Below are 100,099 nucleotides of genomic sequence, written 5' to 3' on the forward strand. Positions count from 1 at the left end.
TCGCCTTCTGTTCCGGGGTGCCGTTGCGCTTGATCTGGTTGACGCAGAGGTTGGAGTGCGCGCCGTAGGAAAGCCCGACCGAAGCCGAGGCGCGCGAAATCTCCTCCATCGCCACGATGTGGGCGAGATAGCCCATGTCGGTGCCGCCGTATTCCTCGCCGACGGTCACGCCGAGCAGGCCGAGTTCGCCCATCTTCTTCCACAGGTCCATCGGAAACTGGTCGCTGCGGTCGATCTCGGCGGCGCGCGGCGCGATTTCCGCCTGGGCGAATTGCTGCACGGTCTCGCGCAGCGCGGCGATGTCCTCGCCATGGTCAAAGGTCAAGCCGGGCAGGTGCAGCATGTCGTCCTCACTGGATGTCGTTGGATGGGCGGCGGTGATGCGGATGATACCGCCAACTTACGTTTACGTAAACGTAAAGCAACGCGGTGGAATCGCGATGTTTGACGACGCTCAGGCGGCATCCCTGAGCTTGCGTCCCGCCGGCCTGGATGCGCCGCCCGGCTTGCCCGCCTTGCCCTGCTCGATCAGGCGCCGGCATTCTTCCTCGTGGGCCGCAATCTCCGCCAGCGTCACTTCCAGGTCCTCGCGCTGCCGCTCCAGGGTTTCCCGGTGCTGGGCCAGGACCGTCAGGAAGCGCTTGAGCTGGGCCTCGGTATCCTTCGGCGACTCGTACATGTCGACCAGCGCCTTGATTTCCGAGAGCGACAGTCCCAGCCGCTTGCCGCGCAGCGTCAGCTTCAGCCGGGTGCGCTCGCGCGCGTTGTAGACGCGCGTGCGCCCGCCCGCCCCTTCCCGCTTCGGGCTGAGCAGGCCCTGGTCTTCATAGAAACGGATGGCGCGCGGCGTCACGTCGAATTCGCGGGCCAGTTCGGTGATGGTGTAGGTTGGCATGGCTGGTACGGACGTCGTCAGCAGTGATGGGACTTTGTGTTTAGAATCCTGGGTATGCGATTGCAGTTTACGTTAACGTAAAGCGCCGGCCTATTGTAGGCGCGCGCCGCGGAAATGTGAACATGCCGTTTTGCCAACCCGACGCAGGAAAGCCCACGCATGAATCCCCTCGAAGCCCAGCTCGACTATCCTTTCGCCGACCAGCTGCCGGAACACGGCGGCGTGCGCGAGATTGCGCCCGGTGTACTGTGGGTGCGGATGGGCCTGCCGTTCGCGCTCGACCACATCAACCTCTGGCTGCTGCGCGACGGCGATGCCTGGACCATTGTCGATTGCGGCATCGCCAGCGACAGTACCCGCGCGGGATGGGACAGCGTGTTTGCCGCCCATCTCGACGGCCTGCCGGTACGGCGCCTGATCGTCACCCATTGCCACCCGGACCACGTCGGCCTGGCCGGCTGGCTGTCGGAGCGCTGGGACGCGCCGGTCTGGATGACCACGGGCGAGTTCGGTTTTGCCCGCATGATGGCCGCCTCCCTGCCGGGCGTCGACGGCACGGCCGCGCTGCCGCATTTCGAACGGCACGGGCTGCGCGACCCCGAGATGCTGGAAAAGCTTGGCAGCCGCAAAAGCTACTACCCCAGCCTGGTGCCGTCCGTCCCCACCGCCTACCGCCGCATGCAGGACGGGCAGGCATTGCGCATCGGCGAGCATGAATGGAAAGTGATTACCGGCTTCGGCCATTCGCCGGAGCACGCGTCGCTCCATTGCGCCGCGCTCGGCCTGCTGATCTCGGGCGACATGGTGCTGCCGCGCATTTCCACCAACGTGTCGGTGTTCGCGGTCGAGCCGGAGGCCAACCCGGTCCAGCTCTATCTCGATTCGCTGCTGAAGTTCGGCGGGCTGCCGGCGGACACCCTGGTGCTGCCCGCGCACGGGAGGCCGTTCCGCGGACTGCATACCCGCATCCGGCAGTTGCAGGAGCATCATGAGGCGCGGCTGGCGGAAGTGGTCGAGGCCTGCGCCACGCCGCAGTCCGCCAGCGACATCGTGCCGATCATGTTCCGCCGCCCGCTCGACGCCCACCAGTTGACCTTTGCGCTGGGCGAGGCCCTGTCCCACCTGCACAAGCTGTGGTTCGACGGCGTGCTCGGGCGCAAGGTCGGCGCCGACGGCGTCATCCGCTTCCAGCGCGGCGACTGATCCCCCTCTCCGCGGAGCGCGGTCCGGGCGTCGGGCCGTGCCCTCACCGGCTGTCGGCTGCGGCCCGCGCACGCCCGCGCTGACCCGCCCTCGCGCGCCCCTCAAGGTGCGCCGCGCGCCCTGTGCGCTTTCTATCGAAAAAATGATCTGGCGTGTTGGCGGGCGTCGCTTATCGTAAGTACAAGGGCCGCGGCCACCGGCCGGCGTCATGCAAGCGTCGCACGCATCTGTTTCATTTACTTTACACTTCACGTCCGATTCAGTCGTCCCGGCGGCCAGGCGACTGGCGGGACATCACATGGAATAGTGCGCGCTCATGAACCCAGCGAACGAGAGAGAAAGTTTCAGCGAGCGCCTGCAGCAGGCGCTGCGCAATGCGGATTACTCGCCCGAGAGTCCGACCCAGCTGGCGCGGGAATTCAATATCCGCTTCGAAGGCCGGCCGATCACGGTGCACGCCGCCCGCAAATGGCTGGTCGGGGAAGCCATACCGACCCAGGAGAAACTGCGCACGCTCGCGCACTGGCTCGGGGTGCCGGCCGACTGGCTGCGCTTCGGCGGTGAGGAACCGGCACCCGGCGCCGAAGCCGGCAACCAGTCCCGTTTCGAATCCTCGGACGTGAAGCTGATCAACGACCTGTCGCGGCTCGACGAGCATCACCAGACGCTGGCGCGGGAGTTCATCCGCATGCTGGTGCGGCTCAACCGGGAAAAATAGCCGGCAATCAGGAAGGCTGCGTGCCGGCGCCCAGCGCGCGCAGGTAGCCCAGCCCGGCGATCGCCCGGCTGCCGTACCAGGACAGCATTTCGCCGTCGACCAGCAACACCGGCTTGCCGACCTGCCGCTCGAGCGCGTCGACATGCCCCTCGGTGAACCGGTAGGGTTCGGTGGACAGCAGCACCATGTCGACCGCGGCCGCCAGCCGGTCGGACCAGCGAAATTCCGGATAGCGCGACGTGCTGCCGGGCGGCGTCCAGCAGTGCCAGCCGATCTGCTCCAGCATGCGGGCGATGTAGGTGTCGCCCGACACCGTCATCCAGGGGTCCTTCCAGATGCAGTACAGCACCGTCTGCGGCGGGCCTTTCGGCGCCGACTGCAACTGCGCGTATTCCCGCTCGAACGCGGCGCACAACTGGGCGGCCCGGTCCCCGGCGTTGAAGATGCCGCCAAGCAACTGGTACAGCGCGGGATTGTCGCCCGGGCCGAGCGGATGGGTGACCACGACATGCGGAATGAACGCGGCCAGCGTGTCCACCACCGGCTTCTCGTTCTCGTCGATGTTGACCAGCAGGTGGGTGGGCTGCAGCGCCCGGACCTTCTCGACGTTGACGTCCTTCGTGCCGCCGACCTTGGGAATCGCCTGCAGGACTTCGCGGGGATGGATGCAGAAACCGGTGCGGCCGACCAGGAACGGTGCCAGCCCGAGCGCGCACAGCAGCTCGGTCACCGACGGCACGAGCGAGACGATGCGCGGCGCCGGACCCGCCGGAGCGTGCACGACGCCGAGGGCATCGGCCGCCATCATTGCTTCGCTTCCCGGGTCTTGTGCGGCGCGCGCGAAAAAGCCAGGTCGTACAGACTGTTCGGCAGCAGGCGCAGCAGCCTGGCCACCACCCCCATCTGCCAGGGGATGACGCGATAGCTGGTTCCCGCCTCGATCGCATCGACCGCCTTGCGTGCGAACGCCGGCGCCGGCATCAGGAAGGGCATCGGATAGGTATTCACCCGGGTCATCGGGGTATCGATGTAGCCGGGGGCGATCGTCACTACCCGGATGCCGTGGCGGCCAAGTTCGACCCGCAACGATTCGCAGTAGCTGATGACCGCCGCCTTCGATGCGCTGTAGGCGCCGGCGCCGGGCAGGCCGCGGATGCCGGCGACGCTGGCGATGCCGACCAGCCGGCAGCCGCGGTGCCCCGCCCGCGCCTGGCGCTTCATGGTCGCGATGAACGGCGAAAAGGTGGCAACCGTGGCGCTGACGTTGGTGGCGAGGATGCGCTCGAACACCGGCAGATCCTCGGCCAGTTCGGTGAGCGTACCGCGCGAGATGCCTGCATTGGCGACGACCACGTCGATGCCGCCGTGGGCCGCGATGAAATCGGCGGCGGCCGCATGCAGCGAAGCGGTGTCGGTCACGTCCAGCGCATAGATCCGGTGCCGCCCGACACCGGGCAAGGTGTCGGCAAGCTGCTGCAACTGGGGCCGGCGGCGGGCGACCAGGCCGAGCACCGCGCCCTCTTCCGCGTAGCGTTGCGCCAGGGCGGCGCCGATGCCGCTGGAGGCGCCGGTGATGAAAACGCGCTTCTGATGATGTCCGTCCACTTGGGCTCCGCCGGAAATGAAAAGGTCCGCCACCCTCGCAGGTGGCGGACCCAAGTGTAATGCGGCCCGGGCTTGGCTGTCTTGCCGGCGTGCCTTGGCTTACTTGGCCTGGCGGCTCTGCTTCACCAGGAAATCCATCACCTGGAAGGTGGCCTGGTGCAGCACCGGCTCCGGCCGGTTGCCGAGCTTCTCGGCGATGATCGCCGGCGAGGTCAGGTAGCGGCCGCCGACGGCCAGCAGCGGCACGCCGTCCACCTGGTAGGCCTGCATCAGCTGCGTCGCGCGCTTGGCCTTGGCCTGCACGCCGAAGGAGTTGTACACGTCGAGGAATTTCTGCTTGTCGATGCCGTTGCGCGTCACGAAGTCGAGGATCTCGGCGTCGGTGTCGGTCCGCTTCCGCTCGACATGGATGGTGTTGAACAGCTTCTGGTGCAGCTCGTCGAACTTGCCCATCGCCTCCAGCGTGTAGAACAGCTTCTGCTGCGGCACCATGGAGTCGCGGAAGGCAACCGGAATGCGCTTGAAGACGACGTTGTCGCCCTGCTTCTTGAGCCAGGCGACCAGGTCATGCTCCAGCGCGAAGCAGTGCGGGCAGGAGTACCAGAAGAACTCGATGACCTCGACCTTCTGGCCGGCTTCGGTCTGCTGCGGCTTTTGCAGCGTGCGGTAGTCGGTGCCGTCCTGCGGCTTGTCCGGCGAAGCGCCGGCGCCGGCGGCGAGCAGGCTCAGGCTGAGTGCGGCGACCACGTGTTTCAGAAAACGCATATGTTCCCTTGCTCCATGTAAAAGACGATTACTTTGCGGCGCGCACGACCGCGGCGTCGATACCGCTGTCGGACAGCTTGCCGCGCACCTTGTTCATCGCATCGATCTCGTTGAACGGGCCGACCCGCACGCGATACAGCACGCCGCTCTCGGACTGGCGCTCGGAGACCTTTGCCTCGACGCCCTGCAGCGCCAGCTTGGCGCGCATGCCCTCGGCGTCGTTCTGCTCGCGGAAGGCGCCCGCCTGCAGGAAGTATATCCACTTGTCGTCGCCGCTGTCGGCAGCCTTGGCCTTGGCCGACTGCTCGACCACCGGCGCCTTGTCGCCCTGCTTCTGGTCGAGCTTGCCGCCGACCTGGACCTCGCGCGACTTGTCGGCCGGCTGCGGAGCAGCGGTGTTCTCCGGCGGCGCGACTTCCTTCGGCGCCTCCTTCGGCGCGTCCCTGGTCTCGCGGGCCGCGCGGTTGCCGTAGAGCGGACGGTTGGGATCGGCTGCCTGGCCCGCGGTCGGCTCGGTCGCCTTCTGCCGTCCCGACTTGTCGGTGAAGGGCATCGGGGTCTTGGTGATCGCCATGGCGACCGCGAGCGCGATGCCGAGGCCGATGACCAGCCCGATGATAATGCCCAGGAAAGTGCCGCCTTGCTGCCTGTTGTACTTGATCATGCTTCCTCGATTGCCTGTGCGCCGCTTTGTTCTGCCTACATCCTCGCCGGCGCCGAGACGCCGATCAGCGCCAGGCCGTTGCGCAACACCTGGCGCGTGGCCAGCATCAGCGCCAGCCGCGCGGTCCTGACCGCCTGGTCGTCGACCAGCACTCGCTCGGCGTTGTAGTAGCTGTGCAGCTCGCCGGCAAGATCGCGCAGGTAGAAAGCTACCTGATGCGGGCCGAGTTCGTCGAGGGCTTTTTGCAGCATCTCCGGGTATTCGGCGAGGCGCGTCAGCAGCGCCGCCTCGCGCGGGGAAGCAAGTGGCGAAACGTCCACATCCGGCTGCAGCGTCGCTTCGTCGCCGCCCCACTGGGCCAGCACCGAGCAGATGCGCGCATGCGCATACTGCACGTAATAGACCGGGTTCTCGTCGGACTGCGACAGCGCGAGGTCGACGTCAAAGGTGAATTCGGTATCGGCCTTGCGCGAGATGAGGAAAAAGCGCACCGCATCGCGGCCGCGGGTGAGATCGCGCGCGCCGTCGGCATCGGCAGCGTCGCCGGCCGACCATTCGATCAGGTCGCGCACCGTGACATAGGAACCAGCGCGCTTCGAGATCTTCACCTCTTCGCCGTTCTTCATCACCGTCACCATCTTGTGCAGCACGTAATCGGGATATCCCTGGGGGATGCCCAGGCCCACCGCCTGCAGGCCGGCACGGACGCGCGCGATGGTGCCGTGGTGGTCGCTGCCCTGGACGTTGATCACCTTGCCGAAGCCGCGCTGCCACTTGGTGATGTGGTAGGCGACGTCGGGCACGAAATAGGTGAACGTGCCGTCCGACTTGCGCATCACCCGGTCCTTGTCGTCGCCGTAGTCGGTGGTGCGCAGCCACAGCGCACCGTCCTGCTCGAAAGTCTTGCCGGCCTTGGTGAGCGCCTCGACCGCCGCGGCGACCTTGCCTTCGCTGTACAGCGAGGATTCGAGATAGTAATTGTCGAAGCGGACGCCGAAGGCCTGCAGGTCGAGATCCTGCTCGTGGCGCAGGTAGGCAACCGCGAAGCGGCGGATCGAATCCAGGTCGTCGGCGTCGCCGCTGGCGGTGACCGGCTCGCCATCACGCGCCGCGACGGTCTTCTTCTGCAGGAAATCGTCGGCGATGTCGGCGATGTAGTCGCCGTTGTAGGCCGCCTCCGGCCAGCCGGCGCCGCCCGGCTTCATGCCCTTGGCGCGCGCCTGCACCGACAGGGCGAGATTGCCGATCTGTACACCGGCGTCGTTATAGTAGAACTCGCGCGTCACATCGTAGCCTTGCGCTTCCAGCAGCGCCGACAGCGCGTCGCCGAGCGCCCCCTGCCGGCCGTGTCCCACATGAAGCGGGCCGGTGGGGTTGGCGGAGACGAATTCCACCATCACCTTCTTGCCGGCGCCGGCGGTGCCCTTGCCGTATTGCGCGCCCTCGCGCAGGATGGCGTTGACCACGCCCTGCTTCGCTGCCGCCGCCACCCGCAGGTTGATGAAACCCGGTCCGGCGATCTCGGCCGACTCGACCAGCTGGCCCTTGTTCGCCAGCAGGTAGGCGACGATGGCCTGTGCCAGCTCGCGCGGATTCTTCTTCAGCGGCTTGGCGAGCTGCATGGCGATATTGCAGGCGATGTCGCCGTGCGCGGGATCGCGCGGACGCTCCAGGACGATAGTCGGCTGCACGCCGGTGTCGGCGACGATGGGCGCGAGCGCGCGCTGGAACAGGTCGATAATCTGCTGTTTTTGTGATGCGAGCATGGGAGGAATGCGGACGGCCGCCGGCCGTACAGTGAAAGAGGAAGACCGGCAGCATTATACCGGCTCCGCCGCGCCGCCCGCCCGGCCGCGGCCGCCGTCCGGGTCAGGCCGCCACGGCTTCCGGCGATGCCGCGACCCGGTCGCGCCCGCCCTGCTTGGCCTGGTACAGGCATGCATCGGCGGCCGTCAGCAGCGCGCCGGGCTCCTGCTGGCCGTCGGGCACCATTGCAGCGACGCCGAAACTCGCGGTCACGTGCGCGGCGATGCCGGAACGCTGGTGAGCGATGCCCAGGCCGGCAATCGCCGCGCGCATCTGCTCGGCGATGTGGGCGGCCGCGCCGGAACCGGTGGCCGGCAGCAGCACGGCGAATTCCTCCCCACCGACGCGCGCCGCCATGTCGGCGGGCCGGCGCGTGTGTGCCTCCAGTACCCTGGCGACCTGCTGCAGGCAGTCGTCGCCGGCAGGATGGCCGTAGCGGTCGTTGAAATTCTTGAAGTAGTCGATGTCGATCATCACCAGCGCCAGCGGCTGCCCTTCGCGCCGCGCCCTGCTCCACTCGGCCGACAGGCGGCGGTCGAATGCGCGCCGGTTGGCCAGCTGGGTCAGGCCGTCTTCCGACGACAGCTTCTCGAGCATGTCGTTGGCGCGACTGAGCTCCTTGTTGCGCTCTTCTTCCCGGACGCGGGCCAGGTAGGCGCGGCGCTGGTCCTGGTCAATCCGGTAGCTGGCGATCAGGCTGATCGCGACGGCCGACATGCAGAACAGCCAGTTGTTGAAGCGCGCCGCCATCGCAATCGTCTCCGCCTGGGAAAGCAGCCAGCCGTAGATTGCCATCATCAGCAGCGAACTGACTAATGCGCTGCGCAGCCGCAGGTTCAGCACGATATTGCCGAACAGGATGATCAGGGTCACGCCGCTGATATAGTGCGCGGCATTCGGGTGACGGCTCATGCTGGCGATCCAGGCCAGGCTGCTGCCGGACAGGATGATGGTGGCCGACAGCACGGCCTCGCGCAGGACGGCGCTCCTGATCCGGTACACGAACAGCGAGGTGGCGAGCATCAGGGGAATCACCAGCAGGAAGCGCACCGCCCAGGCCTGGCGGTAGATGTCCGGCACCATGTTGCGGTCGGAAATGGCAAACGCGGCGTACAGCAATACCGCGGCGAGGCCGGTCTTCAGGGTCCGGCGTTCGCGTACGGCGTCCATCTCGGCCTGGAATGCGTTCTCCAGGGCCGGCGGGAAAGCGCTGCGCGCACTCCAGAATCCATGCATCTCTGCGGCATGCGTCTGAAAATCCTTGCTGTCGGTATGGCGGGGCATGGCAAAGCACTTGTTGACTTACGGAAACATAAGCGTAGCCTCTGCCTGCATGCGCGTCCAGCACCGTGCATGCTTGCAAGAATGGCAGCCGCTCAGTCGAAGTCGAACAGCTCGCCGAGAAATCCCTTCTTCTTGCGCTTGTGATAATCGTCGCGGTAGTGCCCGTGCTGCGGGTATTGCTGCTGGGGTGGCTGCTGCGGCGGCGGCTGGTAGGGCTGCGGCGGCGCCCGGTAGGGCTCGCCCTGTGCCGGCTGGCGGCCGAAGCCGGGCGGCGGCGCCGACGTTGCCGGCGCCGCCCGCTCGATGATCTTGTCGAGTTCGCCGCGGTCCAGCCATACGCCGCGGCACTGCGGGCAGTAGTCGATCTCGATTCCCTGGCGTTCCGACATGACGAGCTGCGTGTTGCTGCAAACGGGGCATTGCATGGTGGCTCCTTTCGGCTGGCGCTGTCCTGCGCTTGCCGCAGTGTGCCACGCTTTGCGCGGCCATGCGAAACCGGCAATGCGGCGCGGCGCCGGAAGGAATTGATGCAGGACAAGGAATTTCCCGCGCGTGCCTGCAGTGTTGAAGCGACAACCAATTCCGGTCCGGTGGCGTCCAAGCAGTTGGCGGTGCCGGCACCGGCGCCACTCTGCCCGAGGTCCCGATCGATGTTACCCGCATATATTTCCCATTCCGACTGCAGCAGGCATGAGATGGGCGCGATGCACCCGGAATCCCCCGAGCGCATCGACGCCATCCACGACCATCTGCTGATGAAAGGCCTGCTCGGATTCATGCAGTCCTACGACGCCCCGCTCGCCACCGAAGCGCAGCTTGCCCGGGCGCACACGCTGCTGCACGTCCACGAGATGGCGGCGAAATCGCCCTCGGAGGGATATGCCCAGGTCGACCCCGACACCTGGATGAATCCCTACACCTACCAGGCCGCGCTGCGCGCCGCGGGGGCGGCGGTGCTGGCGACCGACCTGGTCCTGTCGGGCAAGGCGCCGGTTGCCTTCTGCAACGTGCGCCCGCCGGGCCACCATGCTGCGCGGGCTGCCGCCGGCGGCTTCTGCTTCTTCAACAATGTCGCCGTCGGCATCCGCCATGCGCTGGACGTGCACGGCCTGGAACGGGTGGCGCTGGTGGACTTCGACGTGCACCACGGGAACGGCAGCGAGGACATCCTCTGCGGCGATGCACGGGTGCTGATGTGCTCCACCTTCGAGCTCGACCTGTACCCGTTCAGCGGCAGCGAACCGCGCGGCAGCAACATGGTCAACGTGGGAATGACGCCACGCGCGGGCGGCGATGGTTTCCGGATGGCGGTCGACCAGTTCTGGCTGCCTGCGCTGGAGCGCTTCCGGCCCCAGATGGTCTTCTTCTCCGCCGGCTTCGACGGACACCGCGAGGACGACATGGGCAACCTCGGGCTGACGGAGGCGGACTACGAATGGGTCACGCGCGAGGTGATGCGCCTGGCCCGTCGCTATGCGAAGGGTCGGGCGGTGTCCTGCCTCGAGGGCGGGTACGTGATGTCGCCGCTGGCGCGCAGCGTTGCGGCCCACCTGCAGGTCCTGATCGGCGCCGACTGAGACAGCGCGGCCGAAAAAACAAGAACACGACACACGCATGGATAAACACTACCTCACGCCGCTTTTCTCGCCGCAGTCGATCGTGGTCTTCGCCGGTGACGACGACACCCCTGACAGCCGCATCGCGCAAGGGCGCTTCATCGTCGAACAGTTGCGCAGCGGCGGCTACGCCGGGGAGGTGCGCTACCTTGACGTGGCGGTAAGCGGGACCCTGGGCGACCTGGTGCAGTCGAAGTCGGACCTGGCCATCATCGCCCTGCCGCACGGGCAACTGGAGCATGCGCTGGAACTGGCGGCGCGGGTGCGCAGCAAGACCGCGCTGATCGTCTCCAGCGGGGTCGATGCAAAGCTGGCGGCAGCGCTGCAGGCGACCGCGAAGCGCCACGGCATCTACCTGCTCGGGCCGAACTCGCTCGGCTTCCAGCGCCCGCGCCTGCAGCTCAACGCCAGTGCGCTCGGCTCCCTGGGACGCGCCGGCGGGCTGGCACTGGTGTCGCAGTCCGGCGCCCTGGCATCGGCCATCCTCGACTGGGCGGTCAAGAACGGCGTCGGATTTTCGACCGTGGTTTCGCTCGGCGCCAACACCGCGCTCGATATTTCGGAAGTGCTGGATTTCCTGGCGGACGACCGCGCGACCCAGAGCATCGTGGTCTACCTCGAAGGGATACGCGACGCCCGGCGCTTCATGAGTGCGTTGCGCGCCGCGGCCAACGCCAAGCCGGTGTTCGTGCTGAAGACCGGCCGCCGGCCCGCCGGCTCCAGCGCTGCCCTCACCCATTCCGGCGCCATCGTCGGCAGCGACGACGTGTTCGACGCGGCGCTCAAGCGCGCCGGGGCGGTGCGCGTGCGCAGCTTCGTGCAGCTGTTCACTGCTGCCAAGGGCCTGTCGGCGCGCACCCTGCCGGTCGGCAGGCGGCTGGCGATCGTCAGCAATGGCGGCGGACCGGGGGTGCTGGCTGCCGACTGGGCCAGCGAGCTCGGCCTCGAACTCGCCTCGCTGACACCGAACGCGGCGGCGGTGCTGGCGCAGCAACTGTCGCCGCTGGCGACGCTCGACGCGCTGATCGACCTGGCCGAGGATGCCGACCCGGCCCACTACCGCGCCGCGGTGTCCGCATGCGCGGCCAGCAACGCGATCGACGGCATCCTGGTGATCCTTTCCCCCAAGCCGGACCTCGACACCGCGGCGGTCGCCCAGGCGCTGGCGGATCTCCATCCCTCGGTGGGCAAGCCGCTGATCACCTGCTGGATGGGCGACGAACGGGCGTCCGCCGCGCGCCAGATCCTGGTGACGGCGGCGATCCCGACCTACCGCACGCCCGAGGCGGCGGTCGACGCCTTCTACAACATCGCCTCCTTCCACCAGAACCAGCAGCTGCTGCACCAGACGCCGCCGCCGCTGTCGCCGCTGCCGAAACCCGACGTCGAAGGCGCGCGCCTCCTGATTGAGAGCGTGCTGGCGGAGCGGCGCAAGGTACTGACGGAAATGGAGTCGAAGGCCCTGCTGGCGGCCTTCCATATCCCGGTCACCAAGACCATCCTGGCGCGCTCGGCGAGCGAAGCCTTCATGGTGGCCAACCAGATCGGCTATCCGGTGGCACTGAAGGTCGACTCCCCCGATATCCCGCACAAGTCCGACGTCGGCGGCGTCGCGCTCAACCTGCACAACGCCGCGGCGGTGCGGGACACCTGGCAGAGCATGATGGAGAGCGTGTCCAGGCTCCGGCCCGACGCCCGCATCAACGGCGTGACGGTGCAGCCGATGGCCGGCAAGCCGCAGGGCCGCGAACTGTACATCGGCGTCACGACCGACCGTCCGTTCGGCCCGGTGATTTCCTTCGGCGCGGGCGGGACCATGATAGAACTGATCGACGACCGCGCGATCGAGCTCCCTCCGCTCAACCAGTTCCTCGCACAGCGCCTGGTCGACCGCGCCCGCTGCGCGGAAACCCTCGGCCCCTGGCGCGGCGCGCCGCCGGCGGACCGCAATGCGCTGGAACAGGTGCTGCTGCGCGTGTCGGAAATGGTGTGCGCGCTGCCGCAGCTGCGGGAGATGGACATCAATCCGGTGATGGTCGACGCCGCCGGCGCGCTGGCCGTCGACGCCAGGATCGTGGTGGACCAGGGTCCATCCGGCAGCGGCCACTATCCGCACCTCGCCATCCTGCCCTACCCGTCCGAACGCGAGCAGGAGTGGCCCTTGCGCGGCGGCGGCAACTTCACCGTGCGCCCGGTGCGGCCGGACGACGCCGAGATGCTGCAGGAGTTCGTGCGCCGGATGTCGCCGGAAAGCCGCTACTTCCGCTTCGTCTCGACCATGCGCGAACTGCCGCTGCGGATGCTGGCGCGGTTCACGCTGATCGACTACGACAGGGAGATGGCGCTGGTCGCCGTGCACGCCGGACGCATCATCGCCGTGTCCCGGTATGTGACCAACCCCGATTTCGACAGTTGCGAATTCTCCCTTGCGGTGGCCGACGACTTCAACGGCCAGGGGCTGGGCTCGCGCATGATGTACGCGATCATGGACGAAGCGCGCAGCAAGGGACTCAGGCAGATCGAAGGGTTGGTGCTGTCGAGTAACGCGGCCATGCTGCGGCTGATGCGCAGCCTGGACTTCGATGTGCGCCGCTACGAGGACGACCCCGACTTCCGCCTCTGCGTGCGCGCGCTGTAGCGCGGACTTCCGCAGCGCTCAGTCCGGTTCGCACACCACGCGGTTGCGGCCGGTCGCCTTCGCCGCGTAGAGCGCGGCGTCGGCCCGCTTGATCACGTCATGGTACGACTCGGTGCCGTGCAGCGTGGCGACGCCGATGCTGACCGTATAGGCGGCAACGCCGAGGCCGGCCTTGCGCTCGAGCACCGAACGCAGCCGCTCCGCCACCACCAGCGCCGCCGTGCGACTGGTTTCCGGCAGCAGCACGGCGAATTCCTCGCCGCCGACGCGGGAGAAATAGTCGATGCTGCGGGTGATGGTTTCCGCCCGCAGCACTACCTCGATCAGCACCTGATCGCCGGCGGCATGGCCGTAGCTGTCGTTGATCTGCTTGAAGTTGTCGACGTCCAGCAGGAGCAGCGACAAGTGGCGGCCGGTGCGCTGCGAGCGCGACATCTCGCGCTCGGCAATTTCGAAGAATGCGCGCCGCGACCAGGCGCCGGTCAGGAAGTCGCGATTGGCGGCATGCTCGGCCTTTTCCATCATGGTGTCATGCACCATCATCACGGCGCCGAAGGTCAGCACCGGCAGCACGAAGCTGCCCAGCGAGAGAAACACCAGGTTCCATGGCGACGGCTGCAACAGGGAGGTCATGTCCGCCGCGTGGCCGAGGTAGATCGCGCTGCGGATGAAATGACCGAGCGCGACGACCAGCGCCATCGTCTGCGTGAAGTAGTACGGGTAACGCGAACGCCATGCCTTGCGCGAGCGGCGGATGGTGAGGGCGATGCCGACGCAGAAGCTGCCCTGGAACAGGGCCACCACGATGGTGCGCGCGACGAACGAATCCACGCGGTAATGGAAGAAGGCAATGGCGGCGGCCAGGGACAGCACGGCGCCCGCCAGGATCGGCAGCGAGACGCGCAGGCCGAAGAAGCGCCTGAAGCCGGCGAACAGCGCGACCGCAGCGGCGGCATACACGCCGTTGGCCACCTCGTACGCGACCAGCGGCGGCAATTCTCGCCCGAATGCATACAGCACCAGCGCGGCGCAGGCAAACGCGTTGGCGACGCACCATTCACGAATACCGGCGATGCTGCTGCGCAAGAGGGAAATCAGGACCAGCAGCATCAGGACGCAGAACACCGCCCCGACCAGCAGGATGACAAACGTACTCGACATGGAAGGCAAGCCGCGGATTGGGCACGGCCCTAGGCATTGAACAGAAAGTATAAGCGCACGCGCTTGATAAAAGGACGTGTTCCGCGACGTTCAATGCATCCCGCTTGATGCCGTTCTAGCGCCTTTCTGACTGGTATGAACTCGCCGTGCGCTGGAAGGTCAACCTCTGCTGCCCTTTGCTGCCAGCGGCTTGCGGTGCCGTGCACCGCAGTCCCGGCGTTCGGCATGCATCGCGTCGATGCGGTGGTCTCCCCGCAGCCGACGGTACGCCGAATGCGCCTGCCCGGGCGGTGATCGCCCTACCGGACGGCAAGCCGCCAGAGCGACGTGACTTCCTTCGACCGCGCGGCATGCAGCGGATCATCGGGATCGCTCGCCTTGGGATGGCGAGGACGTGCGTCCAGCCGTCCCAATACCTTGAGGCCGGCCGCATCGAACAAGGCATTCAGCTCTGCCCGGGTTCGCAGGCCGAGATGTTCGGCGAAGTCGGACAGGATCAGCCATCCTTCGCCCCCCGCTGACAGGTGAGACGCCAGCCCGGCGAGGAAACCGCGCAACATCCGGCTGTCGGGATCGTAGACCGCGGCTTCGACCGGCGAACTCGGGCGGGCCGGCAGCCACGGGGGATTGCAGACGATCAGCGATGCCTGCCCCTGCGGAAACAGGTCGGCATTCAGCAGCTCCACCCGGTGCGCGCAGCCGAGCCGCGTCAGGTTGTCGCGGGCGCAGTGCAGCGCGCGGTCGTCCTGGTCGGTCGCCACCACACGCTGGACGCCGCGTTTGGCCAGCAGCGCCGCCAGCACGCCGGTGCCGGTGCCGATGTCGAAGGCCACGACGCCCGCCGGGAGGGGCGCGGTGGCGACCAGATCGATGTATTCGCCCCGCACCGGAGAGAACACGCCGTAGTGCGGATGAATACGGGCGCCGAGGGCGGGTATCTCCACGCCCTTCTTGCGCCATTCATGTGCCCCGATCAGGCCGAGCAGTTCACGCAGCGAGGCGACGTAGGGCTCCGGCGCCGGTCCATAGGCTTCCTCGCAGGCATCGGCGACGTCGGGCGCGCGCCGCAACGGCAGGTGATGGCCGGCGTCGAATGGCAGCAGCAGCATGCCGAGGATGCGCGCCCGCCTCGCCTGCGCCTGCCGATGCTGGTGAAAGGCCTCCTTTGCGTCGGACGGACGGGGACGCGGCTTCTTCGGCTTGCGGTCGACGCGCCGCGCCATCGCCTGCAGCAGCTGGCGCGCATTCTGATAGTCGCCGCGCCAGAGCAGTGCGGTCCCTTCGCAGGCGAGCCGGTACGCCAGGTCGGCATTCATCGTGTCGTCCGCCACCTGCACCTTCGGCGGCGGCGGCAGGCCCGCCTCGGAGCGCCAGCGGGCATGACGGGCGTCGCCCTCTTCGTTCCAGTGAATCAGGGGGAGTTCGCTCATCGCAACCAGGAGACAGGGCAATCAGAGGACATGGGGCGCTATCGGGAAGGGAAAGCACGTCGGGAGGAGGCGCTATTGTATGTGAAGCCGCGCCCGGGAGGCTGGACAGGTTGACCTTGCAGACGGGGAAAGTACGTGCCGGGCAGGCATGCGCTAACGCAAAGCGCCACCGAAACCGGCAGGAACCTCCTGCCCGCCGCCCATTCCTAGCTACACGGACACCCGTCCAAACCCGGACGGGCAAAAGCGCCTTGCGGCAGGGAATCGCAATGACACCCGAAGACCAGGCACAGCATTCCTCATCGGAGAAGCCAGCGGCGGCGGCCACGCTCTGGCCCGACTGGGAGGCAAGTGCGGTCGCGCAGAAGCTGTTCCAGGTCTCGCCCGGATTTGCCTGCATCCTGCGCGGTCCGGAGCATGTTTTCGAATTCGCCAACGACGGCTATTTCCGGCTGGTCGGTCCGCGTGACCTGATCGGGAAGCCGATCCGCGAGGTGTTTCCGCAACCGGAACTGGATGCCCATGTGCAGCTGCTCGACCAGGTGCACCGCACGGGCCAGCCCTACGTTGGTCGCGCCGTCCGCCTTCTGGTCCGGCCAAAACCCGGCTCCCGCCCCGAGGAATGCTTCCTCGACCTGTCCTACTTGCCCATCATCACCGAAGACGGCAAGGTCAGCGGCATTCTTGCGCAAGGTTACGACGTCACCGCGCTGGTGCGCACCCAGGAAGCCCTGCACACCAGCGAGCAACGGTTGCAGCTGGCGCTGGAAGCCGCCGGCGAAGGCGTCTGGGACTGGAACATTGCCGAGGACCGCTTCACGTTTTCGAAGCGGGGCCGCGAGATGCTCGGCTACGGTACGGACGAGGTCGGCGGCCGGCTGGAGGACTGGCTGGGCATTACCCATCCGGAAGACCGGGAACGGGTGCGGGAAGAAACGATGGCCTGCCTGCGCGGCAAGGTGCCGATCGTGGTGCAGGAATACCGGGTGCGCAACAAGCAGGGCGATTGGCAATGGATCGTTGCCCGCGGGGCGGTGGTTGCCCGCAACGCCGAGGGGCGGGCGATGCGCATGATGGGCACGACGGTCGACATCTCCAACGAGCAGGAGGCGCTGCACCGGGCCAATTTCGACACGCTCACGGGGCTTGCGAACCGCAGCCTGTTTCGCGATCGGCTCGACCATGAAATCGCGTTGTCTCGCCGCAGTGGCCAGCCAATGGCGCTGTTCTTCATCGACCTCGACCGCTTCAAGGAGGTCAACGACCTGCTCGGGCATGACGCGGGTGACGAGCTCCTGCGCCAGGCCGCTGGCCGCATCCGCGACTGCGTGCGCAAGTCGGACATGGCGGCCCGCCTCGGCGGCGATGAATTCACGGTGATCCTCACCGCGCTCGAGACCCCGGCCCAGGTGAGCCGCATCGCGCAGAAGATCCTGCATGCGCTGGCGCTTCCTTTTCTTCTCGATGGCAAGGAGGTGACGATCTCCGCCAGCATCGGCATCACCCTGTTTCCGGCGGACGCGGCCGAAACCGGCCACCTGGTGCGCAACGCCGACCAGGCCATGTACGCGGCCAAGCAGGCGGGGCGCAACCAGTTTCGCTTCTTCACTCCGTCGATGCAGGAGGCGGCGACCCTGCGCATTGCGTTGATCGCCCAGCTGCGCCAGGCCCTGCCCCGGCATCAGCTGCGCGTCGTGTTCCAGCCGATCATGGAACTGTCCACCGAGCGCATCGTGAAGGCGGAGGCGCTGCTGCGCTGGCAGCATCCGGCCCAGGGCCTGCTGGCGCCGGCCGCCTTCATACCGCTGGCGGAGGAGAGCGGCCTGATCAACGAGATCGGCAACTGGGTGTTCATGCAGGCCGCCATCTGGTCCCGCCGCTGGAGCGACCAGACCGGCAGCACATTCCAGGTCAGCATCAACCGTTCGCCGGCCGAGTTCACCGCGCCCGCCCTAGGACCAAGCTGGGATGCGCAACTGCGGGAACTGGGACTGGGGTGGAACAGCATCTCCGTCGAGATCACCGAGAACCTGCTTCTCAACACCAGCCATGCGGTCGAGTCCCGCCTGTTGCGCCTGCGCGAGTCCGGCATACAGGTGTCGATTGACGACTTCGGCACCGGCTATTCCTCGCTTGCCTACCTGAAGAAGTTCGACGTCGATTTCCTCAAGATCGACCAGTCGTTCGTGAGGGAGACCGCCAGCTGCAGCAATGCCCGCGTGATCGCTGAAACCATCATCGTCATGGCCCACAAGCTGGGATTGAAAGTCGTGGCGGAGGGTGTGGAGACGGCGGAACAGCGGGACTGGCTGCGCGCAGCCGGCTGCGACTATGCACAGGGCTTTTTCTTCTCCGAGCCGGTGCCGCCCGAACGCCTTGGCGAACTGCTCGGAACCGACCCGGTGACGGCGCACTAGCAGTGCGGCGGTGCAGGGTCGGCGCGATGGCGGCGGTGCAGGGGCATCCGGTGGCATTCGCCGTGCTCGAGCAGGTGGACGACCGCCTTGACGATGGCGAACATCAGCGCGCGCTCCCGATCGGGATGGTCGGCCACGCGCACCAGCACCGGACCGGCGGCGATCGCTTCGCCTTCGGCCTCGCCCGGCGGGCAGGTGAAGGCGATGGACAGCCGGTACTCGGCAAGCAGCGCGCCACAGGCATGCCAGTCGCGCGTCCATCGCGGCATCGGCGTACGGTTCTCCCACAGCGTGCCGGCGCTGTCCGCGTACTCTTCCACCTCGTGTCCGAGCAATTGGGCCAGCCGCCGTTCCTTGGCGACGCAACTGCGGAAATATTCTTCGTCGCTCATTCGCATTGCACGCTCCTCTCCTGCTGTTAGACGGCAGGAGAAAGCGCAGTTCCTGAGCGCAGGTGTCGGTACGCGCCGTTCAGCGGCGCTGGCCGTAGTAGGAAGCGGTGCCCAGGGTGGCCTGGTGATTGCGCTCGGCGATGGTCCACAGCTTGTTTCCGCGGGCGTTGCGGCTGTCGAACGGACGTCTTTTCCCGCCGCCGTTGCCGGCGGCACCCGTGGCGGCCACGACATCGCCGTCCATTTCCCGCACCGAGGCGATAAGGCTGTCGCGGAAGGCTTCGCGAAAGGTCCCCGAATCGAAGCAGCGGTTGCTCTTGCTGCCGACCACGATGGTCATGCCCTGCTCGCCATTGACGAAGCCGCACTCGGCGGACGCGGCCAGCGGCAGCAGCAAGAGCATCATCAAGGGTAGATATGGCTTCGGCATCCGAATCCTCACATGCAGCGCAAGGCAATGCCGATAGCTGGAGCATGTCTTCGCTCCGGAAGGCGGCCCCGCTGCCATGAGAGTGGTGACTCTTTTAGGCCGGAAGCTTTGCGTCCCGTTCTTTCAAACGGTTTGCCTTGCAGTTGATCTGCGGAAAGTATAACAGGAAAACAAAAAGTCGCGCTCGGCGGGGAACAGCCGGTTTTCGTCGGATGTCCTCCGGCCCGGCCGTTTTTCCCTCTCCTGCTGCAGCGGCTTCAGCCGAAGCGCCGGTCGGCCACGAAGGGATTGCTGCCGCGCTCGTCGCCGAAGGTCGACACCGGACCGTGCCCGGGTACGAACATCACGTCGTCGCCCAACGGAAAGAGCTTTTCACGAATCGAGTGGACCAGGCTGTCGTGGTCGCCGCGCGGGAAGTCGGTACGGCCAACCGAACCCTTGAACAGGACATCTCCGACCAGCGCCAGCCGCGCGTCCGGATGGAAGAATACGACGTGTCCGGGCGTGTGCCCCGGGCAGTGCAGGACTTCCAGGCGCTGGGCGCCGAAGGTCACGCGGTCGCCGTCCTGCAGCCAGCGGTCCGGCACAAAGGATGCGGCCGGCGGAAAACCCATGCGCCGGGTGGCCTCGTCCAGCTGGTCTATCCAGAAGCGGTCTTCCTCGTGCGGACCTTCGATCGGCACGCCGAATTCCTGGCGTACCAGGTCCGCCGCCGCGCAGTGGTCGAGATGGCCGTGGGTCAGGAAGACCTTCTCCAGGCCGACCCCGAGGCGGTCAAGCGCGTCGCGCAGCCGCGGCAGGTCGCCGCCGGGATCGACGAGCGCGGCGCGTTGCGTTTCTTCACAGACGAGGATGCTGCAATTCTGCTGGTAGGGCGTGACGGGAACGATCGCGCATTTCATGGCCGGAATCCGAAATTTGCAGGACGACGGCCGAGAGTATGCCACGCGCCCCGCTCACCGGAATGCAGGAAAACCGAACGCCTGCTAACCTGCGTCGTCGGCATCCGCCACTCCATCATGAAAGGGACCAGAAGATGAAAGCCGTACTGACCGGACACAGCCGCGGCCTCGGTGCCGCCATCGGCGCGGAACTCCTTGCCCGCGGCATCCCTGTCCTGGCGCTGGCGCGACGCGCCAACGCCGACCTCGCCGCCCGCTTCCCGCAACTGCTGCAACAACAGGAGCTGGATCTCGGCGACCCGGCCGCACTGCATGCCTGGCTGGGTTCCGGCGCACTGGCCGCCTTTCTGGCGGGGGAACGGCAGGCGCTGCTGATCAACAACGCGGGAACCGTCCAGCCGGTGGGCCCGGCCGAAGCGCAGGATCCGCTCGCCGTCGCCCAGGCCGTCGCGCTGAACGTGTCGGCGCCGCTGGTGCTGGCCGCCGCCATTGCGCGCGTCCCCGGCGAGAAGCGCGTCCTGCACGTCTCCAGCGGCGCCGGGCGCAACGCCTATCCCGGCTGGAGCGTCTACTGTGCGACCAAGGCCGCGCTCGACCACCACGCCCGTGCCGCGGCGCTCGACGCCGGCCATGATCTGCGCGTGTGCAGCCTGGCGCCGGGCGTCATCGACACCGACATGCAAGCGGAAATCCGCTCGACCTCGCTCGACCGCTTCCCGATCCGGGAGCGCTTCGAGGCGCTCAAGCGCGAAGGGGCGCTGACCAGCCCCGAGGACTGCGCGCGGCGCCTGGTCGACTTTCTGCTGTCCGGCAAGTTCGGCGAGCAAGCGGTCGCGGATCTGCGTGACTGATCGGTGTCGATGCGCAAACTTGCGCATCCTTCCGACCAGAATTACATGGCGCTGGCTTCCGCAATCGGCACTTCGATGATGCGGAAGGCCGGTCGCTCTGGAAACGTCCGCTGCAACAAGGGCTTGGCCACGTTGTAGACGGGAATCCCGTTGGCGGTTTTTCCCTCCGGCGAGCCGCGGTGTGCGTGGCCGTGCACCACCGCGTCGACCGGATAGCGGATCAGGGGATCTTCCAGCCGGCTGCTGCCGAGGAAGGGAAAAATTTCCGGCGGCTCGCCTTGCACCGTGCCCACGATGGGCGAGTAGTGCAGGACAGCAATGCGGTGAGGGGTGCGCAGCTTGGCCAGCGCCGACTCCAGCTTGAGCGCCTCCTGTATCGCCTCGTTCACGAACTGCTTGATCGCGCCCTCCCCCCAGGGACCCAGCGCGCCGCGGCCATAGCCGCCGGCGAATCCCTTGCCGCCGGCGATGCCGACACCGTGGATCTCGCATGCCTCGCCATCCAGCACCTTCACCCCGCCCTCGGTCAGGATGCGGCGCACCTCGCCCGGATTTCCCGACTCGTAGTCATGGTTGCCGAGCACGGCGACGATCGGAATCCGAGCCGCGGCAAGATCCTCCACCAGCACATGGGTCTCCTCCGGCAATCCGTAATCAGTCAGGTCGCCGCACAGCAGGAGGGCGTCGGCTTCCTCCGCGGCAGCCGCGAACAATTTCCGCAATTCGCCGCCCGAATCCTTGGTGCAGTGCAGGTCTCCCACTGCCGCAAAGCGTATCTTGTCCTTAGAAATCACTCACACCTCCTTTTGCTTGTGGTTGCCGGCGCCGCGTCCGATACGACGACACTTGCTCCTTCATACTGACCGCGCGCTCGTGGCATAAGTTTTGCTGATTCCCGGTATCACCTCTTTCCTGTCACCTGGGGCAACAATGAAACCTATAGAACCTGTGCCGACTTCCCATCCGGTGGATGAATCCAACGCCGCCATCGCCACGTTCTACCGGGAAGTCCTGCAGACCCTGAATGCAGCTTCCGTGCCGTATCTGATCGGCGGTGCCTATGCCTTCAATCGCTATACCGAAGTCAACCGCCCGACCAAGGACCTCGACATCTTCATCCGTCGCAACGACTTCGAGCGCATCAGGGAAGTCGTGCAGGAAGCGGGCTACGAGTGCGAGCTGACCTATCCGCACTGGCTCGGCAAGGTGCATTTCGAAGGCGTGTATATTGACCTGATCTTCAGCTCGGGCAACGCGATCGCCGAAGTCGACGATGCGTGGTTCGAACACGCGGCGCCCGGCGAGGTGCTCGGCGTCCCGGTCCGCATCTGTCCGGCGGAAGAGATGATCTGGTCGAAGGCTTTCATCATGGAAAAGGAACGCTTCGACGGCGCCGACATCGCCCATTTGATCCGGGCGCGCAGCGCGCAGCTCGACTGGCCGCGGCTGTTCCGCCGCTTCGAGCCGCACTGGCGGGTGCTGCTGAGCCACCTGATCCTGTTCGGCTTCGTCTATCCGGCCCATCGCGACCTGGTGCCCTCGGCAATCATGGACGAGTTGATCGAACGCCTGCGCCAGGAAACGCACAGCGAACCGCCCGACACCCGGCTGTGCCTTGGCACCCTCCTCTCGCGCGAGCAATACCTGAACGACATCGAACGCCAGGGTCTGCAGGACGGCCGAGTGGCCCCCGTCGGCAAGATGACGCCGGAGGACACCGCGCAGTGGACGCAGGCGATCAGCGACGACCACGAGCCGGATTGAGCCGGGATGGCTTGCAATCGATGCGACGGCTTCTAAACTCCAGGTTCATCGGGAGACAGGAGCTGCGAGTGATGAGCGAATGGGTGGCAGACAGTGGCGCCGGGTCTGGCGCAGCAACGCCGGTGGCAATGCTCCGCGCCGGCCATAACCTGCTGCGCCAGCTTTTCGTGCAGTACGCACAGGCGCGCGACCCAGGCGAAAAGCGCGACGTCGGCAGCCACCTCCTGTTGATGATGCAGCTGCACGCCGCGGTGGAGGAAGGCGTGTTCTATCCGCGCGTGCAGCAGATCGACCCGCGGCTGGTCGGACAGTGCGCGCATGAACACGAGCAGGTGCATCGCATCGTCCAACAGCTCAAGCCGATGGACGAAGGCGATCCGCAGGCGGAGCACCTGTTCGGTCTTCTCAAGGATGCCGTACTGCGCCATATCGAGGACGAGGAACAGCGTCTTTTCCCCCAGATTGCACTGGCCGGCCTCGACCTCGACGCGATCTTTGTGGAAATGCAGGCCATGGAAGCCCGCCTCGCCGCCGCGCGCACCCATCCGCCATCGACCCGCGCGCTCGTCCAATAAGCGGGGTAGTGACTTTCCGCAATTCTTCGCGCCGGCGTGGGAATCGCCGTGGCGCGCCGGCGTCCAACCCCCTGTACAGCCAATACGGCAACCCGACAACAAGGAGACCGATATGCGCAAACTTGCCTGCACCCGGACACCTGCGCGCGCCTGCATGATCGCCGCGACGCTCGTCGCCGGGACTGCCTTCCTGGCCAATCCGGGCCCTGCTGTCGGCCAGGCTTACCAGGATGAACGCGATGCCTGCCGGCACCTTCCCGCTTCCGAGCGCGGCAGCTGCCTGCGGGAGGCCGCTGCCGCGCGCGCTGCGGCGCGCAAGGGGGAGCTTGCGACGGCCGGCAGCTACGAAGCGAATGCCACGCAACGCTGCAATGCCCTGCCGGCAGCAGACCGCGACGCGTGCCTACGGCGAGCGCGCGGAGAAGGCGTCAGCAGCGGCAGCGTTGAAGGCGGAGGGATACTCCGCGAGTATCGCGAAATCACCCTGCCGCCTGCCCAGCAATCCTCAGTTGTTCCGACACAACAAGCGCCTAGCGATACGGCAAGCGGCACCGGCAGTGCTGTGGGCCTGCCGCAATCGACGTTACCTGCACAGACGCTGCCTTCGCCGGCTCCCTCCCCGCAGCCGGCGCCGGCCGGCGTCATGATCCGGCGCTAGCACGCGCGGCGGCGCTCCCGCCGCTTCTTCCGGCCGCACTGCGCCTTCCGGATCATGCCGGAAGTATCCCGCTCGCCCTGTTCCTTGTTACGGAAACCGTAGCGATCTTCCGCCGACCATTTGCGGCCGGCTCCCCTCCTGCGCACAACCTTTCCTTATTCCTGCTTGGAATAGGCAGCGGAATATTAATCATTTGCCGCTCGCAAACCCGTCGCTTGATACTCCGGTCACCGGGCTTGGGCGTGATGAGCAGCAACCACGACCGTCATGCGGGCACGCGTTGAACAAGCGGCGAAAGCCGCCTACTTGCAGCTTCCACACTCTGAAAAACTAGTTAGGGACCCAACAATGAAAACCAAACTCCTCTTGGCTGGCGCGGGCCTGGTCGCAGCAGGGCTGGCAAATGCGCAGACCAATGTCACCATCTACGGCATCGCCGACGTCGGCGTGGAATTCCTGACCAACGCGGCCCGGGTTGGCACAAGCAACGAGAACGTGTTCCGCATGGCGTCCGGCAACCTTTCCGGGTCGCGCTTCGGCTTCCGCGGCACAGAGGATCTCGGCGGCGGCATGAAGGCCGTCTTCCAGCTGGAGTCCGGCTTCGATCTTGACACCGGCATGCTTAGCCAGGGTGGTCGCCTGTTCGGCCGCCATGCCTTTGTGGGTGTACAGGGCGGACTGGGTGCAATCACGCTCGGCCATCAGCAGAACGCCCTCTACGACCTCGTCATCAAGTACGACCCGATGGGGTTCTCGTCACGCTACTCGGCACTTACCCATGACGCCGCCTTTGCCGGTCGCCCCGACAACACGATCAAGTACACGGGCGCCTTCGGTCCGCTGACGGCAACCGCCTTCTACAGCTTCGGCCGCAACCTCGACGGCGAAGTCCCGGGCAGCACGAAGGTCTCGCGCAACGTTGGCGGCGGCGTCGCCTACGCCAGCGGCCCCTTTGGTGCGACGTTCGCCTACGACCAGTACCAGGGGAACACCGTGGCAACCGCAGGCCAGAGTGCAAGGCGGATGGCGCTGGCGGGCAGCTATGCGATGGGCGCGCTGAAAGGCTTTGTCGGCTATCGCTGGCTCAAGGACGAAATCGTCGCAGCAGGCGCTCCGTCGGTGCGCTCGAACCTCTACTGGGCAGGCCTTGCATACGATCTGAGTCCTGCGCTCAAACTGACCGGCGCGGTCTATCACACCGATCGCCGCGACAGCAGCGCGGACCCGACCAGCCTCGTGCTTTCCGCCGACTACTCCCTGTCAAAACGCACCGACCTCTACCTGACGGTCGCTCATGCACGCAACAAATCGGGTTCGAACCTCGGCCTCAACGGCTTTGGAAGTTCGATCATTGCAGGCGAGAACCAGACTGGTATCGTCGCCGGCGTCCGGCATCGCTTCTAAAGGCCGTATCCGCAGAATCCACGCTTGTCTCCTCCAATCCAAGGATCCCCAAGGATTGGCTTCAGCCCGCTCTCTGAGCGGGCTTTTTTTCTGCAACCGCTCGACTTCTGCAGGCCTGCCTTATGTAGTGGGTCAGCGCCACCGAACCTCGTTTTCACCATGATGCCAACCGTCTCGCGTCTGCGGTCGGAGGTCTCTGGCGGCACCAATCCAAGATGTGTTGATTCTGCATGTGCTGCTCGAGCAAGCCGCGGATCCCGTCATTGCGCGGATCCCATCATTGTGCGAATCCCGTCATTGCATGGGCCGTCGCGTCGAACACGTGATCCGAATTTCGGCTCTTCGAGTCACGTCGCTTCGAGTCACGTCACTTCGAATCATTTAGCGTCGAATCTTGTGGGGTCGGCTCATGCAACTTCGCCTCCGAAATCGAACCATGCAAATGCGCATCGTATGGCATTGCGCGATGCAGGCGGAAGTGGCATGCCGCGCACTTTGATCTCTTCGCAAACCCACTACCCTTCTGCAGCAATACCCGGCTTCCTTTGCAGGCGAGCAGAATGGGCAGATACGCACTGAGTTCGGCGTCAGAGGCCAATATGCAACCGGCAATCTAGATGGGCATCACTGGCCAGCTGTAGAAGGCGATCATCGTCGAACACTGTCATGCGTTGCAAATGCTCGCGGCTTGCCGCAATACATGGAGATGCAGGACGCAGAATGCGAGACGACGCGTCAGACGCTTTGAGAGTATCGCATCCGCAATGCGCACTGCGGAATTCGGGTTGCCGTGTACCGTGTGCCGTGTGCCGTGTGCCGGATGTCAGATGTCGGATGTCAGATGTCGGATGTCGGATGTCGGATGTCGGATGTCGGATGCCGGATGGCGAATGGCGAATGGCGAATGGCGAATGGCGAATGCCGGATGCCGGATGCCGGATGCCGGATGCAATTCGATACGGTGCTGGCCTCGCCGCGCAAAGGGCCGGCAGTCAAGACCGCGCGCCCTCATAACCGCTACATTGGACAGCACGAGTGAGAGCGCGCCAGCAACGGTACGATAGCGATGAAATCGTCGTCCAGCTTGCAATTGGCAGGACGCTCGGAGATCGAGTCTACAACGTGCACGGCAGCCGTCTATTGAGAAGGGGACCAATGCGTGGCGCTCAACGTCAACCACATCTAAACGAGAAAGCCCCGCGTCCTGGACGGAGCGGGGCTTCTTGTGTCTTAGCACTTACCTTGGGCTGCGCTCAGGCGCCTTCCATCTTGATGCCCTGCTTTTTGACGATGTTCTTCATCTTCTCGAACTCCGCCTGGATCTCCTTCGCGTGTTCTGCGGCCGAGCTTCCGACCGGCTCCGAACCCCCTCCGCGAATGCGCTCCTGCACCTCCGGCACTGCGAGCGCCTTCACTGCCGCCGCGTTAAGTTTCTTGATGATTTCGTCTGGCGTCTTTGCCGGCGCAATCAAGCCGTACCAGGCCGGGTCATTCACCCCGTTCAAGCCAAGCTCACCAAAGGTCGGCACCATCGGCAACGATTCAAGTCGCTTGTGCCAAGCAACGGCGAGCGGCTTCAGCTTTCCCGACTTGATGTGCGGCAGAGATGAAGGCACGTTATCGAAGATCATCTCGACCTGGCCGCCCAGAACGTCATTGAGTGCGGGTCCTATACCGCGGTACGCCACGTGCAGGATGTGCGTTCCGGTCGCGGACTTGAACTGTTCTCCCAGCATGTGCGCCAGCCCGCAATTGCCGGAGCTTGCATAGCCGTACTTGCCCGGGCTTTTCTTCACTACGTCCATGAACTGCTTGAAGTCCTCGACACCGAACTTGGGATTCACGGCGAGGACGTTCGGCGAACGGGCGAGTGTGGAAATGGGTGCAAAGTCCTTTATCGGGTCATAGCCGATCTTCGGGTTGCATGCAGGGTTCACTGCATGGGTGCTGACGGTCGAAATGCCGATGGTATAGCCATCCGGCTCCGCCTTTGCGATTGCTGCCGCCCCGATCGCCCCTCCGGCACCGCCGCGGTTCTCGATCACCACCGGCTTGCCCAGCTCCTTGGCGAGCCGGTCTCCGACGACACGCGCGATGATGTCGGTTGATCCTCCAGGGGGGAATGGAATGATCAGCGTGATCGGCTTGTCGGGGTAGGACTGGCCCTGGGCTGCACTGGCCACTAACAGGCAACCGAACAGTGTCGGAAGCAGGAAACGAATCTGCATTTGTCGATCTCCTTGATTGAACTATCTGCCGGCGGCAGCCGGAAAAGCGGAACCCCACTTTTGTGATGAGTATCAACACTGTCCAGAAGTGCAGCAAATGAAATAATCGCCAAATGCGATTCCAAAACGGAATGGATAAGCCGACCGTCCGGCAAGGAAATCAGGCCGGCGTGGCCGCTGCCTCCTCGAGGATCCAGCGGGTAAAGCACGCCAGCGCACGGCCATTTCTGCGGTCTTTTGGATGCACCAGGTAATAGCCGTATTCGCTTTTCATGGCTTCCTTCGACACGAGCACAAGTTTACGGCGACGCAGCTCTTCCTCGACGAGGAAACGCGGCATGATGCCCACGCCGAGGCCTGCCGTCAGTGCGGGAATCATCAGCGTGAACTGCTCGTATTTCTGTGTGCGCCGCGGGTCGTAGCCGACAACCTCGTGCTTGTCGAACCATCGCTCCCACACCGTCGGGAGTTGAATATGCTCCATCAGCCGGTGGCGCAGCAGGTCGGCGTTGCAACTCACGGGTTTCTGCTTGAGCAGCGCGGGACTGCACATGGGATAGAGTTCCTGCCCCAGCAGGTAGTGCGAATCCATGCCCGGCCAGCTTCCCCTGCCAAAGCGGATCTCGGCGGTGAGGACGCTGGACTGGGACTCGTGCGGCAGGCGCGGCATGAACTGGACGAGGATGTCCGGATTGGTTTCGTTGAACCTGGCCAGCCGCGGTATGAGCCACTTCTGCCCCAGGGTCGGAGGAACGCCGAGGCTGATGGTGCTGTCATCCGCCTGCAGCACCCGTACCCTGGCAGTGGCTTCCGCAAGCATCAGCAATGCCGGCCTCACCGCTTCCCAGTACAACCGACCTGCTTCGGTCAGCTCCAGCCCGTGATGCACGCGGCTGAACAGCGGCGCCCCCAGATGCTCTTCAAGTGACTGAATCTGTTTGCTGACGGCGCTTTGCGTGAGGAAGAGCTCTTCCGCCGCGCGCGAGCACGACAAATGCCGCGCCGCTGCGTCGAATACGCGAATCGCCGTCAAGGATTGGGGAAGCAGCTGCATTCGTATTCCAGATTGGCATGCGTGATCGAAATTATTTCGTTTGTAACCAAAAAGTGCAAGCACGAGAATCAATGCCAGTCGTCAACCAAAGAGATGAGTGCCATGAAAAGCACGTTGATATCCATAATGACCGCCGGATGGCTGATGGCCGGGCACAGCCAGGCATCCACGGGGCAGGACGAGATAGTTCTTGGACAGTCAGCGCCTCTTTCCGGCAGCTTCGGCGAACTCGGCAAGTCCTATCGCGACGGGGCCCTCCTGTATTTCGACCGCATCAATCGTCAGGGTGGCATACACGGCCGCCGGATACGCCTGACGACGCTCGATGACGCCTACGAGCCCAAGCGCGCCGAGGAGAACACCCGCCAACTGATCGCCAGGGACAAGGCCGTTGCCCTTTTCGGACATATGTTTTCCAGCGCGGTCAAGGCATCACTTGCTGTCGCGACCGAGGCCGGTGTTCCCTATGTCGCCCCTTATGCCGGCTACGACGAACTCTTCGATCGGCACAACGCCATGCTTTTCATGACCCGCGCGAGCTTCAGCGCCGAAATGGACACGCTGCTTCGCCATGTACACACGATGGGCCTGCGCAGAGTGGCGCTGGTTCGGTACGACAGTGCACCGGGAAAGGTTCTGCAGGAAGAATTCGAAGCGAAGCTGGCGGACTTTGGCATGAAACCGGCGGGCATCGGGATGATGAAGCTGAACTCGCGCAAGCCCGCGGAGGCGGTTCTTGCGCTGGCAAACGCCCGCCCCAACGGCATTGTTCTTGGCGTGTCCGGCTCGGACGCGGTGGCGTTCATCAAGCAGTTCAATCCGGCCGCGCAGGCAAAGCCGGTGCAATACCTTGCCCGCAGCCTGGTCGGCGGGCATCAGCTCGTCGCAGAACTGGGTGGCGAGAGTCGCGGCGTGGTGATGACACAGCTTGCTCCATCGCCTTTCAACGGCAAGACGCGCGTGGCCCGGGAATACCAGGCCGATATCCGGCTCGCACGACAGCACGAGCAACGAATCGAGCCAAGCTACGTCGGCTTTGAAGGTTACATCGCGGCAAAAGTGATGGTTGAAGGCTTGCGCCGCGCCGGACCGAATCCAACCCGTGCAAATCTGGTCGTGGCGCTTGAGACCATGCGGGAATGGGATGCCGGCGATTTTTTCATCGACTACGGCCCGGGCCGACACAAGGGGTCGCGCTTTGTGACCGTGACGGTAATCGGGCCAGCAGGACATTTCATTGAATAGAAAGTGCAGCATAACCATGACGAACCAAGCGAGTGCCACTGCGGCAAATGCATCTCCCCAGGTGATAGGCATGATCGAACGGCTTATCGCCTTCCCTACCGTTTCGCGCGATTCCAATCTCGGCTTGATTGAATGGACCCGCGACTACCTGCGCGGGCTCGGCGTCGACTCGCGCCTGACCTATGATTCGACAGGCAAGAAAGCAAATCTTTTCGCCACCTTGGGCGAGGGACGCAGCGGCGGGATTATCCTTTCCGGGCATACCGACACGGTGCCAGTGGATGGACAGGCATGGAGTTCGGATCCTTTTGTCGCCTCGGTCCGTGACGGACGCATCTACGGCCGTGGAAGCGCCGACATGAAGAGCTACATCGCCACCGCCCTCGCGCTGGCACCGGAGTTCCTCGATCGAAGTGATGCGGCGCCTGTCCACATCGCACTGTCCTACGATGAGGAAGTGGGCTGTATCGGCGTACGCAGCCTGATTGCAGACCTGAAGGACCAGGGCATCGAAGCGCGCGGATGCATCGTAGGCGAACCAACGACGATGCGGCCCATCGTCGCCCACAAGGGTACGCACCGGTTCCGATGCTGCGTGCGCGGCAAGGAGGCGCATTCCAGCTACACCAACCAGGGAGTCAATGCCATCGAGTATGCTGCGCGTCTTATCGTACGCATACGCCAGATCGCGGACCGGATGGCAAGCGAGGAGAAGAAGAACCACCAGTTCACTGTCCCGCATTCAACGATGCAGACCGGCCTCGTTCGCGGGGGAATCGCTGCGAATGTCGTACCCCGCGACTGCGAGTTCATGTTCGAATTCCGTACGCTGCCTGGCACGGACCCCAGCAGGATCTATCGTGAAGTTGCGTCGTACGCCGACCTTCTCGGCGCGGCAATGCGGGAAGAGGCTCCCGAGGCGGGGATACAGTTCGAGCAGGTATCGAGCAGCCCCGGCCTGCTGATGCAAGCTGATGACCCTGTGGTGCAGTTGGCATCGACGTTGAGTGGACAGATGCCGGATGGGGCGGTCTCGTACGGCACCGAGGCGGGATTGTTCCAGCACGCCGGAATACCGACGGTCGTTTGCGGACCCGGAAACATTGAGCAAGCACACCGGCCGGATGAATACGTGTCGCTCGAACAGGTGGCGCTTTGCGAAGCGTTCATGCGACGCCTTGCGCGAACAACGGTATCGATCTGATCCAGGCAAACAACCGTACTGCAGCACGGCTGTACGGCTGTTACGCTCCTCGTCATTCTCCTTCCACTATCATCGCTGGGCGGTGGCTGCACTGCACGGAGTGCAGGAAACCTCGACCGACGTCCTCGCCTGCTCCGTTCGGCGTTAGCCCCCTCGGCGTCGCACACTCAATCGACAAGTGCCTTCGGCCCAGCCATTCCCTGGGCTGGACACCAGGACGCGCCCTCCCAACGCCGTTTCGTTATCGGCTGCTTTAGCAACGCAAGGGATGAGTGCGATGAGTGCGATACAGCTTGCGCAATCGATCGGCCCTATCCGTTCGGTTGCTCGTCGCGGTTCAGCCGGCGAGTGCACCCGGCGCACCGTATGCTGGAGGAATCGGGTGAACCCGACGTCCTGGGTGCACTGCATGCACTGGATGTCATGGATCTCGCGGCTGAAATGGATGTACTGGATGCGCGGAATACGCCGGAAACGCTCTTCCATGGACCGCCAGTCACCGGACAGACCGGACGCACCGGGCACACCGCCCGTTAACTTGGCGCCATTTCGTGCCGGTTTTGCCGGGCGGGGCTAGAATTCGTCCATGTGCGCGAACTACATACCTTCGACACGCAATCAGCTTGAGCGGTTTTTCGGCGTTGCAGCTCCTGATTCCGAATACAAGGCGGAATCCTTTCCAGGCTATATGGCGCCGCTGATCCGCCCACCGAGCGCCAATGCCGTTCATGGCGACCGGTCGTGCGCGCTCGGCATGTTCGGTCTGGTTCCACATTGGGCCGAGACGCGGCTTGCTCGCCAGACCTACAACGCGCGCAGCGAGACCGCCGCGAGCAAGCCGAGTTTTCGCAACGCCTGGAAGCGTCGCCAATTCTGCGTCATCCCGGCCAGCGCGTTCTACGAGCCCTCGTACGAGACGGGCAAGGCGGTACGCTTCGAGATCGCGCATGTGAACGGCGAGCCGCTCGGGATAGCAGGCTTGTGGGAACACAAGGCAGGCGGCCCCGGCGAACTGAACCTTCTGTCCTTTTCCATGCTCACCGTGAATGCGGACGGGCATCCTCTGATGCAGCGTTTTCACAAGCCGGACGACGAGAAACGCATGCTGGTCATCCTTCACCCGGACCAGTACGACGACTGGTTGCATTGCGACACGGACGACGTGCCGCGTTTTCTTACCCGCTATCCGGCAGAGTTGTTGCAGGCCCGGCAAGCGCCGATGCAGGGCCGGGCACGCACGCAGGAAGGCCTCCCCGGATTCTGATTGCGGGTTCCGTCGTTGCTAGCGCTGCCGCCGCTGGACTTGGCGGCGCTCCACCTGGTCCCAGCCTATTTCTTTTCGGATCTGCTCTGCCTCATGCAGCGGCGCACGCGCATCCTTGCGCCGCTCCGCCTGCCTGCGCTCCAGGTATTCCCGCGCTCTTTCCTTGGGCTCTTTCTCTTGTTCCATCTGTACCCCTCGCGCCCGCGCATTGTGTACATGGGAGTTGAGGTGCCTGAGAAGGTTTCACCCGAAGCGGGCATCAGATGCGCCGCAAAGGGCTTCCTGCGGGGATGAACTTTTCGAATGACGAGACACTCGGCTCAATACATTACAACGGAGTTCAAGATGCCCGGATCAAGATTCATGCATCGACGGCGGGCTCCCCGGAGTCGCCCCGAGAAACCCAGGAACGAGCAGATGGACAGAATGGGACAAAAAGCCAGCTTGTGCGAGGAATTGGAGCGTATTGACGCCATCCTCGAAAGACTGCGGCACAGGCACCGCATCGGGCCGGATGTTTCCGTCGATGACCTGGTCGAGCTGTTCTGCGAGGAGCGCGACCGCCTTTTTGCACAGCTGCAAAAACTGGATGCGACTGTCGCCGAAGGCGAGCTGAACCCGGAAGGCGCGGAACACGCATACGTGATCGAATTCCGCCCCGGCACTGACGCTGGGCCACGCGCCGAGCGGCGATAATGCTGGCGCCTTCCACCCGGTTCCGGCGGCGGCCCCGGGTTGGCGCAGCTACTTCCTTTGTTCCAGCCGTTCGAGCACGTAACTGCTCATGCCCTTGGCAAGTTCATGCTCGCCCATGAAAACGGCTCCGGCGTTTTCCTTGCGCAGCAGGTTTGCTTCCTCTTCGCTGTGCGTGCGTACGACGGTATCGATCGCCGGATTCAGCGCACGCGCGATCTCGATCATCGCCCGCACATGAAAGGTATCGGGGGTTGCGATCACAAGAGCACCGGCACGCGCGATGTGGGCCTGAATCAGGACCTCGGGTTCGGCCGCGTTGCCGGCGACCGCCGGGACGCCGTCCTGCCGCAGCTTCTGCACCATCTCGCGGTTCTGCTCGACCACCACATAGCTGACGCCACGCCTCGCCAACGCGGCGCCGATCCTGCGCCCGACCCGGCCGTAACCGACAAGCACGACCTGGCCGGTCATTTTCTCGCTCGTCACGCTTGCGGGCAGCTCGGCCAGCGGATCCAGCCGGCGATGATAGTTGCTGCGCACGGCGCCGCGCGCGTGCAACCAGTTCTGCAACGGATCCACCAGCTTGAAGGTGAACGGATTGAGCGCGATGGAAATGATCGCGCCGGCCAGCACGAGGCTCTGGGCTTCCGGCGGCAGCAGGCCGAGGGAGAGGCCGAGTGCAATCAGGATGAACGAGAATTCGCCGATCTGGGCGAGGCTGGCCGACACCGTGAGCGCGGTATGCAAAGGGTAGCGCAGCGCAAGCACCAGCACGAATGCGGCGGCGGACTTGCCCACCATGATGATGAGCACCGTCGCCAGCACCTGCAGGGGCTGCTCGACGATGACCTTCGGATCGAACAGCATGCCGACGGACACGAAGAACAGGACTGAAAACGCGTCCCGCAGCGGCAGGGACTCCTGCGCCGCCCGATGACTCAGATCGGACTCCCGCAGCACCATCCCGGCGAAGAAGGCGCCGAGCGCAAACGAAACGCCGAACAGCTCGGATGAGCCATAGGCAATGCCGACCGCGGCGGCGATCACGCACAGGGTGAACAGTTCGCGGGAATTGGTGCGTGCCACCTGCCACAGCAGCCACGGGAATATCTTGCGCCCGACAACCAGCATGAGGCCGATGAACAGGGCCACTTCGCCGAGCGTGATGGCCAGGGTAGACCACAGCGAATCGCCGCCGGCCCCCTCCTTGCCGCCCAGCCACCCGGACAGGGCGGGGAGCAGGACCAGGACGATCACCATGACCAGGTCTTCCACCACCAGCCAGCCCACCGCAATCCGGCCGTTCACCGTCTCGAGCACGCCGCGTTCTTCCAGTGCCCGCAACAGGACCACGGTGCTGGCCACCGACAAAGCCAGGCCGAATACCAGTCCCGCCCCGAAGTGCCAACCCATCAGCAGCGCCAGTCCGAGACCGAGCAGGGTGGCGACCGTGATTTGCAGGATTGCGCCCGGCAGCGCGATACGTCGCACTTCCATCAGGTCGTCCAGCGAGAAATGCAGACCCACGCCAAACATCAGGAGCATCACGCCGATCTCCGCAAGCTGGTTGGCCAGCTCGACGTCGGCGATGTAACCGGGCGTGAACGGTCCAAGCAGGATCCCGGCAAGCAGGTAGCCCACCAGTGCCGGGAGCTTCATGCGCGCCGCCGCGAAGCCGAGGCAGAGTGCCAGGCCGAACGCTGCGGCAATGGTGGTGATCAGGTTGAGGTTGTGATGCATCGATAAGGACTCCTTTGATAAGTCGGATAGTCGCGGCCGGCGCGGTCAGGGAAACACCAGCACCGGTACCGGCGATTTCCGCAGCACTTCCTGCGTGATGCTCTCTCCGAAAGCAGTGTCAAGCACGCCAAGTCTTCCGCGGGTGGCCATCACGATGATGTCGCACTGGTAGCGTTCGGCGGCCGCAAGAATGGCCTCGGAGGGGATGCGCGACATCCCGACCGCCGCTTCGCATGGAACCTGCGCTTCCTGCGCCGCGGCTACCGCTTTCTCGATACTGGCCGTGGCCTCGGCAACATGATGCTGCTCGGCTTCCGCTCCGGTTCCGGCGGACTCCGCATCCGAGGCGTTGAAAAGCCTGGGCTCGGCAACCGAGAGGAACACCAGTCTTGCATGATGCGTACGCGCGAGGGCGAGCGCTGCGTCCAGCGGCTTGTAGGAAAGGGGCGTGCCGTCAATCGGCATCAATATGGCATTGAACATGGTCGGTCTTCCTGGCGACGACAGTGCCCGCGGTTGCGTGCGTCATCCGGCGGTGCGGCACGGGCGCGTAAGACGGGTACAGGCATTGCAGCATGCCTGCGCTACATGGTCTGTTTTCCCGGAGGCCGGGAAGCGTCAGGCTCTTGGCGGCGGCAGCGCGCGCGGAAGGTCGATCGAGACGAGGGAAGGAATGTGCGGGCGTGGCGTCGCGGTACGCGGTTCGTTGCCCTGGAACGTCAGCGCCAGGGGGACGTAGTCCGACATCTCCTCCATGTCGGCGGCGACCTGGTTCTGGTCCTGGTCGAGAATGCCGCCGGCCACGATAGCCTCGCTGTCGCCCAACCTGCTGCCAGCTGCCTGTTGCGCCTCGCGATAGGCAGTGCCGCCGACCGCGACAGTCATGCCCTGGGCCGCAAAGACGATCAGCAGGAGGACAACGAGGAGGTTTTTCATTTGCGAGGATATCGGCGCTGCCACGTTCTGCACCGATCCGGCCCGGGAAGATTCCGGACGCCGTTCGGCCGGCATGAAGGCAACATTTTAACCCGACTATGCAGGAAGGCCCGCCGCCGCCAGGGCAAAAAAAACCCGCAGGCCTTGCGGCTTGCGGGTGAATCCAATTCTAGGAGAGTTGGAGGAGACAGGGAGGACTATAGCGAAACGGTACCGCCGTGTCCGCTTCAGAGTCGTGATGTCGGATATTCCGTTTCTGTATATCACCGGAAATAGAAAGCCCGCCGGTTTCCCCCGGCGGGCTCCTTGTCTCCTACTCGATCCCGGCATGGATTTTTTGTAGCGGAATATTACACCGAAAAACGGGCGATTTACCAAATGTTGACTGGCCGCGACCGGGATGAACGTTCGCCTGGCGCCGCCGTGGTGACGGCAATGTCGGTTGGGCGGCATAATCGGGCGACCTGCCACTACCCCGCCCGACCGATGGAGACCGCCGAAATCCGCTTCCGCACGCTTTCCGTACGTCTTGAGTATCAATGGGTGGGGAATGACCGGGATGACGCACCAATCATCGTTTTCCTGCACGAAGGGTTGGGCTCCGTCAGCCTCTGGCGGGACTTCCCCCAGCGCTTTTGCAGCGCCCTCGGCATGCGCGGCCTGGTGTTTTCACGGTACGGGTACGGCGGCTCGACCCCGCGTCCGGAGGACGCCGCGCTGCCCGTCAGCTACCTGCACGACGAGGCGTACGAAGCGCTCCCCGCCCTGCTGCACCGGCTTGGCGTGGAGCGCCCCTGGCTGTTCGGCCACAGCGACGGCGGCTCGATCGCGCTGCTGCATGCGGCGCGGTTCGCGGAAGAGACCGCCGGAATCGTCGTCCTGGCGCCGCATCTTTTTGTCGAGGAAATCACCCTCGACGGCATTGCGGCTGCCCGCGCGGCCTACCTCGGCGGCGACCTGCGGTCCAGGCTCGGCAGGCACCACCCGGATCCCGACCGGGTTTTCATGGGATGGAACGACGCCTGGCTGGCGCCTGCCTTCCGCGGCTGGAACATCGAGCGCGAGGTCGCGTCGATCCGCTGCCCGGTGCTGGCCTTGCAGGGAGAGGGCGACGAGTACGGCACGCTGCGGCAAATCATGCGGATTCCCGAGTTGGTGCCTGCGGCGCAAGCCGTCGCCCTGCCGGATTGCGGCCATACTCCCCACCGCGACAAGCCGGAAGAAGTCATCCGGCTCGCCGGCGGCTTCATTGCCGGGCATGGTGACGCACCGGTGTGATTATTTTCGGTGCGGGCGCTCTTTGTAGGAAGTGCCCACTTACCCGCGGTGGCCGCGGCAAGCTGGCTCCTGCCGGGCCTGGTCACGCGGGTTTTTTCAGGCAGTCGCTCATGAATTGCTTCCGCTCGTCGCCGGTCTTGCCCTTGGCATCGGCGTTGCAGCTTTTCATCTTGTCCTGCTGCGCCTTCCGGGCCGGGCTGACTTTCGGCTTGCTGAGGCACTCCTTCATGAATGCCTTGCGCTCGTCGCCCTTCCTGTCGGCGGCTTCCTTGTTGCAGGTCCCCATCCGGTTCTGCTGTTCGGTGGCCGCAAATGACGGCAGCGACAGTGCGGGAAGCGCGAGGATCATGACGGCGGCGAAAATCTTCATCTGGTCTCCCTGAAAAAACGGCTATGCGCAGCATAGGCGATGCGGCAACGAATGTGAAGCGGCGGGTCCGCGGCTTCTGGCGGCAACCAATTCGATTCAGAAAAAGGGTATGCTCGCACACGGTTCCCAAAATAAACAAACGCACCCCACGCGAGGGGCGGACCAAGGAATGGAGACACGCCGCATGAGGAGCACCCCGACAGCGACACCTGTGGAACACGTCGAGCTGGAGACATACAGGAGGGTGTTCTTCTCTTCACCCGAGTTCGTGTCCATCAGCAGGCTGCGGGACAGCGTCTACGTCGACGTGAATCCGGGCTTCGAGCGTTTTACCGGCTACCGCCGGGAGGAAGTCCTCGGCCGCAGCGCGTTCGAGCTCGGCATCTGGCCCGACGCCGCGGAGCGGGAACGCATGATCACGGCACTGGCGCGGCAAGGGCAATTGCACCTGTTCCCGACGCGCCTGCGCAATCGGGCGGGCATGATCTGCGACGTGGAGCTGTCGGCCAGCGTGGCCCGCATTCACGACGAACGCTTTCTCGTCACCGTCGTGCGCGACATCACCGAGCGCAAGCGCACCGAGGACGAACTGCGCCTGTACCGGGACAAGCTGGAGTACCTGATCGAAGAGCGCACCGCCGAACTCAGGCAAAGCAACAGCGAGCTGCAGGAGACCAACCTCCAGCTGGAGGAGGCGCACCGGCGGCTGATGGAGACCGAGAAGCGGATGCGCCACATGGCCCTGCACGACCTGCTTACCGGGCTGCCGAACCGCGCCCTGCTGCAGGACCGGGTCACGCAGGCCATCTCGCACGCGCGCCGCGAGCGCAAGCGGGCCGCAATCCTGTTCATCGACCTCGACAACTTCAAGCACATCAACGATTCGCTCGGACACCTGGTGGGCGACCGCCTGCTGCAGATCGTCGCGGCCCGGCTGCACAAGTGCGTGCGCCGCGGCGACACGGTGGCGCGGCTCGGCGGTGACGAGTTCGTGATGTGCCTGGGGGCGCTGGACGACAGCAGCGGGGCCACCGTGGTGGCGCAGAAGGTACTGGCCTCGCTCGATTCGCCGATGATCGTCGAAGGACACGAGCTGCATGTCACCGGCAGCATCGGCATCAGCGTCTACCCCGATGACGGCTCGAATGCGGAAATCTTGCTGCAGGCGTCGGACACCGCGATGTATCACGCCAAGGGACACGGTCGCAACAGCTTCAGTTTCTTCACCCCGGAGCTCAATGAAGCGGTGCAGCAGCGCCTGACCATCGAAAGCCAGCTGCACCAAGCCTTGCCGCGCAACGAATTCCGGCTGCACTACCAGCCGCAGGTCGACCTCGGCAGCGGCCGGGTGGTCTCGGCGGAAGCACTGCTGCGCTGGCAGCAGCCGCAGCGGGGCATGGTATCGCCGCTCGATTTCATTCCCGTCGCCGAGGAAAACGGCATGATCCTGCGCATTGGCGAATGGGTGTTGCGGGAGGCCTGCGGACAGCTGCGGCGCTGGCACGACGCCGGCCACCGCGACCTGTCGATTGCCGTCAACCTGTCGGCGCGGCAGGTTCTGCAACCGGCCTTCGCCGCCACCGTGGCGTCTGTCATCGCCGAAGCCGGCATTCCGCCCTCGGCACTGGTGCTGGAGATCACCGAAAGCCTGCTGATGCAGCCGAGCGAGGACAACATGGCGATCCTGCACCGTCTGACTGCCAGCGGCGTGCGGCTGTCGCTCGACGATTTCGGCACCGGCTACTCCAGCCTGTCGTACCTCAAGCGTTTTCCCATCGGCGAGCTCAAGATCGACCGCTCGTTCGTGCGCGGCATCGAGCATGACGAGAACGACCGGGCGATTGCCGGCACGGTGATCGCCATGGCCCGCGGCCTGCGCCTGACGGTGATAGCGGAAGGGGTGGAGACGCCCGGGCAGGCGGCCTTCCTGCGCGCCAGCGGTTGCGGTCTGGCGCAAGGCTACTACTACGGGATGCCGATGCCGCCGGTGGAGTTCGCCGCGCTGCTGGCGCGGCAGGCGGCGCAGGCGTCCACGGCGGGCTGACTACATCCTGGTGTCCGCGACTTCCGGCACGACCAGCATGCGCGGCGTTTGCGAATGCCCCAGCGTGCGGGCAATGCGGATGACCGACGGCTTGGTCTGGTCGAAGGCGTTGGCGAAGTCGCGGGCGTCGCGCAGCGAGCGGATATAGGTCTGGGTGAATGCCCCGCCGCCGAGCTCGGGCGATTCCAGCGACTCCTCGTTTTCCGACGCCGACACGATCACGATACGTGAGGTCTTGGCGTCGCGCGCCTTTTGGGCCAGGTCGGTGATGGCTTCCTGCGACGGGCTGGCGGCGTACTCGACTTCCTTCTTGTGCTGCTTGAGGGAGCGCGTGCGCGACGGCAGGTAGCCGGGGATCGCGACGAAGGTCTTGCCGCTGTAGCAGGTGTCGAGCAGCACCACCGACCGCACGTTCTTGGCGGTGAGCTGGGCTACGAAGCCCTGCAGGTCGTCATCACTGAGCGCGGTCTTGCGGTTCGTGATCACGAACTCGAAGGACTGGCCCTTGGCATTCACCTTCTGCCGCGGGAACTCGGTGTCGTACAACACGATGTCGAACTTGTTCATGGCGTTCGGCAGTCCGTGGGCGGCGACGAACAGCACGACGGTGTCACCCTGCTGGGTCTGCTCCATGATCTCGCGCATCGCCGCCTTCACCGCGACCGAGGTGGCCTGGTCGTGGCGGAGCAGCTTCACTGCTTCCGGCGGAATCTTTCCACCCTCCGGCGAGGTCATGAACTTGTAGATATCGGTCGCGTCCTTGTCCGCACCTTCCAGCCCGTGCTCGGGGGGCAGGTACTTGTAGGTGCTGGCGCCGACCACCAGGGCGAGCGTGCGCGCCCCGCGTGCCGGCGACTGCAGCGCTGCGGCGACCGGCATCGCGACCGCCGGGATGGCGGCGGCAGGCGCGGGTTGCGCCGACGCGGGCTTCTGCATCATCTTGGCCACGGTCGACGAGAACGCGCCACTGAAGCCTTTCAGGCGATAACGGATGGCCGTCGGCGTGGTCGGCGCCACCCGGCTCAGGCCGACCACGGCGCGGGCGGCGGCGAACGCGGTCTCCACCTCGTCCCGGTTTTCGTATTCACCCGTCAGCATGATCCGTCCATCTTCGGCCAGCGCAACATCCGCCTGCCGCAGGCCGATGCCCTGGAAGGCATCGCGGATCTCGGCCAGTTCCTGCTGGCTGACGCGGTCGATGGGTTCGGCGCGCTGCGCCAGGGCCGGCAGCGCGGGCAGGAAGAGCGCGGCGACCAGGGCAAGCCGCACGCCGGCGGTCGATAGCATCTTCATTTGTTCTCGACCAGCTCGCTTTCCGCCAGCCAGCCGCCCTTCCCGGTTTCCGACACCACCTTGACCCAGCTGACCGGCTTGCCCTTCTGCGACACTTCCGCACGCTCTTCGACATTCACCTTCGCCCCCTTCGGCAGGGAGCCGGCCACCTTGCGCCCGGCGCCGCTGCTGCTGTACAGCGTCGCCTTGCGTTTCGTGGCATGGGTGGCTGTCCCGGAGGCGTTCGGGGCGAGCGACCGGGTAGCACTGCCCGCAGCAGCGCCGGCGTTCATCGCGGCAGCCGCGGTGAAGCGTTTCGGACGCTCGCTCGCGGGCAGCAGTGCGAAGTCGACGGTGCGCTTCGAGCTGAGGCGGTCGGCTTCCACCGTCAGCGTATAGCGCATCGGCACCGGCAGCGGCAGCGGCATCTGGTCGCGCGGCGGGATCTGCAGCTTGTGGCGATAGCTGGTGCGGGCGCCCTGCTGGATCACGACGTCCTCGACGTAGTCATCCTTGCCCTCTTCCGCGATCGTCACCCACTGCAGCCGGTCGCGCGGCATCTTGTTTGCCATTTCCAGCGGAATGGTATTGCCCGACCCGTCACGCATCGGCTCGCCCTTGGCGTCGGCCAGCACCAGCTTGTCGTTGGCATCCGGGGTGAAACGCACGATCTCGACCTTGTGGCGGAAGCGTGCCTTGATGTCCTTCGCCGCGGCGTCGTCCGCATAGTAGGTGAAGTCGAACTCCGGAATCGGCGGGTCGTTCTCGCTGCCCTCGACCCGCACTTCCAGCCGGTCGAGATTGAGCTGGCGCTGACGGTTGGCCGGCAGCGGCTGCTGCGCGGTCGCCGCCTTGGCGACCGGTTCGGAGGTGTTGTATACCGCCGCGCACTTCCGCCACGCCGTCATGGCAATCATGGTGGCGGTCGCGATGCCGGCAGTCGCGCCGATGGCGGCAGAGGTGGAACTGCCCGCGCCGCGCGTCAGCTTGGCGCTCAGCACCCCGACACCGATGCCGCCGATCGCGGCCAGGCCAAGATTGGAGGCGAAGCAGGAATCGAAGCTGTTGAAGGCCTTTTCGCCGCTCGGCATGTGGGTACAGCCGGCGGCGTAGGTGACGAGGACGAGGGACGCGGTGATGCGCTTGCACCATTGCGCGCGGGAGGGCCGCTGCATGTTGTTCTCCGGATGTTGCTGTTTCTTGAGTCGTTGCCGCCGGTGGTGGCCGGCGGCGCCGGCGGGTCGCCTGGGCGCCCGCCTATTCTTATTTGTTGCCGATGTTGACCGCCTGCGCACCGAGCATGCCGCCCTGGCCCTGCACGATGGCGCCGGTCACCACGGTGGTCGCACCGCCACCGCTGGAATTGCCGACGCTGACCGACTGGTGGTTCAGCATGCCCGCCTGCCCCTGCACGATGGCGCCGACCGCGACGTTGGAAACGCCGCCGGTGGAATTGCCGATCTTCGCCTGCTGGTTGTTCAGCATGCCGGCCTGGCCCTGCACCACCGCGCCGACCGCGACGTTCGAGACGCCCTTGCCGGACGCATTGCCGATCTCCAGCTGCTGGTTCTGCAGCATGCCGGCCTGGCCCTGCGCGACCGCGCCAACCGCGACGTTGGACTTGCCGCCGCCGCTGGCATTGCCGATCTTCGCCTGCTGGTTGTTCAGCATGCCCGCCTGGCCCTGCACCACCGCGCCGACCGCGACGTTGGACTTGCCGCCGCCGCTGGCGTTACCGATCTGCAGCTCCTGGTTGTTCAGCATGCCGGCCTGGCCTTGCAGTACCGCGCCCGCCTTCACATTGCTCTTGGACCCGTTGCCGTCCGCATTGCCGATCTCGAGGCTCTGCCGCTGCAGCATGCCGGCCTGGCCCTGCTGCACGGTGCCGACCGCGACATCGCTCTTCGAGCCGTTCTTGGCATTGCCGACCGCCATCTTCTGGGTATTCAGCATGCCGGCCTGGCCCTGGTTGACGCTGCCGACACTGACCTTGGCATTGCCCTTGCCTGTGGAATTGCCGAGGTCCATGGTCTGGTTGTTGAGCATGCCGGCCTGGCCCTGGTTGATATTGCTTGCAGTGACCTGGGACATGGCGGGGGCGGCGGCCAGGACGGCGATCACGCCGGCGATGCGCCTTGCAAGGATGCTTGTTTTCATTTTCACCTCTGAGTTCATAGTCGATCGACACTACCGGCGCCGGTTATCGACTGCGTCACCTTTGCCTTGCCCTTGTATTCGATATTGCCCGCGCCGCTGATTGCGGCGTCAAGGCGCTGCTCCGCATGCACCCGGATCTCTCCGGAACCGCCGATCTTCGCCTGCACCGAGCGCGCCTCGAAGTCCGCGGCATCGATATTGCCGCTGCCGTCGATGCGGGCGTCGAGGCTGTTGCCGCTTCCCGCCGCGCTGACATTGCCGGATCCCTTGATGGCCAGCGACAGTTGCGCCGGCTTCACGTTCCTCAGCCGGATGTCGCCGCTGCCGTTGGCCTCGACCTCGATCGCATTGCCGCCGAAACCGTCGATGCTGCTGCCGCCGCTGCCTTCGCTGACCAGGCTGCGCAAGGCCTTCAGCGTGAGCGTCAGCTTCAGCCCCTTGTCGGTCTTGAAGTTGCCCTTCGCGCCGATGACCAGCTGATCGCCCTTGACGCTGATGTCCAGCTGCTGCAGCACCTTGGCCTCCGCGTCCACCACCAGCTTCTCCTGCGTGCCCTGGCGAATGGTCAGTTCCCCCGGCAGCTTGAAGCGGACCCGGGTCACGCCTTCGGCGCCGTAGCTCGCGCTGTCGGCAAAGGCGGGAAGGACCGGCCCGGCGAGCGCCAGCATGACCGCGGCCACGAGTACGCGCCGCCTTGCGTTCATTTTTTCGACAGGATGCATATCGAGTCTTTCTGGTCGAAGACGACGACCGAATCGCCGTCGTTGCGCTGTACCGCCACCGCATTCGGGCCGCGGTCCTGATCGGACCGGAAGCCGCTGCCTTCATACAGCAGGCGCCCGTTCTGCCAGCAGCGCAGGGTCTGGCCGCTTGCCTTGCGCGGGTCGCGCGCGGTCGAGGCCTGCTCGGAAGGCGCGACCGCGCCCATGTTGGCCGCGGGCGGCACCAGCGCAACCCCGGGCTTGGCCACGGAGAGCTCCGCCTGGGCGGCGGCCGGGAGGATGGTCGCGCTGGCGAGCGCGACGGCGATGATTGCACTTTTCTTCATGGCTTCACCGTACATTCAGGGTGAAGGAGCCGACGCCGAGCGCCGGGCCGCCAGCCTTCTCGAACACGGTACGCAGCTGCGCCAGGGACTTGACCTGGACCGGGACATCGATGTCGCCGCCGCCGATGGTCGGGATCACGTCTGCGTACAGGTCCTTGTTGGAACCGAAGCACATGATGTGTTCCTGCAGGCCCTTGCTGTTGGCGTTGATGCTGAACTCCTTGCCGTTCGGCAGGGTCACGCCCTTGCGCGCACTGACGAGCGCGTCCTTGGCGAAGCGGTTCGGGAAGAAGCGCGCGATCTTGCCGGTCTCGTCCTGCATGAAGCAATACACGTAGGCGTCACGGCTCGGCAGCACCTTCACCGCCAGCTTTTCGCCGCGCCGGAACTGGTTGCCGCCCTTGAGCGAATCCACCAGCATGCTGATCGGCGAATTGTCGGCGGTCGGCGTGGCCGGCGCGCCCTGGCTCAGGGCGGCCAGCTTGGCACGCGCCTTGGGCGCGACGTCGTAGTGGTTGGCGTCCAGGTAGGCGGAGAAGAACTTGAGATCGACCACGGCACTCTTCTCCAGGCCCATCGCTTCGCGGTAGGCAGTAATGGCCTTGATCAGCGCCTCGTCGTTCTCGCCGTTGACTTCCCCGGCGTACACGCCACGAATGCGCATCTGCTGCTGCCAGTAGGAGACGATCTCGCCGTCGCTGTACAATCCCGAGTACCAGTCGCTGATCTCGTTCTTCACGGTCTCCGACTGGCTGTTGGCGCCGAGGCAGACCCAGTACGGCACCTTGGTCAGCTTGCCGAACAGTTCGACCACCGACATCTCGACCAGGTTACGCAAGGCCTGGGCGGTTCCCTCGGAACGCGACAGGTTGGCCTGGTAGTTGATGCCGAACTTCTTGTAGCCGGCCTCGCCTTCGACGCCGCTGCCGGAACGCATGATGGCGACCGAGTTGCTGGCGGTGACGCCCGATACGATGGAAAGGTCTTCGGTGCTCATCATCGTCAGGTCCAGGCCGAGGATGGTGGTGGCCGCGGTCGACGCGCTGCCGATGCCGAAGTTGCCGATCGAGATGCCGCCGCCCTCGGTTTTCTTGGCGACGTTTTCATCCAGCTGCGAGATCGAGCCGCGAATGCCGTATTTCGGCGTGAGCTGGAACAGGTTCTTCTTCTCCGCTTCCTTCATGAACCCGATCAGGTTGCTCGAATCCGAACCGTAGGCGATCAAACGGATTGCCTTGCTGCGCTTGGTCATTTCGGAGACGGCGGAGATCAGCATGTCGCGCGTGCCCGCGCTGACCTTCTTGGTGTTGTCGCTCAGGTCTTCGCTGATGACGACAAGGTCGCGCACGCCGTACATCAGGAACATGTTGTCCATGCAGCGCAGCGCCGAGGTGAAGCCGGTGATGTTGCGCAGGGGCGGCGCCTCCGGCCCGGTGCGCAATGCCGCCGCCGCGGTGGTGGCTTCCTTCTTGACGGAATCCTCGGTGGTCACACAGGCGGTCAGGCTGAGGGCCAGTCCGCAGACCAGTGTCGCTGCTTTACGTCGCATGCTGTTCTCTCTACGTCTATTTATGGGTTGTTGCGAGGGGCGAGGCGTTACTTGCAGTTCGCCATATTGATCACAGGGCCGGTCACGATGGTCGTCGACTGCTTGCCGAACATGTCCTTGATGCCGCTGTTGCTCTTCTTGTCGTCACTATTGATGTTGACGGTGCCGCAGTTGTCGCCGCCGCCGCCGCCCGAACCGCCGGGCTGCTGCTGGGCGTGCAGCATGGAGTTGCGCTTGGATTTTTCCTTGCCGATCTTGGCAGTGATCTCCACGCCCATGTCCATCTGTTCCGGGTTGACGACCGGAGGCGGCGCGGCATGCGAAGAAGTGGAAATGGAAATGAGCAGCACGGCCGACAGGCCGACTGCAAGAATGGGGTGCTTGTTCATTGAACGGCTCCGGCAAACCGCTGTTAAAGGAAGTCCAGACTGCACTTCAAACAAATCAAAAAGTCGGACTTGAAGTCCGATCTTGAAATTCAGGTTATTGCTGTAACTTGAAACTGGAACGTTAAAACTGACACGGGGCCGTCGGCCCCGTGTCTTTGAATAACGCTTACTCCGCGTTACCGACGTTCGCCTTCTGGTTGTTCAGCATGCCGGCCTGGTTCTGGCTGACATTCTTCAGCTTGACGTCGGACTTGCCGCCGTTGGCTGCGGCGCCGATCTTCAGTTCCTGGTTGTTCAGCATGCCAGCCTGGTTCTGGGTGACGGTGCCCATGGTGACCTTGGCCTTGCCGCCGCTCGATGCGTCGCCGATCGACAGCTTCTGGTTGTTCAGCATGCCAGCCTGGTTCTGCTTGATTTCACCGACGGTGACCTTCGACTCGCTGCCCTTGTCCTTGGCGTTGCCGATGGAGGCGGACTGGTTGTTCAGCATGCCTGCCTGGTTCTGGCTGATGCCCTTTGCCGTGACGTTGGACTTGCCGCCGCCCTTGGCATTGCCGAGGTCCAGGGTCTGGTTGTTCAGCATGCCTGCCTGGTTCTGCTTCAGGTCGTCGGCGCTGACCTTGGACTCGGAACCGGTTTGTGCGAAAGCAGCACCTGCGAACAGGGTGGCGACTGCAACTGCGATCAGTTTTTTCATACTTTTCTCCCTCATTAAAAGTTGACAGCGAAACGCTGGTTGTTATGAACGCTCTTTCACAGCGTCCCGATTATCTGCAACCGTCCACATTCTTTTTTTCTTTAAACCTCGCTTGCTGAAAACTTAAAGAGAGATCCGTGTGGCAACGTCCGAGATAACTTTGCGCATGATAAACTTCTTGGCATACGGATACAAGATACTGAAAGATACAAGCGTGATTGCAACAATATGTAACACTTCTCGACAGATAGCAGCATCGTCATTTCTTACACACCCTTAATTCGACCCGCGTTTTACATCAAACCGAGGACTTCCATGCGCCCTTCCGTGATCACCGTCAGCAAGACTCTTACCCTTCTTCTCGCCACCATCGGCATCGTTGCCGCAGCCTCAGCACAGGAAGTGACATCGTTGCGCGGCAAGCCGAGCAGCGACATGATCCTGCAGGCACTCACCCCGAATCCGGATGCGCCTGCCGCGCCTGCGGTACGTCGTCGCGGCCTCTCGCTCGGCAATGAGGAAGCGCCCGCGGCACAGGAAGCAGCACCGGCAGCAGCAGCGCCTGCGGCGCCGTCGATGGCAACGACGGCGGCGAGCGCAGACAATGCACCGCGCCAGGTGGTCGCCTCGGCGCCAGCGCAGCAAGCGCGCAGCCAGCAGCGCGCGCTCGATCTCGACATCCCGTTCCAGTTCAACTCGGACCAGCTCACCAACGATGGCAAGGATGTGCTGGACCAACTCGCGACCGCGCTCAAGTCGCAGCAGCTCGCCTCCGCACGCGCCGTGATCCTCGAAGGCCATGCCGACGCAAAAGGCAGCGCGGGATACAACCAGGCGCTGTCCCTCAAGCGCGCGCAGTCGGCACGCACCTATCTCGCTTCCCGCCACGGCATCGCCGGCAGCAAGCTGCGCGCCGTCGGCAAGGGATCCAGCGAGCCGGCCAACCCGAACAATCCGGAAGATGAAGTGAACCGTCGCGTCCGCGTCATCGTCGACATGTAAGCGCAGGCAGCGTCAAACAACAGGGCTGTGGCATTTCTTGTCGCAGCCTTTTTTCTTTGTACCCGGAGTACCCGTGCCGATCCAACGTCTCTTCTCGCACAGCGCATTGCTGCTGCTACTCGCCTGCGCCGGCATTGCGCAGGCCGACACCACGACCACGCCATTGCAGCAACTGCCGCAGCTCGACAAGGACGAGATACAGGCACGCAGGCCACCGGGTTTTGCTGCGTATCTCCTGCGGGGAAATGACAGGACCATCGTGCTGGATTTTCCGAGCGTGCGCGAACAGGGAGCAATGTTCGGCCGCGTCATCCTCTACATTGAACGCGACGGCACGCCGCGCGACCGGGTGATGAGTTTTCCCGAGACGGAAGAGTGGCTGGTGCGCAGCGGCCTGCGCCTCGACACGCTCACTGTCGGGAACAACTTCCGTACCGAGGAACTCGCCCGCTTTTTCAACGCCGTGCGCAAGCAGGGCGACCGCCTCACTGCCGATGAAAAATTTCTGCACGACTGGCTCTTGCGCATGCAGCTGCTGAAGCCGGACGGCCGCGATGTGGCGGCAGCAAACGACGCAATCGTCGTCACTGTTCCGCAAGCTTCCACGGTCGACGGCTGCGCAACCTGCACCGTCCTCGCAGAGCATCGCGCCGCCATCCTCGAGCATGAACTCGCGCACGCGCGCTTCTCCACCGACGGCAGCTACCACGCGCATGTGCTGCGCTTCTGGAACAGGGAGATGAGTGATTCAATGCGTGAGCGCTTCACGCAGTTTCTGCGCAAGCGCGGCTACGACGCCGACAACAGGGAACTGCTCGCCAACGAGATGCAGGCCTTCCTGATGCATACGCCGCACCCCGGAATGTTCAGTGCAAACGCGGTCGGTTTGACCGAGGAAGAACTGGCCGATCTGCGCCGGCGATTCGACGCGGGACTGCCCCGAATGGAAGCTTCGGCGGGCCAGTAAGGGGGAAAGAGACGGTGTTTCGGGATTCGACCGGCGCTGCGCGTGACTGGAGTCACGCGTGACCGGCGTCACCTCGTTCAATATTCGTGTCCGCCTGACGACGTTTGCAAGCGATCCCGGGGTCGTTTTGCATCCGGATGCAGTCCGGTGTCCGCCGAAGGTCGTTTGCAGAGATCGGGCCCCCGGGGAAAAATGGCTCGCTGGAGCAAGGTCCAGCGAGCAAATGCAGACCTTTGGAGACGGACGCCCGCCGATATTAGAAAGGGAATGTGTCGGCATGATGACGAGGACCCGTGGCAAGTGGGGCGGCCGCATCCGATCCCGCCGGCGCCGCCCTGTCCTTCTGCTTCAGCGCCTGCAGCAGCATCACACCAGCCATGCCCGCCGCCACATGCTTGAGCGTGTGGCCCGACAGCATTTGCGCAGTCAGCACCCACACCATCCTGTCCGCCGCTTCCAGCACCTTCGCCACCAGATACCAGCCAATCACCGCCCCCCATGGCAGGGGATCCGGCGTTCTCAGCATGGCCATGCCGGCGACGAGTCCCACCATTCCGCCGAACTGCAACGCTATATATATAGAGAGATCGCCTGCCACAAGTCCCTGCCCTAGACCTGCGGCCCCCATCGCGACTGCCATCACCGCCGCCAACCTGCCGATACGCTGCGTGACCCGCTGGGCCACGAAGGTCCCCACGACACCCGCGAACGCCACCACCATCGCCGCCCGATCCCACACGATGGTCTGCTCATCGGGCGCCCAGTGATAGTAGGCCGACCCCGGCCCCGTCAACAGGAGGCCGAAGAAGAAAAGCTTCATCAGCATCGGATCGCGCAACCACTGCGGCGCCGCTGCCCGGAGCCGCAGCAAGCCCAGCAAACCGCAAATACTGAACATCAGGTTGGAAGCCACATCGGCAAAATGCGGGATGCCGAGCCAGGATCGCTGATCGGCGAACAGATGGTAATGCTGATGCCCGCTGATCGGGGGGAGCAAAGCGGCCATGCCGAGGAACACGGCCATGCAGAGCAGGATTTTCTTTTCGACGCGGGTAAGTTGAGTAAACACTGTGCACCTCCTCCGGCAAAGGTATAGAAGGAAAGTGCCGACATCCCATCAATAAGACGGAAGTATCGAAAAACGCGACTTGGCGGCGCAGTTGACGCGCCCGGGGGCCGTCGACAAGTGCTGCGTGCCTCCGACGGCTCCTGCGGCGGGCGCCGATCGCCATTGTCAGCGTCGGAATTCTTCAGTTACCTGGAAGCGGGATCGTCGCTTTTGGCCGGTGCGTGCTGCGACCGACATGGCGATGCGACGAACGGTCCAAGGTCCTGGGCTGCGGAAGAATTTCGCATGGACCGGTTGTTCTGATGGCGCGGCTGGCTGGGATCGAACCAGCGACCCTTGGCTTCGGAGGCCAATACTCTATCCACTGAGCTACAGCCGCGTTGGAGGGGGTGAAGAGGCAGAAGAATACCGGTTTTCAGCCTTTCCGTCCATGCAAAGACGTCATTGCGGCAATTTCTCCGTTCCGGGTGGCCGCGCAGTGCGACCAGATTCTGCTGCCGCAGGCGACATCGCCGCGTCGGTGTTTTCATGCCAACCTCGTAGTTTTCCGACTATAATCAAGGGTTTTGCGAGGTTACGCCGCGGGCGAAAGGCGCTTCCGGCCTGGATGTGACCCGATTCACTGGTTTCTGAATAAAGTCCTGAGGGAATAATGAGCGACGCACACAACGAACACGAATCTCTTATCAAGACGCCGAAGCAGCTGGTCGCCGCGGTAGTCGCAGCTTTCGTGATACCGATCGTCTGCATCGTGCTGCTGGTGCAGTACGTGGCGAACGAAGAGAAGTCCGGCGCCGGTTCGGACAGCCAGACGCCGGAAGCAGTCGCGGCGCGCCTGCGCCCGGTCGCGGACGTCGGCTTCACCTTCAGGGACGCGAATGCGCCGAAGCAGCTGCAGGCTGGCGACGTCGTGTACAAGGCGGTGTGCGCGGCTTGCCACGACAGCGGCGCAGCGGGCGCTCCGAAGACCGGCGACGCCGGCGCATGGTCGGCCCGCATTTCCCAGGGCCAGGCGACGCTGGTCGAGCATGCGATCAAGGGCATCCGCGCGATGCCGGCCAAGGGCGGCAATCCGGACCTGGATGACGTCGAAGTGGAACGTGCGGTGGTGTTCATGGCCAACCAGTCCGGCGGCAAGCTGAAAGAGCCGGCCGTCAAGGCACCGGCGACGGCGCAGGGCGCACCGGCCGCAACTGAAGCCGGCGCGCAGACCGCTTCCGCCTCGGCACCGGTCGCCTCTTCCCCGACCCAACAGCAGCAGGCAGTGGCCGCCGCAACGCAGCCGGAAGCCAAGGTCGACGGCAAGAAGGTGTTCGACGCTTCGTGCGCAGCCTGCCATGGCACCGGCGTTGCGGGAGCGCCGAAGATCGGCGACAAGGCCAACTGGGAGCCGCGCATCAAGCAGGGCAATGCAACGCTCTACGAACACGCAATCAAGGGCTTCCAGGGCAAGGCCGGCATGATGCCGCCGAAGGGTGGCTCCGCCGCTTCCGATGAGGAAGTCAAGGCAGCGGTCGACTACATGGTGGCCGGCTCGAAGTAAGCAGCACGCGTATTAAAAAAGCCGACCTCCGGGTCGGCTTTTTTTATGGCTGCGCGGCTTGTCAGCGGCCAGAGGCTGGATATGGCGCCGGGTACACGGGCTGGCCCTGCTGCGGCAGCGGTTGTCCCTGGGCAGTCGACTGCGGTTCGGCGACGTAGATCTCGACACGGCGGTTGCGTGCCCGGTTGGCTTCGGTGTCGTTGGAGACCAGCGGCTCGCGCGAGCCGCGGCCATCGATGCTGATCCGGTTGGTAGTCACGCCGCGTGCGGCAAGGTAGTCGCGGGTTTCTGCGGCCCTGTTCACCGAAAGCGGATTGTTGATGGCGTCGCCACCCGTGCTGTCGGTATGGCCGATGATCGTGACGCGGGCGTAGGGGTTGTTGACGAGCCCGGAGGCGAAACGGTCGAGGATGGGGCGGAAGTTGGGCTTGATGTCGGCGCGGTTGGTGTCGAACGAGATGTCGCTGGGGATGTCCAGCTTGAGCTGGTTGTCGGCGGTCTGCGTGACCTGGACACCGGTACCCTGGGTCGCCTGTTCCATTGCACGCTTCTGCTGCTCCATGCGGCTCGACCAGATATTGCCGATGACCGCGCCTGCGGCGCTGCCCAGCACCGCGCCGGTGGCAGCGCGTCGTCCGCCGCCGGGACCCACGGTGCCTCCCAGCACCGCACCGATACCCGCTCCCACACCGGCGCCGGTGGCCGTTCCCCGCTGCACCTCATTCATGTTCGCGCAGCCGGAAAGGGCGATCGTTGCCGCCAGGGTTGTGAGGGTGAGATGTTTGACCATCATGCAGTCCTTGTGGTGATAAGAACACAATTGGACATGCCGCGGCGAAGCCGAGTTCGGCGCGTTACAAACAGTTAACTTGTGGCATCACGCGCTGCGGGCTGTTTCCTGCGGCGCAGGAAGGCGACGATTCCGCTTGCTGCAGCGGAGAGCGCACCGCTGCTCAGCAGCAGCCTGAGCAGCGCGCTCCGGCCGCCGAGGAGGGAAAGACCGTTGCCGAGCAGCGGCACGATTCCCGCAAGGTCGGTGCCGCCCGCGACGGCGGCGCGCGTGCGCCCGAAGACGCCGGAAACGGTACCCGCGAGATGTTGCATGGCGCTGCGCTTGAGCGCCTCCGGGCGGACCGCGTCCTGCAGGGACTGGCGGGCGACGAGCAGTTCGGCGCGATGCATTGCGCCGATCGCGATCAGCGCCTTCTTGCGTGCGGTACGTTCATCCATGCGGTTCCTCTTCACAGAAAGGCGTCGCGATCCTGGCGCAGCTCCGCCATGGTTGCCGGCAGCGACAGCTTTTCGGGTGCCAGCAAGGCCTTGCCGTAGCGGAGCAGCACGAATGCCAGCACGGTGTAAGCGAGCGCGACCAGCAGCAGGATGATCCAGCCCATCGCGTCCCATGCCAGCACAACCAGCAGGGCCGTCCAGCAGCCAAGGGCAAACAACAAGGCGACGACGCCGAGCATGCCGACGAGCAGCAGGCGAACGAGGTTGTCGCGCAGCTCGCCGAGCTCGAGCGCGGCAAGCTCCACGCGGCTGGCGAGCAGGGACGAGAGCGTGCCGAGGAAGGCACTCGCACGGGCAGCGAGGCCGGCAGGAGCACCGTGGTCAGGTTGGGCGGCTTGGTCCATGAGGCGACTACCGGCGCGAGACCAGCAAGCCGACTACAAGACCGATGCCGGCCGCGATGCCGACTGCATGCCACGGCTTCTCATGCACGAATACGTCGGCGCCCTCGGCGGCGGCCTTGCCCTTTTCGAGTGCCAGGGCCTGCATTTCATGCGCCTTTTCCATCGCGCCGTCCAGCAGGGTCAGTCCACGCGCACGCAGTTCATCGGCCTTCTCGCCGGTGTTGTGGGAGGCTTCCCGAAATAGATCCTGCGCATCCTGGATGAGGGTTTTCATGTCGTTGCGCACGGTCTTGATGCTGTTGTTCGGCATGGCTTGCTCCTTGAATTCGGTGGACGCGGGGCAGGCGCGCCGCGTCCGGGCAGATCTGAAATCAGCGTGTTCTTTTACCGTCTGGTAATACTGCCAATGTACGGGCGGAACTGCCAGGAAACAAGTCGGACGAAGCGCGAGCCCGGTTTTTTTTGACGCGGATCAGCCTCGGGCCTTGAGCTCGGCGATGCCTTCGATGCTGCCGATGGCGAGGGTGACGGCGAGCGCAGCCAATCCTTTCTGCATCGGTCGCCAGGCAAACAGCCATTCCTGTTCCGCGGCCTGCTCCCGGTGCTTGGTAAAGGCGGCGCCGAGCGGGCTGGGAACGCCATAGGAAATACCGGCATCGATGCCGGCCCAGCTCGGCAGGAGACGTTGGGCAGCACGGTGGATCCGCTCGCCGAACTGTTCCGGCTCGTGGATCACGAGACAGCAATCGCCGCCGAAGCGCGCGAACAGCGCGTCGTCCCACGCGTGGGCGAGGCTGAGCGTCAGGTAGGCGGATGCGGCGGGTGGTACGCCGAACGCGATGCCCGGGCTGCGCTCCTGCGCCGCCACGGACGGGGCGGGCTGCAGGCGGAATTCGCCATACTGCAGCGAACGCTCCAGCCATTCCCGCCGGGAGTAGCGATAGAGCGTGGCGGGACGCTGGCAAGCCTGGTCCGCGGATGTGGGCGATGGATTCTTGGTCATGGTAGCAAAGGAAAGCGGGAAGCCCGGAGTGCGAAGCGCAAGACGCAGCATTAGAACAGAAACGGTCCGCGCTGACAGCCCGGGGTGTCATCGCCCTACGGATTGTAACCATTGTTTAGGGTCAAGAAGTTTCCCGCTGGACTTGTTTTATGATGAGGCGTCACATCGAGAAGAAACTCATGAACCCCATCCTTGCCTCCCTTGCTGCCGCCTTCCTGCTGGCTGCAGCCGCCGCCCCGTCCGCTGCAGGCGACGTCAATATCGGCGTCAGCGTCTCGGGCGAAGTCGCCCCCGGCGTGTACGGCCGCGTCGACATCGGCAACAGCCGCCCGGTCCTGGTTTACCAGCAGCCGGTCGTTATCGTGCGCGAAGCGCGCCGCGTCCAGCCGGTCTATATGCATGTGCCGCCCGGGCACGCGAAGAACTGGCGCAAGCATTGCCATCGCTACGGCGCATGCGGCACGCCGGTGTACTTCGTCAGGTCGGCGGAGTATGCGCCGTCCTACCGTCATCATCACGAGGAACGCAGCCATCGGCGGGAGCGGGACCATCATGGTCACGGGCACGGTCATGGTCACGGCAAGCACAAGCATCACGACTGAGCACCGCCGTCAGCGGACATGAAAAAAGCGGCCTCGGCCGCTTTTTTCTTTGCTTCGACTGACGCGACGAGATTACTTGCTGGTTGAGGCACCCGGCGAAGACTTGTCTTTCGCGGTGCTGCCGCTCATGCCGGCCGACTCCCCCTTGCCCGACTTCTTGCTCGATGCCGGCTTGCCGGCGGGGTCGGTGCTGGCGGAAGTGCCGCTGGTGGCCGCGCCCTTGTCCGTTTGCGCACCCTGCACCGCCGTGCCGCTGGTGCCCGAACCGCCCGCTGCGCCCGAGCCGCTCGACATGCCCGATCCACTGGACTTGCTGGTGGCGCCGGACTTGCCCGACCCCGACTTGCCGGATGAACCGGACGGCGACGTTCCGCTGGTGGTGGTGGAAGTCCCGGTGCCGCCGACCATGCCGGCATCGCTGCCCGTGCCTGCGCCGCTAGATCCCGTCGCGTTCTGCGACTGGATCTGCTGCGATTTGCTGCTGCCGGCCGCTCCGGAAGTCTGGGCAAGCGCGATGGACGAGACTGATGCGACGATCACGAACGACAGCGTTTTCAGTGTTTTCAGCGTCATGACTTACTCCTTGATTGGAAATCCGTCTATTGGAAAAAGGGCATGCTGCAACGGTTTTGACGCCGCGCGGGGGAAGTCCGTTCAGGAGGGGTTTTGAAGTAACGCAGCAATTGCCGCGAGAGGCGACGGCAAGCTACTGAAAAAGCAGCGGTTTTCGTCGGTGTAAAAGACTGTAACGCGGTGCGAAGCGGACCGGGGATCAGCGATCCATCTGCGGCTCGGCAATGGTACGCAACTGGAAGCGGCCGTCGTTGTTGAAAAGCCAGGTCTCGGCCAGGTCGAGCCGGCCGTTGCGCAGCAGGTGCGATGCCGGCTTGGGAAACGGCGCGGCGCCACGCAGCGAGGCAAGCGCGGTCGCCTCGGTTTCCCGATCCCGGTTGGAGCGCATGATTTCGCTGCGCACCAGCGCGCCCTGGGCGTCGACCACGTAACGCACCACGACCACCGAGCGCAGCAGGGCCTGGGGCCGGCCGACGTAGACGCGCGTCGAGTTTACCTGGGAGATGCGCTGCGCGAGATCGCGCTTGTAGCCGTCGACCGTCGGCGCGGTGGATGTGGCATCGGGCAGGGTTTCTACCCGCTCCACCCGATCCGCTACGGACGGCATGCTCGCCTGTGGCGTCTCGTTGTCCTGGCGCGAGGCGCAACCGGCAACGATGGCGGCGCCAATGCCGGCGGCAAGCAGAATGAGAGGGCGTATGGACATGGGCGGACTCGCGGCAGGTTGGGCGATGCGTCTTCCAAAATAACCGAGTGGAAGAGTGACGATAGGCAATATTACCGCTGCTTACAACTCCCTGGAAACGCCTGACCAGGTTATCCCTCGCGGTCGAACCCGCCGGTTCGGCGAAATTGTTCCGTCGCTGCGACAAGCGCGCGGGTGATGCCGGGATCGAATGCGGAATGACCGGCATCGTCGACCACGTCCAGCCGGGCCTGCGGCCATGCGGCATGGAGGCGGAACGCGGTTGCCGGGGGGCAGATCATGTCGTACCGGCCCTGTACGATGACGGCGGGAAGATGGCGAATACGATCAATCCTGCGAATCAGCTGGTCTTCCGCCAGGAAGCCGTGGTGCAGGAAATAGTGGGCCTCGAGGCGTCCGACGCCGAGACTGACGGCATCGTCGTCCGGCTCGTCCCCCGCCGCGGGCACCGGCCGCAGGAACAGGCAGGCTGCCTCGTAGCGACTCCACTCCCGTGCCGCCGGCATGTAGATTGCCGGGTCGTCGCAGAACAGGCGACGGGCGTACGCCTGCAGCAGCTCGCCGCGCTCCTCCGCGGGGATCGCGCCGGTGAAGCGGGCATGCACTTCCGGGAAGAACCAGCGTATGCCGTGCATGAACCAGTCGATCTCCGGCTGGGTGCACAGGAAGACACCCCGCAGGATGAAGCCGAGGCAGCGGTCGGGATGTTCCTGCCCGTAGGCGAGCGCAAGGGTGGAGCCCCAGGACCCGCCGAAGACCAGCCAGCAATCGATGCCGAGCAGGCGGCGCAGGCGCTCGATATCGTCGATCAGCAGCGGCGTCGTGTTGTCGCGGTATTCGCCGAGCGGGGTGGACTTGCCGGCGCCGCGCTGATCGAACAGGACGATGCGGTAATGGGCCGGGTCGAAGAAGCAGCGCTGCCGCGGCGAGGTGCCGCCGCCCGGTCCCCCATGCAGGAAGAGCACCGGTACGCCGGCGGGATTGCCGGACTCTTCCCAGTACAGGGTGTGCAGGGCGTCGACCGGCAGCATGCCGGCGCGGCGCGGCTCGATCGGCGGGAACAGTGGGAAGTCGTGCTGGCTCATGGCTGCTGGCGGCGCGGGGCCGAAACCTGATGGCGGACGGACTTTGCATTCTAGGCGTTTCGCGGGTCTAGCCAGAACGAAAAATTTGCTGTATATTTCAGCCCCTTCAGACGTGGTGACAAACGTCGCATCCGCGGCTTGCCGTAGATGAGCAATTTCAGGAGTGGTAGTTCAGTCGGTTAGAATACCGGCCTGTCACGCCGGGGGTCGCGGGTTCGAGTCCCGTCCACTCCGCCAAAACAAAAAAGACGAACCTTCGGGTTCGTCTTTTTTTTTGCCGATTGCCCTGAAGGCCCGGCGCCTCTTCGCCGGCCTTCTTCCTCAGGCGGCCTTCTTCTGCGCTTCTTCGCCGCCGAGCGCCAGCACCAGATCGGCGACCAATTTCGCCAGTTCGCCCGTCATCAGCGCAAAGTCCGTGTCGAAGCGCTCGTCGTCGTTCATGGTCGCGCCGTCGGCGTTTTCCTTGAGGACGTCCAGCGGCGCGACGCGCTTGACGGCCAGCGCTTCGGTGAGCACGAAGGAGATGCGATCGTTCCAGGTCATGGCCAGCCGCGTGCACTGCTTGCCGGCGGCGATATGGCGCTGGACGTCCTCGGCTTCGAGCGTGTGGCGCACGTAGCGCACCGTGGCCTTGCCCTCGCCGCTGGCGCGCAGCTCGGTGTCCTGGTCGACGGTGAAGCCGCCCGGCGCTTCGTCCGCGGCGAGCCAGTCGGTCATCGCCGAGAGCGGCGAACGGGCGGTGCGCAGCGACGCGAACGGCAGCGTGTCGAGCGATTTCAGCAGCAGCTTGAAGACCTCGTCGGCCTTCGCCGGACTGGCGGCATCGACCGCCATCCAGCCATTGACCGGATCGATCCACACACGCGTGGTGCGCCGGACGCTGAACGCGCGGGGCAGCAACTCCTCGGTCACCTGCTCCTTGAGTTCCTTCATCTGCTTGCGGCCTGGCTTGAAGCCCTGCTGCTCTTCGAGTTCCGCGGCGCGCGCCTTGGTCACCTGGTTGATGACCGATGCGGGAAGCAGTTTCTTCTCGACGCCAAGCTGCAGCAGCAGCTGGCGGTTCACCGTGTGCACCAGCATGCCGTTGTCGCGCGGCGAGAGCCAGCCCTGGCTTTGCATGTCGCCGCTTGCGCAGGAGGCGAACGACTGGGGCGCGAGCTTTTCCTCGAGCTGTTCGGCCGTCCAGGTCCAGGGTGCGATGAGGCGGTAGAGCTGCAGGTTCTTGAACCACATGGGACGGCACTCCTATCGAAAACGAGGGCGCCATTCTACATGCGCCACCCGGTGCCGTCAGTGGCGCAAATGCGTCAGCGTGGCGTGCTGCAGGCATGCCGGCAATGCAGGCGTGCACGCATGGATGCGAAGCGCCTGTGGCGATGCGAATACGACAATCCTCAGCCGCCGAGCAGCAGCTCGTGCTGGGTGCCGGCATGGCCGGCGCCCTCCTCGCCCGGCCGCGACAGTGCCCCCGCGCGCACGCCGAGCAGCCGGATGCGCTGCTCGAGCGGCACCCGCCGCAGGCATTCGCCCGCGGCGCGCCGGATCAGCACCGGATCGGCGGTCGCAGCGTTCAAGGTCACATCGCGCGTCACCGTGCGGAAGTCGGCGAAGCGCAGCTTGATGCCGATGGTGCGGCTGACGTAGCCCTTGCGCCGCAGGTCGTCGGACACCCGGGTGCAGAGTCCGGTGAAGATTCCCGAAAGCGTGTCGCGGTCATGGCGCGCATGCAGGTCGCGCTCGAACGTCGTCTCGCGGCTGATCGACTTGGGCTCGGCGCTGGTGACGACCGGGCGCTCGTCCATGCCCCGCGCGACGCGGTGCAGCCATTCCGCATTGTTGCGGCCGAAGTGCGTTTGCAGCAGGCCGGGCTCGGCATGCGCGAGGTCGGCGATGGTGAGGATGCCGAGGGCCGCCAGCTTCTCGTTGGCCTTGGGACCGATGCCGTTGATCTTGCGGACGGCGAGCGGCCAGATGCGGACAGGGATATCGGCATGGGTGATGAGGGTCAGGCCGTCCGGCTTTTCCAGGTCCGAGCAGATCTTTGCGAGCAGCTTGTTGGGCGCGACGCCGATCGAGCACGAGAGGCCGGTGGCGTCGCGCACGGCCTGCTTGATGCGCAGCGCAAGCAGGCGGGTTTCTTCTTCGTGTTCGCTGAGGTCGATGTAGATCTCGTCGATGCCGCGGTCTTCGATCTTCGGCGCGATGTCCACCACCGCCTGCTTGAACAGGCGCGAGTAGTGGCGGTAGGCGTCGAAGTCGGCAGGCAGCAGGATTGCGTCGGGCGCCAGCTGGGCGGCCTTCATCACGCCCATCGCCGAGAAGACGCCGAGCGCGCGCGCCTCGTAGGTGGAGGTGGTGACGACGCCGCGACCGGCATAGTCGCGCAGGCGCGCATACTGCCGGCTGCCGTCGGCGAGCGTGGCCGGACGGTGGATCGAGCGTCCGCCGATCACCACCGGCTGGCCGCGCAAGTCCGGGTAGCGGAGCAGCTCGACCGATGCGTAGAAGGCATCCATGTCGAGATGTGCAATGCGACGGGCATCGGCGTTCATCGGTGAGGCGGGGGCGGTTCGCTGGCAGCGGGGCTTGCTGTTTTTCGGACGCGCCCATTGTACGGTGCGGCCAGAAAAAAAGCCGCCTGCGCATGCGCAGGCGGCTTTTCCGGACGGGGCGTGAATCAGCGGCCGGTGCTGCCCGAGGTGCCGGAGGTGCCGGTGCCCGAGCTGCCTGACGTGCCGGCGCCGGTGATCGTTCCCGGTGCGGGCGTCGTGGACGGTACCGAGGTCGAAGTGCCGGTGCCGCCAACCATGCCGGCGTCGCTGCCGGTGCCTGCTCCCGAGGAACCGGTGGCGTTCTGCGCCGGCACCGAGTTCGACGGCGCGGCGCCGCTCATGCCCGACGACCCCGAAGAGCCCGACATGCCCGAAGAACCCGACATGCCGGTCGAGCCGGAGGTGCCGGAGGTGCCCGAGGACCCCATGGAACCCGAGGTACCACTGGAACCGCTGGTGCCGCTGGTCGAGCCGCCGCTGCTCATGCCGCTGGCGGAACTGCCGCCGCCGGTGGATGCGCCGCTGGTGGTCATGCCCGGGGCCGGGGTGGACGACGGGATCGAGGTGGAGGTGCCGGTACCGCCGACCATGCCGGCGTCACTGCCGGTGGTGGCGCCCGACGAACCGGTGGCGTTCTGTGCCGGGACCGAATTGGACGGCACCGTGGTGGTGGTCTGCGCAAAGGCGAGGTTGGCGGCCGCGATGACCGCCGAGCCGAACAGTATCTTGTGAAGTTTTGCCATGGTGGGCTCCTCAGAGGGTGTAGGGGACTCCGGTGGCGGCATCGCGTGCCCGCCACCCCGGTGAAAGCCATGACGTCCGTTCCGCCGGCTTCCATTGTCCGAGTGACAAAAGCCCGATCGCGAAAGTTCCACTTTTGCCGGCATGCAGTGCCGCAGCGACAGGCCGCGCGCCACATCTGCCCTCGCGGCGAAAAATTTACATGCCCAGTGCCGGGTGACGGCATGCCCCCTGCATTCGGAGTGCGTGAGGCATGCTTATTGCACCGTCTCGCCGTGCGCTTTGCGCGTTCTTCAAACTTGAGAGGAGTTCATCATGGCAGGCAGCACTTTGGACCCGGACCTGATTCCCGAGCCGGATCGTTCGCTCGGCCAGGGACACGACAGCAAGTCGCTCGGACCGAGCGACGTCACCGATACCGGCAGCGACGTGCAGCCGGGCATACGCGCAGTGGAAGAACTGGACCTGGGACTGGACAAGGGGACGACGGAGGACCCCGACTCCAGCCTGATCGAGGTGCAGGGTGATTCGGATGCCACCGGCACCGGCGAGCGGGCGGCGGCGGGCCGCGACTCGGTCGACATGAACGAGGACATCGGCGTGGACCGGATCGATACGATCGAGGCCGGCGAGGACCCGGACATGGAGGGTCTCGACGACATGCCGCCGCAGCGCGACGGCCGCGCCGGGCAGCACCAGCCGGGCAGGCGTTAGCACATGGCAGGCGCTCCCCTGCTCGACTGCATCATCATCGGCGGCGGCGCTGCCGGCCTGAGCGCGGCGATCTACCTCGCCCGCTTCCGGCGCCGCTTCATGCTGCTCGACGGCGGCGCCAGCCGCCTGCGCAGCATCCCGACCTCGCACAACTACCCGGGCTTTGCCAAGGGCGTGCACGGCAGGGATCTGCTGGCACGTCTGCAGGCACAGGCGCTCGAGTACGGGGCACCGATGGCGCAGGCCGTGGTGGACCGGCTGGAGCGGAGGGACGACGGGTCTTTCCTGGCATGGTGCGGCGACCAGCGCTGGCTTGCGCGCAATGTGATCGTCGCGACCGGCGTGAACGACGTCGAACCGGCGTTTGCCGAGGTGCGCCGGGCACTGGCGGAGGGTCATCTGCGCTACTGCCCGATCTGCGACGGCTTCGAGGCGATCGGCAAGCGGGTGGCGGTGATCGGGCGCGGCGAGGATGCGGTCGGGGAGGCAATTTTCGTCCGCCATTTCGCCCATTCCGTCACGCTGTTCTCGGGCAGCGGGCTGTCGTCATTGGGCGCGGCGGCACGAGAGCGCCTGCGCAGCGCGGACGTGCATGCCGAGCCGCGCCCGCTGGAACGCATCGGCTACGACGACGCGGGGGCCATGGTGGTGCACCTGCAGGACGGGGAGGCGCAGCGTTTCGACGTGGTGTATTCGGCGCTCGGCACCATCGTCAATGGCGGCCTGGCGGAAGCGCTGGGAACCGAGACCACTGATAACGGCGAGATCCTGGTCGATGCGCACCAGCAGAGCTCGATCGAAGGCCTGTACGCGGCCGGCGACGTGGTGGTCGGCCTGAACCAGATCGCCGTGGCGATGGGGCATGCGGCGATTGCGGCCACCGCGATCCACAACCGGCTGCGGACGCAGGATCAGTAGTCGCCCTCGGAGACCAGGAAGTCGGTCACGATCGCTTCCTTGATGCGGTCGGTCTTCAGCAGGCTGTTGCTGGTGTCACGGATCTGCTGCTGCAGCATGGCGATGCCTTCGGGGCCGCGCGCGGCGACCGGATCGGCCTCCATCAGCGCGACCTTCACCACTTCCTCCAGCGCCCGCTGCTGTCCGCTGGCCCATTCCGCCTGGCTCCCGCTGGTACGGATGGCAACGGTCGCGGCCATCGAGTGGCCGTCACGACTGATGGCCACGCGCGGCAGCGTCAGGAAGCGGACCTCGTTGTCCAGCCGCTTGGCATGCTGCAGATAGAACCAGGTTGCGCCGAAGCCCGTGAGCAGCACGAGCAGCGAAATCAGAACGGCATTGCGGACAGAGCGGTCACGCGCGGGCGGCTTTTGCATGATGTGGATGGACGAGGCACGAAAGCGGGCAGGCATTGCGAACGCATTCTACCCGCGGTGCAGCGTCAACGGCGCAGCCGTACTGCGCGCCTGCAACAACGCCGGGCGTTAATGCATCTTCTCGTGCTGCACCAGGATCCACGGCTTGATCACCACCGCCCACAGCGTGGCATCGGTCTGCAGCCAGGTCTCGGCCTGCGCGTCGCTGACCTTGGCAACCCGGTTGTCGGCCATCCACTCCGCAACCGCCTGCTTGTCGTCGCTGGCGACGCGGAAGCCGACCTCGACCAGGTCGAGCTCAGGCGAGACGGCAATGACGGCGCCGCTGGCGAAGAAGCGCTGCAATTCGCTCCACTTCATGCGGGATGTTTCGCCGTTGATCTTGGCGCGCAGCAGTTCGCCCTGTTCGTGGTTCTTGCTCATTCGTGTGATTGCCGTATCAGTAATGGGGAGGCTTGTCGTTGGCGGGGCCGCGCTCCGACGCGGCTTCCCGGATTTCGCGGAGGTGGCGCGCGAGCGCGGTGCACAGCTTTTCCAGCTCGTCGATCTTCTGCTGCTGGCGGAACACCGTCTGGTTCAGGGTGTCGACCAGGTCTTCCTGGCGGGCCAGCTTGATTTCGATATCGACAATGCGTTCTTCGTTCACCATGTCTTCTCCACTCACCGCGCCACCCAGCCGCCGCATACCGGGAATACCTGGCCGACGAAACAGTTGGCGGCGTCGCTGCACAGGTAGGCGGCGAACAGCGCGTCCTCACGCTGCGCCACCAGGCGGCCGAGCGGCACCTCGCGCCGCAGGCGCTCCTGGAAGGCCGGATTCGCCTGCACCTCGGGCGGGAAATACGTCGGGTTCTCGACGAAATTCTGCGCGATGGCGTTGACCTGGACGTTGTGCGGCGCGACCTCCACGCCGAGCGCCTGGGCATACGCGAGCTGGGCGCCGCGCGCAGCGCTGTAGGTGGAGGTACGCTTCATGCCGCGCAGCGCGGAAGCGCTGCCCATGACCAGGATCTTGCCGGCCTTGCGCGCCACCATGGCCGGCAGCACCGCCCGCGCCAGGCGCGGCAGCGGATCGACCATGTGCGCGAAGGCATTGCGCCATTCCTCGTCGCCGACCTCGGCGGCCGGCGTGGCGGGTGCCGGGATGGCAAGGTTGGCGACCAGCACGTCGATCTCGCCGGCCGCCTTGACAATGGTGGCGGGCAGGTCGGGATCGACCAGCGGACGCATGTCCGCGACCACGTCGGCGCCGAGTTCGGCCAGGACCTTGCACAGCGCCGGTCCCATGAAATCGGCCGCCTGCGTGACGAGGATGCGCTTGCCGGTGAGGTCAAATGGAGCCACGGTGTTCCTTTCGTCTATTGATCGGTGTGAAAGACTTCGTAGGCGATGTCCCGAATCTCGCCCTTCCAGACGCATTGCCAGTCTTCGCCGGCGTACCAGCCGGCTTCCCCGGCCAGCGGGATGCGCATGCCGGCGACCCGGTGGTAGTCGCGGAAGCGGGCCTCCCAGCGTTCGCGCACGAAGCCGTCGCGGGTGCTGCGCCAGCGGGCGGGTGTGTGCACGCTTTCGACGTCGCCATCTTCGTTGAACCGGAACTCCAGCGAGATGCTGGTGCCGTGGTCCTTCAGCGTCGCCTGCGCGCGGCGGGCGTCGATGGCCGACCAGCGCACGCCGGCCGCCGGCAGCAGCGCGGTCGGGTACCACGGCGCCTCGGCCAGGTAGCGCTGCAGCGCGCCCCTGTTGATTTCACTGCCGGGCGGCTGCTCCTGCACGACGAAGGCCGACAGCAGGGTGAGGCGGGTGCTGCCGGCGCCGTCGACATAGGTGTCGCGCACCTGCAGCTCGAACGGACCCGCGAGGGCGACCCGTGCCTGCCACAGAAAACCCGGCGCGAACGGCGCGCTGAGCTGCGTTGCCTCGAAAGCCATCCAGCGTTCGCTGTCGGGCGCGGTGCGCAGCGCGCCATGCTGCCGGAAGCGGGCGACCCGCACCAGCGCCTGGCCCTCGGTCAACGTGCGCTGCAGGTAGCGGGCAACCGGCGCGGGCAGGCCTTTGAGGTCGTCCATGCGAAACATGCGGCGCGCGGGCGTGCGCGGCCGGTCAAGCAGGCGATGCTCGGTCTCCAGCACGGCGCGCACCTGGCCGGAACGGCCCGTGCGCACCGCTGCCAACAGGGCGGCGCCGACTGCGCCGACGCTCGCCAGGCCCCACTTTGCCCTTGCCGCCATGCTGCCCCTTTCCGACATCGCCCCGTTGATGAAGCGCCTATTTTACGGCCTGCGGCGGCCGGGGCAGCGGAAGCGCATTCAGAGGTCGAGGCGGGGCTTGCCGCCGGCCTTGCTAAGGCAGGAAACGATGAAGACCTGGCGGTGCTCGTCGGGGCTGCGCGGCTTCTGGAACACGTCCAGCGCAGCTTCCATCAGGAACTGCGCATCCTCCTCGTCCTGGACGAACCAGCGCAGTTGCGGGGGAAATGCCTTGATCAGCTCAACGTCCTCGCGGATCTTGCGCAGGAACTGCGCCTCGCTGATGCCGCGGTCCCGGGCAAGCGCGGCATTGCCGATGAAATCGCCCGCCTCGCGGCACTCGGCGGGAGACGGCGTGCGCGCCGCCCCGAGGGCCGGCAGCAGCAGTACAGGCAGCAGCAGCATCGCCGGCAGCAGGCGCGGCCGCGCGCGTGCCGGAAGGTCCGGGGCCAGTTGGGACATCGCTCGTCTCCGCTCTTGGTGTGTGCGGGTTGGATGGCGCGCCGGTCCGGGAATTCCGGCGGCGCGATGGGCGATTGCCCTTGCTCAAGCTGTGCCGGCCGGGCTGCTGCAGTATGATGAACATCCTCCCGCACTTTCCCTGCCCGCCGCCATGCGCTCGACCAAGGCCAGTTCCGCCATCGCCCGCCTCAACGCGCGCGACGCCGATTTCCGCTATTCGCTCGGCATCAATGCCAGCGGGATGTTCTATCTGCTCAAAGCGGCGCCCGGCGCCAGGCCGGAGCGTGCCAGCGACGACCTGCCCCTGGATGAATTCGTCGCCCTGGTCAACAAGACCGGGCCGCAGGTCAAACAGAAGGTGAGCAAGCTGGACGAGGCGTTCGAGAAACAGCTCGGCGCGCGCACCCGCGAGAAATAAAAAAAGCGCCACCCGAGGGCAGCGCTTCTTGTTCGCCGGTCCGGTGCAGTATCAGAACCGGTGGCGGATGCCGACGTTGAACACCGACGGATCGCGGCCGGCGCTCACCGGCGAGCCGACGGTCGCGCCGGCGTCGTTCTTGATGCGCGCGTACGAGGTGTACAGGTTGGTGCGCTTGGACAGGTTGTGGACGTAGCCGATGGCCCACTGGTCGGCGTCGCGGGAAACCGTGCCGATGTCGTCGCTGCGGCGGATATACGAAGCCAGCACCGTGCCTGCCGCACCTACCGGCGCGCTGACGCCGATCAGCGCATCGTCGCGGTCGATGTTGGTCACGCCGGCGACGCTCTCGCCCTTGTTGCGCGCCCAGGCGGCATGGAGCTTGGCGACCTTGAAGTCAAAGGTGCCGCCGAGCAGCGTGGTCTTGGAGTCGCCGTTGTCGGCGCCGGCGGCGGTGACCAGGTTCTGGTCGTGGTGCGCCAGCACGACGCTGAACGGGCCTGCCGCGTAGCCGACCGAAAAGCCGAGCTGGCGGCCGTTCGAGGTCTCGCCGGCGATCTCGCCGAAGCTGTACGCCACCTGGCCGCTGAAGCCGCCGAAGGTCGGGGTGGTGTAGTTGAGGGTGTTGTCGGCCCGCTCGCCGTAGACGTTGAACACGTTGACCGCGTTGCCGGCCAGGCCGAGGGCGAACGGATCGACGCTTTCGAGGGCGACGCGGATCGGGTTGTACTGGCGGCCGAGCTTGACCGCGCCGAAGCCGCCGGACAGGCCGACGAATGCCTGGCGACCGAACAGGCGGCCGCCCTGGCCGAGCGTGCCGTCATCGATGTTGAAACCGTTCTCCAGCACGAAGATCGCGGACAGGCCGCCACCCAGGTCCTCGGTGCCGCGGAAGCCGATGCGGCTGCCGGAATGGCCGCCGCTCTGCAGGCCGATCGTGGTACGCGCGCCGTTGTCGACACGGCTGATGCCGGCATCGGCGATACCGTAGATGGTGACGTTGGTTTGTGCGTGGGCAGTGCCGGCGACAGCACTTGCTGCTGCGACGGCAGCGGCCGCCAGTAGCGTTTTTTTCATTGTTGATCCCCTAGGTCGATTCATGTTTGGCGTGCGTGCGGTCCGCCGTCGGCGGCGCGCGCTCCGCGCGGCGCCACGCGTGATCGCGCATGCCGCGGCGGACTGCCCGGCAGGATTCAGCCGGACAAACAGGCGGGATTGTGCGGGGAGGAAGTTACAGGCTGATGACAGGGCCGCTCATGCCGCGGAAGCTGTTGCGGAGGCGGCGCACCAGTCGGCATAGGGCGTGTTCTTTGCAAGGCGGCGGTTGTAGTCGGGCGCGCCGTCGTTCCACCAGGCCGGACCGCGCTCGCCAAGCGCGATCTTGGCGGCGTCCACCGCGGCGCGGGCGGCGCGCAGGGCTTCGCCGTCGCCGCTGCGCAGCGCATCCCGCACTCCCCTGCGGGCCCGCATCAGCTCGCTTACCAGCTGGCGCCGGACCGCCTCCGGCAGCGCGGGATTGCTGCAGCGCCAGAGGCGCCCGCGCACGAGGAAATAGCGGCCGTCCGGGGTGACGGGATAGCTCATGCCGGCAGGATAGCGATCGTGATATGGAGGAAGAGATGCGGCCCGGACCGGCATGCCCGCGCCGGAAGCAGGCCGGCACGGCGGGAGCCGTGGGGGCAAGGGTGGCGGCGGTCTCTACGGCGGTCGTTCATGGACAGGCACCAGCGGGGGAGTGCAGCCACTATAGCAAGGCGGCGGCGGCGTTCTTCGACCTGGAGCAAGCCCGCCGCCTGACCCGCCCGTGTCCGGTTCAGGCCGGCCTGGGCCTGGACAGCAGCGCCTTCAGGTTGGCCAGCCGGTCCTGCGGCGTCACGACTTCATCCTCCTTCGGCACCGCATCGCCTTCATCCAGCTTCATCTCCTTGATGAAACGCGAAGGGTCGCAGTTGACGGTTTCCCTGGCCCGCTTGCGGCGCTTGCACCAGGTCACGTGCAGGCTGCGCTGGGCCCGGGTGATGCCGACATACATCAGGCGCCGCTCCTCCTCGAGGCGGGCGGCGATGCTTTCTGCCGGCGCATCCGGATCGCCCTTGTGCGGCAGGATGCCCTCTTCCACGCCCACCAGGAACACATGCGGGAATTCCAGCCCCTTGGAGGCGTGCAGGGTCGACATGCGCACCGCATCCGGCTCTTCGTCCCTGCCCTCCAGCATGGTCATCAGCGCCACCATCTGGGTCAGCTCCAGCAGACTGCGCTCGTCGGCGCTGCCGTCCTTGCCGCCGGTGCCCTTCTCCTTGAGCCAGCTGGTGAAATCGAGCACGTTCTGCCACTTCGACTGCGCCTGGCGATCGTCGAAGGCGTCATACAGGTAGCCCTCGTAGTTGATCTCCTTCATCATCTCGTCGAGCAGCGCCGCGGCGTCCTCGCCCCGCTTCGAGGCGCGTGCCTCGAGGCCGTTGATGAAGTGGCAGAACTCGCGCAGCGGACTGAGCTGGCGCTCGGCCAGTTTCGCTTCTATGCCGCCCTTGAACACCGCCTCGAACAGCGAGCACTGCCACTGCCCGGCGAAGGCGCCGAGCGCCTCCAGCGTCGACTGGCCGACGCCGCGCTTGGGCGTGGTGACCGCGCGGATGAAGGCGGGATCGTCGTCGCCGTTGGCGACCAGGCGCAGGTAGGCGACGATATCCTTGATCTCGGCGCGGTCGAAGAAGCTCTGGCCGCCGGAGATGGTGTACGGGATGCGCTCCTTGCGCAGCGCCTGTTCGATCACGCGGGCCTGGTGGTTGCCGCGGTACAGGACCGCATAGTCGGAAAACCGCGCGCGCCGCTCGAACTTGTGGGCGGAGATCATGATCGCGACCTGCTCCGCTTCCTGTTCCTCATCCTGCATGGCCAGCACCTTGACCGGATCGCCGAGGCCGTGGTCCGACCACAGCTGCTTCTCGAACAGCTTGGGATTGTTGCCGATGACGGCATTGGCGGCCTGCAGGATGCGCGTGCTGGAACGGTAGTTCTGCTCCAGCTTGACCACCTTCAGGTCGGGGAAATCGACCTGGAGCTGCTTCAGGTTCTCTATCGTCGCACCGCGCCAGGCGTAGATCGCCTGGTCGTCGTCGCCCACCGCGGTGAACATCGGCTTCTTGCCGAGCCCGGTCACCAGCAGCTTGACCAGCTCGTACTGGCAGGTGTTGGTGTCCTGGTACTCGTCGACCAGCAGGTAGCGCAGCTTGCGCTGCCAGCGGTCGCGCACGTCCTCCTTGCTGCGGAACAGCTCGACCGGCAGCCGGATCAGGTCGTCGAAATCCACCGCCTGGTAGGACGACAGCGTGGCGACGTAGTTGCGGTAGACCCGTGCCGCCTGCGCCTCGTCCTCGGTCGCCGCCTGCTTCAGCGCCTGCTCGGGGTCGACCAGCGCGTTCTTCCACAGCGACATCGCGGCCTGGATGCGCCGGATCTCCTGCTTGTCGGTGGTGCACGCCAGGTCCTGGACCAGCGAGAAGCAGTCGTCGCTGTCCATGATGGAGAAGCGGTCCTTCAGGCCGAGCTCCCTGGCTTCGCGGCGCAATATCTGCACGCCGAGCGAATGGAAGGTGCAGACCGTGAGCTGCTTCGCCTCCTTCGGCTCCTTGAGCAGCTTGGCGATGCGCTCCTGCATCTCGAGCGCGGCCTTGTTGGTAAACGTGACGGCGGCGATGTTGCGGGCCTCGTAGCCGCAGTTCTCGATCAGGTGGGCAATCTTGGTGGTGATGACCCTGGTCTTGCCGGAGCCGGCGCCGGCAAGCACCAGGCACGGGCCGTCCAGGTAGTTCACGGCTTCGCGCTGAGGCGCGTTCATTCCCTGGGTGGCGTGGTGCGGGGCGTATGACATCGGGGTGGAGCGGGGAGGGAAAAGCGCTTCATTGTAGCAGCGCCCGGATGCCGGCCGGCGCTGGTTGCGATCCGGCGACAGGACGTGCAAGGATGTCAATGCGCGCTGCGTACGCAGCAGGGCGCGGGGCAGGAAGGCGCCTTCAGCGCAGCCCGAACATCGCCGCCCCGTTGCGATAGGCAATGCGGTCCGCCACTTCCGGCGGCAGCTGCGCAAGGAGGCGGCGGTAGCCGGCGATCAGCTCCTCGACCTGGCCCCAGCGCGGCGTGATCCAGGTATCGGTCCCGAGCAGGAAGCGGTCCGGGTATTTCAGCATCAGCTGCTTCCAGCGCGGGTTGAGCACGCCGCCCTCCTCGATGTCGCCCCGATAGGACAGCTCGCCGACGATGTTCGGGTGCTCGGCAAACATCTGCTCCACCTTGTCCAGCGAGGTGCTCATGCCGGTGTGCGCCCAGATCAGCTTGACCCCGGGCGCATGGCGCAGGATGCGTTCCACCGCGTCTTCGTCGGCATGCGCATGCAGCCACAGGCCGCGTTCCTTTGCCAGGCGGGCGATCCTTGCCATGTAGGGCGCATCGGCATCGGCACCGAAGATGTGGAACTCGCCGATGCCGCGGTAGATGCCGCGCTTGAGCTCCTGCTCCACGTACTGCTCGACCGCGCGGTTGTTGCTGAACCAGTCATGCCGGTCCGGCTGCTTGATGTAGGGCCGCAGGAAGGGCACGATCTGGATGTCCGGCGCCTGCTGCGCGATCAGGTCGAGCGTGCCGTCGTTCGGCCGGCTGGTCGCCAGCACGGCGCCGATACCGACCTTGCGCCAGAGCGCGAGCACCTGCGGCGGGCTGATCACCGAGCGCGCCTCGACGTTGTAGTGCATGTGGGCGTCGAAGATCGGCCCGGGTTTCACGGCTTGCGCGACAGCCGCCAGCGGCAGCAGCAGGACGGGGAGTAAGGCGATGCGCATGGACGCTCCTGTTCGGGTACGGCGATGGCGCCGGGTTCAGCGGCGCGCCTGCCCGCCCGCGGATTCTTCCTTGCCGGAGGCGAGCATGCCCTTGGCGGCCTGCGCCGAGGCCGGTTTCTCTCCGACCCAGTCGCCGCTCGCCAGCAGCAGCACGCCGACCAGCAGCGAGGCGACCGCCAGCAGCGCGCCGCCGGCATCCAGCAGGCGGTTGCGACGCTGCTCGTAATCGGCCAGCTCGCGATCGTACGTCTGACGGCGGCTGGGCGAGGACAGGATCAGGAAGGCGCCGCGCAGCGAGTGCAGCCGCTGCTGGTCCTTCTTGCTCAGCTTGCGGCCGTTGCTTGACGCAATATGGCGGTTGAGGTGCTGCCGGTAGGGCTGCTCGATCTCGTCGAGCGAGGCCTGGCGGCGCACGCCTAACACTTGATACAGGGTCTTCATGGCAGGCAGTACCGGTACGGGATATTGCTAAGGTATCCCGAATGTCCGGCGGCAACAATCCCCCGTTTATGGGAATGTGGGCGATTGCGCTACACTGCCCGATTGTCCTGACCGCAGTCACGTTCCAGCCCGCCCACGCCTCCATGAAATTCGCCCACCTGGTCGAGATCAACGACCCGCACAATCCCCTTATTCAAAAGCTGTCGCGCACCCAGCTCTGGCGGGGACTGGTCCGCCGCGCGGAAACGCCGACGGCCTTTGTCCCCTATCTCGACAGCTGCCGCATCCTGGAAAAAAGTGCGCAGGCCCTGAGCCGCGAGCTGCACTACGGCAGCCTGGTGGTGCGGGACCATGTGACGCTCGTGCCGGAAAGACAGGTGATCTACCAGGTGCCGGAACAGGAGGGGATACCGCCATCGTCGCTGGTGATGACGATCGAGGAACCCGAAGCGGGCATCTACTTCGTGCGCTTCGAATACGATGACGGGGCAAGCGAAGCGGCCGACGCCGCGGATGCCTTCTACAACGACTTCCGCAAGTCGGCCTATACCGAGTCGGATATCGACACGATCAGGACCATCCGGGAGCTGGCAGAACTCGGCCAGCTGGACTGAGTCCGGAGGCGAAGGAACGAAGGAAGGGTTCCCGCCGGAGCGGGAACCGCCTCCCGCATCAGTGGCGCGACTGCCCGCGGCCGCCCACCTTGTCGGCGCCGTAGCGCACCGCGTCCTTGACCTTGTCCCAGGTGCTCTCCGGATGGCTGGACTCCCAGCTGCGGCGCATCTCCGGTTCGGCATCCTCCCAGCGGTAGTTCTGGAAGCGCTCGCTGCCGGCCATGGTCGAGCCATGCCGATAGGCCGCATCGTAGTCCTCGTAGCGGCCGCCGGTGGTCCCATAGGCGTTCTGCCAGTGGGTGCGGTAGTCGCTGTCGTCGGAGACGGCCATCGTGTCCGAGAAGTCGCGGTTGCGGCCCGCGCCCGATGCCCCCAGCTGCTCCACCTCGACGTCGGTGCGGCGCACGGTGTCGTTGATGTTGGCGGTTTCCTGGGTCACTTCCTTGCCGACCACCACTTCCTCGACCACGCGCGCGGTCTTCGACACCACCGGCTCCTCCGCGGTCTCGCGCATCTCCACCGAGCCTTCCTTGAAGGCCGCCATGTCGGCCGCGGTGGCGGGCTTGTCGACGGCATGGCGCTCTACCCGCACATGCTCTTCGCGCAGCGATACCGATTCATTGACCGGCGTCTCCCGCACGCGGGAATAGACGCGCACGCCGCCGCGCTGCACCTCGCGCTTGCCGACCTTCAGCTCTTCCTCGACCACCGGGATGCGGGTTTCCTGCCCGGTACGCATGCCGGCGCCGCTTCCGGCGGCCGCCATGCCTCCTGCCGCCATGCCTCCCGCAGCCATGCCGGTCCCGGCCGCGCCGCCCGATCCGGTCGTGCTGCTGCCGGCGTGGAGCCCCGCGGTCGTGTCCTGGCCGCGGCCGGTGCCGTACATCGTGCGGTCCTTGTCGATCTCGCTGTCGCTGAGCATCGGCGCGGTCTCGTCATAGCCGCTCCAGCCCTGCGTCCGCCAGTGCGAGGACCGCTCGTCGATGTCGATCGGATCGTGCCGGTTCATGATGTCGGTGGCACGGTCGAGCTGGTCGTCGCTGGCGGCATTCACTGTGAGGACGCAGCTGCCGCGCCGGACTGCCTCTGAGTACACGTCGCGCGTGTCCCTCTCCTCGTCCATGCCGAACAGCGATCGAAAGAAATTGCCGATGGCGGACCCGCCCTGAGCATCGTCGCTGTTGCTGCCCGTGCCGCGTTCGGAGTCCGGGCTGAGCTGGAGGTCGGAGCGATCGAAACCGGCAGCGAGGAGTTCGTTCATTGCGTTTTGCGCCTGGGCATAGCTGTCGTACACGCCTACTACGGTATTTTCCATGATCAGTTCTCCTGAATAATGTCAATTTCGAAATAGCCGGGGCACACCGGCCGGGGTGGGCTTTGCAGGCACGACCCGTGCCTACTCGAAGCGTTCGACCTTTACCTGTTCCGTACGCAACATCACTTTCTGCGCGGACCGGACTTCCTGACGTCGCCGCGTGACGTGCACCTCTTCCTTCAGCAGCAGCTGCTTCTGCACCACCAGGACCTCCTCGAACACCGGCATCACCAGCGTGTCGCCCTCGTAGCGCGTATCCGGCACTTCTCCCGGCTGGACGATCCGCCCGACAGGCACGTGCGCGACCACCAGCTCGTCGCGCAGCAGAGGCTGGTCGAGCAGCTCCTCGTGCTGGACCACCTGCTTGTGCAGCCGCACGCCGCGCCCGGTATCCACCGTGCGCTTGCCCACCTGCAGTTCCTCGGCAAGGACGGGTATGCGCACCTCGCCGCCGTCGCCGCCGCCGTGGAAAGTGAATGGGAGCCGATAGCTGCCGTCGTCCTGCCTGCCGAGCAAGTCGAGCGGGACCAGCACCTGCGTCCCGGCGTCCAGCTGGATCAGGGCCTGCTGCGGGCCGCTGCCTTCGGCATGCAGCGACACGATGGACGCGGCGTTGCCGCTGGCATCGACTACCCGCGCATTGACCATCGTTGCGGAATGGGAAGCGGCGCCGCCGCCTGCTGGATGTGTGCTCATCTGCTTCTCGCTGAATGGTCGGAAGGGTGGGCAGCGCAAGCAAGGAGCGCGCCGAGAAGGGAGAGCGGAACGGCATGCGGGATGCCCGCAATGCACCCACCGTTTTTACCGGCGGGCAGAAAATTTTATACAGTGGCGCGCGGCAAGGAGCGGCAGAACTAATTGCACCGCGCGCGCCTCTCACTCATGTTCACTTCGTCAACAGAGGAGCCAGCCATGACAACCATTATTGCAGGCAGATTCGACGAGCAGTCGAATGCGCAGGGAACGATCGACGAGCTGCTGCGCGCCGGCTTTGCGCGCGAACAGGTATCGACCTTCTATTGCAATCCGGCCGGGCAGCACGCCAGCTATCCGATCGGCGGCGACGCCGACAAGTCGGCCGGCGCCAAGGAATCGGACAAGGGCGTCGCCAAGGGTGCTGCTGCCGGCGCGGCGGTCGGCCTGGCCGCAGCGCCGGTGCTGGGGCCGGTGGGCGCGATCACCGGCGGCCTCGTCGGCGCGCACATCGGCGGCCTGGTGGGCGGCATGTCGGAAATGAAGGACCGCGGCGAGACCGGCGATCACGCCGAGGACCTGGACAACGCGGTGGGAATCCGCCGCGCGGGAATGATGGTCGCCGTCAGCGTGGGCGCCGGCGACCACGAGGTCGAGGACCGCGCGATCAACCTGCTGCGTTCGGCCGGCGCCGCGGATATCGAGCGCGCTGATGGCACCATCAGCAACGGCGACTGGGTCGACTTCGACCCGGTGACGCCGCCGACGCTGGTCGGGCATGCGCGCGGCGCGGCGCGCACCGACGCGCCGGACCGGCGGCTCTGACATCCCACCCCGGCCCCTGTCCGTATCCGTGCCGGCCGCCTGCACCGGCCGGTCGGGTCAGCCGTCGATATGGGCGATCAGGGGCAGGTGGTCGGAGGCGAGGCGCGCCAGCCTGGAATTGTGCGCCTCGACATGCACCAGCCGGTTGCGCGGGCGGATCCAGATGCGGTCGAGTGCGAACAGCGGCCGCCGCGACGGGAAGGTACGGGGCGCGGGGACGGCCTGGAAGTGCGAGACCAGCCAGCGCAGCGAGCGCCCCCACACGAACCATTCGTTGATGTCGCCCAGCAGGATCACCGGCATTTCCTCGGTATCGAACACCTGCAGCAGGCGCCTGATCTGGTCGCGCCGCTCCGCCGGTCGCAGGCCGAGATGGGTCGCGATCACGCGCAGCATGTGTCCATGGCAGTTGATGTCCGCGTCGAGCGCGCCGCGGGGCTCGCGGCTGCCGAAGGACAGGTCGATGGAGCGCATCGACACGATCGGGTAACGGGTCAGCACCGCGTTGCCGTAGCGGCGTTCCGGCCGGTTGCATGCAGGACCCTCGGCCGCGTAGTAACCGGTCGCTTCCTGCAGCACGTTGAGGACATTGGGAGTGCGACTGCCGCCGAGAGGGACTTCCTGCAGGGCGATGATGTCCGCATTCAGTTCATTGAGCACCTCGGCCACCCGCTCCGGCGCAAAGCGTCCGTCCGTGCCGACCGCCGCATGAATATTGTAGGTGGCGATGGTCAGGGGCCAGGGATCGAGATCCGGGACCGCGGACTGGACAGGGGGGGCGGTCGCTGTGAATTCATCCATGCGCGGCAACGTCCTCTTTTCGTTTGAGTAGTCTTTGCAGGCCGACCGCGAGGGCGATCATCGCGGCGGCCAGGGTCACGAGCACCGCCACCGTGCCGGGACGCGGATTGCGTACCGCCTCGGCCAGGTGATGCACGAAGGTGACGGTCATCGCAATGCCCGGCAGCATGCCGATCAGCGTGCCGGCCAGGTAGTCGCGGAAGCGGATATGCGAGGCGCCGGCGACGATATTGACGACGGTGAACGGCGCCACCGGCAGCAGGCGGATTACCGCCATGGCGAGGATGCCGCGCTTGCCGAGCCGCTGGCTGAGCCGGTTGATGCGCCGTCCCAGCATCTTCTGCACCGTCGCCTTCCCCAGCCAATGGCCGATGCCATAGGCAAAGGAGGCGCTCAGCAGCGTGCCTCCTACCGCGTACAGCGAGCCGAGCAGCGGACCGAACACCACGCCCGTGACGGCAATGAGCAGCATCACCGGCACCATCGCGACGCCCGCGATCACATAGCTGACCACGACGGCGACCGGCGTGAAGGGCAGCGCATCCAGCTCGCGTGCGACGCCGACCAGCGCCGCCAGGTTCACGTACTCGCGCAGCGGCGTCCAGCGCCACGCGACCGCGAGCAGGACCAGGGCGATCGCCAGCAGGCCGAGTCCGATCAGCCGGCGGGGCAGAGGCTTGCGCGCCTCGCGCGGCACGAATTCCTTGACGAGCTCGTCCGGCCTGATCGGCTTCTCCGGATCGAAAATCGCCTGCTCCGGGATCAGCGCGTCGAGTTCGGCCGTGGTCGTCGGCTCCATCGCATGCAGGCTGCGCTCGGACAGCTGCAACGCCGCCACTGCCGCGTGCAGGCCGCCATGCGTCTCCAGGCTCTGGCGCACGTGCTCGGGCGACGTGTCGAGATGCTCCGCCAGCAGGCGGTTGCGCATGTGGGCGATGGCGGCACGGATGCGCGGGTCGCCGCGCGCCTCGATGCTCAGGTTGCATTCGGTGTCGAGCGCCATCGACCGGCTGCTCAGGTTGGCAGAGCCGATCGACAGCAATTCGTCGTCGATCGTAAACACCTTGCTGTGCACGTTCAGGCATTGCGGGGCGAGCCCGGGAATGTGCGGACAGTACATCCGGTAGCGGCCATAGGCGTCGGCGGATTTCAGGCGCTTGTGGGCGCGCGCACGCAGCACCCCCATGGTGGCCTGTTCCAGCCAGCCGCTTTGTGTCTGCGGCGAGATCACCATGATCTCGGGGCCGTCCGGCTCCTGCAGCCGCTCGGCGAGCGCTCCGGCAATCATCCCCGAGGTGAAGTACTGGTTCTCGAAAAACATGTGACGGCGCGCGGCGGCGATGGCATCCAGATGCAGCTGGCGCACCTCATGCACGCCCGGGCGGCCCTCGAACTCAGGTTCGGTGCGCGAGATCGCGACGTCGACGTCGGTCAGGTCGGGCAGCACCCCTTGCGGCCAGGGATCCTCGCTTGCGGTGGCAGGAGCGATGGCCGTGCCGCCGCCGGAACGCTGCCAGCGCAATCGCGCCAGCTCGCCGAGAACGCGCGCGGCCGGACCATCGACGACAGCCTGCACGTCATGGAACGGCGCGTGGGGCTTGCCGTCGCTGTCGCAGCGCAACGGCTGGGAGCATGCATGCTCGGAGGTGTCCCAGCGACTGCGGGTCAGGTCCAGGCCGCCGGCGAAGGCCACCGCATCATCGACCACCACCAGTTTCTGGTGATGGGAGCCGCCGATCGGATGATGCGCGTCCATGCGGAATGCAAGACGCCGGTGCGTGCGCCAGTCCAGCTTGTAGACCGGCAACCATTCCCGCTCCAGCGCGTAGAGCATCGCGAAGTCCCAGTTCAGCACGTAGGCGCGCAGGCTGGGGCGCGCCGCGACGACCGCATGCAGGAAATCGCCCAGCGGTTCGGGAAAGCCGTCGTTTGCACCCTCCGGTACCAGACGGGTCCGGCTGTCGATGTCCCAGCTGAGGATGAAGACGCTGTGACGCGCGTTGCGGATCGCCGCCCGCACCGCGCGGAAATAGGCGTCGGCGTCCACCAGCATGGCGAAGCGGTGCGCGTGAGCGATACGCCAGCAATTGTGGCCGGGCTGCAGCAGCGCGCCGCCAGCGGAAGTGTCGAGGATGGGGGATTGCGATGGCATGCGCTGTCGTAGGGAAATTCTGTTTCCCCCTTTCGACGCCTGCCCCCCTCGTTAGTTTCTGCTCCAGGCAAGTCCCATGATCTGCCCGCATGCCGGTGCCACGCAGCAATGCCGTCCGATGCTATCGCAACGCGTATTCGCCGCCGCGCTCGATCGCCCGCCGGTAGGCGGGCCGGGCGTGGATGCGGGCCAGGAAGGCGGTGAGCCGCGGCCGTCGGGCATCCAGACCGCCGCGGGCCGCCGCGGCTTCGAGCGGAAAGCTCATCTGGATGTCGGCGGCGCTGAAGGCATCGCCGGCGAACCAATCGCGGCGCGCCAGTTCCGACTCTAGGAAGTCGAGATGCTGGTCTATCTGCGGCTGCACGAAGGATGATTTGGCGCGGCGGGCGATGGCGCGGGCGACCGGTTTCACGAAGAACGGCAGCGGACCGTTTTCAATGCGGTCGCACACCAGCTTGAGCAGCAGCGGCGGCATCGCCGATCCTTCGGCATAGTGCAGGAAGTAGGTGTAGCGCAGCCGCTCGGGCGTGCCCGGCGGCGGCGCCAGGCGACCGCCGCCGTGGCGGTCGATGAGGTACTCGACGATCGCGCCGGACTCGGCCACGGTGGCGTCGCCGTCGGAGATGACCGGCGACTTGCCGAGCGGGTGCACCTGGCGCAGCGCCGCGGGCGCCAGCATGGTACGCGGGTCGCGCTCATAGCGTTTCACCTCGTAAGGCAGGGCGAGTTCTTCAAGCAGCCAAAGTACCCGCTGGGAGCGGGAGTTGTTCAGGTGATGGACGAGGATCATCGTTGCCCTTTCGTCGGGTCGGTAGATGATGCGATTGTGCCATGCGCGGTCGCGAGCAGGTCGAGGTAGGCGCCTTCGACCAGGTCGGCGCGGGCGATGCCCAGCCGTTCCAGGATATGTTCCGCCTCCTCGACGCCGGAGCGCGTGTCCTCTTCTTCGGCCAGCACCACTTCCAGTTCCATGAAATCGCCCAGTCCTTCCACCCGGTCGAGGTGGATGCGGGTGCGTCCGGCGAGATAGACCCTGCGTTGCTTGCGCACCCGGCCCGCCTGCCCGTAGGCGCGGCTGAGCGCGGCGCGCAACGCGTCGGGATCCATGGTCGGCACGATCAGGTATTCCGATTCCTTCGGACCGGCCTGGTCGGGCCGGCGGTACCAGATCAGCTGCGCCTCGTGCGCATTGCCGGCGGCGAATGCACGCAGCTTCAACCTGCCGGTCGGGCAATGGAAAAACGTGTCGTCCTGTTCGAGCAGGAACGGCCCCTCGGTGGACAGCGCCGCAACCTGCGGCTGCAGGGCGTCGCAGCTCGCGATGCGGGCCTTGATTTCGATGTTGCGGGACATGGTATCTGCGCCGGGAAAACCGAGCACTATACCGTCACCGCCAGTAGTGCGACACGAGCAGGCCCAATGCCAGGCAGTTGGCCAGGGCGCTGGCGTGGAGGATCGCGCCGAACGGCTGCTTGCGCGTTTTGTGGCGCAGCAGCTGCTGCGCCAGCATCGCCCCCGGCCACGCGCCGGCAAGCGCCAGCAGGTGCAGCCGGCGCTCGGGAATCCGGCGGTGTCGACGCAGGGCGGCGTGCTTGTCGATGGCGTAGGCGCCAAAGCCCGATCCCGCCAGGACGGCGTAGTAGGCCGGCAGCAGCCAGGGTATGCGGCCGGATGCGGCGAGCAGGCAGATGCCGGCGGCAAATGCCGTCACCAGCGCCAGCACCGTGTTGCGGACGCCCGTCGGCGCCGTTGTGCGCTGGCGCCGCCTGCTCATGCCATGTCCCCTGCCCGCGCCAGCAGCCAGGCCGAGTAGCGCCGCACGTGCGCCTTGTCGGCCGCCATGCCGGCGTGCGCGGCCGCCTCGGCCGCGGGCCGGTCCAGCCGCGGCGCCAGCCGCAGCTGGTCCCGGTACTGTTCGGTGAAGTGTCCATCGCGCAGGCGCCCGAGGATGCACGCGACAAGCTGCTCGCGATGGGTGCGCCCCAGCGCGCAATGCTTGAGCCTCCTGCACATCTTCGCGCGCGCCCGGTTGTGCCAGACGCCCTGCGTCTCGGCGAGCACGAACCGGACGCATCGTTCGACCTCCCAGGGATCGCAGGTCGTCAGGCCATCCAGCATCGCATGCAGGTCCTGCCGGGTAAGCCTCTCCTGGGGGGCGGGCGTTGCGGTCGGCCGGGCGGGATGCTGCATGGTTCAGATGTCGAGCGGATCGACTTCGAGCGACCAGCGCGCCCGCGCTTTCGTTGCGCGCAGCTCGGCCATCCACGCCTTGAGGAAGGATTGCAGCGCCGGCCGCGAGGCGGATTCGACCAGCAGCTGCGCGCGCTCGACGTTGGCAACCCGGGTCACGGTCATCGGGATCGGGTCGTTGATGGTAATTGCCGGATGGTGCAGCATGCCGGCGGCCTGCTGCAGGAAATCGAGCGCGGCCTGCAGCTCGCGCGCCTCCGCCCGCAGCAGCGCCTGGTACATGAACGGCGGCACGCCGGCCTGCTGCCGCTCCTCCAGCAGCGTACCGGCAAAACTGTCGTAGTCGTGCCGCATCAGGGCGGCATACAGCGGGTGAGTCGGGTAGCGGGTCTGAATCAGCACCTCGCTGGCGTTGCCGCCCTCCCGGCGCCCGGCGCGGCCGGCCCGTCCCGACACCTGCATCAGCTGGGCGAACAGTCGCTCACTGGCGCGATAGTCGTGCGAGAACAGCGAGGTGTCCGGATTGAGCACGCCCACCAGCGTCAGGTTGCGGAAGTCATGTCCCTTGGCCACCATCTGGGTGCCGATCAGGATGTCGACCTCGCCCCGGTGCACCGTCTCGAAAGCGGCCTGGGCGCTGCCCTTGAGACGGGTCGAGTCGGCATCGATGCGCATGACGCGCGCCTGCGGAAAGATCTGCTGCAGTCCCTCCTCGATGCGCTGGGTACCACGCCCGAGCGGCTGCAGGTCGATATTGCCGCAGGTCGGGCAGGATCGCGGAATGCGCTGCTCCAGGCTGCAATGGTGGCAGCGCAGGCGGTGCTCCGGCTTGTGCAGCACCATGAAGGCGGTGCAGCGCGGGCAGTTGCCGATCCAGCCGCAGGCGTCGCACGCGAGCACAGGTGCATAGCCGCGCCGGTTCAGGAAAAGCAGCGACTGTTCGCCGCGTTCCAGCCGCAGCTTCAGCGCGCTCACCAGCGTGGAGGTGAGGCCCTGCCCGGGCTTGTCGCGCTCCATGTCGACCAAGCGGATCCTGGGCAGCACCGCGTCGCGGCTTGCGCGTTCGGACAGCACCAGCTTGCGGTAGCGGCCCGACTGTGCGTGCTGCCAGGTCTCCAGCGAGGGCGTCGCGGAGCCGAGCACGATCGGAATATCGCGCTGCCGCGCCCGCCACACCGCGAGGTCGCGGGCGGAATAGCGCAAGCCCTCCTGCTGCTTGTACGACGGATCGTGCTCTTCGTCGACGATCACGAGCTTCAGGTTGGGCAGGGAGGCAAGGATCGCCAGCCGCGTGCCGAGCACGATGCGGGCCTGGCCGAGATGCGCGGCCAGCCAGTGCAGGCCGCGCTCCCCTTCCGCCAGCCCGCTGTGCAGCGTGGCGACGGCGCTGGCCGGAAAGCGGGCCCGCACATTCTGCTCAAGCTGCGGCGTCAGGTTGATCTCCGGGACCAGGATCAGCACCTGGGCCTGCGGGTCGCGCTCCAGGATCCGTGCGGCAGCCTGCAGGTAGACCTCGGTCTTGCCGCTGCCAGTCACGCCGTACAGCAGCACCGGTGAAAACCCCTGCGCGCTGCCGATGGCATCCGCCGCCTCGCGCTGCGCCGCGTTCAGTTCGGGCGGCGCCTGGCCGGCCGCGGCTGCCTCGGCCGGGACGGCCTTGGCCAGCTTCTTCAACGCCCGGTCGAGCGCCACCGTCGTCGTGGCACGCAGGTTTTTCGGCAGCGACGGCACCGCCACTTCACCCAGCGGCCGCTGATAGTAGTCGGCGGCGAAGGCGCAGAGCGCAATCCAGTCAGGCGGCAGCGGCGCCAGTTGCGTGCGAAGGGCGAGCACGTCCTTGATCTTGTCTGCGGGGACCTCGCTACGCGCGCCGACACCGACGACGACACCCACTTCCTGCCGTCGCCCGAAAGGGACCAGCACCAGTTGCCCGGGCGCCGCCCGCTCCTCGCCCTGCCAGCGGTAGTCGAAGCAGGTGGCTAGCGGGGTATCAAGGGCGACAGTGAGAAATTGCTGTTCCACGGCTTAAGCTGGTTCTTCAGATTGGGCGGTAAAGCCCGGTTTCATAAGGGCTTTTTCAGCTATCCACAAATCCTGTGGATAACTTTGTGGACAAGGAGCCTGCGCATGTGGAGATCCCCTTTCGGGACAAGCCTCTGCTGCGTTTTGCTTGTTTGAAAAGCAGAAAAAATATCCTTCTAATTCAGTATCTTACGAAAGCGGTTGCGCACTGTAGGTTTTCATCTCCGTGAAAAAATGTTGCTCAGCACAATCGGGCACCGTTTGCTGCAGTGTGAATAACTGCGGGGAATTCCTGCCGTTTTCCCCTCCCCCTTTGACGTTCGGCTACTGACCATAGGCACTACTTTGCCGCTGCAGTGACCGATTCTTTCCCGGCTCCGCGACCATTTGTCAATCGTCTGCTTGGCTAACGGCGTCCGTGTCGCCCCTGCGCCGGAGTTAATGTAATTCTTGAAGAAACGCGCTAACTCCGTGCCGCGTAAGACCTTTTTCAGCTATCCACAAAGTCTGTGGATAACTTTGTGGAGAACCGCCTCTTGACAGCCGGAGAGCCCTGATTTTATGCGGGTTCCAACAGAATGCCGAAATGAAAAGCAAAAAAACGGCCCTTAAAAATCAATGACTTAGAAGGGCACATTTGATTAGTTCCCGGTTCGAAAAAATATTTTCTTCCTGAAATGCGAGGTGGGCCGCAGTGTGAATAAAACCGGCTCGGCCGTCCGCAAATGTTACGGAATCGGAGCAGCCGGTTGGTCTAGCCGACCGGGCGCATGGCGCGGCTCATGTCATGCACGGCGTCGACCAGGACCGCCACCGACTCGGGCGGCGTGAACTGCGAAATGCCATGCCCGAGATTGAACACGTGGCCGTGCCCGGCCGAGGGCGCACCGTACTGGTCGAGCAACCTGCGCACTTCGTCGCGGATCTGGCCGGACCCGGCGAACAGGACATTCGGATCGAGATTGCCCTGCAGGGCGACCTTGTCGCCGACGCGCGCGCGCGCCTGGCCGAGGTTGACAGTCCAGTCCAGGCCAACCGCGTCCGCGCCGCTGGCGGCAATCTCTTCCAGCCACAAGCCGCCGCCCTTGGTGAACACGATGGCGGGAATGCGCACGCCGGCGTGCTCGCGCTTGAGGCCGGCGATCACCGCGCGCATGTAATGCAGCGAGAACTGCTGGTAGGCGCCATCGGCCAGTGCCCCGCCCCAGGTGTCGAAGATCATCACGGCCTGCGCGCCCGCCTCGATCTGGGCGTTCAGGTAGGCGGCGACCGCATCGGCGTTGGTCTTGAGGATGTGGTGCATCAGGTCGGGACGCTGGTACAGCATGGTCTTCACCGTACGGAAGTCGCTCGACCCGCCGCCTTCGACCATGTAGCAGGCCAGCGTCCATGGACTGCCGGAGAAGCCGATCAGGGGGACGCGCCCGCTGAGCGCGGTGCGAATCTGCGTGACCGCGTCGAACACATACTGCAGCGAGCCGGGCGGGGGCGCCTGCAACGCCATCACCGCTTTTTCATCGCGCAGCGGGCGGGAAAACTTCGGGCCTTCGCCTTCCTCGAAATGCAGGCCGAGGCCCATGGCATCCGGCACGGTCAGGATGTCGGAGAACAGGATGGCGGCGTCAAGCGGATAGCGGTCCAGTGGCTGCAGGGTGACCTCCGTGGCGTAATCCGGGTTCTTGGCCAGGCCGAGGAAGGAACCGGCGCGCTTGCGGGTCGCGCAGTATTCCGGCAGGTAGCGACCGGCCTGGCGCATCAGCCAGAGCGGCGTGTAGTCGGTGGGCTGGCGCAGCAGCGCGCGCAGGAAGGTGTCGTTCTTGAGCGGGGCGAATGTGGATGACATGGAATGGGCTTTCGGTAAGCCGCCATTATCGCCGATGGGGAAGCCCAATGTCAGGCATGCAGGATCTTGCCCTGCTGCTCCTCGTCGGCCACCCGTCGGATGTAAGCGGCGAAATCCGGGTCCTCGCCACGCAGCAGTTGCGGCAGCAGGTAGTAGAAGTCTTCGCGGCGGCACCATTCGCGCATGTAGTCGTCCCAGGAATTCCAGCGCCGCAGGGCCACGCCCGACAGCTCTTCCTCGTAGGAGACGATATAGGCCCGTTCGAACAGGGCGATCAGCATCTCGAAAATGATGATGGTGCGCTCGCGCTGCTCGTCGTTCAGGTCGGGCCGCATCGTGTTGCTGCGCAGCTTGAGGTCGGGATTGTCGAGCACGATCTTCAGGAAATCGTTGTAGGCATTCTGCAGCAGCTGGTAGGCCTCTTCATCCTCGGCATCGCGCTCCTTGCGCTGCTCGTACAGGAACAGGAAGATCGCGAACGGCAGGCCGAACACGGTAACGACGAAGCTCGATACTTCCCAGAAGTCGGGGTTCAGAAAAAAGTTCATGTGCTCTCCTGCAGTGCCGCTATGCTACCCGCAAACTTTCCTACGGTGCATCGGCGCGGTCGGCTCGCGCCTCGGGTATGCGTTCATGGCAGGTCTGCGCCAGCGCCGCGGCCCAGGCATTGCAGCCTTCGGCCGACGGATGGTAGCCGTCGCTCGCCATCAGCCTGCGGTCGTCGGGGTCGAGCGCGAGCGGAATGTACAGGGTCTGCGGCAGCGTGTCCGCTACGGAACGGGCAACCGCGTCGAGCGCCTCTGCCTTGAGTCCCAATACCATTCGCAGCGGCTGGGGCAGTGCCGGAAAGCGGCCGACCGGCGGCACGCCGCAGACGATCAGCAGGCGCGGGGTACAACGTGCCTGCACTGCCCTGCAAAGCGCCAGCAGATCGGCGCGCCATCGGGTGGTCGAGCGGAATGCGGTGGTGTCGTTGACGCCGAAGGCAACCAGGGCGATGTCCACCGGTTTTTCCGGCAACGTGGACAGCAGCTGGTCGAGGGCCTCCGAGGCGGTGATCCCGTTCTTGCCGCAAGCGCGCCAGCGGACCGGCCGCCCCGTGCGGCTGGCGAGCGCATGGGCAAAGCGGCAGGTGATCGCATGCTCGTGGGAGTCGACACCCACGCCTGCGACCGGCGACTCGCCGATTGCCAGCAGCGAAAGCGGTGCCGCTTCCGCGGCGCCGGGCGCTAGTCCGTATTCCGGTCCCGCCGCTTCCGGCAGCCTCGGCGTCACCCGGCGCGTCCGGCGGCCTTGCGCCAGCAGCAGTGGCAGCAGCGGAACGGCGATGAGCTCGGCGAGGTAGCGGCGCATGTTTCAGTGACGCCCCGGGCGGGCATGAGGGATGGCTATCGGGTGTAGGCCGGGCCCATTACCGCTGCCGCTGCCAATGTGGATGGCACTGGAAGCTGGTCCTGCGTGTGCGTGTGCGTGTGCGTCTGCTTCTGCGTCTGCGTGTGCGTCTGCTTCTGCTTCTGCGTCTGCTTCTGCTTCTGCGTCTGCGTCTGCGTCTGCGTCTGCGTCTGCGTGTGCGTCTGCGTCTGCGTGTGCGTCTGCTTCTGCATCGGCGTTGGCATTGACATCTGCACAGGCATCGCCATCGCCGGCAAGCGCGCCGGCGCGCAACGCGTGTTCGGTCTTGATGCAGGCGTCTTCCACCACAAGAAGTCCTGCCGCCCGCGCCTTCGCGGCCGTTTCGGCGTGGTGCACGCCTGACTGCATCCAGACGCAGCGCGCGTTCACCGCGATTGCGTCCGCCACGATGTCCGGCACGTGCTCGGAGCGCCGGAAGCAGTCGACGATGTCGATCCGGCTCCCCTGTCCGGCGAGCGCGGCCGCCGCCTCCTGCAGCGTGGCATGGCTCGGCTGGCCGAGGACGCTGCCGCCTGTGACAGCGGGATTGACGGGAACGATCCGGTAGCCCCGGGCCTGCAGATAGCGGGCAACGGCATGGCTCGGCCGGCTCGCCTCCGGTGACAGGCCGACGAGAGCAATCGTCGTGGCCGTCGCGAACAAGTTGCTGACCTTGTCTTCAACCATGTCGGTTACTCCAGAAGCGCTGCGGTGGCATTTCCTCGGACGGCCCCGGTATCGCCGGATAGAAAAAAAGGCAGCCGTGGCTGCCTTTTCATTGTACTGCCCGCTTGCTCAGCGCTTGCGGCGAAGTTTCTCGATCGCGGCCAGCTGCGCCACCGCGGCGGCCAGCTCGGCCTGGGCCTTCGCGTAATCGATTTCCGATTCGCGATTGGCCATTGCTTCTTCCGCCAGGCGCTTGGCTTCCGCCGCCTTCGCCTCGTCCAGGTCGGTCCCGCGGATCGCGGTATCGGCCAGCACGGTGACCACGTTCGGCTGCACCTCGAGGAGGCCGCCTGCAACGAAGACGAATTCCTCGTCATCCCTGCCCGCGACCTTGATGCGCACGGCGCCGGGACGAATCCGGGTGATCAGCGGCGTATGCATCGGGTAGATGCCCAGTTCACCCGCTTCACCCGGCAACGCGACGAATTCGGCTTCGCCGGCGAAGATTTCCTCTTCGGCGGAGACGACGTCTACGTGAATTGTGTTTGCCATGTTTGAACCTTTGTTGTTCGTCTGAAGGCCAGACGCCCTGCCAGCCGGCGGCGGCCGAGGCGGCCCGGTCACCCGGGTCCTGCGGCTACCGCCTGCTCGCGGACGATCAGATCTTCTTGGCTTTTTCGATTGCTTCGTCGATCGTGCCGACCATGTAGAACGCCTGCTCGGGCAGGTGGTCGAGCTCGCCGCTGGCGATCATCTTGAAGCCCTTGATCGTGTCCTTCAGCGAAACATACTTGCCCGGGGAGCCGGTGAACACTTCCGCAACGTGGAACGGCTGGGACAGGAAACGCTGCATCTTGCGGGCGCGTGCCACGACCAGCTTGTCTTCCGGTGCCAGTTCGTCCATGCCCAGGATCGCGATGATGTCGCGCAGTTCCTTGTAGCGCTGCAGCGTGCCCTGGACGGCGCGCGCGGTCTCGTAGTGGTCCTGGCCGACGACGTTCGGGTCCAGCTGGCGCGAGGTCGAATCCAGCGGGTCGACCGCGGGATAGATACCCAGTGCAGCGATGTCACGCGACAGCACGACGGTGGAGTCGAGGTGGGCGAAGGTGGTCGCCGGCGACGGGTCGGTCAAGTCATCCGCAGGGACGTACACGGCCTGGATCGAGGTGATCGAACCGGTCTTGGTGGAGGTGATGCGCTCCTGCAGACGGCCCATTTCCTCGGCCAGCGTCGGCTGGTAACCCACCGCGGAAGGCATACGGCCCAGCAGTGCGGACACTTCGGTACCGGCCAGCGTGTAGCGGTAGATGTTATCGACGAAGAACAGCACGTCACGGCCTTCGTCACGGAAGGATTCCGCGATGGTCAGGCCGGTCAGCGCGACGCGCAGACGGTTGCCAGGCGGTTCGTTCATCTGGCCGTACACCATCGCGACCTTGTCCAGAACGTTGGAGTCCTTCATCTCGTGGTAGAAGTCGTTGCCCTCACGGGTACGCTCGCCCACGCCTGCAAACACCGACAGACCGGAGTGCTGCTTCGCGATGTTGTTGATGAGTTCCATCATGTTCACGGTCTTGCCCACGCCTGCACCGCCGAACAGACCGACCTTGCCGCCCTTTGCAAACGGGCATACCAGGTCAATCACCTTGATGCCGGTTTCGAGCAGGTCCTGCGACGGCGACAGCTCGTCGTAGGCCGGTGCCTTGCGGTGGATCGATGCGCGCACGTCGGTCGCGACCGGACCTGCTTCGTCGATCGGGTTGCCGAGCACGTCCATGATGCGGCCCAGGGTTGCCGGTCCGACCGGCACCGAGATCGGTGCGCCGGTGTTCTGGATGGTCATGCCGCGACGCAGACCTTCGGAGGAGCCCAGTGCAATGGTACGGACAACGCCGTCGCCAAGCTGCTGCTGCACTTCCAGGGTCAGCTCGGAACCTGCCATCTTCAGTGCGTCGTACACCTTCGGCATCGCGTTGCGGGGAAACTCAACGTCCACCACCGCGCCGATACACTGAACGATTTTGCCATCAGCCATTTTCGTTCCTTCAATATTAGATTTAAATTCTTTTCGTTAAACCGCAGCCGCGCCGGCGACGATCTCGGACAGTTCCTTGGTGATCGCAGCCTGCCGGGTCTTGTTGTAGACCAGTTTCAGCTCGCTGATCACGTTGCCGGCATTGTCGGAGGCCGCCTTCATTGCGACCATGCGCGCCGACTGCTCGGACGCCATGTTCTCGGCCACCGCCTGGTAGATCAGCGCCTCGACGTACCGCACCAGCAGCTCGTCGATCACCGTCTGCGCATCGGGCTCGTAGATGTAGTCCCAAGCGTGGGACGACTTGTCCGCTTCCATGCGCTCCGCCGACAGCGGCAGCAGCTGGTCCATCATCGGTTCCTGCTTCATCGTGTTGATGAACTTGGTATAGAACAGATAGACGGCGTCCAGCTTGCCTTCCTGGTAGGCGTCGAGCAGGACCTTGACCGGGCCGATCAGCTTTTCCAGATGCGGCGTGTCGCCGAGCTGGATCGCCTGCGACACGACCTTGGCGCCGATGCGGTTCAGGAAGCCGAGGCCCTTGTTGCCGATTGCGACTGCTTCAACCTTCTTGCCGGCACCCTCGAGTTCGCGCACCTTGTTGGTCACCTGACGCAGCACGTTGGTATTCATGCCGCCGCACAGACCCTTGTCGGTCGTCACGACGATCACGCCTACCGTGCCGGATCCTTCCTGCTTGACCAGGAACGGGTGCGTGTACTCGGGGTTGGCCTGCGACAGATGAGCGGCGATATTCCGAATCTTGTCACTGTAGGGACGGGCGCCCCGCATCCGGTCCTGCGCCTTGCGCATCTTGGATGCGGCGACCATTTCCATCGCCTTGGTGATCTTCTTCGTATTCTCTACGCTCTTGATCTTGCCGCGTATTTCTTTACCTGCAGCCATGAGTGATTACTCCTTTAGCTCCGGCGGCTCAGAATGTTTTCTTGAAGTCGGCAATCGCGGCGGCCATCTGTGCTTCGCCGTCTTTATCGAGTTGCTTGCTGTCTTCAATCTTCTGCAGCAGGGCGCCGTGGCTGGTCTTCATGAAGTTGTGCAGGCCGGATTCGAAGGCCAGCACCTGCTTCACGTCGATGTCGTCGAAATAGCCCTTGTTGACCGCAAACAGCGACACCGCCATCAGCGAGATCGGCAGCGGCGAGTACTGGGGCTGCTTCAGCAGTTCGGTCACGCGTGCGCCGCGGTCGAGCTGCTTGCGGGTGGCTTCGTCGAGGTCGGAAGCGAACTGGGCGAACGCAGCCAGCTCACGGTACTGCGCCAGGTCGGTACGGATACCGCCGGACAGGCCCTTGATGACCTTGGTCTGCGCTGCACCACCGACGCGCGACACCGAGATACCGGCGTTGATCGCGGGACGGATACCCGAGTTGAACAGCGAGGTCTCCAGGAAGATCTGGCCGTCGGTGATCGAGATCACGTTGGTCGGCACGAACGCGGAAACGTCGCCTGCCTGGGTTTCAATGATCGGGAGTGCGGTCAGCGAGCCGGTCTGGCCCTTGACTTCGCCCTTGGTGAACGCTTCGACGTAGTCGGGGTTCACGCGGGCCGCGCGCTCGAGCAGGCGGCTGTGCAGGTAGAACACGTCGCCCGGGTAGGCTTCGCGTCCCGGGGGACGGCGCAGCAGCAGCGAAACCTGGCGGTAGGCCACGGCCTGCTTGGACAGGTCGTCATACACGATCAGCGCGTCTTCGCCGCGGTCGCGGAAGTATTCGCCCATCGTGCAGCCGGAGTAGGCAGCGATGTACTGCATTGCTGCGGACTCGGATGCGGAAGCGGCGACCACGATGGTGTAGTCCATCGCGCCGTTCTGCTCGAGTGCGCGCACGATGTTCTTGATGGTCGATGCCTTCTGGCCGATCGCGACGTAGATACACGTCATGTTCTGGCCCTTTTGATTGATGATCGCATCAATCGCAACAGCCGACTTGCCGGTCTGGCGGTCGCCGATGATCAGCTCGCGCTGGCCGCGGCCAATCGGCACCATCGAGTCGATTGCCTTCAGGCCGGTCTGCATCGGCTGGGACACGGACTGGCGGGCGATAACGCCGGGGGCGATCTTTTCGATCGGGGAGCTCAGCTTGGTGTTGACCGGACCCTTGCCATCGATCGGCTGGCCCAGCGCGTTCACGACGCGGCCGCGCAGTTCCGGGCCGATCGGCACTTCCAGCACGCGGCCGGTGGTCTTCACCGTGTCGCCTTCGGAAATGTGTTCGTAGTCACCCAGGATAACGGCGCCGACGGAGTCGCGCTCGAGGTTCAGCGCGAGGCCGAAGGTATTGCCCGGGAATTCCAGCATTTCGCCTTGCATTGCATCGGAAAGACCGTGAACGCGGGCGATGCCGTCGGTCAGGGAGATGACCGTGCCCTGATTGCGAATCTCAGCGTTGTCACCAAGGCCCTGGATCCGGCTCTTGATCAGTTCGCTGATTTCAGACGGGTTGAGTTGCATGTTAACTCCTAAAATTTTTCACTCTGCTTGCCGTTGAAGGCGTGGTCGGAAGCTGCGCTTACGACGCCAGCGCGACGTACATCTGCTGCAGCTTCGCGCGCACCGAGGTATCGAGCACCTCGTCGCCCACGGCCACGCGTACGCCGCCGATCAGCGCCGGGTCCACCTTGACGGTCGGATTGAGCTTGCGGCCGAATTTCTTCTCCAGCGTCGCCACCAGGTCTTTCACTTGTGCGTCGGTCAACTCGAACGCGCTCGTGATCTCTGCATCGGCTGCACCTTCCGCCGCGTTCTTCAACACGTGGAATTGGGTGCCGATTTCCGGCAACAGCGTCAGGCGGCCGTTTTCGACCAGCATCAGCACGAAGTTCTTGGCTTCGGGCGTGACCGGGGTCTTCAACAGCGACAAGAAGGTTTCGACAACCTGCTGATCCGTCAGTTTCGGGTTGCTGGCGAAAGACTGGACATCGGGAAGCGCGGCAACGGCCGCCATTTCCGACACCAGGTCGGACCAGGCGGCCAGCTTGCCGGACTGCGCCACACGGAACAGCGCTTCTGCGTAGGGACGAGCAATCGTTGCGAGTTCGGCCATGATTACAGCTCGGTCTTGAGTTGGTTCAGCAGGTCGGCGTGCGCCGCTGCATTGACCTCGCGCTTGAGGATCTGCTCGGCACCCTTGACCGCGAGACCCGCGACCTGGGCACGCAGCTCTTCACGCGCGCGCGTTACCTGCTGTTCGGCATCTGCGCGCGCGGCGGCGACGATGCGGGCCGCTTCTTCGGACGCGGTGCGCTTGGCATCCTCGATGATTGCATGGGCACGCTTTTCCGCGTCGCCGATACGCTTCTGGCCTTCGTCACGGGCGGAAGCCAGTTCGGCCTGCGCACGCTTCTCGGCGGCGGCGACTTCGGTCTTTGCGCGGTCTGCTGCTGCCAGACCGTTCGCGATCTTCTCTGCGCGCTCGTCGAGCGCCTTCATCAACGGCGGCCACACGAACTTCATGGTGAACCAGGCGAGGATGAAGAAGACCACGAACTGCGCAAACAAAGTTGCATTTAAGTTCACGGTGTTTTCCTTCTCAGAATAACGAGAGCCGAACCTCTCGGTCCGGCGCGAGCAACGGTTGTCCTGGCGTTATCAGCCTGCGACGAACGGGTTTGCGAATGCGAACAGCATTGCGATACCGACACCGATCAGGAACGCCGCGTCGATCAGACCGGCCAGCAGGAACATCTTGGTTTGCAGGGTGTTCATCAGTTCAGGCTGACGAGCGGAAGCTTCCAGGTACTTGCCACCCATCAGGGCGATGCCGATACATGCGCCGATTGCACCGAGGCCGATGATCAGACCGCAAGCCAGAGCAACAAAAGAAACGTCAGTCATTTGAAATCCTTTAGAAGGTTAAGTTGAAACAAAAATGAAAAAGCCAAAAACAAACTTCTGTACTACTACTATCTTTCGATTCTTTGCGCGGTCTTAGTGACCTTCATGCGCCTGACCGATGTACACCAGCGTCAGCATCATGAAAATGAATGCCTGCAGGATGACGATCAGGATGTGGAAGATCGCCCAGATCGACCCCGCGATCACATGGCCGATGAAGCCGAAGGCAGTCGCCATCGAGCCCAGCAGCGCGATCAGCAGGAACAGCAGCTCGCCTGCGTACATGTTGCCGAACAGTCGCATGCCAAGCGAAACGGTCTTCGCGGCGTATTCGATCAGGTTGAGCAGGAAGTTGAACGGCGCCATCCAGATGCCGAACGGTGCGGCGAAGAGTTCATGGATCCATCCGCCGACGCCCTTGATCTTCAGGCTGTAGTAGATCATCAGCGCGAGCACGCCGAGGGAAATGCCGAGCGTGCCGTTCAGGTCTGCCGTCGGCACGACGCGGTGATAGGGGATGACATCGCTCAGGCCGACGAGGTTGAACAGGGCGGCGAACAGGTCGACCGGCAGGAAATCCAGGGAGTTCATCAGCGCGACCCAGACGAACACGGTCAGCGCCAGCGGGGCGATGAAGCGGCGATCGCCATGGACGATCGCCTTGGACTGGTCTTCCACCATTTCGACGACCATCTCGACGAAAGCCTGCAGGCGACCCGGCACGCCGGAGGTCGCCCGGCGCGCGGCCAGCCACATGACGAAACAGCCGACCACACCCATCGCCACGGACCAGAACACGGTATCCATGTTGATGATCGAGAAGTCGACGATCTTGTCCTGATGCTTGGTGGAGAAATGTCCGAGGTGGTGGACGATGTATTCGGAAGCCGTTGGCGCGTGCGCCGCTCCGTCAACTGCTGTAGATGCCATGTCAGTGCCTAAACAATAAGATGATGTAACTTTTCAGGGCCACGATGAAGGCGGCGATCAGCGCCAGCCAGTTCAAATCGCGATACAGCCAGACCACCGCGCCAAGCAGCGCGATCGTCAATGCAATCTTGATAAACTCGCCGATGAAAAATGTCATCGGGTTGACAGCGCCGGGCTTGTTCGCGCTGATGAACAGTCGCAATGCGAACAAGCCGTTTGGTACAACACAGCACAACCCACCGAGAAGCGCCGACACCAGCGCGTGTACGCCACCCAGCCATCCGGCTATCGCGCCAGCGACCGCGGTACTCGCGAATTGCAGCAGGACGATACGCAGCATGTTGGTCCGGGTTGGTGCAATCCGCGGGGCTGGTCGGCACTTTCGTGAGATCCGAACTCCGGCAGCGGGCCGCGCGCTTCAGGGTGGTGCATCTTGTGAAACCACGGGATTATAAGTGTTTTCCACAGTCACCGTCAAACCTTTGCCGGCGCGCTTTAGCGGCTATCCATACCGTAGAAATACGGTAGCGGGAGCCTCGCGCTACTGTTTTCAGCCACCGCCGGCGTCGCGTCCATCGATGCGCTTTCAGGATATGCCGGCCGGCATGCGGAGACGATTACCTGCCGGGTAACGGGACGCGGATCTGTCTGCTTGCATGAGAGAACGGCGCGCCGGTATCAGGCTCCCAGTTCCCGCAACCAGGTGCGCCCCTGCTGCCAGTCGCCGAGTCCGCTCTCGGCGTTGATGTGGCCGCGTGGCCCCATGTCGTGGAAGTGGGCGCCCCAGTTTCCTGCCCAGTCGCGGGCCCGATTTTGCGCGCACCAGGGATCGTCGGATGAAGCGGCGACGATCGTTCTGAACGGTAGCCGCTGGCGCGGCATGGGAGAAAAGCCGGTGACGAAGGCCGGGAAGTCATTACGCTCCACGTCGGGCGGCGCTACCAGCAGCGCGCCCCTGACCTTGCAGCCATGCATCGCTACGTTTCCCGTAGTACTCCACCATGCGGTCAGCGCGCAACCGAGGCTGTGCGCAGCCAGCACCACCGGCTCCTGTGCCGATGCGATGGCCGCGTCGAGCGCGGCCACCCAGTCGATGCGGTCCGGGCAGTCCCAGTTGGATTGCTGCACCCGTCTTGCATTCGGGAGCGTGCTCTCCCATACGGTCTGCCAGTGGCCTTCGCCGGAATTGAACAATCCCGGAAGAATGAGGACGGTCGCCGTACCGCTCATTGGGCAGCAGCCGTCTCGGTGCGCAGCTTGGCAATCAGCTCGTCGAGCGCGTCGAGGTTGGCGAAGTCGATGATGAGCTGGCCCTTGTTCTTTGCACCCAGCTTGATGGCAACCTGCATGGCCAGCGCGTCGGACAGCTCCTCCTCGAGGCGCGCGATGTCGCGCGATTTTTCCCTGGCCTGACGCGGCTTGCCGGCATTCGCCTGTTCCGCCGTCGTGCGCACCACCAGCTTCTCCGCCTCGCGCACGGACATGCGCCTGGCGACGACCTGGTTGGCAAGCGCGATCTGGGTGGCCGAGTCGACTGCCAGCAGCGCACGGGCATGGCCCATGTCGATGTCGCCTGCCATGAGCATCGTCTGTACCGGCTTGGCAAGGTTCAGCAGGCGCAGCAGGTTGGAGACCGCGCTGCGGGAACGGCCGACGGCGCCGGCCGCCTGTTCATGCGTGAAATTGAAATCGCTGATCAGCCGGTGGATGCCCTGCGCTTCTTCCAGCGGATTGAGGTCTTCCCGCTGGATGTTCTCGATCAGCGCCATGGCCGCGGCGGCCTGGTCGTCCACGTCCTTCACGAGTACCGGCACTTCGCTCAGGCCGGCAATCTGGGCGGCGCGGAAGCGGCGTTCGCCGGCGATGATCTCGTACTTGCCTGCCGTCTCGACCGGACGCACCAGGATCGGCTGCATGAGGCCCTGCGCCTTGATGGAGGCGGCAAGCTCGTTGAGCGCGCCCTCGTCCATGCGCGTGCGCGGCTGGTATTTGCCGGCCTGCATCTGGGTGACGGCGAGGGTCGACGGCGCACCGGCGACATTCGGTACGGCTTCGGCAATGTCGGTATTGCCGCCGAGGAGCGCGTCGAGGCCGCGTCCGAGTCCCTTGGTTTTCTTCATGGCCATGATCGTCGTGCCTGTCTGGTTACATTGAATGGATGCGTTCGACCATCTCGGCCCCGAACGCGACGTATGCCTGCGCACCCTTTGAGGACGGATCGAAGACCACGCCTGGCATGCCGTAGGACGGCGCCTCGGCCAGCCGCACGTTGCGCGGAATGATGGTCTTGAATACCTTGTCGCCGAAATGCTGCTCGAGCTGGGCGGAGACCTGCTGGGAGAGCGTCATGCGCGGGTCGAACATGACGCGCAGCAAGCCGATGATCTTGAGGTCGGTATTGAGCTTGGCATGCACGATCTTGATCGTATTGACCAGGTCGGAGAGGCCTTCCAGCGCATAGTATTCGCACTGCATCGGGATGATCACGCCGTGCGCAGCGCACAGGCCGTTGAGCGTGAGCATCGAGAGCGCCGGCGGACAGTCGATCAGCACGAAGTCGTAATCGGCGCCTACGGCGGCAATCGCGTCCTTCAGCCGCTTTTCGCGGTTGTCCAGTTCGACCATCTCCACTTCGGCGCCCGCGAGGTCGCGGTTGGCCGGCAGCACGTCGAAGCCGCCGTTTTCGGAACGCTTGCGAGTTGCCGCAATATCGTTAAGGCCCAGCAAGACGTGGTAGACCGTGGCATCGAGTGCGGCCTTGTTGATGCCGGCGCCCATGGTGGCATTGCCTTGCGGATCGAGATCGACCAGCAGCACCCGCTGGTCGAGCTGCGCGAGGCCGGCGGCAAGGTTGACGGCGGTAGTGGTCTTGCCGACGCCGCCCTTCTGGTTGGCGACGCAGAAAATCTTGGCCATGTTCTTGTTAGTTGGTAGTGAGTTTGATGCCGAAGCCGATCAGGAAGATGCCGGCCGCCCGGGAGGCGTAGGCGGCGATCCTGCGGTTACGGGAGAGGCGCCGGGCGGCGACATTGCCGGCCACGACGAGCACGCTGCCGTATAGCAGGGTGCAGCAGGAAATGACCGCCGCCATCGTCGCAAAGGTGAGTCCGCCGCGGTGCGTGGCGGGATCGATGAACAACGGGAAGAAGGCCATGTAGAAAACGATTGCCTTCGGATTGATCAACGTGACGAGGAAGCCGCGGCGGAAGTCGGCGCTGTTCGAGAACGGCACCGCGGCGGCGCCCTCCTCGTCGCGCGCGGTCAGCAGCCGGAAGCCAAGATAGGCGAGGTAGGCGGCGCCCAGGTATTGCATGCCCTTGAACAGGAGCGGATTTGCCTGCAGCAGGGCAGCCACGCCGAGCGCGGCGAGCAGCATGAGCGCGCCGTCCCCGAGCATCAGGCCGGCGAGTGAAGCGTAGCCGCCGCGCAGGCCGTGGCGCGCCGTGCTCGTCAGCACGCAGAAAGTCCCCGGTCCAGGCAGCATCAGGAACACCATGGTTGCCACGATCAGCTGCCAGATATCCGTGATCCCGAGTCCGTGAAACACCGCAGTCATGGCTGTCCTCCGTTTGGCCTTATCGTAATCAAGTGACGTTCCGCATCGAGTCCAGGCACGACGATTGGCTGCACCTGCGTTACCGTCCACCCCTGCGGCAAGCGGCTGATCTCATCGTCGGGACGCACGCCTTTCAAGGCGATGAAACATCCATGGGGTGCAAGCAGATGGCCGGACCAGGTGATGAAATCCTTCAGTTCGGCGAAGGCCCGCGACGTGATGACATCGAACGGCTGCTGCACCTGCAGCTGTTCCACCCGCGCCGTGTGCACGGTGACATTGGACAGGCGGAGTTCTGCCTTTACCTGAGTCAGGAACGCGGTTTTCTTGTGCACGGTGTCGACCAGTGCGACATCCATGTCGGGCCTGGCGACAGCAAGCACGATGCCGGGCAGCCCGCCGCCTGCGCCGACGTCGAGCACGCGTCGCGCTCCGGCAAAGGCCGGGACCGCCGCGAGCGAATCGAGCAGGTGCTGCGTCACCATCTGCTCCGGATCGCGCACTGCGGTGAGGTTGTACACGGCGTTCCACTTCACCAACAGCTGCAGATAGTCCTGCAGTTGTTCCAGCTGTGTCGCAGCCAGATCGAGCTGTAGCGTCGCAGCACCTGCTGCAACGCGCTGCGACAGGCGTTCGCGGTCGACAGGATTCATGTGCGACGCCTCACGCTGCAGCCTGCGGTGTTGCAAACTCCTTGAAGCCACCCTTCTTCAGGTGCACGAGGAGCAGCGAGATCGCGGCGGGCGTAATACCGGAGATGCGCGAAGCCTGGCCGAGGGTTTCCGGACGGTGCTTGTTGAGCTTCTGTCGCACTTCGATCGACAGGCCGCGTACTTCCATGTAGTCAAGCTCCGCAGGCAGCTTGAGGTTTTCGTAGTGGTCGTGGCGCTCGACTTCGCGCGCCTGCCGGTCGATATAGCCGGCATACTTCACCTGGATTTCGACCTGCTCCTTCACCGCCGGATCATGGACACCCGGCCCCGCCGTCCATTGCCCGTCGGCTCCTGCAAGCGTCATCAGCTGGTCGTAGCGGACATTCGGCCGGCGCAACAGGTCAGTAAGCGCATACTCCCTCTCGATTGCTTTACCCAGCACCCGCTCTGCTTCCGCATCCGCCAGCATGCGCGGATTCACCCAGGTCGACTTCAGTCTTTCCAGTTCGACTGCGACCGCCTCCCGTTTCCGTTCAAAGGCTTCCCACTGCGCGTCGCCCACGCATCCAAGCTGGCGCCCGATCTCGGTCAGACGCATGTCCGCGTTATCCTCTCGCAAGCTCAGACGGTATTCCGCCCTGCTTGTAAACATCCGGTATGGTTCCTGCACGCCCTTCGTGATCAGGTCGTCCACCAGCACGCCAAGGTAGGCCTCATCCCGGCGCGGTGTCCACGTATCGCGACCCTGTGTCTGGAGTGCGGCATTGATACCGGCCAGCATGCCCTGCGCAGCCGCCTCTTCGTAACCGGTGGTGCCATTGATCTGGCCTGCAAAGAACAGTCCTTCGATCGCCTTGGTTTCCAGCGACGCCTTCAAGCCCCGCGGATCGAAATAATCGTACTCGATCGCATAACCTGGACGGAGGATGTGCGCGTTTTCGAGTCCGCGCATCGAATGCACCAGAGCAAGCTGGACGTCGAAAGGCAGACTGGTGGAAATGCCGTTGGGGTAATACTCGTTGGTGGTGAGGCCCTCCGGCTCCAGGAAGATCTGGTGGGATGCCTTGTCGGCGAACCGATGAATCTTGTCCTCGATCGACGGGCAGTAGCGCGGGCCGACGCCTTCGATCACGCCGGTATACATCGGGCTGCGATCCAGGCCGTTGCGGATGATGTCATGCGTGCGCTCGTTGGTATGCGTCACCCAGCACGGGAGTTGCGCAGGATGCATGGCAACCGAACCCATGACGGAAAAGACGGGAACGGGATCGAGATCGCCAGGTTGCTCTTCCATGACCGAAAAATCGATGCTGCGACCGTCGATCCGTGGCGGCGTCCCGGTTTTCAGTCGGCCTTGCGGCAGCTTTAACTCCTTCAGGCGAGCCGAGAGGGAAACCGCAGGCGGATCACCGGCGCGTCCGGCAGAATAATTATTCAGCCCAACATGGATCTTTCCGTCGAGGAAGGTGCCAGCGGTCAGCACAACCGCGCGACCACGGAAACGAATCCCGACTTGCGTCACTGCGCCGACAACCCGGCTACCTTCCACCATCAGATCGTCGACTGCCTGTTGAAACAGCCAGAGATTGGGCTGGTTCTCCAAGCGTTCCCGGATCGCCTTCTTGTAGAGGATGCGGTCGGCTTGAGCGCGCGTTGCCCGAACCGCCGGGCCTTTGGAAGAATTCAGGATCCGGAACTGTATGCCTGCTTCGTCGGTGGCAATGGCCATGGCGCCGCCCATCGCATCCACTTCCTTGACGAGGTGGCCTTTCCCGATCCCGCCGATGGAGGGGTTGCAGGACATCTGCCCAAGGGTTTCGATATTGTGGGTAAGCAGGAGGGTCTTCTGCCCCATGCGCGCGGAAGCAAGCGCTGCCTCTGTGCCTGCGTGGCCGCCGCCAACAACAATGACGTCAAATTCGGTAGGAAAAAGCATAGTTCGCCTCGGGGAGACGGTGAAGAGTAGGCTGGAGTACGTGCCGGAGGCGAGATTATAAGGCGTTTCCGGGGACACGCGCCGGCCTATAGCGCTGTTTCACGTGAAACAGTCAGACCATCATGCGCGCAATACCGAATCCGGCGAGAAAGGCGAGCCCCGAGAATACAAGGATATATGGAAGGCTTTTGCGCCAGCCTTGCAACTTCGCCTGGGCCAGGCGCGCCCGCTCTTGCGCCTCGATGTGTTTGGTCGCAAAGGCGATTGGCTCCAGCTTTACCGGACGGGCGACCTGCTGCGTCTTTACCTCTTCAATGACCGACTCGGCAAGCTGAATGTGCGCCTCGTCCATCGCGGGAATCACCTTTCTTGCCGCGGCTGGGTCACGCCGAACAGGGGGCGCAAGCTGCCAGTCATCATCGTCCTCATCTGGGATGAACAGTATCGTCAGCGGGTCGTGCGGGTCCTGGCGGAGGTAACGGTCGATGGTAGCGGGGTCGATTTCTTCCGCGGTCTGCCCTTCCACGGGGAGCAGCACCTCCTGAACGAGACCGGCCTCTTCCAGTTTCCGCAGTGCGCGGTAGAAGCGCTCCTCTGCAAGGACCGGCAGCTTTGCCCGCAACTGGTCGACCGAGCCGATCCCGTCGACCATGATCAGCACCAGCCTTTCGCTCTGGGTCAGCCCATGATTCTTGTCTCGAATCTCGTCACCGCCTTCGCGCGTGCGCTGGTAAATTGCTGTTGCCTGAATCATCGCCAACCTTTTGTTTCACGTGGAACAGATGCGCGGAGTTCGTTGCTTCTGTGAACGTCTATCGTAGCCGGCCGCCATGGGAAACGCCAGTAGAACGCGCCGGTGCCCAGGCGACCGTCGTTTCTCCTCCTTGATACAATAGAAAACACCCAACAAAGGAGACAAAATGACCGCCGCCCTGCCCCCTGGCGCTTTCAGCTTCAGTACCGTCCCGCACATCGTTTCCGAGACCGGCGTGACCCGCAAGCTTGGCGCCTTGATTACCCAGCACTTTCCTGATGCCCGCCGCGCCCTGGTCGTCACCGACCGCGGCTTCCTCAAGACCGGTCTGGTGGAAGCACCTGTTGCAAGCCTTCGTGCGTCTGGCCTGGAAGTGAGCATCTTCTCGGATGTCATCGCCGACCCGCCGGAAGCCGTCGTGCTGCAAGCCGTTGCTGACGCCCGAAACGCACAAACCGACATCGTCATCGGCTTCGGTGGCGGTAGCTCCATGGACGTGGCCAAGCTGATCGCGGTCCTCGCCGGAAGCGACCAGGACTTGAAAAGCATGTACGGCATCGGCAATGTGAAGGGTTCCCGTCTGCCCCTGATCCAGGTGCCGACGACCGCCGGCACAGGTTCCGAAGTCACCCCGATTTCCATCGTCACCACCGGCGAGACGACCAAGATGGGCGTGGTTTCGCCACAGCTGTATGCCGACGTCGCCGTCCTCGACGCCGAACTCACCATCGGCCTGCCGCCGAAAGTGACTGCTGCGACCGGGATCGATGCCATGGTCCATGCCATCGAGGCCTATACGACCAAGGTCAAGAAGAATCCCCTGTCGGACATGCTTGCCAGCAAGGCGTTGAGCTTGCTTTCAACCAACATTCTTGCCGCATGCGAAGACGGGAAAAACCTGACGGTGCGCCAGTCCATGCTGCTCGGGGCGATGCTCGCTGGCCAGTCCTTCGCCAATGCCCCTTGTGCGGCGGTCCATGCCCTCGCCTATCCGATCGGCGGTATTTTCCATGTGCCACATGGACTGTCCAATTCCCTGGTGCTTCCGCATGTCCTGCGCTTCAATGCGCCAGAGGCGGCAAAGATGTATGCGGAACTGGCCGAGATCGTCGTGCCGGGAGTCAGCGGCAGTGACGAGGCAAAGACCGAGGCCCTGATCAGCCGGATGGACGAGATCGCACGCCGGACCGGCATCGAGACCTGCCTGGCCCATGTCGGCATTGCCGAAACGGACCTCGACCGGCTCGCCGATGATGCGATGCTGCAGACCCGGCTGTTGACGAACAATCCGCGGGTCGTCACACGCGACGACGCACGCGCGATCTACGCGGCAGCACTCTAAGTCTCGAGAGGAAAAGCCGGCAGCAGGACGCTGCCGGCAGAATCAGGCAGAATCAGTGGGCAGCAGGAGCTGCACCCGGGGCACGCTTGAACAGTGCGCCGATTTCACCGACGATGCCGCGCCGGAAGGCCAGCACGCAGACGATGAAGATGAAGCCGGTGACGATGGTGACCGATTCGCCGATGGTGTTGAACCATTCGATGCCGGTCGCCGAGGCCAGGAAGCTGCCCACATCCCCCAGCTTGTTC

The 100,099-nt window shown here is 65.0% G+C and carries 108 protein-coding genes, 2 tRNA genes, 1 pseudogene and 1 riboswitch (1 of these 112 running past the window's edge); of the genes and pseudogenes, 28 read left to right on the plus strand and 83 right to left on the minus strand.

All coding sequences use genetic code 11. The features are described from left to right. Both VIM12_RS15830 and VIM12_RS15835 read right to left on the minus strand, forming a co-directional pair. Window positions 1-343 carry the 5' end (the start) of an isovaleryl-CoA dehydrogenase gene (locus VIM12_RS15830; protein WP_331942636.1) on the minus strand. It extends 842 nt beyond the left edge of the window, so 343 of the gene's 1,185 nt are visible here — the first part of the coding sequence; the start codon lies at window positions 341-343; its stop codon lies off the left edge, out of view. A 111-nt stretch (window positions 344-454) separates the two neighbouring features. Further along, window positions 455-895, minus strand: coding sequence for a MerR family DNA-binding transcriptional regulator (locus VIM12_RS15835; RefSeq protein WP_331942637.1), 441 nt, complete (start codon window positions 893-895; stop codon window positions 455-457). A 159-nt stretch (window positions 896-1,054) separates the two neighbouring features. Here VIM12_RS15835 and VIM12_RS15840 point away from each other — a divergent pair, with 159 nt between their 5' ends. Both VIM12_RS15840 and VIM12_RS15845 read left to right on the plus strand, forming a co-directional pair. After that, window positions 1,055-2,098 carry an MBL fold metallo-hydrolase gene (locus VIM12_RS15840; RefSeq protein ID WP_331942638.1) on the plus strand — a complete coding sequence of 348 codons (1,044 nt, stop codon included), beginning with the start codon at window positions 1,055-1,057 and terminating at the stop codon, window positions 2,096-2,098. Window positions 2,099-2,414: 316 nt separating this feature from the next. Next, window positions 2,415-2,816 (plus strand): hypothetical protein, encoded by a 402-nt coding sequence (locus VIM12_RS15845; protein ID WP_331942639.1) that lies wholly within the window; start codon window positions 2,415-2,417, stop codon window positions 2,814-2,816. Between the two features lie 7 nt (window positions 2,817-2,823). Here VIM12_RS15845 and VIM12_RS15850 read toward each other — a convergent pair whose 3' ends face one another. The 7 genes from VIM12_RS15850 to VIM12_RS15880 all read right to left on the minus strand — a co-directional run bounded on the left by VIM12_RS15850 (window position 2,824) and on the right by VIM12_RS15880 (window position 9,365). Continuing rightward, window positions 2,824-3,624 carry a helical backbone metal receptor gene (locus VIM12_RS15850; protein WP_331942640.1) on the minus strand — a complete coding sequence of 267 codons (801 nt, stop codon included), beginning with the start codon at window positions 3,622-3,624 and terminating at the stop codon, window positions 2,824-2,826. Beyond that, window positions 3,621-4,421 carry an SDR family oxidoreductase gene (locus tag VIM12_RS15855; protein WP_331942641.1) on the minus strand — a complete coding sequence of 267 codons (801 nt, stop codon included), beginning with the start codon at window positions 4,419-4,421 and terminating at the stop codon, window positions 3,621-3,623. The genes VIM12_RS15850 and VIM12_RS15855 overlap by 4 nt, the downstream gene beginning before the upstream one ends. 99 nt (window positions 4,422-4,520) lie before the next feature. Beyond that, window positions 4,521-5,186, minus strand: a complete 666-nt coding sequence (locus VIM12_RS15860; protein ID WP_331942642.1) for a thiol:disulfide interchange protein DsbA/DsbL — start codon at window positions 5,184-5,186, stop codon at window positions 4,521-4,523. Window positions 5,187-5,214: 28 nt separating this feature from the next. Next, window positions 5,215-5,850 (minus strand): SPOR domain-containing protein, encoded by a 636-nt coding sequence (locus VIM12_RS15865; protein ID WP_331942643.1) that lies wholly within the window; start codon window positions 5,848-5,850, stop codon window positions 5,215-5,217. Between the two features lie 35 nt (window positions 5,851-5,885). Next, window positions 5,886-7,616, minus strand: coding sequence for an arginine--tRNA ligase (argS, locus tag VIM12_RS15870; protein WP_331942644.1), 1,731 nt, complete (start codon window positions 7,614-7,616; stop codon window positions 5,886-5,888). A gap of 103 nt (window positions 7,617-7,719) precedes the next feature. Next, window positions 7,720-8,940 (minus strand): diguanylate cyclase, encoded by a 1,221-nt coding sequence (locus VIM12_RS15875; protein ID WP_331942645.1) that lies wholly within the window; start codon window positions 8,938-8,940, stop codon window positions 7,720-7,722. Window positions 8,941-9,032: 92 nt separating this feature from the next. Next, entirely contained in the window at window positions 9,033-9,365 is a 333-nt protein-coding gene (locus tag VIM12_RS15880) for a zf-TFIIB domain-containing protein (protein WP_331942646.1), read from the minus strand. A gap of 225 nt (window positions 9,366-9,590) precedes the next feature. Between VIM12_RS15880 and VIM12_RS15885 the strand changes: the two genes are divergently transcribed. Together VIM12_RS15885 and VIM12_RS15890 are read left to right on the plus strand one after the other, a co-directional pair. Further along, entirely contained in the window at window positions 9,591-10,517 is a 927-nt protein-coding gene (locus VIM12_RS15885) for a histone deacetylase family protein (RefSeq protein ID WP_331942647.1), read from the plus strand. 37 nt (window positions 10,518-10,554) lie between these two features. Continuing rightward, a complete protein-coding gene (locus VIM12_RS15890) occupies window positions 10,555-13,194 on the plus strand; it encodes a bifunctional acetate--CoA ligase family protein/GNAT family N-acetyltransferase (RefSeq protein ID WP_331942648.1) in 2,640 nt (879 codons plus the stop codon). An 18-nt stretch (window positions 13,195-13,212) separates the two neighbouring features. Here the strand turns inward: VIM12_RS15890 and VIM12_RS15895 are convergent, their stop codons facing one another. Further along, complete coding sequence (locus VIM12_RS15895; protein ID WP_331942649.1) at window positions 13,213-14,355, minus strand: GGDEF domain-containing protein; 1,143 nt, start codon at window positions 14,353-14,355, stop codon at window positions 13,213-13,215. Window positions 14,356-14,654: 299 nt separating this feature from the next. Beyond that, on the minus strand, window positions 14,655-15,785 hold the full coding sequence (locus tag VIM12_RS15900) for a class I SAM-dependent methyltransferase (RefSeq protein ID WP_331942650.1): 1,131 nt from the start codon (window positions 15,783-15,785) through the stop codon (window positions 14,655-14,657). 269 nt (window positions 15,786-16,054) lie between these two features. Here VIM12_RS15900 and VIM12_RS15905 point away from each other — a divergent pair, with 269 nt between their 5' ends. Further along, window positions 16,055-18,202, plus strand: a complete 2,148-nt coding sequence (locus VIM12_RS15905) for a putative bifunctional diguanylate cyclase/phosphodiesterase (protein ID WP_331942651.1) — start codon at window positions 16,055-16,057, stop codon at window positions 18,200-18,202. Here VIM12_RS15905 and VIM12_RS15910 read toward each other — a convergent pair. The 3 genes from VIM12_RS15910 to VIM12_RS15920 form a co-directional block, all read right to left on the minus strand. Then, window positions 18,199-18,594 (minus strand): aminoacyl-tRNA synthetase, encoded by a 396-nt coding sequence (locus tag VIM12_RS15910; RefSeq protein WP_331942652.1) that lies wholly within the window; start codon window positions 18,592-18,594, stop codon window positions 18,199-18,201. The genes VIM12_RS15905 and VIM12_RS15910 overlap by 4 nt on opposite strands. A 79-nt stretch (window positions 18,595-18,673) precedes the next feature. Continuing rightward, window positions 18,674-19,024: a hypothetical protein gene (locus VIM12_RS15915; protein ID WP_331942653.1), complete on the minus strand. Its 351-nt coding sequence runs from the start codon at window positions 19,022-19,024 to the stop codon at window positions 18,674-18,676. Window positions 19,025-19,082: 58 nt separating this feature from the next. Continuing rightward, window positions 19,083-19,171, minus strand: a riboswitch (cyclic di-GMP riboswitch). A 110-nt stretch (window positions 19,172-19,281) separates the two neighbouring features. After that, window positions 19,282-19,926, minus strand: a complete 645-nt coding sequence (locus VIM12_RS15920) for an MBL fold metallo-hydrolase (RefSeq protein ID WP_331942654.1) — start codon at window positions 19,924-19,926, stop codon at window positions 19,282-19,284. A gap of 134 nt (window positions 19,927-20,060) precedes the next feature. On the opposite strand from VIM12_RS15920, the gene VIM12_RS15925 reads away from it, so the two are divergent. Continuing rightward, window positions 20,061-20,777: an SDR family oxidoreductase gene (locus VIM12_RS15925; RefSeq protein ID WP_331942655.1), complete on the plus strand. Its 717-nt coding sequence runs from the start codon at window positions 20,061-20,063 to the stop codon at window positions 20,775-20,777. A 41-nt stretch (window positions 20,778-20,818) separates the two neighbouring features. On the opposite strand, the gene VIM12_RS15930 is transcribed toward VIM12_RS15925, so the two are convergent. Next, window positions 20,819-21,571 (minus strand): metallophosphoesterase family protein, encoded by a 753-nt coding sequence (locus VIM12_RS15930; protein WP_331942656.1) that lies wholly within the window; start codon window positions 21,569-21,571, stop codon window positions 20,819-20,821. Window positions 21,572-21,707: 136 nt separating this feature from the next. On the opposite strand from VIM12_RS15930, the gene VIM12_RS15935 reads away from it, so the two are divergent. The 4 genes from VIM12_RS15935 to VIM12_RS15950 all read left to right on the plus strand — a co-directional run bounded on the left by VIM12_RS15935 (window position 21,708) and on the right by VIM12_RS15950 (window position 25,178). Continuing rightward, entirely contained in the window at window positions 21,708-22,541 is an 834-nt protein-coding gene (locus VIM12_RS15935; RefSeq protein WP_331942657.1) for a nucleotidyltransferase, read from the plus strand. 71 nt (window positions 22,542-22,612) lie between these two features. Further along, window positions 22,613-23,116 carry a hemerythrin domain-containing protein gene (locus tag VIM12_RS15940; RefSeq protein ID WP_331942658.1) on the plus strand — a complete coding sequence of 168 codons (504 nt, stop codon included), beginning with the start codon at window positions 22,613-22,615 and terminating at the stop codon, window positions 23,114-23,116. Window positions 23,117-23,228: 112 nt separating this feature from the next. Continuing rightward, entirely contained in the window at window positions 23,229-23,774 is a 546-nt protein-coding gene (locus tag VIM12_RS15945; protein ID WP_331942659.1) for a hypothetical protein, read from the plus strand. A gap of 348 nt (window positions 23,775-24,122) precedes the next feature. Beyond that, window positions 24,123-25,178 (plus strand): porin, encoded by a 1,056-nt coding sequence (locus VIM12_RS15950; protein ID WP_331942660.1) that lies wholly within the window; start codon window positions 24,123-24,125, stop codon window positions 25,176-25,178. Window positions 25,179-26,431: 1,253 nt separating this feature from the next. On the opposite strand, the gene VIM12_RS15955 is transcribed toward VIM12_RS15950, so the two are convergent. Together VIM12_RS15955 and VIM12_RS15960 are read right to left on the minus strand one after the other, a co-directional pair. After that, window positions 26,432-27,406, minus strand: coding sequence for a tripartite tricarboxylate transporter substrate binding protein BugE (locus tag VIM12_RS15955; protein ID WP_331942661.1), 975 nt, complete (start codon window positions 27,404-27,406; stop codon window positions 26,432-26,434). 160 nt (window positions 27,407-27,566) lie between these two features. Further along, the gene (locus VIM12_RS15960; RefSeq protein WP_331942662.1) at window positions 27,567-28,460 is read right to left on the minus strand and encodes a LysR substrate-binding domain-containing protein; all 894 of its coding nucleotides are present in this window, start codon (window positions 28,458-28,460) and stop codon (window positions 27,567-27,569) included. 21 nt (window positions 28,461-28,481) lie between these two features. Here VIM12_RS15960 and VIM12_RS15965 point away from each other — a divergent pair, with 21 nt between their 5' ends. The 3 genes from VIM12_RS15965 to VIM12_RS15975 all read left to right on the plus strand — a co-directional run bounded on the left by VIM12_RS15965 (window position 28,482) and on the right by VIM12_RS15975 (window position 32,173). Then, window positions 28,482-29,705: an ABC transporter substrate-binding protein gene (locus tag VIM12_RS15965; RefSeq protein ID WP_331942663.1), complete on the plus strand. Its 1,224-nt coding sequence runs from the start codon at window positions 28,482-28,484 to the stop codon at window positions 29,703-29,705. A gap of 16 nt (window positions 29,706-29,721) precedes the next feature. After that, window positions 29,722-30,909, plus strand: a complete 1,188-nt coding sequence (gene argE, locus VIM12_RS15970) for an acetylornithine deacetylase (protein WP_331942664.1) — start codon at window positions 29,722-29,724, stop codon at window positions 30,907-30,909. Between the two features lie 586 nt (window positions 30,910-31,495). Further along, on the plus strand, window positions 31,496-32,173 hold the full coding sequence (locus VIM12_RS15975) for an SOS response-associated peptidase (protein WP_331942665.1): 678 nt from the start codon (window positions 31,496-31,498) through the stop codon (window positions 32,171-32,173). A gap of 18 nt (window positions 32,174-32,191) precedes the next feature. On the opposite strand, the gene VIM12_RS15980 is transcribed toward VIM12_RS15975, so the two are convergent. Further along, window positions 32,192-32,359 (minus strand): hypothetical protein, encoded by a 168-nt coding sequence (locus tag VIM12_RS15980; RefSeq protein WP_331942666.1) that lies wholly within the window; start codon window positions 32,357-32,359, stop codon window positions 32,192-32,194. Window positions 32,360-32,599: 240 nt separating this feature from the next. Between VIM12_RS15980 and VIM12_RS15985 the strand changes: the two genes are divergently transcribed. Then, on the plus strand, window positions 32,600-32,869 hold the full coding sequence (locus VIM12_RS15985) for a hypothetical protein (RefSeq protein ID WP_331942667.1): 270 nt from the start codon (window positions 32,600-32,602) through the stop codon (window positions 32,867-32,869). A gap of 48 nt (window positions 32,870-32,917) precedes the next feature. Here VIM12_RS15985 and ybaL read toward each other — a convergent pair whose 3' ends face one another. The 3 genes from ybaL to VIM12_RS16000 all read right to left on the minus strand — a co-directional run bounded on the left by ybaL (window position 32,918) and on the right by VIM12_RS16000 (window position 35,545). After that, the gene (ybaL, locus tag VIM12_RS15990) at window positions 32,918-34,609 is read right to left on the minus strand and encodes a YbaL family putative K(+) efflux transporter (RefSeq protein WP_331942668.1); all 1,692 of its coding nucleotides are present in this window, start codon (window positions 34,607-34,609) and stop codon (window positions 32,918-32,920) included. Window positions 34,610-34,654: 45 nt separating this feature from the next. After that, window positions 34,655-35,092, minus strand: coding sequence for a universal stress protein (locus VIM12_RS15995; protein ID WP_331942669.1), 438 nt, complete (start codon window positions 35,090-35,092; stop codon window positions 34,655-34,657). Between the two features lie 135 nt (window positions 35,093-35,227). Then, complete coding sequence (locus VIM12_RS16000; protein WP_331942670.1) at window positions 35,228-35,545, minus strand: hypothetical protein; 318 nt, start codon at window positions 35,543-35,545, stop codon at window positions 35,228-35,230. A 378-nt stretch (window positions 35,546-35,923) separates the two neighbouring features. Between VIM12_RS16000 and VIM12_RS16005 the strand changes: the two genes are divergently transcribed. Then, window positions 35,924-36,823 carry an alpha/beta hydrolase gene (locus VIM12_RS16005; protein ID WP_331942671.1) on the plus strand — a complete coding sequence of 300 codons (900 nt, stop codon included), beginning with the start codon at window positions 35,924-35,926 and terminating at the stop codon, window positions 36,821-36,823. A gap of 82 nt (window positions 36,824-36,905) precedes the next feature. On the opposite strand, the gene VIM12_RS16010 is transcribed toward VIM12_RS16005, so the two are convergent. Further along, on the minus strand, window positions 36,906-37,193 hold the full coding sequence (locus VIM12_RS16010) for a PsiF family protein (RefSeq protein ID WP_331942672.1): 288 nt from the start codon (window positions 37,191-37,193) through the stop codon (window positions 36,906-36,908). Between the two features lie 184 nt (window positions 37,194-37,377). Here VIM12_RS16010 and VIM12_RS16015 point away from each other — a divergent pair, with 184 nt between their 5' ends. After that, window positions 37,378-39,237, plus strand: a complete 1,860-nt coding sequence (locus VIM12_RS16015) for a putative bifunctional diguanylate cyclase/phosphodiesterase (RefSeq protein WP_331942673.1) — start codon at window positions 37,378-37,380, stop codon at window positions 39,235-39,237. On the opposite strand, the gene VIM12_RS16020 is transcribed toward VIM12_RS16015, so the two are convergent. The 8 genes from VIM12_RS16020 to VIM12_RS16055 form a co-directional block, all read right to left on the minus strand. After that, a complete protein-coding gene (locus tag VIM12_RS16020; RefSeq protein ID WP_331942674.1) occupies window positions 39,238-40,530 on the minus strand; it encodes a caspase family protein in 1,293 nt (430 codons plus the stop codon). After that, window positions 40,527-41,684 (minus strand): SH3 domain-containing protein, encoded by a 1,158-nt coding sequence (locus VIM12_RS16025; protein ID WP_331942675.1) that lies wholly within the window; start codon window positions 41,682-41,684, stop codon window positions 40,527-40,529. Before VIM12_RS16025 ends, VIM12_RS16020 begins: the two co-directional genes overlap by 4 nt. 88 nt (window positions 41,685-41,772) lie before the next feature. Then, window positions 41,773-42,666, minus strand: coding sequence for a hypothetical protein (locus VIM12_RS16030; protein WP_331942676.1), 894 nt, complete (start codon window positions 42,664-42,666; stop codon window positions 41,773-41,775). 14 nt (window positions 42,667-42,680) lie between these two features. Beyond that, window positions 42,681-43,370, minus strand: coding sequence for a head GIN domain-containing protein (locus VIM12_RS16035; protein WP_331942677.1), 690 nt, complete (start codon window positions 43,368-43,370; stop codon window positions 42,681-42,683). Then, window positions 43,367-43,714, minus strand: a complete 348-nt coding sequence (locus VIM12_RS16040; protein WP_331942678.1) for a hypothetical protein — start codon at window positions 43,712-43,714, stop codon at window positions 43,367-43,369. The genes VIM12_RS16035 and VIM12_RS16040 overlap by 4 nt, the downstream gene beginning before the upstream one ends. Before the next feature lie 4 nt (window positions 43,715-43,718). Beyond that, entirely contained in the window at window positions 43,719-45,263 is a 1,545-nt protein-coding gene (locus VIM12_RS16045) for a DUF4384 domain-containing protein (protein ID WP_331942679.1), read from the minus strand. Window positions 45,264-45,310: 47 nt separating this feature from the next. Further along, entirely contained in the window at window positions 45,311-45,652 is a 342-nt protein-coding gene (locus tag VIM12_RS16050; RefSeq protein WP_331942680.1) for a hypothetical protein, read from the minus strand. Between the two features lie 166 nt (window positions 45,653-45,818). Beyond that, window positions 45,819-46,349 carry a hypothetical protein gene (locus tag VIM12_RS16055; protein WP_331942681.1) on the minus strand — a complete coding sequence of 177 codons (531 nt, stop codon included), beginning with the start codon at window positions 46,347-46,349 and terminating at the stop codon, window positions 45,819-45,821. A 315-nt stretch (window positions 46,350-46,664) separates the two neighbouring features. On the opposite strand from VIM12_RS16055, the gene VIM12_RS16060 reads away from it, so the two are divergent. Together VIM12_RS16060 and VIM12_RS16065 are read left to right on the plus strand one after the other, a co-directional pair. Then, the gene (locus tag VIM12_RS16060) at window positions 46,665-47,351 is read left to right on the plus strand and encodes an OmpA family protein (RefSeq protein WP_331942682.1); all 687 of its coding nucleotides are present in this window, start codon (window positions 46,665-46,667) and stop codon (window positions 47,349-47,351) included. A gap of 73 nt (window positions 47,352-47,424) precedes the next feature. After that, a complete protein-coding gene (locus VIM12_RS16065) occupies window positions 47,425-48,318 on the plus strand; it encodes a hypothetical protein (protein ID WP_331942683.1) in 894 nt (297 codons plus the stop codon). Window positions 48,319-48,574: 256 nt separating this feature from the next. Here VIM12_RS16065 and VIM12_RS16070 read toward each other — a convergent pair whose 3' ends face one another. After that, entirely contained in the window at window positions 48,575-49,387 is an 813-nt protein-coding gene (locus tag VIM12_RS16070; protein WP_331942684.1) for a hypothetical protein, read from the minus strand. Window positions 49,388-49,690: 303 nt separating this feature from the next. Continuing rightward, window positions 49,691-49,766, minus strand: a tRNA-Arg gene (locus VIM12_RS16075). 273 nt (window positions 49,767-50,039) lie between these two features. Between VIM12_RS16075 and VIM12_RS16080 the strand changes: the two genes are divergently transcribed. Continuing rightward, window positions 50,040-50,930, plus strand: a complete 891-nt coding sequence (locus VIM12_RS16080; RefSeq protein WP_331942685.1) for a c-type cytochrome — start codon at window positions 50,040-50,042, stop codon at window positions 50,928-50,930. Window positions 50,931-50,991: 61 nt separating this feature from the next. Here the strand turns inward: VIM12_RS16080 and VIM12_RS16085 are convergent, their stop codons facing one another. The 5 genes from VIM12_RS16085 to VIM12_RS16105 all read right to left on the minus strand — a co-directional run bounded on the left by VIM12_RS16085 (window position 50,992) and on the right by VIM12_RS16105 (window position 53,567). After that, window positions 50,992-51,720: an OmpA family protein gene (locus VIM12_RS16085; protein ID WP_331942743.1), complete on the minus strand. Its 729-nt coding sequence runs from the start codon at window positions 51,718-51,720 to the stop codon at window positions 50,992-50,994. A 74-nt stretch (window positions 51,721-51,794) separates the two neighbouring features. Then, window positions 51,795-52,160: a hypothetical protein gene (locus VIM12_RS16090; RefSeq protein WP_331942686.1), complete on the minus strand. Its 366-nt coding sequence runs from the start codon at window positions 52,158-52,160 to the stop codon at window positions 51,795-51,797. An 11-nt stretch (window positions 52,161-52,171) separates the two neighbouring features. Next, window positions 52,172-52,564 (minus strand): phage holin family protein, encoded by a 393-nt coding sequence (locus VIM12_RS16095; RefSeq protein ID WP_331942687.1) that lies wholly within the window; start codon window positions 52,562-52,564, stop codon window positions 52,172-52,174. A 7-nt stretch (window positions 52,565-52,571) separates the two neighbouring features. After that, window positions 52,572-52,874, minus strand: a complete 303-nt coding sequence (locus VIM12_RS16100; RefSeq protein ID WP_331942688.1) for a DUF883 family protein — start codon at window positions 52,872-52,874, stop codon at window positions 52,572-52,574. Between the two features lie 162 nt (window positions 52,875-53,036). Further along, the gene (locus VIM12_RS16105) at window positions 53,037-53,567 is read right to left on the minus strand and encodes a hypothetical protein (protein ID WP_331942689.1); all 531 of its coding nucleotides are present in this window, start codon (window positions 53,565-53,567) and stop codon (window positions 53,037-53,039) included. A gap of 179 nt (window positions 53,568-53,746) precedes the next feature. On the opposite strand from VIM12_RS16105, the gene VIM12_RS16110 reads away from it, so the two are divergent. Further along, window positions 53,747-54,169 (plus strand): hypothetical protein, encoded by a 423-nt coding sequence (locus tag VIM12_RS16110; RefSeq protein WP_331942690.1) that lies wholly within the window; start codon window positions 53,747-53,749, stop codon window positions 54,167-54,169. Window positions 54,170-54,241: 72 nt separating this feature from the next. On the opposite strand, the gene VIM12_RS16115 is transcribed toward VIM12_RS16110, so the two are convergent. From VIM12_RS16115 to pip, 3 genes are all read right to left on the minus strand, one after another. Then, window positions 54,242-54,742: a hypothetical protein gene (locus tag VIM12_RS16115; protein WP_331942691.1), complete on the minus strand. Its 501-nt coding sequence runs from the start codon at window positions 54,740-54,742 to the stop codon at window positions 54,242-54,244. 199 nt (window positions 54,743-54,941) lie between these two features. Beyond that, window positions 54,942-55,349, minus strand: coding sequence for a hypothetical protein (locus VIM12_RS16120; RefSeq protein WP_414691798.1), 408 nt, complete (start codon window positions 55,347-55,349; stop codon window positions 54,942-54,944). 209 nt (window positions 55,350-55,558) lie between these two features. Beyond that, entirely contained in the window at window positions 55,559-56,533 is a 975-nt protein-coding gene (gene pip / locus VIM12_RS16125; protein ID WP_331942693.1) for a prolyl aminopeptidase, read from the minus strand. A 160-nt stretch (window positions 56,534-56,693) separates the two neighbouring features. Between pip and VIM12_RS16130 the strand changes: the two genes are divergently transcribed. Further along, window positions 56,694-56,770: transfer RNA gene (locus tag VIM12_RS16130), tRNA-Asp, on the plus strand. 84 nt (window positions 56,771-56,854) lie between these two features. On the opposite strand, the gene VIM12_RS16135 is transcribed toward VIM12_RS16130, so the two are convergent. Together VIM12_RS16135 and dinB are read right to left on the minus strand one after the other, a co-directional pair. Next, window positions 56,855-57,766, minus strand: a complete 912-nt coding sequence (locus VIM12_RS16135; protein ID WP_331942694.1) for a recombination-associated protein RdgC — start codon at window positions 57,764-57,766, stop codon at window positions 56,855-56,857. A gap of 161 nt (window positions 57,767-57,927) precedes the next feature. Next, window positions 57,928-59,085, minus strand: a complete 1,158-nt coding sequence (dinB, locus tag VIM12_RS16140) for a DNA polymerase IV (RefSeq protein WP_331942695.1) — start codon at window positions 59,083-59,085, stop codon at window positions 57,928-57,930. Between the two features lie 120 nt (window positions 59,086-59,205). Between dinB and VIM12_RS16145 the strand changes: the two genes are divergently transcribed. The 3 genes from VIM12_RS16145 to VIM12_RS16155 all read left to right on the plus strand — a co-directional run bounded on the left by VIM12_RS16145 (window position 59,206) and on the right by VIM12_RS16155 (window position 61,458). Continuing rightward, window positions 59,206-59,817: a hypothetical protein gene (locus VIM12_RS16145; RefSeq protein WP_331942696.1), complete on the plus strand. Its 612-nt coding sequence runs from the start codon at window positions 59,206-59,208 to the stop codon at window positions 59,815-59,817. A 324-nt stretch (window positions 59,818-60,141) separates the two neighbouring features. Continuing rightward, on the plus strand, window positions 60,142-60,540 hold the full coding sequence (locus tag VIM12_RS16150) for a hypothetical protein (protein ID WP_331942697.1): 399 nt from the start codon (window positions 60,142-60,144) through the stop codon (window positions 60,538-60,540). Between the two features lie 3 nt (window positions 60,541-60,543). Beyond that, window positions 60,544-61,458 (plus strand): NAD(P)/FAD-dependent oxidoreductase, encoded by a 915-nt coding sequence (locus tag VIM12_RS16155; protein ID WP_331942698.1) that lies wholly within the window; start codon window positions 60,544-60,546, stop codon window positions 61,456-61,458. Here the strand turns inward: VIM12_RS16155 and VIM12_RS16160 are convergent. The 6 genes from VIM12_RS16160 to VIM12_RS16185 form a co-directional block, all read right to left on the minus strand. Continuing rightward, the gene (locus VIM12_RS16160) at window positions 61,452-61,874 is read right to left on the minus strand and encodes a hypothetical protein (RefSeq protein ID WP_331942699.1); all 423 of its coding nucleotides are present in this window, start codon (window positions 61,872-61,874) and stop codon (window positions 61,452-61,454) included. The genes VIM12_RS16155 and VIM12_RS16160 overlap by 7 nt on opposite strands. A gap of 108 nt (window positions 61,875-61,982) precedes the next feature. After that, window positions 61,983-62,297 carry a DUF2288 domain-containing protein gene (locus VIM12_RS16165; protein ID WP_331942700.1) on the minus strand — a complete coding sequence of 105 codons (315 nt, stop codon included), beginning with the start codon at window positions 62,295-62,297 and terminating at the stop codon, window positions 61,983-61,985. A gap of 16 nt (window positions 62,298-62,313) precedes the next feature. Further along, window positions 62,314-62,523, minus strand: coding sequence for a SlyX family protein (locus tag VIM12_RS16170; RefSeq protein WP_331942701.1), 210 nt, complete (start codon window positions 62,521-62,523; stop codon window positions 62,314-62,316). Window positions 62,524-62,534: 11 nt separating this feature from the next. Continuing rightward, a complete protein-coding gene (locus VIM12_RS16175) occupies window positions 62,535-63,218 on the minus strand; it encodes an SDR family oxidoreductase (protein ID WP_331942702.1) in 684 nt (227 codons plus the stop codon). A gap of 14 nt (window positions 63,219-63,232) precedes the next feature. Beyond that, the gene (locus VIM12_RS16180) at window positions 63,233-64,105 is read right to left on the minus strand and encodes a DUF6544 family protein (protein WP_331942703.1); all 873 of its coding nucleotides are present in this window, start codon (window positions 64,103-64,105) and stop codon (window positions 63,233-63,235) included. A 78-nt stretch (window positions 64,106-64,183) separates the two neighbouring features. Further along, window positions 64,184-64,585 (minus strand): hypothetical protein, encoded by a 402-nt coding sequence (locus VIM12_RS16185; RefSeq protein ID WP_331942704.1) that lies wholly within the window; start codon window positions 64,583-64,585, stop codon window positions 64,184-64,186. Window positions 64,586-64,736: 151 nt separating this feature from the next. Between VIM12_RS16185 and VIM12_RS16190 the strand changes: the two genes are divergently transcribed. Then, entirely contained in the window at window positions 64,737-65,003 is a 267-nt protein-coding gene (locus VIM12_RS16190) for a hypothetical protein (protein ID WP_331942705.1), read from the plus strand. Window positions 65,004-65,054: 51 nt separating this feature from the next. Here the strand turns inward: VIM12_RS16190 and VIM12_RS16195 are convergent, their stop codons facing one another. The 5 genes from VIM12_RS16195 to VIM12_RS16215 form a co-directional block, all read right to left on the minus strand. Then, complete coding sequence (locus VIM12_RS16195; RefSeq protein WP_331942706.1) at window positions 65,055-66,080, minus strand: porin; 1,026 nt, start codon at window positions 66,078-66,080, stop codon at window positions 65,055-65,057. Window positions 66,081-66,257: 177 nt separating this feature from the next. Then, window positions 66,258-66,587 carry a hypothetical protein gene (locus tag VIM12_RS16200; RefSeq protein WP_331942707.1) on the minus strand — a complete coding sequence of 110 codons (330 nt, stop codon included), beginning with the start codon at window positions 66,585-66,587 and terminating at the stop codon, window positions 66,258-66,260. Window positions 66,588-66,816: 229 nt separating this feature from the next. Further along, window positions 66,817-68,874, minus strand: coding sequence for a UvrD-helicase domain-containing protein (locus VIM12_RS16205; RefSeq protein WP_331942744.1), 2,058 nt, complete (start codon window positions 68,872-68,874; stop codon window positions 66,817-66,819). A 142-nt stretch (window positions 68,875-69,016) separates the two neighbouring features. Then, a complete protein-coding gene (locus tag VIM12_RS16210) occupies window positions 69,017-69,838 on the minus strand; it encodes an amidohydrolase family protein (protein WP_331942708.1) in 822 nt (273 codons plus the stop codon). A gap of 36 nt (window positions 69,839-69,874) precedes the next feature. Next, window positions 69,875-70,279: a DnaJ domain-containing protein gene (locus VIM12_RS16215; RefSeq protein WP_331942709.1), complete on the minus strand. Its 405-nt coding sequence runs from the start codon at window positions 70,277-70,279 to the stop codon at window positions 69,875-69,877. A 143-nt stretch (window positions 70,280-70,422) separates the two neighbouring features. On the opposite strand from VIM12_RS16215, the gene VIM12_RS16220 reads away from it, so the two are divergent. Further along, on the plus strand, window positions 70,423-70,893 hold the full coding sequence (locus VIM12_RS16220; protein WP_331942710.1) for an SRPBCC family protein: 471 nt from the start codon (window positions 70,423-70,425) through the stop codon (window positions 70,891-70,893). Between the two features lie 58 nt (window positions 70,894-70,951). Here the strand turns inward: VIM12_RS16220 and VIM12_RS16225 are convergent, their stop codons facing one another. After that, on the minus strand, window positions 70,952-72,208 hold the full coding sequence (locus VIM12_RS16225) for a YsnF/AvaK domain-containing protein (RefSeq protein ID WP_331942711.1): 1,257 nt from the start codon (window positions 72,206-72,208) through the stop codon (window positions 70,952-70,954). A gap of 81 nt (window positions 72,209-72,289) precedes the next feature. Beyond that, complete coding sequence (locus VIM12_RS16230) at window positions 72,290-72,904, minus strand: YsnF/AvaK domain-containing protein (protein ID WP_331942712.1); 615 nt, start codon at window positions 72,902-72,904, stop codon at window positions 72,290-72,292. Between the two features lie 216 nt (window positions 72,905-73,120). On the opposite strand from VIM12_RS16230, the gene VIM12_RS16235 reads away from it, so the two are divergent. Then, window positions 73,121-73,726 carry a hypothetical protein gene (locus tag VIM12_RS16235; RefSeq protein WP_331942713.1) on the plus strand — a complete coding sequence of 202 codons (606 nt, stop codon included), beginning with the start codon at window positions 73,121-73,123 and terminating at the stop codon, window positions 73,724-73,726. A gap of 57 nt (window positions 73,727-73,783) precedes the next feature. On the opposite strand, the gene VIM12_RS16240 is transcribed toward VIM12_RS16235, so the two are convergent. The 27 genes from VIM12_RS16240 to VIM12_RS16370 form a co-directional block, all read right to left on the minus strand. Continuing rightward, a complete protein-coding gene (locus tag VIM12_RS16240; RefSeq protein WP_331942714.1) occupies window positions 73,784-74,527 on the minus strand; it encodes an endonuclease/exonuclease/phosphatase family protein in 744 nt (247 codons plus the stop codon). Beyond that, entirely contained in the window at window positions 74,520-76,679 is a 2,160-nt protein-coding gene (locus tag VIM12_RS16245) for a VTT domain-containing protein (protein WP_331942715.1), read from the minus strand. The genes VIM12_RS16240 and VIM12_RS16245 overlap by 8 nt, the downstream gene beginning before the upstream one ends. Before the next feature lie 121 nt (window positions 76,680-76,800). Continuing rightward, window positions 76,801-77,469, minus strand: a complete 669-nt coding sequence (locus VIM12_RS16250) for a glutathione S-transferase (protein WP_331942716.1) — start codon at window positions 77,467-77,469, stop codon at window positions 76,801-76,803. Continuing rightward, entirely contained in the window at window positions 77,466-78,032 is a 567-nt protein-coding gene (locus VIM12_RS16255) for a class IV adenylate cyclase (RefSeq protein WP_331942717.1), read from the minus strand. The genes VIM12_RS16250 and VIM12_RS16255 overlap by 4 nt, the downstream gene beginning before the upstream one ends. Window positions 78,033-78,066: 34 nt before the next feature. After that, window positions 78,067-78,453, minus strand: coding sequence for a DUF1294 domain-containing protein (locus VIM12_RS16260; protein ID WP_331942718.1), 387 nt, complete (start codon window positions 78,451-78,453; stop codon window positions 78,067-78,069). Next, complete coding sequence (locus VIM12_RS16265; RefSeq protein WP_331942719.1) at window positions 78,450-78,869, minus strand: hypothetical protein; 420 nt, start codon at window positions 78,867-78,869, stop codon at window positions 78,450-78,452. Before VIM12_RS16265 ends, VIM12_RS16260 begins: the two co-directional genes overlap by 4 nt. A 3-nt stretch (window positions 78,870-78,872) precedes the next feature. Further along, window positions 78,873-80,891 carry a primosomal protein N' gene (locus tag VIM12_RS16270; RefSeq protein WP_331942720.1) on the minus strand — a complete coding sequence of 673 codons (2,019 nt, stop codon included), beginning with the start codon at window positions 80,889-80,891 and terminating at the stop codon, window positions 78,873-78,875. A 754-nt stretch (window positions 80,892-81,645) separates the two neighbouring features. Then, window positions 81,646-82,734, minus strand: a complete 1,089-nt coding sequence (gene hemE, locus VIM12_RS16275) for a uroporphyrinogen decarboxylase (protein WP_331942721.1) — start codon at window positions 82,732-82,734, stop codon at window positions 81,646-81,648. 50 nt (window positions 82,735-82,784) lie between these two features. Next, window positions 82,785-83,282: a hypothetical protein gene (locus VIM12_RS16280; RefSeq protein ID WP_331942722.1), complete on the minus strand. Its 498-nt coding sequence runs from the start codon at window positions 83,280-83,282 to the stop codon at window positions 82,785-82,787. Window positions 83,283-83,322: 40 nt separating this feature from the next. After that, window positions 83,323-84,087 carry an SGNH/GDSL hydrolase family protein gene (locus tag VIM12_RS16285; RefSeq protein WP_331942723.1) on the minus strand — a complete coding sequence of 255 codons (765 nt, stop codon included), beginning with the start codon at window positions 84,085-84,087 and terminating at the stop codon, window positions 83,323-83,325. A 3-nt stretch (window positions 84,088-84,090) separates the two neighbouring features. Continuing rightward, a complete protein-coding gene (locus VIM12_RS16290) occupies window positions 84,091-84,813 on the minus strand; it encodes a CoA-binding protein (protein ID WP_331942724.1) in 723 nt (240 codons plus the stop codon). Window positions 84,814-84,921: 108 nt separating this feature from the next. Beyond that, the gene (locus VIM12_RS16295; protein ID WP_331942725.1) at window positions 84,922-85,344 is read right to left on the minus strand and encodes a F0F1 ATP synthase subunit epsilon; all 423 of its coding nucleotides are present in this window, start codon (window positions 85,342-85,344) and stop codon (window positions 84,922-84,924) included. 106 nt (window positions 85,345-85,450) lie between these two features. Beyond that, the gene (gene atpD / locus VIM12_RS16300; protein WP_331942726.1) at window positions 85,451-86,827 is read right to left on the minus strand and encodes a F0F1 ATP synthase subunit beta; all 1,377 of its coding nucleotides are present in this window, start codon (window positions 86,825-86,827) and stop codon (window positions 85,451-85,453) included. A 36-nt stretch (window positions 86,828-86,863) separates the two neighbouring features. Then, window positions 86,864-87,733: a F0F1 ATP synthase subunit gamma gene (gene atpG, locus VIM12_RS16305; RefSeq protein WP_331942727.1), complete on the minus strand. Its 870-nt coding sequence runs from the start codon at window positions 87,731-87,733 to the stop codon at window positions 86,864-86,866. A 28-nt stretch (window positions 87,734-87,761) separates the two neighbouring features. Further along, window positions 87,762-89,297 (minus strand): F0F1 ATP synthase subunit alpha, encoded by a 1,536-nt coding sequence (atpA, locus tag VIM12_RS16310; RefSeq protein WP_331942728.1) that lies wholly within the window; start codon window positions 89,295-89,297, stop codon window positions 87,762-87,764. 58 nt (window positions 89,298-89,355) lie between these two features. Further along, window positions 89,356-89,889 (minus strand): F0F1 ATP synthase subunit delta, encoded by a 534-nt coding sequence (locus VIM12_RS16315; RefSeq protein ID WP_331942729.1) that lies wholly within the window; start codon window positions 89,887-89,889, stop codon window positions 89,356-89,358. 2 nt (window positions 89,890-89,891) lie between these two features. Next, entirely contained in the window at window positions 89,892-90,362 is a 471-nt protein-coding gene (locus VIM12_RS16320; protein ID WP_331942730.1) for a F0F1 ATP synthase subunit B, read from the minus strand. Between the two features lie 72 nt (window positions 90,363-90,434). Further along, window positions 90,435-90,680: a F0F1 ATP synthase subunit C gene (atpE, locus tag VIM12_RS16325; RefSeq protein ID WP_019139942.1), complete on the minus strand. Its 246-nt coding sequence runs from the start codon at window positions 90,678-90,680 to the stop codon at window positions 90,435-90,437. A 93-nt stretch (window positions 90,681-90,773) separates the two neighbouring features. Beyond that, a complete protein-coding gene (gene atpB / locus VIM12_RS16330; RefSeq protein WP_331942731.1) occupies window positions 90,774-91,610 on the minus strand; it encodes a F0F1 ATP synthase subunit A in 837 nt (278 codons plus the stop codon). A gap of 1 nt (window position 91,611) precedes the next feature. Continuing rightward, a complete protein-coding gene (locus VIM12_RS16335) occupies window positions 91,612-91,950 on the minus strand; it encodes an ATP synthase subunit I (RefSeq protein WP_331942732.1) in 339 nt (112 codons plus the stop codon). Between the two features lie 338 nt (window positions 91,951-92,288). Further along, window positions 92,289-92,840, minus strand: coding sequence for an alpha/beta hydrolase (locus VIM12_RS16340; protein ID WP_331942733.1), 552 nt, complete (start codon window positions 92,838-92,840; stop codon window positions 92,289-92,291). Continuing rightward, complete coding sequence (locus VIM12_RS16345; protein WP_331942734.1) at window positions 92,837-93,736, minus strand: ParB/RepB/Spo0J family partition protein; 900 nt, start codon at window positions 93,734-93,736, stop codon at window positions 92,837-92,839. Before VIM12_RS16345 ends, VIM12_RS16340 begins: the two co-directional genes overlap by 4 nt. Window positions 93,737-93,755: 19 nt before the next feature. Beyond that, window positions 93,756-94,526, minus strand: a complete 771-nt coding sequence (locus VIM12_RS16350; protein WP_331942735.1) for a ParA family protein — start codon at window positions 94,524-94,526, stop codon at window positions 93,756-93,758. 7 nt (window positions 94,527-94,533) lie between these two features. Continuing rightward, on the minus strand, window positions 94,534-95,166 hold the full coding sequence (gene leuE, locus VIM12_RS16355) for a leucine efflux protein LeuE (protein ID WP_331942736.1): 633 nt from the start codon (window positions 95,164-95,166) through the stop codon (window positions 94,534-94,536). Continuing rightward, on the minus strand, window positions 95,163-95,819 hold the full coding sequence (rsmG, locus tag VIM12_RS16360) for a 16S rRNA (guanine(527)-N(7))-methyltransferase RsmG (protein ID WP_331942737.1): 657 nt from the start codon (window positions 95,817-95,819) through the stop codon (window positions 95,163-95,165). Before rsmG ends, leuE begins: the two co-directional genes overlap by 4 nt. A 10-nt stretch (window positions 95,820-95,829) precedes the next feature. After that, window positions 95,830-97,755, minus strand: coding sequence for a tRNA uridine-5-carboxymethylaminomethyl(34) synthesis enzyme MnmG (gene mnmG, locus VIM12_RS16365; RefSeq protein ID WP_331942745.1), 1,926 nt, complete (start codon window positions 97,753-97,755; stop codon window positions 95,830-95,832). Window positions 97,756-97,867: 112 nt separating this feature from the next. Beyond that, window positions 97,868-98,509, minus strand: coding sequence for a hypothetical protein (locus VIM12_RS16370; RefSeq protein WP_331942738.1), 642 nt, complete (start codon window positions 98,507-98,509; stop codon window positions 97,868-97,870). A gap of 166 nt (window positions 98,510-98,675) precedes the next feature. On the opposite strand from VIM12_RS16370, the gene VIM12_RS16375 reads away from it, so the two are divergent. After that, window positions 98,676-99,851, plus strand: a complete 1,176-nt coding sequence (locus VIM12_RS16375; protein ID WP_331942739.1) for an iron-containing alcohol dehydrogenase — start codon at window positions 98,676-98,678, stop codon at window positions 99,849-99,851. 52 nt (window positions 99,852-99,903) lie between these two features. Here the strand turns inward: VIM12_RS16375 and VIM12_RS16380 are convergent. Then, window positions 99,904-100,099: pseudogene (locus VIM12_RS16380) on the minus strand (branched-chain amino acid ABC transporter permease); the annotation flags it as partial.

It is taken from the genome of Noviherbaspirillum sp. (assembly GCF_036563305.1).
Classification (GTDB): Bacteria; Pseudomonadota; Gammaproteobacteria; order Burkholderiales; family Burkholderiaceae_D; genus Noviherbaspirillum.

What these genes read in the sequence shown, in the direction of transcription:
- VIM12_RS15900 (WP_331942650.1), bottom strand. Translation starts at nt 15,785, where the DNA reads ATGAGCGAACTCCCCCTGATTCACTGGAACGAAGAGGGCGACGCCCGT.
- VIM12_RS16230 (WP_331942712.1), bottom strand. Translation starts at nt 72,904, where the DNA reads ATGAGCACACATCCAGCAGGCGGCGGCGCCGCTTCCCATTCCGCAACG.
- VIM12_RS16285 (WP_331942723.1), bottom strand. Translation starts at nt 84,087, where the DNA reads ATGCGCCGCTACCTCGCCGAGCTCATCGCCGTTCCGCTGCTGCCACTG.
- VIM12_RS16295 (WP_331942725.1), bottom strand. Translation starts at nt 85,344, where the DNA reads ATGGCAAACACAATTCACGTAGACGTCGTCTCCGCCGAAGAGGAAATC.
- VIM12_RS16280 (WP_331942722.1), bottom strand. Translation starts at nt 83,282, where the DNA reads ATGAACTTTTTTCTGAACCCCGACTTCTGGGAAGTATCGAGCTTCGTC.
- VIM12_RS15845 (WP_331942639.1), top strand. Translation starts at nt 2,415, where the DNA reads ATGAACCCAGCGAACGAGAGAGAAAGTTTCAGCGAGCGCCTGCAGCAG.
- VIM12_RS16195 (WP_331942706.1), bottom strand. Translation starts at nt 66,080, where the DNA reads ATGAAAAAAACGCTACTGGCGGCCGCTGCCGTCGCAGCAGCAAGTGCT.
- VIM12_RS16115 (WP_331942691.1), bottom strand. Translation starts at nt 54,742, where the DNA reads ATGACGCTGAAAACACTGAAAACGCTGTCGTTCGTGATCGTCGCATCA.
- atpG (WP_331942727.1), bottom strand. Translation starts at nt 87,733, where the DNA reads ATGGCTGCAGGTAAAGAAATACGCGGCAAGATCAAGAGCGTAGAGAAT.
- VIM12_RS16180 (WP_331942703.1), bottom strand. Translation starts at nt 64,105, where the DNA reads ATGGCGGCAAGGGCAAAGTGGGGCCTGGCGAGCGTCGGCGCAGTCGGC.
- dinB (WP_331942695.1), bottom strand. Translation starts at nt 59,085, where the DNA reads ATGAACGCCGATGCCCGTCGCATTGCACATCTCGACATGGATGCCTTC.
- VIM12_RS16055 (WP_331942681.1), bottom strand. Translation starts at nt 46,349, where the DNA reads ATGAAAAAACTGATCGCAGTTGCAGTCGCCACCCTGTTCGCAGGTGCT.
- VIM12_RS16110 (WP_331942690.1), top strand. Translation starts at nt 53,747, where the DNA reads ATGAACCCCATCCTTGCCTCCCTTGCTGCCGCCTTCCTGCTGGCTGCA.
- VIM12_RS15980 (WP_331942666.1), bottom strand. Translation starts at nt 32,359, where the DNA reads ATGGAACAAGAGAAAGAGCCCAAGGAAAGAGCGCGGGAATACCTGGAG.
- VIM12_RS16155 (WP_331942698.1), top strand. Translation starts at nt 60,544, where the DNA reads ATGGCAGGCGCTCCCCTGCTCGACTGCATCATCATCGGCGGCGGCGCT.
- atpB (WP_331942731.1), bottom strand. Translation starts at nt 91,610, where the DNA reads ATGGCATCTACAGCAGTTGACGGAGCGGCGCACGCGCCAACGGCTTCC.
- atpD (WP_331942726.1), bottom strand. Translation starts at nt 86,827, where the DNA reads ATGGCTGATGGCAAAATCGTTCAGTGTATCGGCGCGGTGGTGGACGTT.
- VIM12_RS15995 (WP_331942669.1), bottom strand. Translation starts at nt 35,092, where the DNA reads ATGTTCAATGCCATATTGATGCCGATTGACGGCACGCCCCTTTCCTAC.
- VIM12_RS16165 (WP_331942700.1), bottom strand. Translation starts at nt 62,297, where the DNA reads ATGAGCAAGAACCACGAACAGGGCGAACTGCTGCGCGCCAAGATCAAC.
- VIM12_RS16250 (WP_331942716.1), bottom strand. Translation starts at nt 77,469, where the DNA reads ATGATCCTCGTCCATCACCTGAACAACTCCCGCTCCCAGCGGGTACTT.
- VIM12_RS16210 (WP_331942708.1), bottom strand. Translation starts at nt 69,838, where the DNA reads ATGCGCATCGCCTTACTCCCCGTCCTGCTGCTGCCGCTGGCGGCTGTC.
- pip (WP_331942693.1), bottom strand. Translation starts at nt 56,533, where the DNA reads ATGAGCCAGCACGACTTCCCACTGTTCCCGCCGATCGAGCCGCGCCGC.
- VIM12_RS16265 (WP_331942719.1), bottom strand. Translation starts at nt 78,869, where the DNA reads ATGCAGCATCCCGCCCGGCCGACCGCAACGCCCGCCCCCCAGGAGAGG.
- VIM12_RS16345 (WP_331942734.1), bottom strand. Translation starts at nt 93,736, where the DNA reads ATGGCCATGAAGAAAACCAAGGGACTCGGACGCGGCCTCGACGCGCTC.
- VIM12_RS15850 (WP_331942640.1), bottom strand. Translation starts at nt 3,624, where the DNA reads ATGATGGCGGCCGATGCCCTCGGCGTCGTGCACGCTCCGGCGGGTCCG.
- VIM12_RS16290 (WP_331942724.1), bottom strand. Translation starts at nt 84,813, where the DNA reads ATGGTTGAAGACAAGGTCAGCAACTTGTTCGCGACGGCCACGACGATT.
- VIM12_RS16235 (WP_331942713.1), top strand. Translation starts at nt 73,121, where the DNA reads ATGACAACCATTATTGCAGGCAGATTCGACGAGCAGTCGAATGCGCAG.
- VIM12_RS15920 (WP_331942654.1), bottom strand. Translation starts at nt 19,926, where the DNA reads ATGAAATGCGCGATCGTTCCCGTCACGCCCTACCAGCAGAATTGCAGC.
- VIM12_RS16225 (WP_331942711.1), bottom strand. Translation starts at nt 72,208, where the DNA reads ATGGAAAATACCGTAGTAGGCGTGTACGACAGCTATGCCCAGGCGCAA.
- VIM12_RS16105 (WP_331942689.1), bottom strand. Translation starts at nt 53,567, where the DNA reads ATGACCAAGAATCCATCGCCCACATCCGCGGACCAGGCTTGCCAGCGT.
- VIM12_RS16240 (WP_331942714.1), bottom strand. Translation starts at nt 74,527, where the DNA reads ATGGATGAATTCACAGCGACCGCCCCCCCTGTCCAGTCCGCGGTCCCG.
- VIM12_RS15960 (WP_331942662.1), bottom strand. Translation starts at nt 28,460, where the DNA reads ATGCAGCTGCTTCCCCAATCCTTGACGGCGATTCGCGTATTCGACGCA.
- leuE (WP_331942736.1), bottom strand. Translation starts at nt 95,166, where the DNA reads ATGACTGCGGTGTTTCACGGACTCGGGATCACGGATATCTGGCAGCTG.
- VIM12_RS16100 (WP_331942688.1), bottom strand. Translation starts at nt 52,874, where the DNA reads ATGCCGAACAACAGCATCAAGACCGTGCGCAACGACATGAAAACCCTC.
- VIM12_RS15860 (WP_331942642.1), bottom strand. Translation starts at nt 5,186, where the DNA reads ATGCGTTTTCTGAAACACGTGGTCGCCGCACTCAGCCTGAGCCTGCTC.
- VIM12_RS15910 (WP_331942652.1), bottom strand. Translation starts at nt 18,594, where the DNA reads ATGAGCGACGAAGAATATTTCCGCAGTTGCGTCGCCAAGGAACGGCGG.
- argE (WP_331942664.1), top strand. Translation starts at nt 29,722, where the DNA reads ATGACGAACCAAGCGAGTGCCACTGCGGCAAATGCATCTCCCCAGGTG.
- VIM12_RS16185 (WP_331942704.1), bottom strand. Translation starts at nt 64,585, where the DNA reads ATGTCCCAACTGGCCCCGGACCTTCCGGCACGCGCGCGGCCGCGCCTG.
- VIM12_RS16170 (WP_331942701.1), bottom strand. Translation starts at nt 62,523, where the DNA reads ATGGTGAACGAAGAACGCATTGTCGATATCGAAATCAAGCTGGCCCGC.
- VIM12_RS16350 (WP_331942735.1), bottom strand. Translation starts at nt 94,526, where the DNA reads ATGGCCAAGATTTTCTGCGTCGCCAACCAGAAGGGCGGCGTCGGCAAG.
- VIM12_RS16135 (WP_331942694.1), bottom strand. Translation starts at nt 57,766, where the DNA reads ATGTGGTTCAAGAACCTGCAGCTCTACCGCCTCATCGCACCCTGGACC.
- VIM12_RS15950 (WP_331942660.1), top strand. Translation starts at nt 24,123, where the DNA reads ATGAAAACCAAACTCCTCTTGGCTGGCGCGGGCCTGGTCGCAGCAGGG.
- VIM12_RS16095 (WP_331942687.1), bottom strand. Translation starts at nt 52,564, where the DNA reads ATGGACCAAGCCGCCCAACCTGACCACGGTGCTCCTGCCGGCCTCGCT.
- VIM12_RS16375 (WP_331942739.1), top strand. Translation starts at nt 98,676, where the DNA reads ATGACCGCCGCCCTGCCCCCTGGCGCTTTCAGCTTCAGTACCGTCCCG.
- VIM12_RS15915 (WP_331942653.1), bottom strand. Translation starts at nt 19,024, where the DNA reads ATGCCGAAGCCATATCTACCCTTGATGATGCTCTTGCTGCTGCCGCTG.
- VIM12_RS15885 (WP_331942647.1), top strand. Translation starts at nt 9,591, where the DNA reads ATGTTACCCGCATATATTTCCCATTCCGACTGCAGCAGGCATGAGATG.
- VIM12_RS15985 (WP_331942667.1), top strand. Translation starts at nt 32,600, where the DNA reads ATGGGACAAAAAGCCAGCTTGTGCGAGGAATTGGAGCGTATTGACGCC.
- VIM12_RS16010 (WP_331942672.1), bottom strand. Translation starts at nt 37,193, where the DNA reads ATGAAGATTTTCGCCGCCGTCATGATCCTCGCGCTTCCCGCACTGTCG.
- VIM12_RS15945 (WP_331942659.1), top strand. Translation starts at nt 23,229, where the DNA reads ATGCGCAAACTTGCCTGCACCCGGACACCTGCGCGCGCCTGCATGATC.
- VIM12_RS16255 (WP_331942717.1), bottom strand. Translation starts at nt 78,032, where the DNA reads ATGTCCCGCAACATCGAAATCAAGGCCCGCATCGCGAGCTGCGACGCC.
- VIM12_RS15925 (WP_331942655.1), top strand. Translation starts at nt 20,061, where the DNA reads ATGAAAGCCGTACTGACCGGACACAGCCGCGGCCTCGGTGCCGCCATC.
- atpE (WP_019139942.1), bottom strand. Translation starts at nt 90,680, where the DNA reads ATGACTGACGTTTCTTTTGTTGCTCTGGCTTGCGGTCTGATCATCGGC.
- VIM12_RS16045 (WP_331942679.1), bottom strand. Translation starts at nt 45,263, where the DNA reads ATGCGACGTAAAGCAGCGACACTGGTCTGCGGACTGGCCCTCAGCCTG.
- VIM12_RS16060 (WP_331942682.1), top strand. Translation starts at nt 46,665, where the DNA reads ATGCGCCCTTCCGTGATCACCGTCAGCAAGACTCTTACCCTTCTTCTC.
- VIM12_RS16040 (WP_331942678.1), bottom strand. Translation starts at nt 43,714, where the DNA reads ATGAAGAAAAGTGCAATCATCGCCGTCGCGCTCGCCAGCGCGACCATC.
- VIM12_RS15905 (WP_331942651.1), top strand. Translation starts at nt 16,055, where the DNA reads ATGACACCCGAAGACCAGGCACAGCATTCCTCATCGGAGAAGCCAGCG.
- VIM12_RS15835 (WP_331942637.1), bottom strand. Translation starts at nt 895, where the DNA reads ATGCCAACCTACACCATCACCGAACTGGCCCGCGAATTCGACGTGACG.
- VIM12_RS16335 (WP_331942732.1), bottom strand. Translation starts at nt 91,950, where the DNA reads ATGCTGCGTATCGTCCTGCTGCAATTCGCGAGTACCGCGGTCGCTGGC.
- VIM12_RS16050 (WP_331942680.1), bottom strand. Translation starts at nt 45,652, where the DNA reads ATGAACAAGCACCCCATTCTTGCAGTCGGCCTGTCGGCCGTGCTGCTC.
- VIM12_RS15890 (WP_331942648.1), top strand. Translation starts at nt 10,555, where the DNA reads ATGGATAAACACTACCTCACGCCGCTTTTCTCGCCGCAGTCGATCGTG.
- VIM12_RS16160 (WP_331942699.1), bottom strand. Translation starts at nt 61,874, where the DNA reads ATGCAAAAGCCGCCCGCGCGTGACCGCTCTGTCCGCAATGCCGTTCTG.
- VIM12_RS16080 (WP_331942685.1), top strand. Translation starts at nt 50,040, where the DNA reads ATGAGCGACGCACACAACGAACACGAATCTCTTATCAAGACGCCGAAG.
- VIM12_RS15975 (WP_331942665.1), top strand. Translation starts at nt 31,496, where the DNA reads ATGTGCGCGAACTACATACCTTCGACACGCAATCAGCTTGAGCGGTTT.
- rsmG (WP_331942737.1), bottom strand. Translation starts at nt 95,819, where the DNA reads ATGAATCCTGTCGACCGCGAACGCCTGTCGCAGCGCGTTGCAGCAGGT.
- VIM12_RS15940 (WP_331942658.1), top strand. Translation starts at nt 22,613, where the DNA reads ATGAGCGAATGGGTGGCAGACAGTGGCGCCGGGTCTGGCGCAGCAACG.
- VIM12_RS16315 (WP_331942729.1), bottom strand. Translation starts at nt 89,889, where the DNA reads ATGGCCGAACTCGCAACGATTGCTCGTCCCTACGCAGAAGCGCTGTTC.
- VIM12_RS16120 (WP_414691798.1), bottom strand. Translation starts at nt 55,349, where the DNA reads ATGCCGTCCGTAGCGGATCGGGTGGAGCGGGTAGAAACCCTGCCCGAT.
- VIM12_RS16005 (WP_331942671.1), top strand. Translation starts at nt 35,924, where the DNA reads ATGTTGACTGGCCGCGACCGGGATGAACGTTCGCCTGGCGCCGCCGTG.
- VIM12_RS15875 (WP_331942645.1), bottom strand. Translation starts at nt 8,940, where the DNA reads ATGCCCCGCCATACCGACAGCAAGGATTTTCAGACGCATGCCGCAGAG.
- VIM12_RS16220 (WP_331942710.1), top strand. Translation starts at nt 70,423, where the DNA reads ATGAAATTCGCCCACCTGGTCGAGATCAACGACCCGCACAATCCCCTT.
- VIM12_RS16020 (WP_331942674.1), bottom strand. Translation starts at nt 40,530, where the DNA reads ATGAAGATGCTATCGACCGCCGGCGTGCGGCTTGCCCTGGTCGCCGCG.
- VIM12_RS16150 (WP_331942697.1), top strand. Translation starts at nt 60,142, where the DNA reads ATGGCAGGCAGCACTTTGGACCCGGACCTGATTCCCGAGCCGGATCGT.
- VIM12_RS15955 (WP_331942661.1), bottom strand. Translation starts at nt 27,406, where the DNA reads ATGCAGATTCGTTTCCTGCTTCCGACACTGTTCGGTTGCCTGTTAGTG.
- VIM12_RS16215 (WP_331942709.1), bottom strand. Translation starts at nt 70,279, where the DNA reads ATGAAGACCCTGTATCAAGTGTTAGGCGTGCGCCGCCAGGCCTCGCTC.
- VIM12_RS16000 (WP_331942670.1), bottom strand. Translation starts at nt 35,545, where the DNA reads ATGAAAAACCTCCTCGTTGTCCTCCTGCTGATCGTCTTTGCGGCCCAG.
- atpA (WP_331942728.1), bottom strand. Translation starts at nt 89,297, where the DNA reads ATGCAACTCAACCCGTCTGAAATCAGCGAACTGATCAAGAGCCGGATC.
- VIM12_RS16200 (WP_331942707.1), bottom strand. Translation starts at nt 66,587, where the DNA reads ATGAGCTATCCCGTCACCCCGGACGGCCGCTATTTCCTCGTGCGCGGG.
- VIM12_RS16085 (WP_331942743.1), bottom strand. Translation starts at nt 51,720, where the DNA reads ATGGTCAAACATCTCACCCTCACAACCCTGGCGGCAACGATCGCCCTT.
- VIM12_RS16015 (WP_331942673.1), top strand. Translation starts at nt 37,378, where the DNA reads ATGAGGAGCACCCCGACAGCGACACCTGTGGAACACGTCGAGCTGGAG.
- VIM12_RS15935 (WP_331942657.1), top strand. Translation starts at nt 21,708, where the DNA reads ATGAAACCTATAGAACCTGTGCCGACTTCCCATCCGGTGGATGAATCC.
- VIM12_RS16035 (WP_331942677.1), bottom strand. Translation starts at nt 43,370, where the DNA reads ATGAACGCAAGGCGGCGCGTACTCGTGGCCGCGGTCATGCTGGCGCTC.
- ybaL (WP_331942668.1), bottom strand. Translation starts at nt 34,609, where the DNA reads ATGCATCACAACCTCAACCTGATCACCACCATTGCCGCAGCGTTCGGC.
- VIM12_RS15880 (WP_331942646.1), bottom strand. Translation starts at nt 9,365, where the DNA reads ATGCAATGCCCCGTTTGCAGCAACACGCAGCTCGTCATGTCGGAACGC.
- VIM12_RS16190 (WP_331942705.1), top strand. Translation starts at nt 64,737, where the DNA reads ATGCGCTCGACCAAGGCCAGTTCCGCCATCGCCCGCCTCAACGCGCGC.
- mnmG (WP_331942745.1), bottom strand. Translation starts at nt 97,755, where the DNA reads ATGCTTTTTCCTACCGAATTTGACGTCATTGTTGTTGGCGGCGGCCAC.
- argS (WP_331942644.1), bottom strand. Translation starts at nt 7,616, where the DNA reads ATGCTCGCATCACAAAAACAGCAGATTATCGACCTGTTCCAGCGCGCG.
- VIM12_RS16260 (WP_331942718.1), bottom strand. Translation starts at nt 78,453, where the DNA reads ATGAGCAGGCGGCGCCAGCGCACAACGGCGCCGACGGGCGTCCGCAAC.
- VIM12_RS16245 (WP_331942715.1), bottom strand. Translation starts at nt 76,679, where the DNA reads ATGCCATCGCAATCCCCCATCCTCGACACTTCCGCTGGCGGCGCGCTG.
- VIM12_RS16205 (WP_331942744.1), bottom strand. Translation starts at nt 68,874, where the DNA reads ATGTCATACGCCCCGCACCACGCCACCCAGGGAATGAACGCGCCTCAG.
- VIM12_RS15895 (WP_331942649.1), bottom strand. Translation starts at nt 14,355, where the DNA reads ATGTCGAGTACGTTTGTCATCCTGCTGGTCGGGGCGGTGTTCTGCGTC.
- VIM12_RS16340 (WP_331942733.1), bottom strand. Translation starts at nt 92,840, where the DNA reads ATGAGCGGTACGGCGACCGTCCTCATTCTTCCGGGATTGTTCAATTCC.
- VIM12_RS15865 (WP_331942643.1), bottom strand. Translation starts at nt 5,850, where the DNA reads ATGATCAAGTACAACAGGCAGCAAGGCGGCACTTTCCTGGGCATTATC.
- hemE (WP_331942721.1), bottom strand. Translation starts at nt 82,734, where the DNA reads ATGTCATCCACATTCGCCCCGCTCAAGAACGACACCTTCCTGCGCGCG.
- VIM12_RS16025 (WP_331942675.1), bottom strand. Translation starts at nt 41,684, where the DNA reads ATGCAGCGGCCCTCCCGCGCGCAATGGTGCAAGCGCATCACCGCGTCC.
- VIM12_RS16370 (WP_331942738.1), bottom strand. Translation starts at nt 98,509, where the DNA reads ATGATTCAGGCAACAGCAATTTACCAGCGCACGCGCGAAGGCGGTGAC.
- VIM12_RS16090 (WP_331942686.1), bottom strand. Translation starts at nt 52,160, where the DNA reads ATGGATGAACGTACCGCACGCAAGAAGGCGCTGATCGCGATCGGCGCA.
- VIM12_RS16030 (WP_331942676.1), bottom strand. Translation starts at nt 42,666, where the DNA reads ATGAAAACAAGCATCCTTGCAAGGCGCATCGCCGGCGTGATCGCCGTC.
- VIM12_RS15840 (WP_331942638.1), top strand. Translation starts at nt 1,055, where the DNA reads ATGAATCCCCTCGAAGCCCAGCTCGACTATCCTTTCGCCGACCAGCTG.